At 72.3% G+C, this 110,303-nt stretch carries 108 protein-coding genes, 2 tRNA genes, 1 pseudogene and 1 riboswitch (1 of these 112 running past the window's edge); of the genes and pseudogenes, 46 read left to right on the top strand and 65 right to left on the bottom strand.

Annotated features, from left to right (window positions below; translation table 11 throughout):
- The 4 genes in view from ACWCXH_RS17805 to ACWCXH_RS17790 are tightly spaced (at most 25 nt apart) and all read left to right on the top strand, a layout consistent with a single transcriptional unit that may run on beyond the window.
- Positions 1-715: the 3' portion of an ABC transporter permease gene (locus tag ACWCXH_RS17805; protein ID WP_449802348.1), read on the top strand. Its footprint begins 35 nt before the window's first position; only the last 715 of its 750 coding nucleotides appear in the window; the start codon falls outside the window, past its left edge; its stop codon occupies positions 713-715.
- Positions 712-2,001: a sensor histidine kinase gene (locus ACWCXH_RS17800; protein ID WP_449802420.1), complete on the top strand. Its 1,290-nt coding sequence runs from the start codon at positions 712-714 to the stop codon at positions 1,999-2,001. Before ACWCXH_RS17805 ends, ACWCXH_RS17800 begins: the two co-directional genes overlap by 4 nt.
- Positions 2,002-2,026: 25 nt before the next feature.
- Positions 2,027-2,674, top strand: a complete 648-nt coding sequence (locus ACWCXH_RS17795; protein WP_449802347.1) for a response regulator — start codon at positions 2,027-2,029, stop codon at positions 2,672-2,674.
- Positions 2,675-2,683: 9 nt separating this feature from the next.
- On the top strand, positions 2,684-3,610 hold the full coding sequence (locus tag ACWCXH_RS17790; protein WP_449802346.1) for a 1-aminocyclopropane-1-carboxylate deaminase/D-cysteine desulfhydrase: 927 nt from the start codon (positions 2,684-2,686) through the stop codon (positions 3,608-3,610).
- On the opposite strand, the gene ACWCXH_RS17785 is transcribed toward ACWCXH_RS17790, so the two are convergent.
- Together ACWCXH_RS17785 and ACWCXH_RS17780 are read right to left on the bottom strand one after the other, a co-directional pair.
- Positions 3,611-5,101: an LCP family protein gene (locus ACWCXH_RS17785; protein ID WP_449802345.1), complete on the bottom strand. Its 1,491-nt coding sequence runs from the start codon at positions 5,099-5,101 to the stop codon at positions 3,611-3,613.
- Between the two features lie 119 nt (positions 5,102-5,220).
- Complete coding sequence (locus tag ACWCXH_RS17780) at positions 5,221-5,688, bottom strand: MarR family winged helix-turn-helix transcriptional regulator (RefSeq protein ID WP_449802344.1); 468 nt, start codon at positions 5,686-5,688, stop codon at positions 5,221-5,223.
- A 127-nt stretch (positions 5,689-5,815) separates the two neighbouring features.
- On the opposite strand from ACWCXH_RS17780, the gene ACWCXH_RS17775 reads away from it, so the two are divergent.
- Together ACWCXH_RS17775 and ACWCXH_RS17770 are read left to right on the top strand one after the other, a co-directional pair.
- The gene (locus ACWCXH_RS17775; RefSeq protein WP_449802343.1) at positions 5,816-6,841 is read left to right on the top strand and encodes an NADP-dependent oxidoreductase; all 1,026 of its coding nucleotides are present in this window, start codon (positions 5,816-5,818) and stop codon (positions 6,839-6,841) included.
- A 350-nt stretch (positions 6,842-7,191) separates the two neighbouring features.
- Positions 7,192-7,686, top strand: a complete 495-nt coding sequence (locus ACWCXH_RS17770) for a DUF3145 domain-containing protein (protein ID WP_449802342.1) — start codon at positions 7,192-7,194, stop codon at positions 7,684-7,686.
- An 84-nt stretch (positions 7,687-7,770) separates the two neighbouring features.
- Here the strand turns inward: ACWCXH_RS17770 and fabF are convergent, their stop codons facing one another.
- The 5 genes from fabF to ACWCXH_RS17745 form a co-directional block, all read right to left on the bottom strand.
- Positions 7,771-9,036 carry a beta-ketoacyl-ACP synthase II gene (fabF, locus tag ACWCXH_RS17765; protein ID WP_449802341.1) on the bottom strand — a complete coding sequence of 422 codons (1,266 nt, stop codon included), beginning with the start codon at positions 9,034-9,036 and terminating at the stop codon, positions 7,771-7,773.
- 137 nt (positions 9,037-9,173) lie between these two features.
- Positions 9,174-9,416 (bottom strand): acyl carrier protein, encoded by a 243-nt coding sequence (locus tag ACWCXH_RS17760; protein WP_359969677.1) that lies wholly within the window; start codon positions 9,414-9,416, stop codon positions 9,174-9,176.
- A gap of 80 nt (positions 9,417-9,496) precedes the next feature.
- Positions 9,497-10,540 (bottom strand): beta-ketoacyl-ACP synthase III, encoded by a 1,044-nt coding sequence (locus tag ACWCXH_RS17755; protein WP_449802340.1) that lies wholly within the window; start codon positions 10,538-10,540, stop codon positions 9,497-9,499.
- Positions 10,537-11,487 (bottom strand): ACP S-malonyltransferase, encoded by a 951-nt coding sequence (locus ACWCXH_RS17750; RefSeq protein ID WP_449802339.1) that lies wholly within the window; start codon positions 11,485-11,487, stop codon positions 10,537-10,539. The genes ACWCXH_RS17755 and ACWCXH_RS17750 overlap by 4 nt, the downstream gene beginning before the upstream one ends.
- 90 nt (positions 11,488-11,577) lie before the next feature.
- A complete protein-coding gene (locus tag ACWCXH_RS17745) occupies positions 11,578-12,774 on the bottom strand; it encodes a PucR family transcriptional regulator (protein ID WP_449802419.1) in 1,197 nt (398 codons plus the stop codon).
- Between the two features lie 153 nt (positions 12,775-12,927).
- Here ACWCXH_RS17745 and ACWCXH_RS17740 point away from each other — a divergent pair, with 153 nt between their 5' ends.
- Complete coding sequence (locus tag ACWCXH_RS17740; RefSeq protein ID WP_449802338.1) at positions 12,928-13,761, top strand: pirin family protein; 834 nt, start codon at positions 12,928-12,930, stop codon at positions 13,759-13,761.
- Positions 13,762-13,770: 9 nt separating this feature from the next.
- Here ACWCXH_RS17740 and ACWCXH_RS17735 read toward each other — a convergent pair whose 3' ends face one another.
- On the bottom strand, positions 13,771-14,607 hold the full coding sequence (locus ACWCXH_RS17735; protein ID WP_449802337.1) for a serine hydrolase domain-containing protein: 837 nt from the start codon (positions 14,605-14,607) through the stop codon (positions 13,771-13,773).
- Between the two features lie 119 nt (positions 14,608-14,726).
- On the opposite strand from ACWCXH_RS17735, the gene ACWCXH_RS17730 reads away from it, so the two are divergent.
- The 3 genes from ACWCXH_RS17730 to ACWCXH_RS17720 all read left to right on the top strand — a co-directional run bounded on the left by ACWCXH_RS17730 (position 14,727) and on the right by ACWCXH_RS17720 (position 17,377).
- Positions 14,727-15,230 (top strand): MerR family transcriptional regulator, encoded by a 504-nt coding sequence (locus ACWCXH_RS17730; RefSeq protein ID WP_449802336.1) that lies wholly within the window; start codon positions 14,727-14,729, stop codon positions 15,228-15,230.
- The gene (locus ACWCXH_RS17725) at positions 15,227-16,240 is read left to right on the top strand and encodes an aldo/keto reductase (protein ID WP_449802335.1); all 1,014 of its coding nucleotides are present in this window, start codon (positions 15,227-15,229) and stop codon (positions 16,238-16,240) included. The genes ACWCXH_RS17730 and ACWCXH_RS17725 overlap by 4 nt, the downstream gene beginning before the upstream one ends.
- A 162-nt stretch (positions 16,241-16,402) precedes the next feature.
- Positions 16,403-17,377 carry a helix-turn-helix transcriptional regulator gene (locus ACWCXH_RS17720; protein WP_449802334.1) on the top strand — a complete coding sequence of 325 codons (975 nt, stop codon included), beginning with the start codon at positions 16,403-16,405 and terminating at the stop codon, positions 17,375-17,377.
- Positions 17,378-17,393: 16 nt separating this feature from the next.
- Here ACWCXH_RS17720 and ACWCXH_RS17715 read toward each other — a convergent pair whose 3' ends face one another.
- The 7 genes from ACWCXH_RS17715 to ACWCXH_RS17685 all read right to left on the bottom strand — a co-directional run bounded on the left by ACWCXH_RS17715 (position 17,394) and on the right by ACWCXH_RS17685 (position 24,668).
- Positions 17,394-18,611, bottom strand: a complete 1,218-nt coding sequence (locus tag ACWCXH_RS17715; RefSeq protein ID WP_449802333.1) for an alpha/beta hydrolase — start codon at positions 18,609-18,611, stop codon at positions 17,394-17,396.
- 177 nt (positions 18,612-18,788) lie between these two features.
- Positions 18,789-19,133 carry an MmcQ/YjbR family DNA-binding protein gene (locus ACWCXH_RS17710; RefSeq protein ID WP_449802332.1) on the bottom strand — a complete coding sequence of 115 codons (345 nt, stop codon included), beginning with the start codon at positions 19,131-19,133 and terminating at the stop codon, positions 18,789-18,791.
- An 87-nt stretch (positions 19,134-19,220) separates the two neighbouring features.
- Positions 19,221-20,465: an acyltransferase family protein gene (locus ACWCXH_RS17705; protein WP_449802331.1), complete on the bottom strand. Its 1,245-nt coding sequence runs from the start codon at positions 20,463-20,465 to the stop codon at positions 19,221-19,223.
- 58 nt (positions 20,466-20,523) lie between these two features.
- Positions 20,524-21,645 (bottom strand): alpha/beta hydrolase, encoded by a 1,122-nt coding sequence (locus tag ACWCXH_RS17700; protein ID WP_449802330.1) that lies wholly within the window; start codon positions 21,643-21,645, stop codon positions 20,524-20,526.
- Positions 21,646-21,907: 262 nt separating this feature from the next.
- Positions 21,908-22,597 (bottom strand): response regulator, encoded by a 690-nt coding sequence (locus ACWCXH_RS17695; protein WP_449802329.1) that lies wholly within the window; start codon positions 22,595-22,597, stop codon positions 21,908-21,910.
- Complete coding sequence (locus ACWCXH_RS17690; RefSeq protein ID WP_449802328.1) at positions 22,594-23,895, bottom strand: sensor histidine kinase; 1,302 nt, start codon at positions 23,893-23,895, stop codon at positions 22,594-22,596. Before ACWCXH_RS17690 ends, ACWCXH_RS17695 begins: the two co-directional genes overlap by 4 nt.
- Before the next feature lie 83 nt (positions 23,896-23,978).
- On the bottom strand, positions 23,979-24,668 hold the full coding sequence (locus ACWCXH_RS17685; protein WP_449802327.1) for a TetR family transcriptional regulator: 690 nt from the start codon (positions 24,666-24,668) through the stop codon (positions 23,979-23,981).
- Positions 24,669-24,896: 228 nt separating this feature from the next.
- Here ACWCXH_RS17685 and ACWCXH_RS17680 point away from each other — a divergent pair, with 228 nt between their 5' ends.
- A complete protein-coding gene (locus ACWCXH_RS17680; RefSeq protein ID WP_449802326.1) occupies positions 24,897-26,501 on the top strand; it encodes an MFS transporter in 1,605 nt (534 codons plus the stop codon).
- 129 nt (positions 26,502-26,630) lie between these two features.
- Here the strand turns inward: ACWCXH_RS17680 and aceE are convergent, their stop codons facing one another.
- Positions 26,631-29,381 (bottom strand): pyruvate dehydrogenase (acetyl-transferring), homodimeric type, encoded by a 2,751-nt coding sequence (gene aceE, locus ACWCXH_RS17675; RefSeq protein ID WP_449802325.1) that lies wholly within the window; start codon positions 29,379-29,381, stop codon positions 26,631-26,633.
- Between the two features lie 516 nt (positions 29,382-29,897).
- On the opposite strand from aceE, the gene ACWCXH_RS17670 reads away from it, so the two are divergent.
- From ACWCXH_RS17670 to ACWCXH_RS17650, 5 genes are all read left to right on the top strand, one after another.
- The gene (locus ACWCXH_RS17670) at positions 29,898-30,338 is read left to right on the top strand and encodes a DUF3052 domain-containing protein (protein ID WP_449802324.1); all 441 of its coding nucleotides are present in this window, start codon (positions 29,898-29,900) and stop codon (positions 30,336-30,338) included.
- Between the two features lie 245 nt (positions 30,339-30,583).
- Positions 30,584-31,042 carry a peroxiredoxin gene (locus tag ACWCXH_RS17665; RefSeq protein WP_449802323.1) on the top strand — a complete coding sequence of 153 codons (459 nt, stop codon included), beginning with the start codon at positions 30,584-30,586 and terminating at the stop codon, positions 31,040-31,042.
- Positions 31,043-31,298: 256 nt separating this feature from the next.
- On the top strand, positions 31,299-31,874 hold the full coding sequence (locus ACWCXH_RS17660; RefSeq protein WP_449802322.1) for a TerD family protein: 576 nt from the start codon (positions 31,299-31,301) through the stop codon (positions 31,872-31,874).
- Positions 31,875-32,110: 236 nt separating this feature from the next.
- On the top strand, positions 32,111-32,689 hold the full coding sequence (locus ACWCXH_RS17655) for a TerD family protein (RefSeq protein ID WP_449802321.1): 579 nt from the start codon (positions 32,111-32,113) through the stop codon (positions 32,687-32,689).
- Positions 32,690-32,852: 163 nt separating this feature from the next.
- Positions 32,853-33,947: a DUF475 domain-containing protein gene (locus ACWCXH_RS17650; protein ID WP_449802320.1), complete on the top strand. Its 1,095-nt coding sequence runs from the start codon at positions 32,853-32,855 to the stop codon at positions 33,945-33,947.
- Between the two features lie 81 nt (positions 33,948-34,028).
- Here the strand turns inward: ACWCXH_RS17650 and ACWCXH_RS17645 are convergent, their stop codons facing one another.
- Entirely contained in the window at positions 34,029-35,207 is a 1,179-nt protein-coding gene (locus ACWCXH_RS17645) for a DUF2637 domain-containing protein (protein WP_449802319.1), read from the bottom strand.
- Positions 35,208-35,576: 369 nt separating this feature from the next.
- Here ACWCXH_RS17645 and ACWCXH_RS17640 point away from each other — a divergent pair, with 369 nt between their 5' ends.
- Positions 35,577-36,317, top strand: coding sequence for a Tellurium resistance (locus ACWCXH_RS17640; RefSeq protein WP_449802418.1), 741 nt, complete (start codon positions 35,577-35,579; stop codon positions 36,315-36,317).
- A 57-nt stretch (positions 36,318-36,374) separates the two neighbouring features.
- On the opposite strand, the gene ACWCXH_RS17635 is transcribed toward ACWCXH_RS17640, so the two are convergent.
- On the bottom strand, positions 36,375-37,565 hold the full coding sequence (locus ACWCXH_RS17635) for a TerD family protein (protein ID WP_449802318.1): 1,191 nt from the start codon (positions 37,563-37,565) through the stop codon (positions 36,375-36,377).
- 349 nt (positions 37,566-37,914) lie between these two features.
- Here ACWCXH_RS17635 and ACWCXH_RS17630 point away from each other — a divergent pair, with 349 nt between their 5' ends.
- The 3 genes from ACWCXH_RS17630 to ACWCXH_RS17620 all read left to right on the top strand — a co-directional run bounded on the left by ACWCXH_RS17630 (position 37,915) and on the right by ACWCXH_RS17620 (position 42,508).
- Positions 37,915-39,108: an HpcH/HpaI aldolase/citrate lyase family protein gene (locus tag ACWCXH_RS17630; protein ID WP_449802317.1), complete on the top strand. Its 1,194-nt coding sequence runs from the start codon at positions 37,915-37,917 to the stop codon at positions 39,106-39,108.
- 104 nt (positions 39,109-39,212) lie between these two features.
- A complete protein-coding gene (locus tag ACWCXH_RS17625; RefSeq protein ID WP_449802316.1) occupies positions 39,213-41,690 on the top strand; it encodes a phosphoribosyltransferase in 2,478 nt (825 codons plus the stop codon).
- The gene (locus ACWCXH_RS17620; RefSeq protein WP_449802315.1) at positions 41,690-42,508 is read left to right on the top strand and encodes an HAD family hydrolase; all 819 of its coding nucleotides are present in this window, start codon (positions 41,690-41,692) and stop codon (positions 42,506-42,508) included. Before ACWCXH_RS17625 ends, ACWCXH_RS17620 begins: the two co-directional genes overlap by 1 nt.
- An 11-nt stretch (positions 42,509-42,519) precedes the next feature.
- Here ACWCXH_RS17620 and ACWCXH_RS17615 read toward each other — a convergent pair whose 3' ends face one another.
- Both ACWCXH_RS17615 and ACWCXH_RS17610 read right to left on the bottom strand, forming a co-directional pair.
- On the bottom strand, positions 42,520-42,732 hold the full coding sequence (locus ACWCXH_RS17615; RefSeq protein WP_449802314.1) for an FmdB family zinc ribbon protein: 213 nt from the start codon (positions 42,730-42,732) through the stop codon (positions 42,520-42,522).
- 38 nt (positions 42,733-42,770) lie between these two features.
- Entirely contained in the window at positions 42,771-44,165 is a 1,395-nt protein-coding gene (locus tag ACWCXH_RS17610) for a hypothetical protein (protein WP_449802313.1), read from the bottom strand.
- Positions 44,166-44,288: 123 nt separating this feature from the next.
- Between ACWCXH_RS17610 and ACWCXH_RS17605 the strand changes: the two genes are divergently transcribed.
- Positions 44,289-44,360, top strand: a tRNA-Val gene (locus ACWCXH_RS17605).
- A 65-nt stretch (positions 44,361-44,425) separates the two neighbouring features.
- On the opposite strand, the gene ACWCXH_RS17600 is transcribed toward ACWCXH_RS17605, so the two are convergent.
- The 6 genes from ACWCXH_RS17600 to ACWCXH_RS17575 form a co-directional block, all read right to left on the bottom strand.
- Entirely contained in the window at positions 44,426-45,679 is a 1,254-nt protein-coding gene (locus ACWCXH_RS17600; RefSeq protein ID WP_449802312.1) for a restriction endonuclease, read from the bottom strand.
- A 160-nt stretch (positions 45,680-45,839) separates the two neighbouring features.
- Positions 45,840-46,988 (bottom strand): tyrosine-type recombinase/integrase, encoded by a 1,149-nt coding sequence (locus ACWCXH_RS17595; protein ID WP_449802311.1) that lies wholly within the window; start codon positions 46,986-46,988, stop codon positions 45,840-45,842.
- Entirely contained in the window at positions 46,988-48,544 is a 1,557-nt protein-coding gene (locus ACWCXH_RS17590; RefSeq protein WP_449802310.1) for a replication initiator, read from the bottom strand. Before ACWCXH_RS17590 ends, ACWCXH_RS17595 begins: the two co-directional genes overlap by 1 nt.
- Positions 48,541-49,131 (bottom strand): SAM-dependent methyltransferase, encoded by a 591-nt coding sequence (locus ACWCXH_RS17585; protein WP_449802309.1) that lies wholly within the window; start codon positions 49,129-49,131, stop codon positions 48,541-48,543. The genes ACWCXH_RS17590 and ACWCXH_RS17585 overlap by 4 nt, the downstream gene beginning before the upstream one ends.
- Positions 49,132-49,313: 182 nt before the next feature.
- On the bottom strand, positions 49,314-49,751 hold the full coding sequence (locus ACWCXH_RS17580) for a DUF6228 family protein (RefSeq protein WP_449802308.1): 438 nt from the start codon (positions 49,749-49,751) through the stop codon (positions 49,314-49,316).
- A gap of 102 nt (positions 49,752-49,853) precedes the next feature.
- Positions 49,854-50,747, bottom strand: a complete 894-nt coding sequence (locus ACWCXH_RS17575; protein WP_449802307.1) for a hypothetical protein — start codon at positions 50,745-50,747, stop codon at positions 49,854-49,856.
- 101 nt (positions 50,748-50,848) lie between these two features.
- On the opposite strand from ACWCXH_RS17575, the gene ACWCXH_RS17570 reads away from it, so the two are divergent.
- Positions 50,849-51,262, top strand: a complete 414-nt coding sequence (locus tag ACWCXH_RS17570) for a hypothetical protein (RefSeq protein ID WP_449802306.1) — start codon at positions 50,849-50,851, stop codon at positions 51,260-51,262.
- 51 nt (positions 51,263-51,313) lie between these two features.
- Here the strand turns inward: ACWCXH_RS17570 and ACWCXH_RS17565 are convergent, their stop codons facing one another.
- From ACWCXH_RS17565 to ACWCXH_RS17485, 17 genes and pseudogenes are all read right to left on the bottom strand, one after another.
- Complete coding sequence (locus tag ACWCXH_RS17565) at positions 51,314-51,811, bottom strand: hypothetical protein (protein ID WP_449802305.1); 498 nt, start codon at positions 51,809-51,811, stop codon at positions 51,314-51,316.
- Positions 51,812-51,830: 19 nt separating this feature from the next.
- Complete coding sequence (locus ACWCXH_RS17560; RefSeq protein ID WP_449802304.1) at positions 51,831-53,972, bottom strand: site-specific integrase; 2,142 nt, start codon at positions 53,970-53,972, stop codon at positions 51,831-51,833.
- Positions 53,969-54,667 (bottom strand): hypothetical protein, encoded by a 699-nt coding sequence (locus tag ACWCXH_RS17555; protein WP_449802303.1) that lies wholly within the window; start codon positions 54,665-54,667, stop codon positions 53,969-53,971. The genes ACWCXH_RS17560 and ACWCXH_RS17555 overlap by 4 nt, the downstream gene beginning before the upstream one ends.
- Before the next feature lie 1,056 nt (positions 54,668-55,723).
- Positions 55,724-57,178: a site-specific integrase gene (locus ACWCXH_RS17550; RefSeq protein WP_449802417.1), complete on the bottom strand. Its 1,455-nt coding sequence runs from the start codon at positions 57,176-57,178 to the stop codon at positions 55,724-55,726.
- A gap of 239 nt (positions 57,179-57,417) precedes the next feature.
- Positions 57,418-57,585, bottom strand: a complete 168-nt coding sequence (locus ACWCXH_RS17545; protein WP_449802302.1) for a hypothetical protein — start codon at positions 57,583-57,585, stop codon at positions 57,418-57,420.
- Between the two features lie 3 nt (positions 57,586-57,588).
- Positions 57,589-57,774: a hypothetical protein gene (locus ACWCXH_RS17540; protein WP_449802301.1), complete on the bottom strand. Its 186-nt coding sequence runs from the start codon at positions 57,772-57,774 to the stop codon at positions 57,589-57,591.
- Between the two features lie 283 nt (positions 57,775-58,057).
- Positions 58,058-58,321: a diguanylate cyclase domain-containing protein gene (locus tag ACWCXH_RS17535; RefSeq protein WP_449802300.1), complete on the bottom strand. Its 264-nt coding sequence runs from the start codon at positions 58,319-58,321 to the stop codon at positions 58,058-58,060.
- 53 nt (positions 58,322-58,374) lie between these two features.
- Positions 58,375-58,605 (bottom strand): annotated as a pseudogene (locus tag ACWCXH_RS17530) (GGDEF domain-containing protein); the annotation flags it as partial.
- Positions 58,606-58,690: 85 nt separating this feature from the next.
- Positions 58,691-59,221 (bottom strand): DUF6197 family protein, encoded by a 531-nt coding sequence (locus tag ACWCXH_RS17525; protein ID WP_449802299.1) that lies wholly within the window; start codon positions 59,219-59,221, stop codon positions 58,691-58,693.
- A gap of 23 nt (positions 59,222-59,244) precedes the next feature.
- A complete protein-coding gene (locus ACWCXH_RS17520; RefSeq protein WP_449802298.1) occupies positions 59,245-59,439 on the bottom strand; it encodes a hypothetical protein in 195 nt (64 codons plus the stop codon).
- Positions 59,440-59,451: 12 nt separating this feature from the next.
- On the bottom strand, positions 59,452-60,168 hold the full coding sequence (locus ACWCXH_RS17515) for a DUF2637 domain-containing protein (protein ID WP_449802297.1): 717 nt from the start codon (positions 60,166-60,168) through the stop codon (positions 59,452-59,454).
- 11 nt (positions 60,169-60,179) lie between these two features.
- A complete protein-coding gene (locus ACWCXH_RS17510) occupies positions 60,180-60,392 on the bottom strand; it encodes a hypothetical protein (protein WP_449802296.1) in 213 nt (70 codons plus the stop codon).
- Between the two features lie 72 nt (positions 60,393-60,464).
- Positions 60,465-60,629: a hypothetical protein gene (locus tag ACWCXH_RS17505; protein WP_449802295.1), complete on the bottom strand. Its 165-nt coding sequence runs from the start codon at positions 60,627-60,629 to the stop codon at positions 60,465-60,467.
- Positions 60,630-60,761: 132 nt separating this feature from the next.
- Positions 60,762-60,962 (bottom strand): hypothetical protein, encoded by a 201-nt coding sequence (locus tag ACWCXH_RS17500; protein ID WP_449802294.1) that lies wholly within the window; start codon positions 60,960-60,962, stop codon positions 60,762-60,764.
- Between the two features lie 81 nt (positions 60,963-61,043).
- On the bottom strand, positions 61,044-62,435 hold the full coding sequence (locus tag ACWCXH_RS17495) for an FtsK/SpoIIIE domain-containing protein (protein ID WP_449802293.1): 1,392 nt from the start codon (positions 62,433-62,435) through the stop codon (positions 61,044-61,046).
- A gap of 5 nt (positions 62,436-62,440) precedes the next feature.
- The gene (locus ACWCXH_RS17490) at positions 62,441-62,794 is read right to left on the bottom strand and encodes an SCO3933 family regulatory protein (protein WP_449802292.1); all 354 of its coding nucleotides are present in this window, start codon (positions 62,792-62,794) and stop codon (positions 62,441-62,443) included.
- 180 nt (positions 62,795-62,974) lie between these two features.
- The gene (locus ACWCXH_RS17485; protein ID WP_449802291.1) at positions 62,975-63,754 is read right to left on the bottom strand and encodes a GntR family transcriptional regulator; all 780 of its coding nucleotides are present in this window, start codon (positions 63,752-63,754) and stop codon (positions 62,975-62,977) included.
- A gap of 18 nt (positions 63,755-63,772) precedes the next feature.
- On the opposite strand from ACWCXH_RS17485, the gene ACWCXH_RS17480 reads away from it, so the two are divergent.
- Positions 63,773-64,252: an NUDIX hydrolase gene (locus ACWCXH_RS17480; protein ID WP_449802416.1), complete on the top strand. Its 480-nt coding sequence runs from the start codon at positions 63,773-63,775 to the stop codon at positions 64,250-64,252.
- 1 nt (position 64,253) lies between these two features.
- Here the strand turns inward: ACWCXH_RS17480 and ACWCXH_RS17475 are convergent, their stop codons facing one another.
- The 3 genes from ACWCXH_RS17475 to ACWCXH_RS17465 form a co-directional block, all read right to left on the bottom strand.
- The gene (locus ACWCXH_RS17475) at positions 64,254-65,198 is read right to left on the bottom strand and encodes a nuclease-related domain-containing protein (protein WP_449802290.1); all 945 of its coding nucleotides are present in this window, start codon (positions 65,196-65,198) and stop codon (positions 64,254-64,256) included.
- 749 nt (positions 65,199-65,947) lie between these two features.
- A complete protein-coding gene (locus tag ACWCXH_RS17470) occupies positions 65,948-66,439 on the bottom strand; it encodes a HEPN domain-containing protein (RefSeq protein ID WP_449802289.1) in 492 nt (163 codons plus the stop codon).
- Complete coding sequence (locus tag ACWCXH_RS17465; protein ID WP_449802288.1) at positions 66,423-67,646, bottom strand: DUF262 domain-containing protein; 1,224 nt, start codon at positions 67,644-67,646, stop codon at positions 66,423-66,425. The genes ACWCXH_RS17470 and ACWCXH_RS17465 overlap by 17 nt, the downstream gene beginning before the upstream one ends.
- A gap of 395 nt (positions 67,647-68,041) precedes the next feature.
- Here ACWCXH_RS17465 and ACWCXH_RS17460 point away from each other — a divergent pair.
- Positions 68,042-68,122, top strand: a tRNA-Val gene (locus ACWCXH_RS17460).
- 192 nt (positions 68,123-68,314) lie between these two features.
- On the top strand, positions 68,315-69,007 hold the full coding sequence (locus ACWCXH_RS17455) for a VIT1/CCC1 transporter family protein (protein WP_449802287.1): 693 nt from the start codon (positions 68,315-68,317) through the stop codon (positions 69,005-69,007).
- Between the two features lie 221 nt (positions 69,008-69,228).
- Here ACWCXH_RS17455 and ACWCXH_RS17450 read toward each other — a convergent pair whose 3' ends face one another.
- The 3 genes from ACWCXH_RS17450 to ACWCXH_RS17440 form a co-directional block, all read right to left on the bottom strand.
- Complete coding sequence (locus tag ACWCXH_RS17450) at positions 69,229-70,110, bottom strand: metallophosphoesterase family protein (RefSeq protein WP_449802286.1); 882 nt, start codon at positions 70,108-70,110, stop codon at positions 69,229-69,231.
- Between the two features lie 84 nt (positions 70,111-70,194).
- Positions 70,195-70,479, bottom strand: a complete 285-nt coding sequence (locus ACWCXH_RS17445; protein WP_449802285.1) for a DUF4190 domain-containing protein — start codon at positions 70,477-70,479, stop codon at positions 70,195-70,197.
- Positions 70,480-70,528: 49 nt separating this feature from the next.
- Positions 70,529-70,684, bottom strand: coding sequence for a hypothetical protein (locus tag ACWCXH_RS17440; protein ID WP_363653256.1), 156 nt, complete (start codon positions 70,682-70,684; stop codon positions 70,529-70,531).
- Between the two features lie 103 nt (positions 70,685-70,787).
- Here ACWCXH_RS17440 and ACWCXH_RS17435 point away from each other — a divergent pair, with 103 nt between their 5' ends.
- The 6 genes from ACWCXH_RS17435 (at position 70,788) to ACWCXH_RS17410 (ending at position 77,413) form a co-directional block, all read left to right on the top strand.
- Positions 70,788-71,465, top strand: coding sequence for a TetR family transcriptional regulator (locus ACWCXH_RS17435; protein WP_449802284.1), 678 nt, complete (start codon positions 70,788-70,790; stop codon positions 71,463-71,465).
- A gap of 141 nt (positions 71,466-71,606) precedes the next feature.
- The gene (locus ACWCXH_RS17430; RefSeq protein WP_449802283.1) at positions 71,607-72,497 is read left to right on the top strand and encodes a trypsin-like peptidase domain-containing protein; all 891 of its coding nucleotides are present in this window, start codon (positions 71,607-71,609) and stop codon (positions 72,495-72,497) included.
- Positions 72,498-72,637: 140 nt separating this feature from the next.
- Positions 72,638-74,131, top strand: coding sequence for a S28 family serine protease (locus tag ACWCXH_RS17425; protein ID WP_449802282.1), 1,494 nt, complete (start codon positions 72,638-72,640; stop codon positions 74,129-74,131).
- Positions 74,132-74,290: 159 nt separating this feature from the next.
- A complete protein-coding gene (locus tag ACWCXH_RS17420) occupies positions 74,291-74,917 on the top strand; it encodes a TetR/AcrR family transcriptional regulator (RefSeq protein WP_449802281.1) in 627 nt (208 codons plus the stop codon).
- Positions 74,901-76,535 (top strand): acyl-CoA dehydrogenase family protein, encoded by a 1,635-nt coding sequence (locus tag ACWCXH_RS17415; RefSeq protein WP_449802280.1) that lies wholly within the window; start codon positions 74,901-74,903, stop codon positions 76,533-76,535. Before ACWCXH_RS17420 ends, ACWCXH_RS17415 begins: the two co-directional genes overlap by 17 nt.
- Positions 76,532-77,413, top strand: a complete 882-nt coding sequence (locus ACWCXH_RS17410) for an amidohydrolase family protein (protein WP_449802279.1) — start codon at positions 76,532-76,534, stop codon at positions 77,411-77,413. The genes ACWCXH_RS17415 and ACWCXH_RS17410 overlap by 4 nt, the downstream gene beginning before the upstream one ends.
- A 28-nt stretch (positions 77,414-77,441) precedes the next feature.
- Here the strand turns inward: ACWCXH_RS17410 and ACWCXH_RS17405 are convergent, their stop codons facing one another.
- Positions 77,442-78,254, bottom strand: coding sequence for an inositol monophosphatase family protein (locus ACWCXH_RS17405; protein WP_449802278.1), 813 nt, complete (start codon positions 78,252-78,254; stop codon positions 77,442-77,444).
- Between the two features lie 116 nt (positions 78,255-78,370).
- Between ACWCXH_RS17405 and ACWCXH_RS17400 the strand changes: the two genes are divergently transcribed.
- Positions 78,371-79,360: an Lrp/AsnC family transcriptional regulator gene (locus ACWCXH_RS17400; protein WP_449802277.1), complete on the top strand. Its 990-nt coding sequence runs from the start codon at positions 78,371-78,373 to the stop codon at positions 79,358-79,360.
- An 8-nt stretch (positions 79,361-79,368) separates the two neighbouring features.
- On the opposite strand, the gene ACWCXH_RS17395 is transcribed toward ACWCXH_RS17400, so the two are convergent.
- The 5 genes from ACWCXH_RS17395 to ACWCXH_RS17375 form a co-directional block, all read right to left on the bottom strand.
- Positions 79,369-79,851, bottom strand: a complete 483-nt coding sequence (locus tag ACWCXH_RS17395; RefSeq protein ID WP_449802276.1) for a DUF2269 family protein — start codon at positions 79,849-79,851, stop codon at positions 79,369-79,371.
- 109 nt (positions 79,852-79,960) lie between these two features.
- Positions 79,961-80,680, bottom strand: a complete 720-nt coding sequence (locus tag ACWCXH_RS17390) for a 4'-phosphopantetheinyl transferase family protein (RefSeq protein ID WP_449802275.1) — start codon at positions 80,678-80,680, stop codon at positions 79,961-79,963.
- 142 nt (positions 80,681-80,822) lie between these two features.
- Positions 80,823-81,320, bottom strand: coding sequence for a F0F1 ATP synthase subunit B family protein (locus ACWCXH_RS17385; RefSeq protein WP_449802274.1), 498 nt, complete (start codon positions 81,318-81,320; stop codon positions 80,823-80,825).
- A 102-nt stretch (positions 81,321-81,422) separates the two neighbouring features.
- Complete coding sequence (kynU, locus tag ACWCXH_RS17380; protein ID WP_449802273.1) at positions 81,423-82,661, bottom strand: kynureninase; 1,239 nt, start codon at positions 82,659-82,661, stop codon at positions 81,423-81,425.
- Between the two features lie 14 nt (positions 82,662-82,675).
- Positions 82,676-83,506, bottom strand: a complete 831-nt coding sequence (locus tag ACWCXH_RS17375) for a tryptophan 2,3-dioxygenase (RefSeq protein ID WP_449802272.1) — start codon at positions 83,504-83,506, stop codon at positions 82,676-82,678.
- A 227-nt stretch (positions 83,507-83,733) separates the two neighbouring features.
- Here ACWCXH_RS17375 and ACWCXH_RS17370 point away from each other — a divergent pair, with 227 nt between their 5' ends.
- Together ACWCXH_RS17370 and ACWCXH_RS17365 are read left to right on the top strand one after the other, a co-directional pair.
- The gene (locus ACWCXH_RS17370) at positions 83,734-84,168 is read left to right on the top strand and encodes an Lrp/AsnC family transcriptional regulator (protein ID WP_449802271.1); all 435 of its coding nucleotides are present in this window, start codon (positions 83,734-83,736) and stop codon (positions 84,166-84,168) included.
- Positions 84,169-84,212: 44 nt separating this feature from the next.
- The gene (locus ACWCXH_RS17365) at positions 84,213-84,752 is read left to right on the top strand and encodes an NADPH-dependent FMN reductase (protein ID WP_449802270.1); all 540 of its coding nucleotides are present in this window, start codon (positions 84,213-84,215) and stop codon (positions 84,750-84,752) included.
- Between the two features lie 18 nt (positions 84,753-84,770).
- On the opposite strand, the gene ACWCXH_RS17360 is transcribed toward ACWCXH_RS17365, so the two are convergent.
- Positions 84,771-85,400 (bottom strand): MarC family protein, encoded by a 630-nt coding sequence (locus ACWCXH_RS17360; protein ID WP_449802269.1) that lies wholly within the window; start codon positions 85,398-85,400, stop codon positions 84,771-84,773.
- A 149-nt stretch (positions 85,401-85,549) separates the two neighbouring features.
- Between ACWCXH_RS17360 and ACWCXH_RS17355 the strand changes: the two genes are divergently transcribed.
- From ACWCXH_RS17355 to ACWCXH_RS17345, 3 genes are all read left to right on the top strand, one after another.
- On the top strand, positions 85,550-86,110 hold the full coding sequence (locus tag ACWCXH_RS17355; protein WP_449802268.1) for a DoxX family protein: 561 nt from the start codon (positions 85,550-85,552) through the stop codon (positions 86,108-86,110).
- A 167-nt stretch (positions 86,111-86,277) separates the two neighbouring features.
- A complete protein-coding gene (locus ACWCXH_RS17350) occupies positions 86,278-86,880 on the top strand; it encodes a hypothetical protein (protein ID WP_449802267.1) in 603 nt (200 codons plus the stop codon).
- Between the two features lie 299 nt (positions 86,881-87,179).
- Positions 87,180-88,967 carry a glycosyl hydrolase family 18 protein gene (locus tag ACWCXH_RS17345; RefSeq protein WP_449802266.1) on the top strand — a complete coding sequence of 596 codons (1,788 nt, stop codon included), beginning with the start codon at positions 87,180-87,182 and terminating at the stop codon, positions 88,965-88,967.
- A 146-nt stretch (positions 88,968-89,113) separates the two neighbouring features.
- On the opposite strand, the gene ACWCXH_RS17340 is transcribed toward ACWCXH_RS17345, so the two are convergent.
- Positions 89,114-89,674 carry a MarR family winged helix-turn-helix transcriptional regulator gene (locus tag ACWCXH_RS17340; RefSeq protein WP_449802265.1) on the bottom strand — a complete coding sequence of 187 codons (561 nt, stop codon included), beginning with the start codon at positions 89,672-89,674 and terminating at the stop codon, positions 89,114-89,116.
- Positions 89,675-89,820: 146 nt separating this feature from the next.
- Between ACWCXH_RS17340 and ACWCXH_RS17335 the strand changes: the two genes are divergently transcribed.
- The 4 genes from ACWCXH_RS17335 (at position 89,821) to ACWCXH_RS17320 (ending at position 94,529) form a co-directional block, all read left to right on the top strand.
- Positions 89,821-91,125, top strand: coding sequence for an MFS transporter (locus tag ACWCXH_RS17335; protein ID WP_449802264.1), 1,305 nt, complete (start codon positions 89,821-89,823; stop codon positions 91,123-91,125).
- A 159-nt stretch (positions 91,126-91,284) separates the two neighbouring features.
- Positions 91,285-92,901, top strand: a complete 1,617-nt coding sequence (locus ACWCXH_RS17330; RefSeq protein ID WP_449802263.1) for a dolichyl-phosphate-mannose--protein mannosyltransferase — start codon at positions 91,285-91,287, stop codon at positions 92,899-92,901.
- Position 92,902: 1 nt separating this feature from the next.
- A complete protein-coding gene (locus tag ACWCXH_RS17325; RefSeq protein ID WP_449802262.1) occupies positions 92,903-93,685 on the top strand; it encodes an ABC transporter permease in 783 nt (260 codons plus the stop codon).
- Between the two features lie 259 nt (positions 93,686-93,944).
- On the top strand, positions 93,945-94,529 hold the full coding sequence (locus ACWCXH_RS17320; RefSeq protein WP_449802261.1) for a TMEM165/GDT1 family protein: 585 nt from the start codon (positions 93,945-93,947) through the stop codon (positions 94,527-94,529).
- Between the two features lie 21 nt (positions 94,530-94,550).
- Here ACWCXH_RS17320 and ACWCXH_RS17315 read toward each other — a convergent pair whose 3' ends face one another.
- The gene (locus tag ACWCXH_RS17315) at positions 94,551-95,675 is read right to left on the bottom strand and encodes a peptidoglycan-binding protein (RefSeq protein ID WP_449802260.1); all 1,125 of its coding nucleotides are present in this window, start codon (positions 95,673-95,675) and stop codon (positions 94,551-94,553) included.
- A 322-nt stretch (positions 95,676-95,997) separates the two neighbouring features.
- On the opposite strand from ACWCXH_RS17315, the gene ACWCXH_RS17310 reads away from it, so the two are divergent.
- Both ACWCXH_RS17310 and ACWCXH_RS17305 read left to right on the top strand, forming a co-directional pair.
- Positions 95,998-98,085 (top strand): MFS transporter, encoded by a 2,088-nt coding sequence (locus tag ACWCXH_RS17310; RefSeq protein WP_449802259.1) that lies wholly within the window; start codon positions 95,998-96,000, stop codon positions 98,083-98,085.
- Between the two features lie 137 nt (positions 98,086-98,222).
- Positions 98,223-98,549 (top strand): antibiotic biosynthesis monooxygenase family protein, encoded by a 327-nt coding sequence (locus ACWCXH_RS17305; protein WP_449802258.1) that lies wholly within the window; start codon positions 98,223-98,225, stop codon positions 98,547-98,549.
- A 311-nt stretch (positions 98,550-98,860) separates the two neighbouring features.
- Here ACWCXH_RS17305 and ACWCXH_RS17300 read toward each other — a convergent pair whose 3' ends face one another.
- The 7 genes from ACWCXH_RS17300 to ACWCXH_RS17270 form a co-directional block, all read right to left on the bottom strand.
- Positions 98,861-99,931 (bottom strand): LAETG motif-containing sortase-dependent surface protein, encoded by a 1,071-nt coding sequence (locus ACWCXH_RS17300; protein ID WP_449802257.1) that lies wholly within the window; start codon positions 99,929-99,931, stop codon positions 98,861-98,863.
- A 287-nt stretch (positions 99,932-100,218) separates the two neighbouring features.
- Positions 100,219-101,091, bottom strand: coding sequence for an ECF transporter S component (locus ACWCXH_RS17295; RefSeq protein WP_449802256.1), 873 nt, complete (start codon positions 101,089-101,091; stop codon positions 100,219-100,221).
- Positions 101,092-101,202: 111 nt separating this feature from the next.
- Positions 101,203-102,804, bottom strand: a complete 1,602-nt coding sequence (locus ACWCXH_RS17290) for an ABC transporter ATP-binding protein (protein WP_449802255.1) — start codon at positions 102,802-102,804, stop codon at positions 101,203-101,205.
- On the bottom strand, positions 102,801-103,892 hold the full coding sequence (locus ACWCXH_RS17285; protein WP_449802254.1) for an energy-coupling factor transporter transmembrane protein EcfT: 1,092 nt from the start codon (positions 103,890-103,892) through the stop codon (positions 102,801-102,803). The genes ACWCXH_RS17290 and ACWCXH_RS17285 overlap by 4 nt, the downstream gene beginning before the upstream one ends.
- Before the next feature lie 10 nt (positions 103,893-103,902).
- A complete protein-coding gene (locus tag ACWCXH_RS17280; protein WP_449802253.1) occupies positions 103,903-104,583 on the bottom strand; it encodes an SCO2322 family protein in 681 nt (226 codons plus the stop codon).
- Complete coding sequence (locus tag ACWCXH_RS17275; RefSeq protein WP_449802252.1) at positions 104,580-105,815, bottom strand: prenyltransferase/squalene oxidase repeat-containing protein; 1,236 nt, start codon at positions 105,813-105,815, stop codon at positions 104,580-104,582. The genes ACWCXH_RS17280 and ACWCXH_RS17275 overlap by 4 nt, the downstream gene beginning before the upstream one ends.
- Before the next feature lie 77 nt (positions 105,816-105,892).
- Positions 105,893-106,005, bottom strand: a riboswitch (cobalamin riboswitch).
- Positions 106,006-106,107: 102 nt separating this feature from the next.
- Positions 106,108-106,728, bottom strand: a complete 621-nt coding sequence (locus ACWCXH_RS17270) for a TetR family transcriptional regulator (RefSeq protein WP_449802251.1) — start codon at positions 106,726-106,728, stop codon at positions 106,108-106,110.
- A gap of 231 nt (positions 106,729-106,959) precedes the next feature.
- On the opposite strand from ACWCXH_RS17270, the gene ACWCXH_RS17265 reads away from it, so the two are divergent.
- The 3 genes from ACWCXH_RS17265 to ACWCXH_RS17255 all read left to right on the top strand — a co-directional run bounded on the left by ACWCXH_RS17265 (position 106,960) and on the right by ACWCXH_RS17255 (position 110,205).
- Positions 106,960-108,270 (top strand): glycosyltransferase family 4 protein, encoded by a 1,311-nt coding sequence (locus ACWCXH_RS17265; protein WP_449802250.1) that lies wholly within the window; start codon positions 106,960-106,962, stop codon positions 108,268-108,270.
- Positions 108,271-108,412: 142 nt separating this feature from the next.
- A complete protein-coding gene (locus ACWCXH_RS17260) occupies positions 108,413-109,147 on the top strand; it encodes a class I SAM-dependent methyltransferase (RefSeq protein ID WP_449802249.1) in 735 nt (244 codons plus the stop codon).
- Positions 109,144-110,205, top strand: a complete 1,062-nt coding sequence (locus ACWCXH_RS17255) for a prenyltransferase (protein ID WP_449802248.1) — start codon at positions 109,144-109,146, stop codon at positions 110,203-110,205. Before ACWCXH_RS17260 ends, ACWCXH_RS17255 begins: the two co-directional genes overlap by 4 nt.
- The last annotated feature ends 98 nt before the right edge of the window (positions 110,206-110,303 follow it).

Here is a 110,303-nt window from a genome sequence, read left to right as displayed (position 1 = left end):
CACCGTCGAGGCCCGCCTGTTCCTCCGCGACCCGCTGACCGCCTTCTTCAGCCTGGCCTTCCCGGTCCTGCTGCTGATCGTCCTGGGCTGCATCCCGGCCCTGCGCCGGACCTCGCCCGACCTGCACGGCATGAGCACCATCCAGCTGTACGCGCCGATCCTCGCCGTCTTCACCCTGCTGCTGCTCGGCCTCAACGGCCTGCCGTCGCTGCTCTCCGCCTACCGCGAGCGCGGCGTGCTGCGCCGGATGTCGGCCAGCCCGGTCCGCCCGGGACTGCTGTTCGGCGCGCTCGTGCCGATGTACGTCGGCATCGCCACCGTCTCGGTGCTGCTGGTCGTCCTCGGCGGGCTCGCCTTCGGGGTCCCGCTGCCGCGCCGGCCCCTGGGCTTCCTGCTGGCGTTCGTGCTCGCCGCCGCCGCGATGATGTCCGTCGGCCTGCTGATCGCCGCGTTCGTCCCGTCCGCCAAGGCCGGGAACGCGGCCGGCGCGCTCGCGTTCTTCCCGATGATGTTCTTCTCCGGGATCTGGCTGCCGCGCGACATGTCGCCCGCGCTGCTGAACCGGATCGGCGACCTCACCCCGAGCGGCGCCGCCGTCCAGACCCTCCAGGACTCCTGGAACGGACACTTCCCGCACGCCGTGGGCCTGCTCACACTCGCCGCCTACGCGGTGCTCGCGGGCGGCGCGGCTGCCAAGCTGTTCCGGTGGGAATGATCAAGGAGGGGGCCGCGGACGAGAGAACCCTCGGCGACTGGCAGCACCGCCTGGACCGGGCGATCGGCCCGCTCTGCTACGTCGCCCTGCTGATCGCCCTCGCGCTGGCCCTCCTGGTCCCCGTCCCGACCGCGCGTTCCGCCGCCGCCACCCTCCCGGCGGCGGCCGCCGCGTTCCTCTGGCTGGTGCTGCGCTCCGCCCTCGACCGCCGGCCGGGACCGGACGGCCGCGCCCGCTGGGCCGGGGCGCACTTCACCGTCCTGGTGGTCCTGATCACCGTCCTGGTGCTGGACAACCCGTACTTCGGCTTCTTCGCCTTCACCGGCTACCTGCACGCCGCCCAGTACCTGCGCGGCCGGGCCCGGGTGGCCGGCGCCGCGGCCACCACCGTGCCGAGCGCGCTCTCGCAGACCGGCGGGGTGCTGCCGTCCAGTGCCGCCCAGGTGGGCGGGCTCCTGGCGGTCATGGCCTTCAACCTGGTGGTGGTCGGCGTGATCCTCGCGCTCAGCGAGGTCACCGACCGGCTCAGCCTGCGCCGCAAGGCCGCCAACGCCGAACTCGCCGAGGCCAACCGGCTGCTGACCGAGATGCTCGCCGAGAACGCCGGACTGCACGCCCAGCTCCTGGTCCAGGCCCGCGAGGCCGGGGCCGCCGACGAGCGCCGCCGGCTCGCCCGCGAGCTGCACGACACCGTCGCCCAGGGCCTGGCCGGCATCGTCACCCAGCTCCAGGCCGCCGACCAGGCCCGCGAGCAGGCCACCCCGGTCGAGCAGTGGCAGCGCCACCTCGACAACGCCGCCGCCCTCGCCCGCGAGAGCCTGACCCAGGCCCGCCGGGCCGTCCACGCGCTGCGCCCGCTGGAGCTGGAACGGGCCGCCCTGCCGGAGGCGCTGGCCGAGCTGGTCGAGCAGTGGCAGGAGCGCAACGGCGCCGCCGCCGGGCTGACCGTCACCGGCGAGGCCCGCCCGCTGCACCCCGAGGTCGAGGTGACGCTGCTGCGGATCGCCCAGGAGTCGCTCGCCAACGCGGCCAAGTACGCGCGGGCGAGCCGGGTCGGGCTGACCCTCTCGTACATGCCCGGCCTGGTCACCCTGGACGTCCGGGACGACGGTGTCGGCTTCGACCCGGCCGCCGAACCGGCCTCCCGGGCCACCGGCGGCGGCTACGGTCTCGCCGTGATGCGCCGCCGCGCCGAGCGCCTGGCCGGCCGCCTCGACCTGGAGACCGAACCTGGCGCCGGCACCACGGTGACCGCGACCCTGCCGGCGATCGGCATCGAGGAATGAGGCCCCGGAGATGAGTGGAGAGGCGATGGACGACACTCCGATCAGACTGCTGCTGGTCGACGACCACCCGGTGGTCCGGGACGGGCTGCGCGGCATGTTCACCGCCGCCCCCGGCTTCGAGGTGGTCGGCGAGGCCGGGGACGGCGCCGAGGCGCTGCCGCTGATCGCCGCGCTGCGCCCGGACGTCGTACTGATGGACCTGCGGATGCCGCGGATGGACGGCGTCACGACGATCCGCACGATGGCCGAACGCGGCCTGCCCGGCCGGGTGCTGGTGCTCACGACGTACGACACCGACGCGGACGTGCTGCCCGCCGTCCGGGCCGGTGCCACCGGCTACCTGCTCAAGGACGCGGCCAGGGGCGAGCTCTTCCACGCCGTGCGGGAGGCCGCCCGCGGCGCCTCGGTGATCGCGCCGACGGTCGCCGCGAAGCTGCTCGGCCAGGTCCGCGAGCCGGTCCGGGAGGCGCTCAGCCCGCGTGAGGTGGAGGTGCTGGAGCTGGTCGCCTCCGGCGCGACCAACCGGGAGGCCGCGGCCCGGCTGTTCATCAGCGAGGCCACCGTGAAGACCCACCTGATCCACATCTACACCAAGCTCGACGTCAAGGACCGCGCGTCCGCCGTCGCCGCCGCCTTCAACCTGGGTCTGCTCACCCCGACGCCGCCCAGGTAGCCTGGCGGGGTGCTGGAACCCGCCCTGCTGCCGACCCCGCTGGTGGACTGCACCGACGCGGCGCTCGCCCGGGCCGGGGTGGAGCTGCGGCTCAAGCGCGACGACCTCCTGCACCCGACCGTCCCCGGCAACAAGTGGCGCAAGCTCGCGCCCAACCTGACGGCGGCCGTCGAGCAGGGCCGCACCCGGCTGCTCACCTTCGGCGGAGCGTACTCCACGCACCTGCGCGCGGTCGCGGTGGCCGCCGCGGCGCTGGGGCTGGAGAGCGTCGGGCTCGTCCGCGGCGACGAGCTGGCGGACCGCCCGCGCAACTGGTCGCTGCGGGCGGCCGAGGCGGCCGGGATGGAGCTCGCCTTCCTCTCCCGCGCGGAGTACCGCGAGGTGACCGGCCGGAGCGGGACGGGCGGCGCGGAAGGGCCGGACGAGCCGGCAGCGCTCCAACGGCGCTGGGGCCCCTGCCTGGTGCTCCCCGAGGGCGGTTCCAACGCGCTCGCCGCGATCGGCGCGGCGGCGATCCCGGCCGAGCTGACCGGCCTCGGCGCCCGCGACGTCGTCTGCTGCCCGGTCGGCACCGGCGGCACCCTGGCCGGGATCGCGGCCGGCCTGCCGGCCGGGGCCAGGGCGCTCGGCGTGGCGGTGCTGCGCGGCGGCGAGGGCTACCTGGAGGACGAGGTCGCGCGGCTCCACCGGGCCGCGTACGGGCGGGAGTTCGGCAACTGGCGGATCCACCACGCCCACCACGGCGGCGGCTACGGCCGGGTGCCGCCCGAACTCGACGCCTTTGCCGAGCGGTTCGAGCGGCAGCACGGCATCGCGCTGGAGCGCCGGTACGTCGCGAAGCTCCTGGCGGCGCTCCACGACCTCGCCGCCGCGGGGGAGTTCCCCCGCGGCACCCGCCTCACGGCGGTCGTCACGGGCCTGCCGGACCCGGTCTGATCAGCCGAAGGTCAGGTTCGCGCAGGGGTCGGTGTCGGCGTTCCGCTCGTTCTCCGCTATGCCCGTCGGGACCCCGCTCGGCACCGGCGCCGTGGGGCTCGGGCCCGCGTCCACGGAGTCGATCCGGGTGCCGGCCGGCTGGTAGTCGCGGCCGAGGGTGACGGTGATCGCCCCGCTGCCCGGCTCCTCGACCGCGCGGGCCCCGGGGAAGAGCGCGGCCACCTGGTCGGCGGCGGCCTTCAGCGTCGGGTCGTAGGAGATCGCGGTGGTCTGTCGGCCGGGGTCGTTCGCGCCGAGCGTGACGTTCTGGAAGCCGCGCGCCTTGAGCGCCTCCGCGCCGGAGCCGGCCAGCCCCGAGGTGCCGACCCCGTTGACCACGACGACCGGAGCCGCGGCCTGCTCGGGCGCGAGGGGCCCGGCCGAGGCGGGCGCCGTCGCGCTGGGGCTCGCGGAGGCGGTGGCCGCGCTCGTTCCGGCGGTGCCCTGCCCGTCCAGGGTGCGGTCCTCCTTCAGCAGCTTCCACAGGGTGTCGGCGTCCGGCTGCACCAGCCGGACGCGCTCCCCGGCGAAGCGCCAGGGCGCGGTGACGAAGGTGACGTCGGAGAGCTTGATGTCCTGGACGGACCGGGCGAAGTCCACGAGCTTCATCGCGGTGCCGAGCCCCTCGTCCACGGTGAGCGACCTGGTGGCCGCGTCGGCCAGCGGCAGCAGGGTGGGCAGCGAGAAGCCCTGGCCCTGGACCTTCTTGATCATCGAGGAGAGGAAGGCCTGCTGGCGCCTCATCCGGCCTATGTCGGAGCTGTCGCCGATGCCGTGGCGCGCCCGCAGGTAGTCCACCGCGGACTGCCCGGAGAGCTTCTGCAGGCCCTTCTTGAGGTGGATTCCGTACTGGTCGACGTCGTTCGGCACACAGGCGTCCACGCCGCCGATGGCCTCGGTCATCGCGGCGGCGCCCTTGAAGTCGACGACGACGGTGTGGTCGACCCGCAGCCCGGTCAGGGCCTCCACGGTGTTCTGCGTGCAGGCCGGGTTCCCCTTGGGGAGCTGGCCCACGCTGAACGCGGAGTTGAACATCTGGTCGGTCCTCGGCCTGGTCCAACTGCCGTCCTGCAGCTTGCAGGAGGGGATGGTGACCAGGGTGTCCCGGGGTATCGAGACGCCGACGGCGTGCTTGTGGTCGGCGTAGACGTGCACCAGGATCGCGGTGTCCGAGTTGCCGACGCCCGGGTCGCCGCCGCCGAGCGAGTTGTTGCCGTCGTCCCGGGTGTCCGAGCCGAGCAGCAGGACGTTGACCGGCACCTGGGCGCCCGGGGTGGCCGGCACGGGGGCGGGCGGGCGCTCGGTGGCGACGCCGCCCGCGTCGAAGGTGGTGATGTTGTGGTCGAGCCGGTGGTAGAACCAGGCGCCGGCACCCACCACGGACAGCACCAGGACGGCGGCCAGGCCGATGGCGGTCCGCAGGAAACGCCGCCTGGGCGAGCTGCTGCTCATCGTCGCGGTCCCCCCGTCTTCGTCTGTCACTGTTCGGCGTTCGAACGTTAGACGTTTCGGGAGGGTGTTCGGTTACCTCCGTGGAGCCCCTGGTTCGCCCCCCGGGCCTGTGATGCTGGTCACGCCCCGGGGCCGGAGGCGCCCGTGAGCATCCGCCGGAGCAGGTCGCGCAGGACGGTCCGCTCGTCCGGGCCGAGCGCGGCCAGCGGCTCGCGGGCGAAGTTCAGCGACTCACGCAGTTCCTCGGAGGCGGCCGCGCCGTTGTCGGTGGCGGCGACCAGCTTGACCCGGCGGTCCTGCCGGTCGGCCTCCCGGGTGACGAAGCCGCGTGACTCCAGGCGGTCGACGATGCCGGTGATGTTGGACGGCTCACAGCTGAGCGTCTGGGCGATCTGTCGCATCGGCATCGGCCCGCGCCGCAGGAGGGCGAGCACCTTGGCCTGGGCGCCGGTCAGCGACCGGGCGGCCGCGGCTTCCTCGTACTCGCGGTGGAAGAGCGCGACCAGGTTGGCCATGAGGTCGACGACCTCGCGGGTGATCTCGTCGGGCTGCTGCGGCGTGGCGGCCGCGGTGGGCTGCGTGTCCATGGGCACAGTCTACCTGAAAAGTTGACAACCTGAACCTTTCATGTCCATCGTTACTTCATTCGCTCAACCTTTCAGGTGTGAGACACCGCCGATCAAGACACCGCCGATCAGCACAAGGAGCTACCCGATGGCAGAGCAGGCACCGCCCGCCACCGCCCGTGAATGGCACCTCGCCGCCCGCCCGCAGGGCTGGCCGGTCCCGACCGACTTCGCCCTCGTCGAGGCCCCGGTCCGCACCCCGGGCCCGGGCGAGATCCTGGTCCGCAACGCCTTCCTCTCGGTCGACCCGTACATGCGCGGCCGGATGAACGACGTGAAGTCCTACGTGCCCCCGTATCTGCTCGGCGAGGCCATGGACGGCGGCGCCGTCGGCTACGTGGTCGCCTCCGAGGCCGAGGGCTTCGCCCCGGGCGACGCCGTGCTGCACGGCCTCGGCTGGCGCGAGTACGCGACCCTCGACGCCAGGCGCGCGGTCAGGGTCGACGCCTCCGCCGCGCCGCTCTCCGCCTACCTCGGCGTCCTCGGCATGCCCGGCCTGACCGCCTACGCCGGCCTGCTCGCCGTGGGCGGGCTCAAGGAGGGCGACAAGGTCTTCGTCTCCGGCGCGGCCGGCGCGGTCGGCTCGATGGTCGGCCAGATCGCCAGGCTCAAGGGCGCCTCCCTGGTGGTCGGTTCGGCCGGCTCCGCGGAGAAGGTCGCCAAGCTGGTGGACGAGTACGGCTTCGACGCCGCCTTCAACTACAAGGACGGCCCGGTCGCCGAGCAGCTCGCGAAGGCCGCCCCGGAGGGCATCGACCTGTACTTCGACAACGTCGGCGGCGACCACCTGGAGGCCGCGATCGGCGCGCTCGGCGTGCACGGCCGCGTGGTGCTCTGCGGCGCGATCGCCCAGTACAACGAGACCACCGCGCCCGCCGCCCCGCGCAACCTCGCGCTCGCGATCGGCAAGCGGCTGCGCCTGGAGGGCATGCTGGTCGGCGACCACGCCGCGCTCCAGCCGCAGTTCGTCGCCGAGGTCGCCGGCTGGCTCGCGGCCGGTGACCTCCGGTCCGAGGAAACCGTGGTGGACGGTTTCGAGAACGCGGCCGAGGCCTTCCTCGACCTGCTGCGCGGCGTCAACACCGGCAAGATGGTCATCCGCCTGGATGGCTGACCGATCGTCATAGAAGCTGGCCACCCCGCCGCCTGCCAGGCGTGCGGGGTGGTTTGCACGCACGGCGCGGGAGGGCCGGCCGCACTACCCCATTCCGGGCTGGATCCGAAAGTGTGTCAGCCATCCTGCTGGGCGGCGCGGTACGGTGGTCCCCCTGGCGATGGGGCCGTTCGGGGGAGAGATCCGGCCGAGGGGTAGACCTCCTTGAGGATTCGACTAGCATTGAGCGAAAGCCTGTCCGTTTTGCTCAATTTAGTGACTTAATGTCAGCTAACGTGGGTGACTGTGGATCAACTGCAGGCACGAGGCAGCTGGGGAAGGCGACCCTCGTCCACAGCCTGGAGGTCCCGGTGACGACACGTGGAGTTCTCTACATCCACTCCGCGCCCCGCGCGCTGTGCCCGCACGTCGAGTGGGCCGTCGCAGGGGTGCTCGGTGTGCGGGTGAGCCTGGACTGGATCCGCCAGCCGGCCTCGCCCGGGCACTGGCGCGCCGAGCTCTCCTGGCAGGGCGAGCCCGGCGCGGCCTCGAAGCTCGCCTCCGCGCTGCGCGGCTGGCAGCTGATGCGGTACGAGGTCACCAGCGAACCCTGCGCCACGGCGGAGGGCGAGCGCTACAGCAGCACGCCCTCGCTCGGCATCTTCCACGCCGTCACGGGCATCCACGGGGACATCCTGATCCCCGAGGACCGGTTGCGCGCCGTCCTGCTGCGCGCCCGCAGCGAGGGGGCCGACCTGGAGGCCGAGATTTCCCGGCTGCTCGGCAAGCCCTGGGACGACGAGCTGGAGCCGTTCCGCTACGCCGGTGAGGGCGCGCCGGTGCGCTGGCTGCACCAGGTGGTCTGAACCGGCGGGCGGACGCGTACGACCGGTACGACGAAGGGGCCGGCGCTCACGGAGAGCGCCGGCCCCTTCGTCGTACGGGTGTGACTAGCGGGTGCGGAAGGCCAGCACCACGTTGTGGCCGCCGAAGCCGAACGAGTTGTTCAGCGCCGCGATCCGGCCCTCGGGCAGCGGGCGGGCCTCGCCGCGCACGATGTCCGCGTCCACGTCGTCGTCGAGTTCCTCGACGTTGATGGTCGGCGGGGCGACCCGGTTGTACAGCGCCAGCACGGTGGCGACGGTCTCGATGCCGCCGGCGCCGCCCAGCAGGTGACCGGTCATCGACTTGGTGGCCGAGACGGCGATGTGGTCGAGGTGCTCGCCGAGCTCCTTGCGCAGCGCCTTCAGCTCGGCGGTGTCGCCCTGCGGGGTCGAGGTGGCGTGCGCGTTGACGTGCACGATCTCGGCCTTGTCGAGGGTGTTGCGCTCGAACAGGTCGGCCAGCGCGCGGGCCACACCGGCACCGGTCGGCTCGGGCTGCGCGATGTGGTGGGCGTCCGAGGACAGGCCCTGGCCCACGGCCTCGCAGTAGATCCGGGCCCCGCGGGCCTCGGCGTGCTCGACCGACTCCAGCACGACCACGCCGGCGCCCTCGCCGAGCACGAAGCCGTCGCGGGCCTTGTCGTACGGGCGCGAGGCGCGCTCGGGCTCGTCGTTGTTCTTGGACATCGCCATCATGTTGGCGAACGCGGCGATCGGCAGCGGGTGGACCGCGGCCTCGGTGCCGCCGGCCACCACGACGTCGGCGCGGCCGCTGCGGATCATCTCGATCGCGTAGCCGATCGCCTCGGCGCCGGAGGCGCAGGCGGAGACGGGGGTGTGCACACCCGCGCGGGCGCCGACCTCCAGACCGACGTTGGCCGCCGGGGAGTTGGGCATCAGCATCGGAACGGTGTGCGGGGAGACCTTGCGGGCGCCCTTCTCCTTCAGCACGTCGTACTGGTCGAGGAGGGTGGTCACGCCGCCGATGCCGGAGGCGATGACGGCGCCGAGGCGCTCGGGCGCGAGCTTGGAGGACTCGTCAGTGGCCGGGGTCTCGTAGCCGGCGTCGGCCCAGGCCTCGCGGGCGGCGATCAGCGCGAACTGCGCGGAGCGGTCCAGCCGGCGGGCGAGCGGACGGGGCAGGATCTCGCCCGGGTCGACCGCGGTGCGGGCGGCGATGCGGACCGGCAGCTCCGCGGCCCACTCCTCGGTCAGGGCCGCCACTCCGGAACGGCCCGCCACCAGGTTCTCCCAGGTGGTGGCGGCGTCGCCGCCCAGCGGCGTGAAGGCGCCGATACCCGTGACGACCACGGTACGGTTTTCAGCGGTCACTGGTCTCTTCTTCTCTCACGGTTGGTGCGGGGTCGGCGGCGAGCCGGGGGGTTTTGGCCCGGCCGGGCGCCGGTGGAAGGCGGCCCGGCCGGCGGGTCGGCCGACTCGGACGAGCCGGCCGACGGTCACGCGAACGCTCAGGCGTTGGTGAGGATGTACTCGACGGCGTCGCCGACGGTCTTCAGGTTCTTGACCTCGTCGTCCGGGATCTTGACGTCGAAGCGCTCCTCGGCGGCCACGACGACCTCGACCATGGACAGCGAGTCGACGTCCAGGTCGTCGGTGAAGGACTTGTCGAGCTGGACGTCCTCGGTCGGGATGCCGGCGATCTCGTTGACGATCTCGGCGAGACCTTCCAGGACCTCGTCCTTGGTAGCCATACTGGCTGCTCCTCTTCGGTGTTGAACGCGTCCGCCCGGCGGACGGACGCAGGCTTGCGGATGAGTGGGGCGAAACGCGCCTAGGGGAGCGTAACGACTGCCGCGGCGTACACGAGACCCGCCCCGAACCCGATGATCAGCGCGAGGTCTCCGCTCTGGGCCTCGCCGCTCTCCAGCATGCGTTCCATCGCCAGCGGGATGGAGGCCGCGGAGGTGTTCCCGGTCTCGGTGATGTCGCGGGCGACCGGCACCGAGTCGGGCAGCTTGAGGGCCTTGATCATGGCATCGGTGATGCGCATGTTGGCCTGGTGCGGGATGAAGGCGCCGAGCTGGTCGGCGGTGATCCCGGCGGCGTCCAGCGCCTGCTGGGCCACCTTGGCCATCTCCCAGACGGCCCAGCGGAAGACCGTCTGGCCCTCCATCCGCAGGGCCGGCCACGTGACCCCCCGCTCCGGGTGTTCACCCGGCCCGTTGACGGCGCCGGGCTTGGCGAACGCGGTGTCCCAGGCCTGGGTCTGCGAGATGACGTCCTTCTGCGAGCCGTCCGAGCCCCAGATCAGCTTGCCGATGCCGGGGGTGTCGGAGGGGCCGACGATCGCGGCGCCGGCGCCGTCGCCGAAGATGAACGCGGTCGAGCGGTCCGACTGGTCGGTCAGGTCGCTCAGCCGCTCGACGCCGATCACCAGCACGTACTCGGCACTGCCGCCGCGGATCATGCCGTCGGCCAGGCCCAGGCCGTAGCCGAAGCCGGCGCAGGCGGCCGAGATGTCGAAGGCCGGGGCGGTGCCGCAGCCCAGGCGCTCGGCGATCTCGGTGGCGATGGCGGGGGTCTGCTTGAGGTGCGAGACGGTCGCGACGATGACGCCGCCGATCTGGTCGGGGGTGATCCCGGCCTGGGCGATGGCCTTGCCGGCGGCCTGCACCGACATCTCGGCGACGGTCTCCTCCGGGCCGGCCCAACGGCGCTCGGCGATGCCGCTGCGGGTGCGGATCCACTCGTCCGAGGACTCGATCCACTCCAGCACCTCGGCGTTCGGGATCACCCGGACGGGGCGGTAGCCGCCGACACCGTGGATGCGTGAGTACCGGGCCCCGGTCGACGGACGGATCTGCGGCTTGCTCATGCCTTGTTCTCCTGGTCCTTACCGCCGTGTTCCACGATCAGCTCACGGGCCTTGTCGAGGTCGGCGGGGGTCTTGAGGGCAAGCGTCGCCACACCCTTGAGGTTGCGCTTGACCAGCCCGGTGAGCGTGCCCGCGGGGGCCAGCTCGATCACGGCGGTCGCGCCCAGCTCGGCGAGGGTCTCCATGCACAGGTCCCAGCGGACCGGGTTGGAGACCTGCGACACCAGGCGGCTCAGCACCTCGGCGCCCGAAGCGACCACGCCGCCGTCGCGGTTGGAGACGTAGCGCACCTGCGGGTCGGCCACCTCCAGCGTCGGGGCCAGCTTCGCCAGCCGTTCGACGCCCGGGGCCATGTGCTCGGTGTGGAAGGCGCCCGCCACCTTCAGCGGGATCAGCCGGGCGCCGGTCGGCGGGTCCGCCTTCAGCGCCTCCAGCTGGGCGAGCGTGCCGGCGGCGACGATCTGGCCGCCGCCGTTGTTGTTGGCCGGGGTCAGGCCGTGCTCGGCCAGCTTGGCCGCGACGGCCTCCGGGTCGCCGCCGAGGACGGCGGTCATGCCGGTCTCGGTGACGGCGGCGGCCTCGGCCATCGCCCGGCTGCGCTCCCGGACGAAGGCCAGCGCGTCGTGCGCGCTGAGCACCCCGGCACCGGCGGCGGCAGTGATCTCACCAACGCTGTGGCCGGCCACGGCGCCCACCAGGGTGCGGGCGGCGGCCTCGTCGGGGAAGAGCGCACGGGCGGTGACCAGGCCGGCGGCGACCAGCAGCGGCTGGGCGACGGCGGTGTCCTTGATCTCCTCCGCGGAGGCCTCGGTACCGGCGTGGAGGAGGTCGAGTCCGGCGACCTCCGACCAGCCGCTGAGGCGGTCGGTGACACCGTCGAGCTCCAGCCACGGGCTGAGGAAACCGGGGGTCTGGGCACCCTGTCCAGGGGCGACGATTACGAGCACGGTTCAACCCTCTCTCGCCAGGCGCCCGGGGGCGGGTAGGCGACGGTAACGAAGAAAACCATCCGGGATTGTAAGTTCCCTACATCCTGGTCAACCCTGCTCACCGACGGCTGCGAGTCGGCCGAGGGCCAGCGCGATCCGCAGCGTGAACGCCGACCGCACGTCGGAGGGCGCGTAGCCCGTGACGTCGGTCACACGTCGGAGCCGGTAGCGCACCGTGTTGGGGTGGACGAAGAGCATCCGGGCCGCACCCTCCAGCGAGGAGGCCTGTTCGAGGTAGACGCTCAGCGTCTCCAGCAGTGCCGAGCCCGCCTCGTCGAGCGGTGTGTAGATCTCCTCCACCAGCTGGCGGCGGGCCGCCTCGTCGCCGGCGAGCGCGCGTTCGGGCAGGAGGTCGTCGGCCAGTACCGGGCGGGGGGCGTCCGGCCAGGCAGCGCAGGCCCGCAGGCCGGCCGCGGCGGCGTGCGCCGAGCGGGTCGCCGAGAGCAGGTCCGGCACGGTCGGGCCGACCACCACCGGGCCGGGCGCGAACTGGCCGATCAGCGCCCGGGCCGCGTGCACCGGCTCCTTGTCGCCACCCACCACGACCACCAGGCGCTTGCCCAGGACGCCGGTCAGCACGTTCAGCTTGGCGTACCGGGCGGCCCGGCGGATCGCCTCGACGACCAGCTCGCTGTCGCCGTCCGGGGCGCTGCCCATCACCACCCGGACCTGGCTCGGCTGGCCCCAGCCGAGCGCCGCGGCCCGGGAGAGCACTCCCTCGTCCGCGTCACCGGAGAGCAGCGAGTTGACGACCAGCGCCTCCAGCCGGGCGTCCCAGGCCCCGCGCGCCTCGGCCGCCTGGGCGTAGACCTGGGCGGTGGCGAAGGCGATCTCCCGGGCGTAGACCAGCACGGACTCGCGCATGTCCGCCTCGTCGCCGGGGGCGGCCACCTCCTCGATGGCCTCCTCCATCACCTCGATCGTGGTGCGGATCAGCTCGACGGTCTGGCGCAGCGTGATCGCCCTGGTCAGCTCGCGCGGGGCGGTGCCGAAGACGTCGGTGGAGATCGCCTGCGCGGCCTCCGGCTGGCGGTACCACTCGGTGAAGGCGGCGATGCCGGCCTGGGCGACCAGGCCGATCCAGGAGCGGTGCTCCGGCGGCATCCGCCGGTACCAGCCGAGCTGGTCGTCCATCCGCGCGATCGCGGCGCTGGCCAGCTTGCCCGAGGACTTCTCCAGCCGCTTGAGCGTCGCGGCCCGGCGCTCGGCGCGATCGGCGGCGTTTCTGCGCTCCTGCGGGGTCAGGCGGGGCGCGGAGCGGCCGGGGCGGTCGCGGCCCGTCGCGGGGGCCGTGGCCGTCCCGTTCTGCGCGGGCCCGGGATTCTCGGTGGGTTCGCTCGTGGCGTCTGAGGAAGCGGCTGGCACAAGGACAAGACTGCCTCACGTGAGTGACTGCTCGTGCACACACCCCCCGTCGAGGTCGTCGCGTTCCTGCACCGCCGCTACGGTGGGGCCGTGACCGACGCCCCCGCCCGCCCCCGCGCGGACCACCGCCGCACCGCCGAGCGCTACCTCTCCACCCCGGCCGAGGGCATCGAGACCAGGCACGCGTTCTCCTTCTCGGGGCACTACGACCCGAAGAACACCCACTTCGGCGCGCTGCTCGCGTGCAACGAGGAACTCCTCGCCCCCGGCGCCGGGTTCGACGAGCACAAGCACCGGGACACCGAGATCCTCACGTGGGTCCTGGAGGGCGCGCTGGCCCACCGGGACTCCCACGGCCACGGCGGGGTGGTGCGTCCGGGGATGATCCAGCACCTGAGCGCGGGCTCCGGCGTGACCCACACCGAGCGCAACGTCGGCGGGGCCGGGGGCCCGGTCCGGTTCGTCCAGATGTGGCTCCAGCCGGACGCGTTCGATGCGCCCCCGGCGTACGGGCTGCGCCGGGTGGAACCGGCCGAGGGCGGGCTGACGCTGCTGGCCTCCGGGCTGGAGCGCGACGCCGGGACGGGCGCCCTGCGGCTGCGGCGCAGCGACGCGGCGCTCTGGCTGGCGACCGCGGGACCGTGGCAGCCGCTGCCCCAACTGCCCGCCGCCGCCTGGCGGTACGCGCACCTGACGGCCGGCGCGCTCGGCTACCGGACGGTGCCGGGCCCCAAGGGCGAGGGGCGGTCGATGGCGCCGGGGGACAGCGTGCGGATCACCGGTGACGCGTTCGCCGACCCGGCGGCCGGCGAGACCGGCGCCGAACTCCTGCTGTGGGAGATGCACTCGCCGGTCTCGTACGGCTAGCCGGCCGGGCTACTGGTTGTTCAAGTCGGCCAGCACCGCGTCGGACAGCTGCGGCCACACCTCGGCCGCCCACGGGCCGAAGTCCCGGTCGGTGAGCGCGATGCAGGCGATCCCGGCCGCCGGGTCGACCCACAGGAAGGTGCCGGACTGGCCGAAGTGGCCGAAGGTGGCGGGGGAGTTGGCGGTGCCCGTCCAGTGCGGCGCCTTGTCGTCGCGGATCTCGAAGCCGAGGCCCCAGTCGTTCGGGCGGCGGTGGCCGAAGCCGGGCAGCACGCCGCTGGTGCCGGGGAAGGCGACCTCGCGGGTGGCCCGGCGGACGGTGGACGGGTCGAGCAGCTTGGGGGACTGCAGCTCGGCGGCGAACCGGGTCAGGTCGGCGACGGTGGACAGGCCGCCGGCACCGGCCGGGGACTTGTGGGCGGTGTTGATCAGGGTGTCGTGCATGCCCAGCGGTTCGAACACCGCCTCGGCGGCGTACCGGGAGAACTCGATCCCGGCGGCCGTGGCGAGGGTGCGGGCCAGCGCGTCGAAACCGGCGTTGGAGTAGAGGCGGCGGTTGCCCGGCTCGGCGAACACCCGGTCCTCGTCGAAGCCCAGGCCGGAGGTGTGGGCGAGCAGGTGGCGGACGGTCGAACCGGGCGGCCCGGCCGGGTCGTCCAGCTCGAAGACGCCCTCCTCCAGTGCGACCAGCGCGGCGTAGGAGGTGAGCAGCTTGGTCACCGACGCCAGCGGGAAGAGGTGCTGCTGCGGCCCGTGCGCGCCCAGCACCGCTCCGTCCGATCCCCGGACCACCGCCGCGGCGGCGTGGGGGGCGGGCCAGTTCTCGATCATCCGCAAGCTCTCCATGGGGCCGACTCTAGTCGGCGGAAATCCGGGTGGCGGGACCACCCGGATGGGAGGCTTGCTTGGAGTGCACTCCAACTCGGTAGCGTCATCGTCATCGGACAGCACAGGGGGAACCGATCATGGCAACACTCGCGCCCGTCGAGGTCGATCTGCGGAGCTGCTCCGACGTGTTCGACCGGCCGGTCGGCGATCCGGACCGGACCCCGCGGCACACCATCAGCGAGGTGTCCGCGGCCAGCGGCCTCACCACCCACACCCTGCGCTGGTACGAGCGGATCGGCCTGCTCGACCCGGTCGACCGCGCGGTCGGCGGCCAGCGCCGCTACTGCGACGCCGACCTGCACCGGCTGGCCTTCCTCGGGCGGCTGCGGCTGACCGGCATGTCGGTGGCGGACATGCTCACGTACGTCGACATGGCCCGCGAGGGCGAGCGGACCTACGAGGGGCGACGGCAGCTGCTGGAGGCCCAGCGCGAGGAGGTCCGGCAGCGGATCGCCGACCTCCAGACCACCCTCGCCGTGCTCGACTACAAGATCGATCTCTATGCCGGGAAGATCGCCGACGCCACCGGCGCCCCGGTCCAGTGCCAGTACTACCGAGCAGAGGAAGAGCAGCGCGCATGACGCACCCCGCACTCCCCACCGCCCGACTCGGCATCGACGGCCCGCTCGTGGGCGTCCAGGGCCTCGGCTGCATGGGCATGAGCGAGTTCTACGGCCCGACCGACGCGGCCGAGGCGCTCGCCACCCTGGACGCCGCCCTGGCAGCCGGCGTCACCCTGTTCGACACCGCCGACGCCTACGGCTTCGGCCGCAACGAGGAGCTGATCGGCCCCTTCGTCCGCGCCAACCGCGACCGGGTGGTGCTCGCCACCAAGTTCGCCATCGAGCGCGACGAGGACGACCCGGGCCGCCGCGGCATCAACAACGACCCGGCGTACATCCGCGCCGCCGTCGACGCGTCGCTGCGCCGGCTCGGCGTGGACGTCATCGACGTCTACTACATGCACCGCCGCGACCCGGCCGTGCCGCTGGCCGAATCGGTCGGCGCCATGGCCGAGCTGGTGCAGGCCGGCAAGGTGCGCCACCTCGGGCTCTCCGAGGTGACCGGGGCCGAGCTGCGCGAGGCGCACGCGGTCCACCCGATCGCCGCGCTGCAGTCCGAGTGGTCGGTGTTCGCCCGCGACGTCGAGCGCTCGGCGGTGCCGGTCGCGGCCGAGCTGGGCGTCGCGTTCGTGCCCTACTCGCCGCTCGGCCGGGGCTTCCTGACCGGCTCGTTCCAGAGCGCCGAGCAGCTCGCGGCGGACGACGTCCGGCGCACCCAGCCGCGCTTCACCGGCGCCAACGCGGCGGCCAACGGGGATCTGCTGGAGCCGCTCCGGCGGATCGCGGCGGAGCGCGGGGTGACACCGGCCCAGGTCGCGCTGGCCTGGGTGCACCGGCGGGCGCAGGTGCACGGGCTCACCGTCGTGCCGATCCCGGGCACGCGCAAGCGCAGCCGGCTCGCGGAGAACACCGCCGCCGCGACGCTGGAGCTGACGGTGGAGGAGCTGGCACTGCTGGAGCCGGTGTCCGGCGAGGTGGCCGGGGACCGCTACGCGGACATGGCGTTCACCCAGGTCGGGCGCGAGTAGCGGCCCTTGTGCCCGTTCTCGTCCGGCCCGGGGAGCTCGCCGTTCCCCGGGCCGGGCGCCTACGTGGCATCAACATCGGCTGTTCGAACGGGAGTTCGCGTTGAACGCAATCTCCCGGTAAAACCTGACAATGACCGTCAGGATTGCTGCGATTCTGCTGCCATGAAGGCCGACCGGCTGCTCTCGATCCTCCTGCTGCTCCAGACCCGCGGCCGGGTGCCCGCCACCGAACTGGCGGAGCGTCTGGAGGTGTCCGTCCGCACCATCTACCGCGACGTGGAGTCGCTCGCCGCGGTCGGTGTCCCGGTGTCCAGCGAGCGCGGCCGGCACGGCGGCATCAGCCTGCTGCCCGGCCACCGCGTCGACGTCGGCGGCCTGACCGTCGACGAGGCCCGCGCGCTGCTCGTGCTGTCCGCGCGGGGCGTGCACGGCGAGCTCGCGCTGGACGGCGCGCTCGGCTCGGCGCTGCGCAAGGTGATGGCCGCGCCGCCCGCCCCGCAGCGCCCGGCCGTCGAGCGGGGCGGCGAGCGCGTCCTGGTCGATCCGCCGCGCTGGCTGCCGGGCGCTGCGGGGGCCGCCGGTCCGGACCTGGGCGAGCTGCAGTACGCCGTCTTCGCCGACCGGCGGCTGCGGCTGCGCTACCGGCACGGCGGCACGCCGGTGCCGGTGGAGTACACCGTCGACCCGTACGGGCTGGTGGCCCGGGCCGCGCTCTGGTACCTGGTGGCCGACCTGAACGGCGAACCCCGGCTGTTCCGGGCCGACCGGGTGCTGGCCGCCGAGACCGCCGAGGAGCCGGTGCGCCGCCGGCCCGGGGTGGGGCTCGGCGACGTGTGGGCGGTGCTGCGCGAGCACGTGGAGCGGCTGCCGAAGGAGCTGCCGGTCCGGGTGCGGGTGCGGCGCGGGCGGCTGGACACGTTCGTCCGCGTCCACGGCGGCCGGGTCACCGCGCAGCCGCCGGAGGCGGGCGCCGGACCGGCCGAGGAGTGGGTCGAGCTGGCGATGGTCTTCCCCTCGCCGGCCGCCGTCCGCGCGCTGCTCGCCTTCGGCCCGGACGCCGAGGTGCTGTCCCCGCCCGCCGCCCGCCGGGAGCTGGCCCGGGCGGCGGCGGAGGCCTTGCGGCTGTACCAGGACTAGGCGTGTCCTGCGGGGATCAGGAGTCGGACTGGGGCCGCAGGACGACGTCCTTGTCGTGGCCGAGCGAGATCGCGGCGAAGTTGTGCAGGCTGTCGGTGCCCTCGGCGAAGTAGCCGTTGTGGCCGGCCGCGCGGGCCGAGGAGATCTCCTCGGCACCGAAGCCGGAGGACGTCGGGTCGGCGCCGTGGCCGAGGCCGCCGACCTCCAGGTACGGGACGTTGGCGATCCAGTCGCTCGGGTTGCGGGTGGCCCAGACCTTCACGCCGGTGCCCAGTTCGCTGGTGCTCTGCACGCCCATGCCGGGGCTGCCGAACACCATCATGTCGGTGATGCCGGAGGTGTCGGACGGCGAGGCCGCGGCGCGCGGGATCTCGGGGGCGGCGTCGCCGCAGACCACGGATCCGTACGAGTGGCAGAGCAGGGACGGCGGCGCGTCCGGGCGGGTGGTCTCCTTGAGCCCGGCGAGCAGGCGCTGCAGCCGGGGCGCGCCGATGTCGGCGAGGCGGGAGGTGACGGCGTCCGGGCCGAGGCCGGAGGGGGTGACGTAGCCGGTCCAGGCGATCACCGCGGTGCGGGTGTTCGGGGCCTGCCTGTGCTCCTCGGCGTACAGGGCGCGGGCCATGCCGGCGGGGGAGCGCAGCGGGTCGGCGCTCTGGTCGAAGTGGCCGAGGTCGGCGTCCGAGCCGGGCACCAGGACGGAGACCCGCTCGGCGTCGGCGAGGTCGCCCCACACCTCGGTGACCAGGCCGCGGCCGCGCGGGTCGAAGGCGAGGATCTGGCGGTCGGGGGTGAGCAGGTGCTCGACGTCGTTGGCGCGGGAGACGGCCAGCGCGCGGGTGTCGGAGTCGAGCTTCGGGTCGTTCGCGCGGGCGCGGGCGGCGTCGCGCTCGTCGGCCAGCGCGATCCGGTTGGCGCGGTAGCGCAGGTCGAGCGGGGCGCCGTCGAAGTTGCCGACGACCAGCGGGTACTGCTGGATCAGCCGGTCGAGCTCGGTGGGGGCCAGCGAGGCGAAGAACTCGGCGGCGGCGGCCGGGCTGGTGGTGGCCGGGTCGGGCAGGCCGCGGCCGAAGGAGTGGTCCTGGACCCAGGCGGTGCTGCCGGCCGGGGGCGTGGTGATCGCCAGCTGCTCGGTGGAGGCGGCCGCCGCGGCGGCCGAGGCGCCGGCGTCGGCGAGGACCGCGAAACCCGCGAACACGCCGATCAGTACACGCTTCCAGCGTCGACGGTTGCGCACCGCACCAACTCCCTCGGGCCCGTCACCATGTCCTGGGCGGGGCCCGGGGGTGCTTGAGACTGCCAACTTCCCTACGCAAGCCTAGAGGTCACAGGACGGTGACGGACCCGCCCAAACTGTGGGATGGATCACATGAACCGTGGGTGTCCGGCTCGCGTCCTCCCGCCGTTCCGGGTGTCACTGCGTTCCCGCGTCGAATTCCCTGACCAGCCGCTTGGGCGCGGTGCGCCGCCAGGCCTCGGTGACCAGGTCGCGGAGCTCCTCGGGGTCGACGAGGTCCAGCCGGACGCTCACCCAGCCGTGTCGGCCGACGTACGGCGCCGAGGAGAACACCTGGGGTTCGGCGGTCAGGAGTTCGGCCTGGTCCTCGGGGCTCGCCTTGACGGTGACCCGCTCGCCCCCGGGGGACCCCATCGCGAAGATCTTGGCCCGCACGCGCAGCGTCTCGATCTCCCACGTCGGCTCCTGCGCGGTCTCCGGCAGGGTCAGGGCCATCGCACGGAACTCGTCGAACGTCACCATGGCGGCAGGTTAGAGCACGCCGCCGACAACGCACCCCCGGTGCGCGGTAAGGCGCTCCGGGGGCGCGTGCTCGCCGGGACGGACGGGTCACACCACCCCCAGCGCGTACGCGGTGAACAGCGCCGCCCCGGCCCCGGCCGCCGCCTTCCACGGGCGGGCGATGGCCGTCCAGGGCGCGTCGAACCGCCGGGTGAACCAGCCGATCGCCACCAGCGCGGCCGCGAACAGCGGGAGCAGCGCCAGGCGGGCGGCGACCCAGGCCGGCGAGTCCGGCGCGGTGGTCAGTCCGGGGACGGCGCCGAGGCCGGCGGCGCCGGGCACCGCGACGGCGAGCATCGCGCTCTGGTGCCAGCAGAAGATCGTCATCGCCGACAGGTTGACCACCACGACCGGCAGCCATAGCAGCGGACGGCGCGTCAGCAGCCGGCCCAGGCGCTCCCGCAGCAGCACCGCGGCGCCGCACTGGGCCGCCGCCAGGGCGAGCACCAGCAGGGACGGCGGGTGCGAGTTGGTCCGCTCGACCCCGGGCACGCCGACCATGCTCGCCGGGTAGTGGAACACCAGCAGCAGCGCGGCGAACAGCGCACCGCCGCCGGCCAGCAGCACCCGCGCGGCCCTGCGGTCGAGCCGGCCCCGCGCCCACAGCGCGCCCAGCTGGTAGCCGAACAGCCAGCCCGGCAGGATGTTGACCAGCCCGACCCAGGACGGCACCTCCGCAGCCCACGGCCCGTACCGCAGCAGGTCCACCACGGCGACGGCGGCCACCAGGAGGCCGGCCGACCAGGCGCCGAACCGCCGGGCGGCGGCCAGACAGACCGGGGTGAGCGCGGTCACCCCCAGGTAGACGGCGATGTACCAGAGCGGCTGCACCACCAGTGTCGCGCCGGAGCGGACGGTGCCGGCCGGGACGCCGAGCCGGGGCAGCACCGGGATCAGCAGCGCCCACACGGCCGTCACCCCGAGCACCGGGCGCAGCAGCCGGACCGTCCGGGCGCGCAGCCAGCCCCCGTACGTCAGGCCCTTGGCGCGGGCCCGGTCCAGCGAGCGGACCGAGGAGTGGCCGCCGACCAGGAAGAACACCCCGAGCATCTGCAGCACCCAGCTCACCGGGGCGAAGAAGCCGAGCGAGGAGAGCGGACTGGCGTTGTGCAGGGTGCCGTCGGGGTCGCGGGTCAGGCCGCCGAGCATCCAGTGCCCGATCGGGACGGCGAGCAGGGCGAGGGCGCGCAGGCCGTCGAGGGCGCGGTCGCGGTGCTCGGGGGTGCGGGCGTCTACCTCGCGGGCGGCGCGGCGCAGGGCGGTGAGGGGCGGCGCGGTGAGCGGGTGGGCCATGGCGGTGCTCCTGGTCCTGGTCGGGGTGGCCTGGTCGGGATGGCCTGGTCGGAGGTGGTCAGCGGCCTTGCGCGAGGGCGGCGTAGGCGGCGAGCGAGGCGGTGCCGGGGGCGAAGTAGCCGGTGTGGCCGTGCGAGCCGGTGGACGGCAGGGGGCGGGCCCCGAAGTCCGGGTCGGTCGGGTCGGCGCCGTGGCCGAGGCCGAACAGCGAGACGTTGGGCACCCGGCCGATCCAGTCGGAGCCGTTGCGGGCGGTGGCCCAGAGCGGGACGCGCGGGTCGAGGTCGGCGGCGGAGCCGACGCCCATGCCGGGTGAGCCGAGCACGACCACGCCGGAGGCCTGCGCGGGGCCCGGGCGGTTCAGGCCGCAGACGACCGAGCCGTAGCTGTGGCAGAAGAGCGTGGCCGGGGCCTCGGGGCGGGTGCTGACGGCGAGTCCGTCGAGCAGCCGGGTGAGCCGGTCGGCCCCGGCGCGGGCCAGGTCCTCGGTGGCGGCGTCCAGGCCGAGCCCGACCGGGGTGGTGTAGCCGGCCCAGGCGATCACGGCGGTCGTCCGGCCGGTGGCCTCGTACAGCGACCCGGCCATGCCGGCGGGGGTGCCGTACGGGTCGGCGGCGCGGTCGAAGTCGAGCAGGTCGATGTCGGAGCCGGGGACGACGACGGCGGTGCGGCGGGCGGCGGCGAGGTCGCCGTAGACCTCGGCGACCTGGCCGCGGCCGCGCGGGTCGAAGGCGAGGATCTGCCGTCCGCCGTCGAGCAGGGTGCGGTAGCGCTCCGCGCGGGTGCGGGCGGCGGCCTGGTCCTGCGGGGTGAGGGCCGGGTCGGCGGCCCGGGCGGTCTCCCGGTCGCGTTCCCCGGCGAGGGCCAGGGCGTTGGCGTGGTACCGGAGTCGGACGGGGGCGCCGTCCAGGTTGCCGACCACCAGCGGGTGCCGGGTGGCGAGCGCGTCGCGCTGGGCGGGCGTCAACTGCGCGAAGAACGCGGCGACTTCGGCCGGGGCGGCGGTGGCCGGGTCGGGCAGCCGGAGGCCGAGCGCGGTGTCGGCCGTCCACCCGGCGCTGCCCGGCGGCGGGCCGGTGACGGCGTGCTGGGTGCCGGCGGCCCAGCCGCCCGCGCCGAGCACCGCCGCGAGGGCCACCACGGTGGCGGCGATCGCACGCCCGGCCCGAAAATTGCGCATGTCCCTGTACTCCCTCGTCCGTTGCTCGCTGGCGACGGAGAGGAAGGTAGGAACGCGACGGCCCTGCGGACGTCACACCGCGGGGCCAAGTCCCGGGTGCTACCCGGGTATCACTCCCGCCCCGAGCCCAAGGGCGTGCCGGTGCCGGAAGGGTGACCCTCTGCCCGATGGCGGGCGAGGAAGGCGAGCGGGGGAGCGACGAGGGAGCGCCGACTGTCGGCACCGGGCACCCGCAGGGCGTGCCCGGAGGCGGACGGGCGGGTCACTGGCCGGGTGTCACGAGTCCGGACTCGTAGGCGAGGACGACCGCCTGGGCGCGGTCGCGCAGGTCGAGCTTGGCGAGGATGCGTCCGATGTGCGTCTTGACCGTCTGCTCGGCCAGCACCAGGCGCCCGGCGATCTCCTGGTTGGACAGGCCGCGGGCGATCAGCTCCAGCACCTCGGTCTCGCGCGGGGTCAGCCCGTTGAGCCGCACCCTGGGGTCGTGCCGCCTGGCCGGACGGGTGCGGGCGAAGTCCTCGATCAGCCGGCGCGTCACCGAGGGCGCGAGCAGCGCCTCCCCGGCCGCCACGACCCGGACGGCCGCGATCAGGTCGGCCGGCGGGGCGTCCTTCAGCAGGAAGCCGCTCGCCCCGGCGCGCAGCGCCTCGTACACGTAGTCGTCCACGTCGAAGGTGGTCAGCATCAGCACCTTGGGCCGGTGCGCGCCGCCACCTCCCCGACCGACAGCGGCCGGGTCGAGCAGCCGCCGGGCCGCCTCCAGGCCGTCCATGCCGGGCATCCGGACGTCCATCAGGACGACGTCCGGGTGGGTGCGGCCGCTGACCTCCAGGGCCTGCGCGCCGTCCGCCGCGTCCCCCACCACGTCGATGTCGCTCTGGGCACCCAGCAGGGCGGCGAAGCCGGCCCGCACCATGGCCTGGTCGTCGACGATGATCACGCGGATGGTCATGCGGGAGTCTCCCGGGCGGTGTCGAGGGGCAGGACGGCGGCCACCTTGAAGCCGCCGTCCGGCAGCGGGCCGGTGTCCAGCCTGCCATCGACGAGCCGGACGCGTTCCCGCATTCCGACCAGGCCCTGCCCGGTGCCCTCGACCGAGGCCTCCAGCGACTCGGTGCGCTCGGGCGGCGGTGCGTTCACCACGGTGACCAGCAGCGCCGGGCCGTCGGCCGTGAGCGAGACCCAGGTCCGCGCCCCGGGCGCGTGCCGGACGACGTTGGCCAGCGACTCCTGGACGATCCGGTACGCGGAGAGGGCGACGGCCTGCGGCACCCGCTCCGCCAGCCCCGGGGCCACCGTCAGCTCGGCCGGCACCCCGGCCCGGCCCACCGTCTCGACCAGCTGGCCGAGTTGCTCCACGCCCGGCTGCGGCGCCTTCTCGGCCGCGGACTCCTCGCTGCGCAACACCCCCAGCAGGCGCCGCATCTCGGCGAGCGACTCGCGCGCGGAGCCGGCGATCGCGGTGAACTCCTCGGCGGCCTCGTCCGGGACGCCGCTGATCCGGTACGGCGCGCTGGCCGCCTGTACGGCGATCACCGACATGTGGTGCGCCACCACGTCGTGCAGCTCGCGCGCGATCCGGGCGCGCTCCTCCAGCAGGGTGCGGCGCTCCCGCTCGGCCTCGCTGATGTGCTCCTGCTCGGTGAGCAGCCGGCGCGCCTCGGCGCGTTCCCGCAGGGCGCCGCCGAGGACCAGGACCGCGCCGGTGAGGGCGATCGCCAGCACGCTGTTGTCGCCGCCCCAGTCGCGCACCGCCCCGATCACGGAGAACACGAGGCTCACGGCGGTGGTGGCCAGCCACACCGCGACCAGGGTGCGCCGCGCCTCGCGGAGGGCGAGCGGCAGCATCAGCAGCAGGTACCCGACCAGGCTGGTGGCCGGCCAGGGGAAGACCGGTGCCGTTCTGGTGGCCGTGGTGAGGACCAGTGCGGACGTCAGGAGGTCCGTCAGCCCGACCATCCACCAGGCGGCCAGCGGCCGGGCCGGCGCCAGGAGCAGCGGCACGGTCTGCGCGACGGCGAGGGCCGCCGCGAGCCCGGTGTCGATCCCGTAGTCGTTGGCCAGCACGTTGATCGAGCTGGGCAGCAGCGCGGAGATCGCGGCCAGCGCGCACACGTACGGCAGGTAGCGCAGCCAGGGCTGCCGCGCCTGCGCCAGGAGCGGCGTGTGGTCGGTGGACGGGCTGAGCAGCGGCGCGAGCAGCGCGCGCGGGGACGGGCCGCGGGGCTTCCCGGGAGGCGGGGCGATCATCCCGCCAGCGTAGGTGCGGGCGGCTCGGGCGGCGTCGGACCGGGGGCCCGGATTCCGCGTAGTACCCGGGTATGACCCCGGTGCTACTCCGGGGTGCCCCGCCAGTGGCCGGCCAGGGCGGGGCCGAGCTGGTCGAAGTGCCGCTCGATGACGGCGATCATGCCCTCCGGGCCGGCGGGTTCCTGGTCGGCCTTCCAGGACAGGTGGGCGGCGCGCAGCACGCTGGCGAAGACGGCGGCGAGGACGGTGGGGCGCAGGTCCTCGGCGGGGTCCAGCCCCTCGCGCTCGGCGATCACCTGGACCACCACCCGCTCCTGCTCGGTGACCCGGCGCAGGTGGGCGGCGAGCAGGGTGGGCGTCTCCTCGATCATCCGCATGAGTTCGAGGGCGCTGCGGATCGAGCCGAGCCCGGTCCGCTCCGCGCTCCCGAGGTCGCGCCAGGCCTTGACGATCGAGGCGCGCAGGGCCTGGAGCGGGGTCTCGGCGGCGGGGCGGTGGCGCAGGCACTCGATGAAGTAGTCCTCGGCGTCGGCCATGACGGCGAGCGCGACCTCGTCCTTGTTGGCGAAGTAGCGGAAGAAGGTGCGCTGGGAGACGTCGACGGCGGTGGCGATCTCGTCGACGGTCGTCTGCGCGAAGCCCTGGCTGAGGAAGAGCACGTGGGCGGCCTGGACGAGGGCGTCGCGGGTCTGCTGCTTCTTGCGCTCGCGCAGTCCGGGTACCCGTCCGAGGTCCTCGGGGGCGGCGGTGGGGTGGGGGGCGTGAGCGGCCATGGCGGGGCCTTCCGGGCGCGGGTGCGGTCGGGGTGGGAGGACCACCTTAGCGGCCTGACAAATGACAGCACTGGCCAGAAGTCAGCCTTTGCCGAATGTCAGTGGCTGACATAATCTGCCGGAAGTGGCGCCCGCCGGGCCGGGCAGCTCGTGGGGACGGGTGGGCCGGGGCGCCACGGCCACGTCCATTCGGTTCCGTTCGCCGCACACGCCCGTGGAGGGCCCCAGATGAGCCAGTCCGTCGTCAACAACGCCAAGGCGGACGACCCGCCGCAGCGCCCGGCACCGCCGGGGGGTGGGATCAAGGGCCACCCCTGGCTGACCCTGCTGACCGTCGCGGTCGGCGTGATGATGGTCGCCCTGGACGGCACGATCGTCGCGATCGCCAACCCGGTCATCCAGGAGAAGCTGAAGGCCGCGCCGTCCGAGATCCAGTGGGTGACCAGCGGCTACCTGCTGGCGCTCGCGGTCTTCCTGATCACCGCCGGCAAGATCGGCGACCGCTTCGGGCACAAGACCACGTTCCTGGTCGGCGCGGTCGGCTTCGCCGCCACCTCGGCCGCGATCGGCTTCGCCGGGAACATCCGGACCGTCATCGCCTTCCGCGTCCTGCAGGGCCTGTTCGGCGCGCTGCTCCAGCCGGCCGCGCTCGGCCTGCTGCGCGGGGCGTTCCCGGCCGAGAAGCTCAACATGGCGATCGGCATCTGGGGCGGCGTGATCGGCGCCTCCACCGCGGCCGGCCCGATCGTCGGCGGGCTGCTGGTCGAGCACGTCAGCTGGGAGTCGGTGTTCTTCATCAACATCCCGGTCGGCCTGATCGCGCTCGTCCTCGGCCTGCTGGTGGTCAAGGACGTCCGGGCCGAGAACGCCGCCAGGTCCTTCGACGTGCCGGGCATCGCGCTGCTGTCGGTGGCGATGTTCGCCCTCGTCTTCGGCATCATCAAGGCCCCCGAGTGGGGCTGGGGCGACACGAGGACGCTGCTGTTCCTCGGCGGCGCCGTCGTGCTGATGGTGCTGTTCGCGCTCTGGCAGGCCAAGGCGAAGGAGCCGCTGATCCCGCTCGGCCTGTTCCGCTCGGTGCCGCTGTCGGCGGGCACGCTGCTGATGGTGCTGATGGCCTTCGCGTTCTTCGGCGCGATCTTCTTCGTGACCTTCTACCTGCAGAACGTGCACGGGATGACGCCGGTCCGGGCGGGCGTCCACCTGCTCCCGATGACCGGCATGATGATCGTCGGGTCGCCGGTCGCCGGCATCGCGATCGGCAAGCTCGGCCCGCGCATCCCGATCGTGGTCGGCATGCTGATCACCACCACCGCCATGTTCGGCATGTCCACCCTGGACACCGGCTCCGGCACCGGCGTGATGTCGCTCTGGTTCGTCCTGATGGGCCTCGGCATCAGCCCGGTCATGGTCGGCGCCACCGAGGTGATCGTCGGCAACGCCCCGCTGGAGCTGTCCGGCGTGGCCGGCGGCCTCCAGCAGGCCGCCATGCAGGTCGGCGGCAGCCTCGGCACCGCGGTGCTGGGCGCGCTGATGGCCGCCGAGGTCGGCGACGTGCTGCCCGGCAACTGGGCCAGGGCCGGCCTGCCGCCGGTCGAGGGCCCGCAGGCCGAGGGCCTCAAGCAGGCCGCCCAGCTCGGCATCGCCCCGCCGGCCCCGCCCGGCACCCCGCAGCAGGTGGTGGACGGCATGGCCGGCGCGGTCCACGAGTCCTTCGTGAGCGGCATGTCGCTCGCCTTCGCGGTGGCCGCCGTGGTGGCCTTCGGCGCCGCCCTGCTCGGCCTGCTCACCCGCCGGGGCGCCACCGACGCGGGCCCGGCCGTGCACATCTGATCTCCGTAGGGCCTGTCTTCACCCCCGCGCAGGCGGGGGGTTGAAGACGGGCCGCCTTCCTCCTCCGGGAACACCGGAAGGGCCGGACCCCCGTTGCGGGAGTCCGGCCCTTCCGTGCCTACGGGCGGATCAGGCGTCGCCGCCGGCGGCACCCGGGTCGGCCGCGGCCACGTCGAGCAGCTGGTAGCGGTCCACCGCCTCCTTCAGCGCGCTGCGGTCGATTTTGCCCTGCTTGGCGAGCTCGGTGAGCACCGCCAGGACGACCGACTGCGCGTCGATGTGGAAGAAGCGGCGGGCGGCGCCACGGGTGTCGGCGAAGCCGAAGCCGTCGGCACCCAGCGACTGGTACTGGCCCGGCACCCAGCGGGAGATCTGGTCCGGCACCGCACGCATCCAGTCGGACACGGCGACGAACGGGCCCTCGGCGCCCTGGAGCTTCTGGGTCACGTACGGGACGCGCTGCTGCTCCTCGGGGTGCAGCAGGTTGAACTCCTCGGCCTCCACCGCGTCGCGGCGCAGCTCGTTCCAGGAGGTCGCGGACCAGACGTCGGCCTTGACGTTCCACTCCTCGGCGAGGATGCGCTGGGCCTCCAGGGCCCACGGCACCGCCACGCCGGAGGCGAGGATCTGGGCCGGGATCTGGCCGGCGGTGGCCGGCGCGTACCGGTGCAGACCCTTGAGGATGCCCTCGACGTCCACGTTCTCGGGCTCGGCCGGCATCTTGATCGGCTCGTTGTAGACGGTGAGGTAGTAGAACACGTCCTCGCCGTGGGGGTGCTCGGCGCTGGAACCGTACATCCGGCGCAGACCGTCCTGGACGATGTGCGCGATCTCGAAGCCGTACGCCGGGTCGTAGGCCACGACGCCCGGGTTGGTGGAGGCCAGCAGGTGCGAGTGGCCGTCGGCGTGCTGGAGGCCCTCACCGGTCAGCGTGGTGCGGCCGGCGGTGGCGCCGAGCACGAAGCCGCGGGCCAACTGGTCGGCCATCTGCCAGAACTGGTCGCCGGTGCGCTGGAACCCGAACATCGAGTAGAAGACGTACACCGGGATCAGCGGCTCGCCGTGGGTGGCGTAGGCCGAGCCGGCGGCGATCAGCGAGGCGGTGCAGCCGGCCTCGGAGATGCCGTCGTGCAGCATCTGGCCCTTCGGCGACTCCTTGTAGGCGAGGAGCAGATCGCGGTCGACCGACTCGTAGGTCTGGCCGAGCGGGTTGTAGATCTTCGCCGACGGGAAGAGCGAGTCCATGCCGAAGGTGCGGTACTCGTCGGGCGCGATCGGCACGAAGCGGTTGCCGATGCCCTTGTCCCGCATGAGGTCCTTGAGCAGCCGGACGAACGCCATGGTGGTGGCGATGGTCTGGTTGCCGGAACCCTTCTTGACCGCCTTGTACGCGTCGTCGCCGGGCAGCTCCAGCTTGCGCGGGCGCACCTTGCGGGTCGGCACGTAGCCGCCGAGCTCCTGGCGGCGGTCGTGCATGTACTGGATCTCCTCCGAGTTGCGGCCCGGGTGGTAGTAGGGCGGGTAGCCCTCCTCGAGCTGCTTGTCGGTGATCGGCAGGTGCAGCCGGTCGCGGAAGCGCTTCAGGTCCTCGACCGTCAGCTTCTTCATCTGGTGGGTGGCGTTGCGGCCCTCGAAGTTGGGGCCGAGCGTCCAGCCCTTGACCGTCTGGGCGAGGATGACCGTCGGCTGGCCCTTGTGCTCGCGGGCCGCCTTGAACGCCGCGTAGATCTTCTTGTGGTCGTGGCCGCCGCGACCCAGGTGCTGGATCTGCTGGTCGGTCATGCTCTCGACCATCTTGCGCAGGCGCAGGTCGGAGCCGAAGAAGTGCTCGCGGATGTACTCGCCGGTCTCGGTGGCGTAGGTCTGGAACTGGCCGTCCACCGTGGTGTTCAGCTTGTTGACCAGGACGCCGTCGCGGTCCTGCGCGAGCAGCGGGTCCCAGCTGCGGTCCCAGACCAGCTTGATCACGTTCCAGCCGGCACCCCGGAACTGGGACTCCAGCTCCTGGATGATCTTGCCGTTGCCGCGGACCGGGCCGTCCAGGCGCTGCAGGTTGCAGTTGACCACGAAGGTCAGGTTGTCCAGGCCCTCGCGCGCGGCCAGCGACAGCTGGCCCAGCGACTCCGGCTCGTCCATCTCGCCGTCGCCGAGGAAGGCGTACACGTGCGAGTCGGAGGTGTCCTTGATGCCGCGGTGCTCCAGGTAGCGGTTCATCCGGGCCTGGTAGATCGCGCCGAGCGGGCCGAGGCCCATCGAGACGGTCGGGAACTCCCAGAAGTCCGGCATCAGCCGCGGGTGCGGGTAGCTGGACAGGCCGTACGGGGCCTTCGACTTCTCCTGGCGGAACGCGTCGAGCTGCTGCTCGGTGAGCCGGTCCAGGAGGAAGGCGCGGGCGTAGATGCCGGGGGAGGCGTGGCCCTGGAAGAAGATCTGGTCGCCGGACTCGCCCTCGGCGTCCTTGCCGCGGAAGAAGTAGTTGAAGCCGACGTCGTAGAGCGACGCGGAGGAGGCGAAGGTGGCGATGTGGCCGCCCACGCCGATGCCGGGGCGCTGGGCCCGGGAGACCATGACGGCCGCGTTCCAGCGGGTCGCGTTCAGGATCTTGCGCTCGATCTCCTCGTTGCCGGGGAAGAACGGCTCGTCCTTGGTGGCGATGGTGTTGACGTAGTCCGTGCTGCGCATCTCGGGCACGGCGACACGCTTCTCGCGGGCGCGCTCGATCAGGCGGAGCATCAGGTAACGGGCACGCTCGCGCCCCCGCTCGTCGATGGCCGCGTCAAGCGACTCCAGCCATTCCGCGGTCTCCTCGGGATCGAAGTCCGGGACCTGACTCGGAAGGCCGCCAATGATGATCGGGTTGCGATCGGATCCGGAAGCCACGCTGTTCCTTCACTGTCGGTCGAAACTGAGGTGTGTCGCGCCGCCTCCATCGTGCTACCGCGCTCGGAGATCCGTCATCTCTACCGATCGGTAACCGTTCCGCCTGGTGGGCGGGACGGTCTGGCGGTGAGCGGTTCAGGCGTCTTCGCCTGCGCCGCGCACCCCCGGGTGTTACGAAAAGAGGTGGTCCGACCTGGTTTCCCGTCCGCCCGATGGCGGGCGGCCGGGGTGAGGGCCAACAGGAGACTCTACGCCCGCGCACACGCGGACCCGAATGCCGTTCGCATCTCGGGCACGCGTACGCCCTGTGGGCCGGGACCACCCGAAGCATCCTTGTCTCATGCAGAGAAGGGCAAATCGGTGTGATTCCCGACACCTCGACCGGCGTGTCCCGCTGCGACACGTCAACCTTTGGAGGGGATCGGGGGTCGGGTACTTGCGCGAACCGCCGCGCCCGTGTGGACTACGGCCACAGCCTCGGCATGGACGCCGAGCCGAATACTGGAGGTTATTCCCGTGAGCGCGACCGCGGACCCCGCGGACAAGTCCAACCCGGCGGCCCGTCTCGGCTTCGAAGAGGGCCAGATCATTCAGGAGCTGGGGTACGACGAAGACACTGACCAGGATCTCCGCGAGGGCATCGAGGAGCTCACCGGGACGGATCTCGTCGACGAGGACTACGACGACGTCGCCGACGCCGTCCTGCTGTGGCACCGCGACGACGACGGGGACCTGACCGACGCCCTCGTCGACGCCCTGGAGTACCTGGCCGAGGGCGGCCTCATCTGGCTGCTGACGCCCAAGACCGGCCGCGACGGCCACATCGAGGCCTCGGACATCGCGGACGCCGCCCGCACCGCCGGCCTCTCGCAGACCAGCTCGATCGCGGTCGCCAAGGACTGGGCGGCCACCCGCCTGGCGACCAAGTCCGCCGCCAAGCCGGGCGGCAGGCGCTGACCGGGCACCTGGCACCGGGCCGCTGAAGGCCCCCGGCCGGGCCCCGCTGGAGCTTCCTCCAGCGGGGCCCGGCCGTTTCCGCGCCCGGGTCGGACGCGTCGCCGGAGGGGCTGTTCGCCCAAGGCGAACGCGGGTGACCGGACGGCCGTCGGCCTGACCCGTCCGGCCGAACACACCCGAACGGATGCGAGGATGTGGCTCGCCGCGCCCGCCGCGCGGCGCCGTCGCGTCAGAAAGGTCCCACCATGGCCATCGAGGTCGGTACCGAGGCTCCGGACTTCGAGCTCAGGAACCAGCACGGCGAGCTGGTCAAGCTCTCCGACTTCCGGGGCGAGAAGAACGTCGTCCTGGTCTTCTACCCGTTCGCGTTCACCGGTGTCTGCACCGGCGAGGTCTGCGCGATCCAGAAGGAGCTGCCGCGGCTGCAGAACGAGGACGTCCAGGTGCTCGGGATCTCCAACGACTCGCCGTTCACCCAGCGCGTCTTCGCCGAGCAGGAGGGCCTGGAGTACCCGCTGCTGTCCGACTTCTGGCCGCACGGTGAGGTCTCCCGCGCCTACGGCGTGTTCAACGACGAGAAGGGCTGCGCCGTCCGCGGCACCTTCGTGATCGACAAGGCCGGCGTGGTCCGCTGGAGCATCGTGAACGACCTCCCGGACGCCCGGGACGAGCAGGAGTACCTGCGGGTCCTCGGCGCGCTCTGACGGGCGCCCGCGGCCCCACGGGCCCGGGTGCGGCTGTCCGCCGAGGGCGCGGACAGCCGCACCCGGGCCCGTCCGCGTTCCCGGCGGTGCGTTCCCGGCGACGCCTCCTCCGCGGTGCGTCCTCGGGCCGGTGCGGGAACTTCGAACTACGCTCGGTCCGTTGATCGGATGAGGCGCGGGAGCCGCCAGGCGGGCTCGCGCCTCGCACCGCACCACCGGGGGCGCCAGCGCGTGCCTCCCGATTCTTGGAGGACACGTGGGAGTCAGCCTCAGCAAGGGCGGCAACGTCTCGCTCACCAAGGAGGCCCCGGGCCTCGCGGCCGTCGTCGTCGGCCTGGGCTGGGATGTCCGGACCACCACCGGCACGGACTTCGACCTGGACGCCAGCGCGCTGCTCTGCAACGACCTCGGCAAGGTGGCCACGGACGGCAACTTCGTCTTCTTCAACAACCTGCGCAGCCCGGACGGCTCGGTCGAGCACACCGGTGACAACCGCACCGGTGAGGGCGAGGGCGACGACGAGGCGATCAGGGTCAACCTGGCCGCCGTCCCGGCCGACGTCCAGAAGATCGTCTTCCCGGTCTCCATCTACGACGCCGAGGCGCGGCTGCAGAACTTCGGCCAGGTGCGCAACGCGTTCATCCGCGTGGTCAACCAGGCCGACAACAAGGAGCTCGCCCGCTACGACCTCTCCGAGGACGCCTCGACCGAGACCGCGATGGTCTTCGGCGAGCTGTACCGGGGCGGCGGCGAGTGGAAGTTCCGCGCCATCGGCCAGGGCTACGCCTCGGGCCTGCGCGGCATCGCCCAGGACTTCGGCGTCAACGTCTGATCCGCCGTTCGTTCGTCGGGGCGTCGGCGCCCCGACACCGCGTCACCCGGCCGGGGCGACCGTGGACCCGAAGGTTCGCGGTCGCCCCGGCTTCGTGCTGCCCGGGGGCGCTGCGAGGATGTGAGTTCAGGAAGTTCAGGCGGCTCAAGGGGGCCGGCCGGGGCCTCGGGCGACTAAACCTGGAATGTCGCGCCGAACACCGCGCCCCGGGAGAAGGCAAGGGAGGAAGAACAGTCATGGTCGTCACGCTCGCCAAGGGCGGGAACGTCTCGCTCAGCAAGGCCGCGCCGAATCTGAGGCAGGTGCAGATCGGACTCGGCTGGTCCGCCCGCTCCACCACCGGTGCGCCGTTCGACCTCGACGCGAGCGCGCTGATCTGCGGCGGTGGCCGGGTGCTGGGGGACGAGTACTTCGTCTTCTACAACAACCTCAGGAGTCCGGAGGGTTCCGTCGAGCACCAGGGCGACAACCTCACCGGAGGGGACGACTCCGGTGACGACGAGGAGCTCCTCGTCAACCTGGAGCTGGTCCCGGCCCAGGCCGAGAAGGTCGTCTTCGCCGTCTCGATCTACGAGGCCGAGGCGCGGCTGCAGAACTTCGGCCAGGTGCGCAACGCGTTCATCCGGGTCGTCGACTCCGTGGACGGGCGGGAGATCGCCCGCTACGACCTCACCGAGGACGCGTCCAGCGAGACCGCGATGATCTTCGGCGAGCTGTACCGGTACGCGGGCGAGTGGAAGTTCCGCGCGGTGGGCCAGGGTTACGCCTCCGGCCTGCGCGGCATCGCCCTCGACTTCGGCGTGAACGTCCAGTGAGGGGTTGACAGCAGCGGAAGACGGACCAAGCGCATCCACTCCATGGTCATGAGAACAGAGGGCAGTGCGGAGGTGACCTGACCGGGCGGCACCCGGTCGGGACGTCTCGGGACGAGGCCGCACCTGGGCACGCCCGAAACATCCTGAAAGGTAACCAAGTCCCGTGTTCCTCCGCACTTTCGGCTGGTCGTTCGCGATCACCGCCGTCGGCCTGATCGCGGCCGGTCTCCTCTGGGGAGCCGAGGGGTTCGGCATCGTGCTGATCCTCTCGGTCCTGGAGATCTCCCTGTCGTTCGACAACGCGGTGGTCAACGCCACGGTGTTGAAGCGGATGAACCCGTACTGGCAGAAGATCTTCCTGACCGTCGGCGTGCTGATCGCCGTCTTCGGCATGCGCCTGGTCTTCCCGCTGCTGGTCGTCGGCCTCACCGCGAAGCTCAACCCCGCGACGGTCGTCGACCTCGCGCTGCACTCCGGCAAGACGCACGACGGCCTCACCTACGGCCAGTACCTGGAGGCGGCCAACCCGGCGATCACGGCCTTCGGCGGCGTCTTCCTGCTCATGATCTTCCTGGACTTCGCGTTCGAGGAGAAGGAGCACAACTGGCTGTCCTGGATCGAGCGTCCGCTGGAGAAGGCCGGCAAGCTGGACGCCTTCTCGTCGGTGATCGCGCTGGTCGCCCTGGTGCTCGCCGCCCACCTCTTCGCGGGCGCGCACGCCGAGACCGTCCTGCTCGCCGGGGTCCTCGGCCTGGTCACCTACCTCGTGGTCGGCGGGCTCTCGTCGATCTTCGAGTCGGGCCTGGAGTCCGAGGCCGAGCGCGAGGAGGAGGACGCGAAGGCCGGCAGGTCGCTGGTCCAGGTGAGCGGCAAGGCCGCGTTCTTCCTCTTCCTCTACCTGGAGGTGCTGGACGCCTCGTTCTCCTTCGACGGCGTGGTGGGCGCGTTCGCCATCTCCCAGGACATCTTCATGATCACGCTGGGCCTCGGCATCGGCGCGATGTACATCCGCTCGCTGACCGTCTTCCTGGTCCGCAAGGGCACCCTGGACGACTACGTCTACCTGGAGCACGGCGCGCACTACGCGATCGGCGCGCTCGCGGTGATCCTGCTGGTCGGCATCAAGTACCACATCCCGGAGATCGTCACCGGCCTGATCGGTGTCGCCTTCATCGGGCTCGCGCTCGGCTCGTCGATCCTGCGCAACCGGCGCGAGGACGCGGGCGAGGAGAAGGAGCTGGTGGGCGCGGGCAAGTAGCCCTTCCAGCCTGTTCACCGCATGCGAGACGGCCGCCTCCGGGATTCCGGGGGCGGCCGTCTCGCATGCGGTGGTCGTCGGTCAGCCGAGCTGCTGCTCGATGGCACGCAGCTTGCGCTCCAGGGAGTCCAGCTTCGGCATCGACAGCGTGTCGTCGTCGGCCGTGAGGTCGATCGCCGAGCTGCGGCGGGCGGAGCCCGCCGTGTCGAAGGCGGACGAGGTGCCGAAGGACGACGAGGTGCCGCTGGAGGACGACGCGTACGTCGTCGGCGACGAGTAGGAGGACGAGCCGACGGCCGCACGTGCGGTGCGGCCGGTGTCCAGGGCGCTGCGGGAGGCGGGCTCGAAGAGGGAGCCCGTCGAGGCGGGGGAGGCGGTGTCCGACCCGGCGGCTAGGGCAGGCTCCGTAGCGGTCGGGCCGTCGCCGGCCGAGGCGAGCGCGGGCAGCTGGCGGTCGGCGCGGGCCCGCGACAGCATGCCGCCCTGGCGCCGGGAGAGGGCCTTCAGCTCGGCCCGCTCGCGGCGGTCGGCGGTGCGGGCGCGCGCCTTCGCGTCCTGCTTCGCCTGGCGCTCCTCGCGCACCTCCTCGACCGCCTCGTCCAGGCTGCGGACGTTCTCCAGCAGCATCAGGGACCACGCCGCGTACGTCTCGCGCGGGGCGCGCAGCCAGCGGACGATGCGGATCTGCGGCAGCGGGCGCGGCACCAGGCCCTGCTCGCGCAGCGCGGCCTTGCGGGTCTGCTTCAGCGCCCGGTCGAACAGGATGGCCGCCGAGATCGACATGCCGGAGAAGAACTGCGGGGCGCCGGCGTGGCCGAGGCCGCGCGGCGCGTGCACCCAGTTGAACCAGGCCGAGGCGATCGCGAACACCCAGACCAGCAGGCGCGAGCCGAGCGCGGCGTCACCGTGGCTGGCCTCGCGGACCGCGAGCACCGAGCAGAACATCGCGGCGCCGTCCAGGCCGAACGGGACGAGGTACTCCCAGCCGTTCGACAGGCCCAGGTTCTCCTTGCCGAAGCCCACCAGGCCGTGGAAGGACAGCGCGGCCGCGACGCCGGCGCAGCAGAACAGCAGCGTGTAGGAGGAGATCCCGTAGATCATCTCCTTGCGGCGGCGCCGCTCCTCGCTGCGCTCCCAGGAGTCACCGGACTCGTCCTTCTTCGCGTTCTTGAATCGCAGCGTCGCCATGAGGACGGCGACGAACAGCAGGGCTGCGCCGCCGACGACGGTCCAGACCAGCTGTATGGAGGTCAGGTTCATTGCGGGTCGGGCCTCGTGTTTCCGCAGGGGACAGGTTTCACGGGGGGCGACACAGGCGGCCAGGTCCCGCCGTACGGGCCGGGCCTGACGGACCGCCCGTTTCGTTCGTCGCCGCACGGTGTGCCCACCGCGCCCGCGCAGGGGGCGGACGGGACACCTGTGCGGAGAGACGATATCGCGTCCGAAGGGGCGGCATGTTACGGGAGGGCGGCTTCCTCCCGTCAATCGGCCCTCCGGTGAAGTTCGGTGAACGGAGGAAGGCCGGATCGGGTAGGGGGAAGGAGGCCGGGGTATCCGTCGGCCGGGCCGATGCCCGATCATGGAGTGGCGTACCGTCAGATCGCCTGGCGGGAGCAGGGGGAGGACTGGATGGTCTCGATCTGGGAGTACCTGCGCGGCGACCGGAGCTACACCTTCGACAACCCGGGCGGCCAGCACAAGGTCACCCTCACCAAGTCGGTCCCGCAGCACGCGATCACCGGCGCCGCGGCCACCACCGGCTACCTCTACGTCAACCTGCACTGGACCATGCGCTCCGGCGCCGGCCGCCCCAGCACCCGGGAGACGCTCAAGCGCTTCTTCAGCCCGCGCATCTTCAGCCCGGTGGAGCCGGCGGCGCAGGCGAACGAACAGGTCAACGTCGACCTCGACCTGGCGTGCATGTACGAACTCACCGACGGCACCCGGGGCGTGGTGCAGCCGCTCGGCAACTTCTTCGGCGACCTGCGGGACCCGCCGTACATCAAGCTCAGCGGCGACGACCAGTACGGGGCGCCGTCGGGCGAGACGATGTACGTGAACCTGGAGAAGAAGGACAAGTTCAAACGGCTGCTCGTCTTCGTCTACATCTACGACGGAACCCCGGCCTTCGAGCAGTCGCACGCGGTGGTGACGATCGTGCCGCAGACCGGGCCGCGGATCGAGATCAAGCTGGAGGAGCGCGCGCGGGCGGCGCGGTCGTGCGCAGTGGTGCTGATCGAGAACGCCGGGGACAACCAGCTGACGGTGCGCCGCGAGGTGCGGTACGTCAACGGGTTCCAGGCGGACATCGACCGGCTGTACGGGTTCGGGATGCAGTGGCAGCGCGGGTACAAGAACCAGGGCGACTGACGGTGTGAACCACGCGGCCTCGGGGCCCGGCGGGGCCGCTGGGGCGGGTGTCGGTGCTCAGCGGGGCTGGAACTGCGGGCCCTGTGGGGGCAGCGCGAACTCCTCGGCCTGGGGCTGGTTCTGGTTCGTCGGCGCGGACTGGGACGTCGGCGCGGTCGGCGGCGGTGGGGGCGGGGCCTGGGACGGGTAGCCGTAGCCGTCGGGGTGCTGCTGGTGCGGGACCGGCTGGGTCGGCTGGGGGTAACCGTAGCCGGTGCCGGGCCGGGGCGGCGGGTAGCCGTAGCCGGGCGCGGGCTGCTGCGGGGCGGTGTGGCCGGGCGGCGGCGGGTAGCCGTACCCCGTGCCGGGCTGCGGGGGCGGCGGGTAGCCGTAACCGGTGCCGGGCTGCGGGGCGGGGTGCGTGGATGGCATCGGCGGGGGTGTGTTCGACGGCGGGGCGGTGGGCGGTGCCGTGGCGGGTGGCGGGGTCATCGTGGGCGGGTTCGCCGGTGGCGGGGGCGCGGCGGGGCCGGCGGCCGGTGCCTTGGTGGGCGGTGGCGGGGTCGCCGGTGCGGCCGCGTTCTGCGGGACGGCCGGGGCCAGCGTGAACGTGTCGGGCTCGACCTGGGAGGCGGGGCGCGACGCCGGCAGCGGGGTGCTGCGCGGGTCGACGGCGTGGGCGGGCGCCGGGGTGGCGGGCTGCTGGGCCGCCGGCTCGGCCTCGTCGTCGACGGTGATGCCGAAGTCGGTCGCCAGGCCGATCAGCCCGGCGGAGTAGCCCTGGCCGACCGCCCGGAACTTCCAGCTGCCGGAGCGCCGGTACAGCTCGCCCACCACCAGCGCGGTGACCGTGTCGGCGTCGGTGATCGCGAACTCGGCGATCGCGGGCCCGTTCTCGCCGGTCGAGGCGTCGAAGAGCAGCACGCGCAGCCCGACCACCGCGCCGAAGGCGCCGCCCTCGGAGGAGCCCGCCAGCACCACCCGGTCGACGTCGGCCGACAGCTTGGCCAGCTCGACCTCGACGGTGTCGGTGATCTCGGCACCGTCCGGGGTCCGCTGCTTGGGCAGGTGGCGCACCAGGCCTGAGGGGTGCCGCGGCTGGTTGTAGAAGACGAAGTCGGCATCCGAACGGACCTTGCCGCCCGCGCCGAGCAGCAGCGCGGACGCGTCCACGTCCGGCGCACCGGGCGTGGCGCTCCAGCGCAGCACGGCGCGGACCGCCGCCGCCGGCAGTGCGATGTTGGCGCCCTTGGCCATCACGTGCGTCATAGCCGACCATCCTGCCTGTTCGCCACCCCTTCGGACAACGTGACCGAGGCCGTCGGGATTGTGCCGGATTTTGCCAACGCTTGCGTTTGACGGCCCGTTCCCCGGCGTGGCCTGGACCGGGTCAAGCGGACGGTAGCCTTCCGGTGGCCCTGCGGTTCGGGGCGGCGGTCGAGCCGTGTTCGGCTGGAAGTCGCCCCTGGCGCGAGGTGCGGGCGGTGCGTGCGCACGGGTGATCGGGAACCACCGTGGTCGGTGGACCGGTTAACCCTCGTGTCGTCCCGCGCCGCCGCGCGTCGCTTCGCACCCCGGAACCGTGCCGGCGGGCGTCGAAACCTCTGAGGAGAGCACCTTGCGCCATTTCGGCCACCTCGCCGACGACGTACGCGGTCGGCTCTTCCTCGAACCGCCCCGGCCGTTCTCCCCGGACGGCGACGCGGCCGTGCTCGCCACCGCCCTCGGAGGCACCCTCTACTGCCCCGCGACGCGGCCCGCGCTGGCCGCCGACATCCGCAAACAGGCTGCTCGGGGCGTGGTTTCGATGGTGCTGTGCCTGGAGGACGCGATCGGCGACCACGAGGTGGACGCGGGAGAGCGCAACCTGGTCGAGCATTTGGGCGACCTGGTCAGGGATTTCACCGACTGCACACAGTCTCATCCCTTGCTCTTCATCAGAGTTCGCGCTGCCTCCCAGATCGTCGACCTCACCCGACGGCTCGGGGCGGCCGTCGGGCTGCTCAGCGGCTTCGTCCTGCCCAAGTTCACCGAGCGCGGCGGCGGCGCGTACCTGGCCGCGCTCGCCGAGGCCGAGCGCGCCTGCGGGCGGCGGCTGTTCGCGATGCCCGTCCTGGAATCGCCCGAGCTCGCCCATCTGGAGACCCGGCGCGCGCAGCTGTTCGGCATCGCCCGGCTGCTGGCCGAGCACCGCGACCGCGTGCTCGCCGTCCGCCTCGGCGTCACCGACCTCTGCTCCGCGTACGGACTGCGGCGCTCGCCCGACCTCACCGCGTACGACGTCGCGCTGGTGGCCGGGGTGATCGGCGACGTCGTCAACGTCCTCGGGCGGGCGGACGGCACCGGGCACACCATCACGGGCCCGGTCTGGGAGTACTTCCCGCTCCAGGAACGGATGTTCCGGCCGCGGCTGCGCCGCACCCCGTTCGCGTCCGGCCCGCGCCGGGTGCCCGGTGCGGGCGAGGGGGTCCGGCGGCGGATCATCGAGCACGACCTCGACGGGCTGATCCGGGAAATCCAACTCGACCGCGCGAACGGGCTGTTGGGCAAGACCTGCATCCACCCCAGCCACGTGCCCGCGGTGCACGCGCTCTCCGTCGTCACGCACGAGGAGTACTGCGACGCCCGGGACGTCCTGCGGCAGGAGCGGGGCGGTGGCGGGGTCCTGCGTTCGGCGTACACCAACAAGATGAACGAGGCCCGGCCGCACCGGGCCTGGGCGGAGCGGGTGCTGCTGCGCGCGGAGGTGTTCGGCGTGGCGCGGGAGGACGTGGGCTTCGCAGAGCTGCTGGTGAGCACCTTGACCGGGTGACCGAGTGACCGAGTGACCGGAGCCGGGAGGGCTGCGCCCTTGCAGGGCCTGGCCTCGCGGAGTTGTGAGAACCGTACCGTCGTACCACTGAAAGCGGGACCGCAGTGACAGCACAGCAGACGTGGACCGGCCGTTGGGTCGCCGACCGGGCGGGGGTCGGCCTCGTCGGATCCGACCGCCTCACCGACCTGGTCGGCCTGGCCCTGCGCGAGAACCGCAAACGCGCCCACCTGCTGGTCTCCACCGTGCTCGGCAAGCACGTGCCGCAGCGCCCGTCGGTCGTCCACGGCGCCGGGCTCGACCTCGGCCGGCGGGTTCGCGAACTGCTCGGCGCCGAGGCGGCCGCGCGCGCCGTCGTCCTCGGCTACGCGGAGACCGCGACGGCACTCGGCCACAGCGTCGCCGACGGCCTCGACGCTCCCTACCTCCACTCCACCAGACGCCCGGTGCCCGGCGTGCGCCCGCTCGGCGGCTTCGCCGAGGAGCACTCGCACGCGACCGCGCACCTGCTGCTCCCGGCCGACCCCCGACTCCTCGCCGGCGACGGCCCGTTGGTGCTCGTCGACGACGAGCTCTCGACCGGACGGACGGTCCTCAACACCATCCGCGAACTGCACGCGCGCCACCCGCGCTCCCACTACGTCCTCGCCGCCCTGGTCGACCTGCGCACCGAGGCCGACCGGCGCCGCCTCGCCGACGCCGCCACCGAACTCGGCGTCCGGCTGGACCTGGTGGCCGCAGCCAGCGGCGCCGTCCGGCTGCCCCCCGACATCCTCGACCGCGCCGACCGGCTGATAGCCGAGGCCGGTCCGGCCCCGGAAGCCCCGACCGGCGGTGCGCCCGCCCCCCTCGTCCGCGTCGACCTCGACTGGCCGGCCGGCCTTCCGGACGGCGGACGGCACGGCTTCACCCCCGAGCACCGCGCCCGGCTCGACGCCGCCCTGCCCGCGCTGGCCGGGCAGGCGGCCGACGCGCTGGGTGGCGAACTCCCCGGACGAGTCCTGGTGTTGGGATTCGAGGAGCTGATGTACGCGCCGCTGCGCCTGGCCGGCGCGCTCGCCGAGCGGCTCGGCGGCGACCGCGTCCGCTACTCCACCACGACCCGCTCGCCCGTCCTGGCCGTCGACGACCCCGGCTACGCCATCCGCACCCGCCTCGCCTTCCCCGCCCACGACGATCCGCAGGACGACGCCTCGCGCGAGCGCTACGCCTACAACGTCGCTCCGGGCGCCGACCCGGCCCGCCGCTTCGACGCCGTCGTGCTGGTCGTCGACGACGTCGCCGACACGGCGGCGCTGGCCGAGGGCGAGCGCGCGCTGCTCACGCAGCTGCGGCAGGTCACCGACCGGGTGGTGCTCGCGGTGCTGCCCTCGCACCGGCCGGTTGCTCCTCCGTCCCCCCCGCTTCCGCGGCCACTGAGGGGTCCGGGGTTCTCGTCCTACCGCCCCGACGAGGTGGCCTGGCTGCTCAAGGACCTCTCCGGCGTCCCGCTCGAAGCCCCCACCGAGGAGCGCGAGGAGGCCGTCCAGCACGGCGGCGCGCACTACGCCGAGTCGCTGCCGGTCGAGTACCGGCCGAGCCCCGAGTACCAGGAGCTGTTCCACCAGGCGCTGCACGTCTGCGCCCGCCGGATGGCCGTCGCCGTCGGCACCGTCGCCGAGACGCTGCTGCGCGAGCGCGGCCGGGGCCTGGTGCTCGCGTCGCTGGCGCGGGCCGGGACGCCCGTCGGCATCCTGGTGCGCCGCTGGCTCGCCTTCGCGCACGGCCTGGACACCCCGCACTACGCCGTCTCGATCGTCCGCGGCCGGGGCCTCGACCCCGTCGCCCTGCGCTACCTGGCGGCCCACCACCACGCCCCCGACGTCGTGTTCGTCGACGGCTGGACCGGCAAGGGCGCGATCACCCGCGAACTCGCAGCCGCCCTGGCCGGCACCCCCTTCGACCCCGACCTCGCCGTCCTCGCCGACCCCGGCCGCTGCGTGCGCACGTACGGTACCCGGGACGACTTCCTGATCCCGTCCGCCTGTCTCAACTCCACGGTGTCCGGCCTGGTTTCGCGCACCGTCCTGCGCGACGACCTGATCGGCCCGGACGACTTCCACGGCGCCAAGCACTACGCCGGGCTGGCCGACGGGGACGTCTCCGCCGCCTTCCTCGACACCGTGGCCGACCACTTCGCAGCTGTTCGGAGCGAGGTTGCGCTTGCTTCCGACCGGCTCGCGACGGATCCCGACCGGACGCCCGACTGGGCCGGCTGGGCCGCCGTCGAGCGGATCGCCGCGGAGTACGGGATCGGCAGCGTGAACCTCGTGAAGCCGGGCGTCGGCGAGACGACGCGCGTGCTGCTGCGCCGCGTCCCCTGGCGGGTGCTCGCCCGGCGCGGCGCCGACGCCGACCTCGACCACGTGCGGCTGCTCGCGGCGCAGCGCGGGGTGCCGGTGGAGGAGGTCGACGACCTGCCGTACACGTGCGTCGGCCTCATCCATCCGAGCTACAGCCGGGGAGCAATCGGGGCTTTGGGCACGGCCGTTGCGGGGTCTGCCGCCGGGTCCGTCGCCGGGTCCGTCGCGGGGGAGTCCTGATGTCCGTGCTGGTGGCCAGCGACCTCGACCGCACCCTGATCTACTCGAACCAGGCCCTCGCCCTGACCGCCCCCGACCGGCTCGCCCCGCGGCTGCTGTCGGTCGAGGTGTACGAGGGCAGGGCGCACTCGTTCGTCACCGAGCGGGCCGCGGCACTGCTCGCCGAACTCGCCCGCGAGGCCTGGCTCGTCCCGGCGACCACCCGCACCGTCGAGCAGTACGGACGGGTCAACCTGCCGGGACCGGCGCCGAGTCGGGTCCCCGCGTACGCGATCTGCGCCAACGGCGGGCAACTGCTCGTCGACGGTGTGCCGGACGGCGACTGGCGGGCGGCGGTCACCGCGCGGGTCGCCGCCTCCTCGGCGCCGCTCGCGGAGGTCGTCGATCACCTGGCGCGCCGCACCGACCCGGGGTGGACGCACCGGCGGCGCGTCGCCGACGAGTCGTTCGCCTACCTCGTCGTCGCGCGGGACCGGCTGCCGGCGGGCTGGCTCGACGAACTGGCCGGCTGGTGCGCCGAACGCGGCTGGACCGTCTCGCTCCAGGGCCGCAAGGTGTACGCCGTCCCGGCCGGGCTGACGAAGAGCGCCGCCCTGGCGGAGGTGGTCCGGCGCACCGGCGCGTCCACCGTCCTCGCCGCCGGGGACTCCCTGCTGGACGCCGACCTGCTGCTCGCCGCCGACGAGGCCTGGCGGCCCGGGCACGGAGAGCTCGCCGACCGCGGCTGGACGGCCCCCGGCGTCACCGCCCTGGAGGAGGTGGGGGTGGCGGCGGGGGAGGAGATCGTCCGTCGGTTCCTGGCGGGGGCGCGGCGGTAGCGGCCGTGCGGTCAGCCGCAGCAGCCACCGCCGCAGCAGCCGCCCCCGCCCGTGGGGGCGGACCGCGGCGCGCTGCTGCCGCCGGTGACGGCGACGGTGGACAGCAGCTTCACGGTGTCCTCGTGGCCCTGCGGGCAGACGGCGGGGTCGTTGGCCTGCGCCATCGTGCGGCGCAGTTCGAACGTGGCGCCGCAGGAGCGGCAGCGGAAGTCGTAGCGTGGCATACCGGCAGGGTACCGAGAGCGTCGGCCCGCGGTGCGCTCTACTGGCGGGAGCCGAGATCGCCGCGGATCAGCCCGATCACCCGGGCCGCCGTCTCCCGCACCGCCGCCAGCTCCGTCAGGAAGAGCCAGTAGTCCGGGTGCCGGCCCCCCGCCTCCAGCGTGGCGAGCGCCCGGTCGATCCGCGAGACCGCCTCGTCCAGCGGCGCGGCGTGCCGCGGGTCCGGCGCCTGGCGGCCGGCCATCGCGAGCCGCTGCGCGTCCCGGACGGCGAAGCGGGCCCGCTCGACCTCCCGGCTCGGGTCGTGCTGCACCTCGTTGAGCTGCCGCAGCCGGTCGTTCACCGCGGCGACCGAGCCGTCCGCGGTGTCCAGCAGCGCGCGCACCGAGCCGATCGCTCCGGTCGCGTCCGCCCAGCGCTGCTCGTCGCGGGCCCGCGCCGCCTCGGCCAGCTTCCGCTCCGCGGCGCGGCCCGCCTCCGCGACCTGCTCCGGCACCCGCTGGAGGTCCTGCCAGCAGGCCGTGCTGAACCGGCGGCGCAGCTCACTCAGCGCGGGCTCGACCGTCGCGGCCCTCGTCTCCAGCGCCTGGACGCGGGTCCGCAGGCTGGACAGCCGGCGGTCGACCTCCCGGGCGCGCTCGGGCAGCTGCGCGGCGTCGGCCGCGATCGCCTCCGCCTGCTGCGCGACCGCGTCCGCCCGTTGCAGCGTCGCCGCGACCCCGTGCCGGGCCGCGCCCTCGTTCAGCCGTCCCAGCTCCGGCGCCAGCTCGGCCAGCCGGGCCGCCACGTCGTCCGCCCGCAGGCCGGCGCCGCGCGCCGCGTCCAGTGCGTTGCTCGCCGCCAGCAGGGCGCGCTTCGCCTGCTCGACCGCCGGGGCGACGCGCATCAGCTGCTGCTCGGCGTGCTGGAGCACGGGCTGGAGGCGCTGCAGGAAGTCGTTCAGCTCGGCCCGCGCGGAGCCGAGCTGGCCCCGGACGTCCTCCAGGACGCGCCGCGCCCGGGCCGCCGCCCCGGCGTCCAGCGCCTCGTCGTCGAGGTCGCACGCGTCCAGCGCGGCGAGGTAGTTCACGGTGACCTGGTTCACCCGGCCGGAGATCGCGTCGAAGTCCGCCTGGGTGCGCTGCGAGGTCGCGGCGTTCCCGGCCGCCCGGACGGTCTCCACCGCCAGCTGCACCTCGCGCTGCGTCGAGTCCAGGTCGTAGAAGGCCTCCTGCGCCGCGTCCCGCGCCGCCCTGGCGTCCGCCCGCACGCCGTCCCCGCCGCGCCGGCCCCACCAGCCGCCGCTGCCGGCCGAGGCCAGCCCGACCGCCCCCAGCGCACCGGCGAGCACCACCGGCAGCACCAGCGCCTCGGCCAGCGCACTCCCCGCCCGACGCCGCCCCACCTCCACTGCGCGCTCCCTGCTCCCTGCTCCGACCGCTGATCCGCCCGCCATTCTCCCCGATCACCCCACCCCACCGTCACCCCCACCCGTCCCACTCCCCGAGCACCCGTACCACAGCACCCCCGACGACCAGGTACCCTAGGCAGTCGTCGTGCCCCCAACGGGCTGCGACGAGGGCGCGTAGCTCAGTGGTAGAGCGCTGCTCTTACAAAGCAGATGTCGGCGGTTCGAAACCGTCCGCGCCCACAGATGAGAAGGGCCAGTTCGGAGGAGCGATCCTCACGAACTGGCCCTCGGTCGTTCCCGGGGTCCTACTCGTCCCGTGCCACCCGCGTGCCAGATACCGGCGCAGGGAAGCGCTGAGCCAGCCAGGACTCGACAGCCGCCTTGGACGTGTAGCCGTGCTGCCGAAGCAGGTCGACGATGTCACGGCCACAGATCAGAACCACCGGGTGCTGATCGTCACGGATCTCCTCCTGCATCTGCCGGTTGAAGAACGACGTCGTGACGAGGACCCCGAAGTTCCGGTGCCGGAGCCGGGAGATCAACCGACTCCCCTCCTTGACCCCGACCGACTGATCCGGCGACTTGCACTTGGCTTCAAGCGCGAAGTCGATCGCGATCCGGTCCGCGGGAGGGCCCAGGTGGTACTGGCCGACCGCATCCCGGCCCCCGTCGCGGCTCCGGCGGGTCACCTCGACCTGCCCGGTCGCCGGCGCGAGCAGGCGCCACAGCTCCACAGCGCACGGCTCGAAGTCGTGTTCCCTGCCGCGGAAGTGTTCCCGGACGGCAGCCAAGATCTCCTGGGACTCCAGGTCGGACGGCAACTGCTCTGCCTGGCTGCGGATGACGGTTGTGGCGGGAGCTGCGAGTGCCCTGTAGGAACGGGTCTCGACCCATGTACGCCAGGCCTCTGGGCAGCCGCCTTCCAGGGCGTCACCGCCGTCCAGCAGGTGCTCAATCCAGGTGCGCGGGATCACAGCCTGGTCTAGCACAGTGAAACGCGCCCGGTAGTTCTGGAACCGTCGGCCGTTGGTGGTGCGCCAGATTGCGGCCAGCTCATCGTCCGAGGTCAGGGCAGGGCCACCGGGTGCGAGCAGGCCGCGGAACCGGACGCCGCGGCCGGTAGGGCCAGCCTTCTCGAAGAGCAGGAACGGAGGTATCCGGCGGCGGGCGTCAGGCCCCTCGTGCGAGGCAGCGAAGACATCGCGCAGCAGGAGGTTCCCGCGGCGGGGAGTCTTGTGCATCTCGTGGCCGGGGGTCCGGTTGTCGCCGAAGTAGGTGAAGCCGCCGGTCTGCGGGTCAAGAGCGTCCGGCCAGTCGGGCTGTCGCCCGGTCGTGTAGAGGACCGCGAGGCGTACGGACTGTTCCTGCGGCGACCCGGCGGGCCTGAAGCCGCCTTGGTTGCCGACCCCCGGGACGAGCCTGTTGATCGGGTCATCTGAGCTGTTGCCCCTCGTGCCGCCGGGGTAGAACGCATCAAGATGGAGGTCGACCCCGGACAGGTCCGCGAAGGCAGCGGCAGGTTGCTCGGTCCGGGGCGAGGGTATGGCGGAGGCGGGCACGTGATCAGGCTCCGTTCTGCTGAGCTTGCAGTACGTATGTGCGAATCGGAGTCTCTCGCGAGCGTGATCACACGAGGCCGCCGGGGTCGTCACCGGTCCTGGCAAGCAGCAGCGCAGCCGGTCCGGAGAAGCGACGGACCGGCTGCATGAGCTGTTGAAGCTATTGATCAGGATTCGTGGCCGTGTTGTCGCGTTGGAGTGCCTGGCGGACGGCTTCGCCCATCCGGTCGGCGATGGCGCGGTCCCGGTCGCTGGTCATGTGCTGGTAGATCAGCGCGGCCCGGGTGCTGCTGTGGCCCATCCTGGTCATGAGCTCCCGGGTACTGGCGCCGTTCTGCGAGGCGAGGGTGTTCCCGGTGTGGCGGAGGTCGTGGAAGTGGGCATCCTCGTTCACTCCAGCGGCAGTACGGGCCTTGATCCAGTCGTCGCGGAAGTTGCTCCGGCGGAGCTTGCCGCCGCGGGGGCCGATGAACAGGTGCCCGTCCGGGCCGGGGCCGGCGTACCGGTCGAGGTGGTGTTCCAGGTCGCTCACAATCTCGGCGGGGAAGGCGACGGGACGGAAGCCCGCGCGGCTCTTGGGGGCCTTGTCGTAGAGACGCCCGCTGTTGAGCTCCGCCTGATTGCGCTGCACCCGGACGAGCCGGTTCGTCAGGTCGACGTCCCGCCGACGGAGTGCGGCCAGCTCGCCGAACCGCAGTGTGGTGAATGCGGTCAGCAGCACCAGGGCCCGCCAGCGCGGACCGATCGCGTCGGCGACGGCGAACACCTCGGTCACCGTGAGCACGGGCCGCTCCGGTACATCGTAGGTGTCGGCTCCCTTGATCCGGCACGGGTTGCGCTGGATCAGTTCGTCGTCCACGGCGGTGTTCATGATGGCCCGCAGCAGTTGGTACGCCTTGACGACGGAGGGCTCGCCGGCACCGTTGTTGAGGAGGTTTGACCGCCAGGTTCGGACGCGCGCCGGGGTGATCTCGGAGATCATCCGGTGCCCCAACCCGGGCTGGATGTACTGACGGAGCGTGATGGCGTACCGCTCGCGAGTGCTCTCCTCCAACTTGCGGTCCCGCAGCCAGGCGACGGCGAAGTCGGACAGCTTGACCTTCCCGGCGTCCGGATCGGCCCACTTGTCGCGCTTGATGTCGGCCTCGATCAGCGTGAGCGCGATGTCGGCGTCCGTCTTGGTGGGGTAAGTCTTCTCACCGGGCCGCATCAGGCCGGTGGCCGGGTCGGGGTAACGGATCTGCCACCGACCGGAGGGGAGTTGGCGGACCGAGCCGAAGCGGCGGCGGTTGCTCCTGGAGTTGGCCATCATGCCACCTTCCGGATCGGGCGACGGCGGGCGGTCACCGGCTGTACGGTCAGTTCGGCGATGAACGCGTCGACGGCCGAGGCCGGGATGCGCACGTGGTGGCCGACCTTGACGTAGGCGATGCGGCGCTCAGCGATGAGCCGACGGGGGAAGCGCTCCCCGCTGGTCTTCCAGGTGCCGAGCAGCTCGGCTACCTCTGCGGCGGTCAACAGGCGTTCAGCCATGGGTCGGTTTTCCTTCTGTGCCAGTGCAGGTTGTAGTGCTTGGGTGAGCCAGGCTTCGCCGCGGGTGAGACCGAGGCCGGCGAAGACCCAGTGGGCGACGACGAGCGTCGATTCCTCGGCGGCCTGGGCGTCGGGGCCGTGAAGGCGTTCGAGCGTCTGGGCGCGGCGCCAGGCGGTACGGGCATCGCGGAGCGCGCCGAGGGTGGTCGAGTACTTGCGCGTCTTGGTGGAGAAGTGGCCCCGGAAGCCGAGCATGTGGGCCCAGGCGCGAAGACGAAGTTCGGCCAGTTCGGGGCGGGCACCGAGCTTCCAGCAGGTGCGGATGAGCTGGCGGGCGTGCTCGGGGATGTCGTCTTGGGCGATCTCGGCGAGCAATCGGACGGGGCGGTCCAGGGTGCCGGTGGCCGCTTCGGCGCCCTTGGTCGCGTACTTGGCGATGTAAGCGGCGACGGCCCGTTCGGTGATCTGAACGGTGCCCGTGAAGTCGGCGCTGCGGATCGTCCGGATGTCGAGCTGCCGCCCGAAGGCGAAGCGGTGCTGTCGGCCGTCGACCAGTGGACCAGAGATGTCGGCCCGGTGGGCGGCGGCACGGATGGCATCGGTGAGCAGGTCGGCGGTTGCCCAGGCTGGCGGGGGCGTGTTGCCACCCTCGGGGCCGTCGAGGCGGACGACGGCGTGGAAGTGGATCGCGCCGCGCTTCTGGTACTCGGCGACCTTGCCGAACGAGACCCGGGCGATGTCCTTGAAGGCGCGTTGCGACAGCCCGGCCCGCTTGGCGATCTCTCGGCGCAGGTGGATCGTGAACCGGGCCCAGATCTTGCCCGCGTGGGCGTTCCACAGGACGGCGCCCTCGTAGTCGTACGTCTCGGGGGCGAGCGGCGAGCCAAGTATTGGGTCATCGACCGGGTGGGCGGTGCCGCAGCGGCAGGTGCCGGAGCCGGGCTGGTTGTGGACAGGGCCGAAGCTGGGCGCGGTGAAGGTGGCGAACACCCGGGGGTGCGCGGCCACGGTCTCCGGGGTGCCCTTGCCGCCGACGAGTCCGGCGGTGATCAGGTGGTAGGTGTCCCGGCGATACGTTTCGGCGCAGGAGGGGCAGCGGGTGACGCGGCGGTTGCCGCAGCGCAGCAGCAGGTTTCCGGCGGGCAGATCGGCGGACTCCAGGTGGTGGAGGACCTGTCCGGTGGCTTCGTTGATCTCGGTGCGCCAGCCGTCGAGGCGGACGGGCGAGGTGCAGCCGGCGAGGCCGGAGAGCTGCCGCATGAGAGCGGGCATGGTGCCGAGCTGGGCGAGGCCGAGGAGATCGGCGACTGGGGTAGGCGTGGTGGCAGTCATGCGACCACCGCCGTACGGGTGGCTCCGAGGTAGGCGTCACTGATGCAGGCCGTGTACGCCGGAGGGACGGCTTCGCGCAGACCGTCGCGGGTGGCCCAGGGCATGCCCATCACGTCGCGGGCGAGGGGGACGTTCGAGAAGTTGCCGACGATGTGCATGAACTCGCCGTCACGCACCGGGCGGCCCATCTTCGCGTTGGGGGCAAGGTGGCGCGGGTGGTGCAAGCGCGGGACCGGGAACGAGGTCTCGAAGAGCCGGTGGCGGTAGGTGCGAAGGCCGAACATGGTCCCGCACAGCTCGACCGGGGCCAGGAGCGGGGCGCCGGGGACGTTCTCGATGACGTACGGGCGGCCGATTGCGGCGAGCAGCTCGCGAAGCGGCTCCACCAGGTCGGGGTGGTCGTTGCCCCGGATCTTCTGGGCGTTGGTGTAACGCTGGCAGGGCGGGGAGGCGTGGATCAGGTCGAACTCGGTGCCGCGGTCGGCGAGGTACGCGAGGGCGTCGGCCTGGTGGAAGGCGAAGGGGTAGCGGGGCTGCGGAGCGCTGTCGATGCCGGTGACGTCGAAACCGGCGAGGGAGTAACCCATGCCGGCGCCTCCCGGACCGTTGTGTCGGCAGACGGTGTGTCCCGCGCAGGTCGTGTCGCTCTACGAAAGGCCGGACGGTGTCCGGTGTGTCGCCTCTCGGCGCATCAACGTGTTCCTTTGCGGAGCCTGGCATGTGACTGACGTCACGTCATGCGGTGCCCGGGTCACGATTATCTCTCGGCCTATCCCTGCCCGAGGAATGCCCGCAGATCGGCAGCGAGCGCCGTCATCTCCTCGCCGCCCTCGACCACGGTCGACACGGTGCACTCCCAGCCGTTGTTGAAGACATCAGCCCGGAGCGTCCAGCTCACGCGCACGTGACCACCACGGTTGAAGGTGGCAGCGACAACAAGGTGATTGTTTGTCCAGACCCTCTCGCCGTCCCAGCCGCGGAAGTCCTGCGCGAGGCCGTCGAAGAAGTCGTCCAGCCTGTCCCAGACCGTCACCCCGACGGTCTCGACGCGGGCCTGCACACCGGCATCCGCGGCCTCGACTCCGAAGACAACGTGGTACTCGTCTTCCCTCGCCCAGTCGAACATTCGCACCCGCGCATCCGGCGAACCCGCTGCTCCGCGAACGTCAAGCTCGACCCGGCCAGAACCCACCTCGATCAGACTCACGCCCGAAGGATACGCATGCAGCGGCAGTACGTCGGGGTGTTGACGAGAGGCCGTGATCCGCAGTCTCAGCGGAGGTCGGAGATCGTTTCCCGTAGGGGCGGATCAGCGGAGATCTGCAGGCAGGTGATTGCGGATCGTTCGATGGAAGGCTGCGAGCCGGTCCTGCTCGGTGTCGAGGTTGCTCAGAGTCTCGTAGGCGTGTGCCCGGGCGATGTTCGACGGGTGGGTGGTGAGCTCCCGGTAGAGGATCCAGATCCCTCCGCGGATCAGTGCCTCGCATGCCTCCTGCTGGGCGGTGTCGCCGGCGCTGAAGTACAGGAGAAGCTCCAGCAAGGCCATGCGGGCGACAGGCGTGGTGATGGTCGGGTCGGCCAGGGCGGCGAGGACGACCGCGGTGGCGGCGGGAGCGGGATCCATCAGGTTGGACTGGATCATGACGTGGTTGTCGAGGTCAGCGAGGGTGGCTTCGCCTTGTGTGCGAGCCGTGATCAGTCGCAGCAGTGCGGTAGGAAGATGGGTCGCCGAGTGCCCGCAGCCGCAGTGGATGGCGTTCCAGTCGTGCCGGTCGATCTCGATGCGGACCGCCTGCATGCCCGGGTGTTCGGCTGCAGGTGATCCACCTGCTACGGGCCTGGCGGCAGAGTGGTCCTGCTCGGCGCGGAAGGCGTCCAGCAGCCGGAAGAACTCCGCGACCGGCGTTGATGTTTTTGGCGTTTCACGTTCGATCTCTGCGGCCCAGCCGAGTGCACTGTGTCGGCCGAGGTGCTGCCAGAGCCACGCCTTGAACGAGTCCTCTGGCCAGAAGTCGAACGGTTCATCGACCGAGTGAACGCCGAGCGCGACCCGGTAACCGATCAGCATCGCTTCCAGGTGCCGAAGTGAACCGCCAGGCAGCCACATGCCGGGGCGGAGACGCACCTGCTCTAGGAAGTCGTACACATCGGCGCATTCCGCCCAGTGCTTAGCATTGTTGCGGGCCCTGTCTCCGGTCGGCATGGCCTGAGCCTACGGTGCTCACGAGCGAGCCGATCCCGGAGTAGTCGTTCTCCGCCTGGGGCGGGAGCGTCCGCCTGGTGCCGTTCGGGATGATGGGGGGTGTGTCCCTTCGCTATTTCAATCAGACTGGCTGGATCGCGATCTTCAACGGCACCGAGACCGAGATTGGTCGCATGGTGCGCGTAGAGGGCTGGGAGCCGACCACCGGGACAGCTCTCGTGGTTGACCGCAAGCGAGGTGCCCTGCGCCCGGTCACGGACTACGAGGACTTCTCTCACCTGGAGCCGGCCGACCAGGTCGTTGCGGCGGTGCCCGGCGGAGGATGGCGGGCTCACTGGACGGATCAGGGCCCCGGCGGGACGCCGCTGACCGAGCAGGTCCTCGCATGGCTCATCACGTCGAACGGGCGGGCGACCGCTATCACGGTCGACGCTTATGGCCATGTCGAGGACGCCGACAGCGCCGACACCTTCATCCCACCGGGCGAGGAACTGGAGCCGTCGGTGGAAGCCTGATCGGGCTGTGGACGATCTCGCTCCTGACAGTCGACAGGGCGATTTCCCTTCTCAGTTGCATGAACCGAACGGTGCTGTGCTGCTGGGCACTGCCGGGAGTCGGCGGAGGTTGGTGACCTTCGCCGACTGCTGTCGCAGGCGCTGGATTTCGTCGTGCTGCGCGGCCAGCCGGGCGATGGCCAGTTCCTTGAAGGCGGTCAGCTGGGCGAGGGTCTCGTCACGTCTGGCGAGGCGCTCTTTCAGCTCGGCGACCTGGGTCTTGAGCCGTTCGATCTGAGCGGCCCGCGGATCGGTGACGTGTCCGGCAGCTTGCAGAGCTCGCAGACGCCGCTCGAACTCTTCGGCAAGGTGCTGGTAGGGGCCGGGACGCTTCGTGCCGTCGCGGTTCTGCTTCGCGTAGAACGCGGTGCGGGTCACGCCGGCTTGGGCGGCCAACGTCTTCAGGTCACATCCGCCGCCGGGCGGGATGTCGCCGCTCAGCAGCCGGTCCATGGCCGCCCGGATGGCGTCTTCGTTGCGGGCGCGGGTCTGCGCGCTGATGCGTGCCATGTAGTGGTCGGTTTTCCTTTCACATACTGGCGTCGATGGCGGCCAGTACCTTCATGTCCCGGTCCAGAGCGGCCTGGAGGCGGGTCCTTTCGGTCTTGTGGATGCGGCTGATCGAGCCGATGAACGCTTGCTTGGCCTGGACGCTCTCGGCCCAGACGGGGCGGTGGCAGGGGTGGTGGGTTGCCTGCGGACAGCGTGCCGAGTCGCACATTCCGATCAGCGGTTTCGTCGCGTCCGGGGTGCCGGCGAGCTTGAGGCACAGGGCTTTGGAGGGGTCGGTGAACCAGCAGTAGTTCGCCACGCCGAGGTGCAGGACTCCGGCGCGTTCGGCCAGGAGCGCGCGGACTTCCTGCTCGCTGCCCAGGACGTTGGGATCCTGCGCGGCCGTGCGGGCGAGCTTCCCATCGACGCTGGCGAAGAAGGAGAGCAGGTCCCGGGCTCCAGGGCCCGAGGGCAGTCTCCCTTCCTGGTAGTGCCGGTACTCGGTGAGGAGGAGGTCTCTGTTGCGCTCGGTCTCCTCGGCGTTGACTTCCGCGAGGAACTTGGCCTGGGCTCCTCCCGGGCGGTTTGCGTAGCCCTCCGTTGTCACCACGGACAGGTGCTTGAGCTGCACCTTTGCTGCGAGCAGTCCTCCAGGGCGGTAAGCGATCTCCAACGCGAGCGTCCTGCGGAGCATCCTCGCGTTTACTGGTCCGGCCGGGATCGGGTCCAGGCCCAACGCCTGGCCGGCCGCGCTGTTGACCCACTGGCGGAAGGTGGTGAAGCGCGTCCGTCCGAGGGGTGAGCTGAGCAGCGGGTCACCGGTCACGGTCTCCGGACCCAGCAGCGCCTCGGCGACGCTGGCGGCCTGGTAGGCCTCCCAGACGACCACCCACTCGTCGGGGACGCCGCCGAGCGGCTTGCCCTTGACGACGCGGCTGGCGAGCTTGTAGCGATTCAGCCCCGGGCCCACCTCGATGGGCGGTATCCGGCAGCCGACGTGCATTTCCAGCAGCTCGCTCTGGCGCATCCCGGACAGGGCCAGGACCACCAGGTGCGAGGCGGTCTTCACCACGCCCGTGAGCGTGCGCAGTTCACGCTCGAACAAGGAGGTCGACCAGGGAACCTGCCCTTGACCGTCGGCTCGCTCCACGAGATCGGCAGCGCGGCAGAACGGCTTCTCCAGTCCCACGATCGCGAGCGCTCGCTCCAGTTGATCGCGCACCTGCTCAAGGGCAGCGGCAGGAAGTTCTCCCCGTCCGGCCTCGGCGGCGAGCGCGTAGACGTTCACCTTTGCCAGCGGGTCGTCCTTGGCCATCCACTCCCGAGGCTTCCCGGTCCCGGGGAGGCGGTCGAAGGGCTGCCGATCCTCGACGTGGCGCCGGATGATCTCCCTGAGCGCGTCCAGGTCCACGGCGCTTCTCGGCAGGCTCGCCCGCCGCGCGTCCCCCTCGCGCTTGGCCGCCAGCTCCCGCAGCAGCAGGGGCGCGATCGTCTGGACCAGATAGAGGGCGGCGGCCAGCATCGGCTGGAAAATCGTGTCGGGGACCGGCTGGGTCTTGTTCTCCGTCGTGCCGCCGGACACTTCACGGGCGGTCGCGGCGAACGGCCGCAGGCCGGGGTCGTAGCGGTCCATGGTGAACAGCTCGCCGTAGCGCGCCAGCCCAATGATCACCAGCTCGACCATCCGGCGCACGCTCGGGCGATCGCGGGTCTTCGTGCCGTTGGGCCGGTGGGTGGCCCGGTACTGGGCGAAGGACACGCAGTGGTGTTCGGTCACCTCGCCGAGTTCGTCAATGCCCTGGGCCGTGAGCCAGTTCAACCAGCGCACCAGCTCCAGCAGTTCTGCGTAGAGACCGCTGATGGCCCGCACCGTGCGGTTGGCGTGCGGGAGCGTGCGCACGGCGTCGTGGCCGGGCGCCATCTGCGCGGCGACGTACTCCTTGGCCACCGTCTTCCACCGCGGGTTGGCGATGGCGGAGAAGTCCAGCCGCCGCGCGCACCGTGACACGTAGGCGGGGATGCCGATGACGTGGGTGAAGTCCCACAGGTCGTCCTCGAACACCGGCCCGCGCGCCCCGAGGGGGACGACGAATCCGGCCAGGCCGCACACATCCGCGCCGGCGAACGGCGACGGGGCAGGTGGCGCGGCGTGGGGATGCGCAAGCGGGAAGGCGGTCACAGTGTGGCCTCCTCGGGCAGGAGCGGGAGCTCGGCGTCGGTGTCGGCGACCTGCCCGGCGAGCTGGGTCAGGTGCGCGGGGTCGTACTTGTCCAGCACCTCCTCGATGCGCTGGGCGTAGTGGCCAAAGACGGCCATGAACTGTGCGGCGGGCATCAGCTGCCACTGCCGGGCGAAGAACGCCTTCATCCGCAGCAGGTTCGCCGCGTGGCGCGGCGCGAACAGGGCCAGCGGACACAGCAGGCACACCCACGGGCGGGCCGGACACGGCTTGCCCTTCGGACCGTGCAGCCCGGCGGTCGGATCGGCGCACGCGGCCACGAACACATCGCGCTCGCCGCCCACCAGCTCGGCGATCGCAGCGTCGTCGAGTTCCAACTCGCTGACCAATTGCGGAAACTGGTCCGCGATCTCGGCGATCTGCTGATCGGTCAGCACCATCGGGGGCCGGGCCCGGCGCAACAGATCGCCTTGGGCCTGCTCGACGATGTCCTCCAGCGCGGCGCGCTGGGCCTTGGTCGTCGCGCTCAGGTAGCGGTCGCCCTCGATGGCTGGGGAGTGGTTGGGGTCGATGGTCGAGCGGCGGCTGCCGAACCAGGTGGCCCGGTCGCGGTGGGACTCGAAGGTCGTGCGGATCCGGTGCCGGTGCAGCTGGACCGGCTGCCCGTTCGCGTCCACGACACCCTGGTCGCGCATCCACTCGGTGACGGTGGTCTTGTAGGGGCGCCCGGATCGCCACGGTCCCCATCCCTCGCCGGCGGGGGGCTGCCTGCTGTAGGCCAGCCACAGCCACAGGCTGTTGCGCAGCTCGGGCGGGCAGTGCTCCCGCGATCGCCGAGTGCTCCAGCCAACGCTCCAGCAGGCGCACCGCCTTCGCCGAGAGGGTCAGGCTCTCTTCGGACGTGCGGCCCTTGATGTAGCGGACCAGCACGGCACCCTCGCCCGCCCAGTCCAGGCCGTCGAGGCCGAGGTCGGCGATGCCGTCGGGCACGATCCCGGTGTAGATGCCGAAGAGCACCTGGTAGGCGATCGCCAGCCGCGCTGTCGGGAAGAGCGCTTCGCGCGCTGCCGCGACGTAGTGGCAGCGGTCCCGCCCGATCCGATGGCGCATCTGCTCGTAGGACAGACCGACGAGCTCGCCCAGTTCACGGGTGTTCGCGGATCCGCACCGGACCATGTGCCAGTGGACGTTCTCCTCGGTCCAGCCATGGTCGAACGGGTCACGGCCTGCCTCCGCGACGGAACGCGCCCGCCGGTAGGACGCCCAAGCTGCCTTGATCGCCTGGCGGCTCGCACTGGTCAGAGACTCCCAGGCCACCTCGTCGTAGGGCTGCAGCGGTTCGGATAGTGGGTACCGGTTGAAGTGGCGCCCGCCCACCAGCTGGCGGACATCCGGGGCCAGGACGGAGCACTCGGCGTCCAGCGCTTGGAGCAGTCGGCGGCTTTCCGATTCCCTGCGGTTGTCCGCCTCCCACCACAGCGCGGCCAGTCCCGCCCGGGTGAGCCCCTCCACGCCGCCGGCGTGGCCGCGCTGGGCGAGGGCCTCGACGAACCAGTCGATCGTCCCCTTGTACTTCTCCACCGTGCGACGCGAATCGCCCGGTCCGTGGGGATGCATGAGGTGGACCAGGCCCGTCAGCAGCTGGCGGATCAGCACGGGGTTCGCGGAGTCGTCGACACGCACGGTCGCCGTCGTGCCGCGCGTGAACGCGCAGACCAGCCGCAGCGGGTTCTCGGCTATGTCCGCCGGCATCAGATGTCCTCCTCGTCGAAGTCGTCGAACTCGGTGTCGGCCTCACGCTCGGCGTCGGCGAGCAGGCCCTGGTCGTGGCCGGCCCTCGCGTAGGCGTCGCGGTAGATCCGGGTGGTGTCCAGGCGCGAAAGGTAAACCTCCGTGGTCAAGGTGCTGCTATGGCCGAGTAGGTCACGAAGGATCATGATCGGGTCGCTCTTGCGCAGGTAGAGACCCAGGGCCGCATTCGCATCGGTGTCCTTCACCAGCCTCGCGGCCTGGGCGTAGTAGCCGCCGACCAGGAGTTCGAGAGTCCCGATCGCGAACGTGTGCCGGCATCGGTGCGGGCTGGTGTGCGGAAAGCGGGAGTCGAACCGGTCCCTGATCCGCTCGGAGGTCCGCTTGAACACGGTGGGCCAGTCGCGGAACGGGCTTCCGTCGCTCTGCACGGCCAACAGCAGCGAGCCGCCCTCAGCCGTCACCAGGCACCGACGCTCTCGCGGCGTCAGCTCCGCCCACAGCACGCGCTCGCCGTTGACCCGGCCACCCAGCGCGTCGACCTCGGTCGCCACCAACGGCTGCCCCCAGTGGGACGGAGGCATCCACGAGGACCGCTCGACGGCCAGGGCCCGCTGCAGCCGCAGGTACTGGTGGAGCCTGGCGAGCGGACCGTACGTCGTCCACGTGGTCCGGAACTTCCTGCCCTTGGTGACGCCGGCCGGAACCGGCAGCCAGATCGGCAACGCGGTCGGGCGGGGCGGCAGGGGCGGCACCTCGCACTCCAGGAGATACGTGAACTCCTGCCGGCGCAGCCCGCTGGACAACACGAAGCCCCCGACCGCCGCATTGCGGGCCGTGGTCCGGCCCCGGTACAGGCAGTCCTCGCTCCCGTCCGGACGCAGACCGCCGAGCCCCTTCAGGAACAAGTCCTCGAAGTCCTTCTCGAAGTACTTGATCGTCACGTGCGGCTTCGGCATCCGACGCCTGGCCAGGTTCACCGTCTGCTCGCGTACCTGGTCGCCGTACGCGGTGAGAGCCTGCCGGTACGTGAACGGCACCGCGGACGTGTACTGCTCGGCCTCGGCCCAGCTGTACAGCTGCGACAGAACGCTCACGTGCTGGTTCCAGGTCGAGGCGGCGAACCGCGCCTTCACTGGCCCGTGGGATCGGTAGACGGCGTACGCGCTGAGCCCGCGACGCAACTCCGCTCGGGAGTCGAAGAGTTGGATTCCGCGGTCGGCTAGGAAATCCGTCCAGTCCCGAGCGATACGCGCGTAAGCCTCCCAGGAATCCGGCGACTTGCAACCGTTCCCCGGAAGCTCCTGCAGCCAGCGGTTGAGCACCGTGGTGATCCGCGGGCCGGCCCCATCTTCGAAGAGGAGATCGTCATCGACGAGCACCGGCATCCGGTCCGGGATGACCGGCGCACTCGCCAGACCCCACGACTCCCAGCCGGCGGATGAGAAGAACGTCATCAGCACGCCCGGGACGGTATCTATGCGACACGTCTCACCGCAAAGCACAAACGCGCAGCTCGCAGGCGCACAGGCGTCGAAAGAGACGCGGTAATTCTGCCCACAGAATGGCAGCAGAAGAGGTCGAGGACGCGCAGGCCGTTGGCGGGGCGGGCGGCGAGTTGGTTGAGCACGGGGATCGTCTCCTCTGGGAGAGGGCCCCGGAGCCGGGCGAGTGAGCGGCTCCGGGGCGGAGCGGCTCAGGACGGGTTGGCGGAATTCGGGTGGCGGTCGATCCACTCCTCGGCGCAGACCTTGTGGACGGGCTTGCCGCGGCCGGAGCGGAGGTTGGTGGGCTTGTCGCAGACGCCGCAGGGGGCGGGCTTCTGGGCCCAGTGCTTGGAGTCGCGCCAGTCGAGGAGGGCCATCGGTCAGGCCGTCTTGGCGGTGGTAGCCAGCAGGCGGGCAACGGTGCCAGCGCCGAGGCAGGTCGGGCAGTTGACCGGGACGGTGTCGCGGGAGCCGTCGCGGAGGCGGACGCCGGTGGCGATCGCGACGGAGGCGAAGCCGGAGCAGTTCGGGCAGATCCGGGCCGGGGCGTGGTTGTGCTGCTGCATGATGGAGCTCTCCTTCGTGGGCTTCGGTTCGGGAAGGGGTTGCGGCCTCGGGGCGGCGGGATGCTTGGCGGCGTGTTGCCGCCCCGGGGCCGGTCTTGCTTGTCGGTGGTGCGAGTTACGGTCCTGCCGTGCGGCCGGCTTCCGAGGAATCCAGCTCTGTAGAGCAGCTGCCTCCCCGGCCTTGTCAGGGGGTGGTCCGGGACTTCACCGGGACCTAACCGGCGGTCGGGCTTTGCCGAGGGCCAAGAGGAACGCCTGCCAGCGCCGGCCGCACACCTTGGAGCTAGCGGCGGCGGGAGGTGCGGCCGTCGCGCTTGTGCGCGTACATGTCCCGGTCGGCGGAGGCGAGCGCGTCCGTGAGTGAGACGACCGGCAGCTCGGCGACGGGGCAGATGCCCACTGAGGCGGAGGCCGGGAGCATGGAGTCGGCGTACTGGACCGGCTGATTGAGGGCCGCGCGGAGCTCAGGGAGACGCGCGGGGCCGTCCAGGACGACGACGGCGAACTCGTCCCCGCCGAGGCGGGGGCGATGCCGGGGCGACCGCACCAGGCGGACAGGCGGGCGGCGGTGGCGGTAAGCACCGCGTCGCCGGCGGCGTGGCCGTAGGTGTCGTTAGTGGCCTTGAAGTCGTCCAGGTCGATCAGCAGCACCGAGGTGCGGTCCGGGTGGCGCTGGGTCAGGCGGTGGGCGCGGGCGGTGAAGCCGTCGCGGGTGTGGAGCCCGGTGAGCGGGTCGCGGCGGGCGGTGGCGAGGCGCTGGTTCAGCCAGGTGCCGTGGGTGGTCCATCCGATCAGCGGGACGGCGGCGGCAAAGATCGTGGGCAGATCCATGTGCGGTCCTTCGTGATGGGGGTGGTTGGGGTTGCGATCTCCGGGGCGGCGGGATGCTGGCGGCGTGTTGGCCGTCCCGGGGAGGTCAGAGGCCGAGGCGCTGGGCACGGGCGGCGGCCCGGTCGAGCAGCTGGTGAATGTCGGCCTGGCGGGTGGTGGGGCGGTCGTTGTACTCGTCCGGGGAGTGGACGGGGCGGCCCGTGGCGTGGAGGATCTCCATGAGCTGGACCCGGGCGGTCGTGACGGTGGCAGGGGTGCCGTAGCCGTTGGCGAGGACGGCGGCCTGGGCGCCGAGGAGGCAGACACGGCCGGCGGAGTCCCACATGGCGCCCTGGAGCCAGCCGAAGGCGTCGATGTAGCGGGAGGTGAGCCGGAGGTGGCCGGCGGCGCTCACCGGCACCGGGCGGGCCGGGCGGTGGGTGATCCGGTCGAGGAGCGTGAGCCGGGGTGCCGGGTAGCCGGCGTTCCAGGGCTGGACGGTGGAGCCGAGCGGCGAGACGTACGGGATCGCGATGCGGGCCGGGGTAGGCAGCGAGGCAAGGTACGCCTCGATCTCGGCGACGAGGCCGGAGCCGTCCACGGTGATCAGGGGCGGCAGGCGGACAGTGGTCGTCATGGTGAACTCTCCATTCTGGATCGCTACTTGCTGGTCTTGTTGATGACGCTCACGCCGTCGTGTGTCGTGTTGTCGATCAGCGGGGCGGCGGAGGTGTCGGCGAGGTAGAAGCCGAGGAGGACGAGCGCGGCGACGGCCCACCAGCGCAGCCGGAGGTGCCGGACGATGAGCCAGGCGACGATCGCGAGGACGACGATGAACGGCAGGTGGATGTTCACCAGGTGAACCCTTCAGGCGAGTTCGGCGACGAGTGCCGAGGCGAGCGGGTCTTTGACGCCGAGGCGGGCGCGGAGCGTGGCGGCGTCGATCGGGGTGCCGGTGCGGGTGCGGTGGTCATCGGCGACCTTGCGGGCGTGGTCGAGGAGGAAGGCTGGGACCGTGGGCACGGGGGCCGGTTCGGGGTCCGTGGTCGGCGCCGGGGCGGGAGCCGGTCCGATTGCCGGGACAGCCGCGGGCGGTGGGACGGGCGTCGGCTCGACCGCTGGTTCGGCGATCGGTTCGGCGACCGGGACGTAGAGCGGCTGGGCGTCGTCGGTCTCGGTGTCGTCCGGTTCCGGCTCGACCACCGGGGGTTCCTCGGCGGGCGCGACGGCTGAGTGGGCGAGCAGAGTGCCGCCGAGGAAGGCGGCGGCGGGCCAGCCGGCGACCAGGACGCGGAGCCAGGCTGGGGCGTTGCCGAGGTCGAGCAGCCCGGCGGTGCCGACGTTGGCGCCGAGCGAGGCCGCCAGGGCGATGACGAACCAGCACCAGGCGAGCCGACGGGCGGTTCCGGAGCGCATCCGGCGCCAGGCGGCGACGAGTAGAAGATCGACGGACACCGGGTAGGCCCAGGACTTCCAACCGGTCTGACCTGCGGCATCGGCAAGGTCGTGCAGGTGGGCGAAGGAGAGAGCGGCGGCGATCACCGCCTGCGCCAGTACGGCGTCCAGTTTTGGGAGTCGGCGCACGGCGAGCCCCGTCAGAACTGGTTCTTGTCGAGGGTGAAGAACAGGACCGCGCCGCCGGTCAGCGCCGACTGGTGTCGCGTCAGCTGCGCAATCGCCAGGTTGAAGATGTCGACGCGGGTCATCCCGGGCGTGGGGTTGATGGTGTCGGAGAAGGTCCCGAGGGCGGTCTCTCCGTGCGTGGTCTTCTGCATCGTGAGGACGCAGTGGTAGGTGTCCTGCTTCATGGCTTGTCTCCCATGTGGAGTGCAGGCCGGGAGGTGATTTGGTGGTCGACCGCCCGGCCCGGTGGGCTGGTGCTACTTGGCGCTCTTCTGCCGATGGGTCGCGGTGAGGTAGAGGCGACGCTGGCCGGGGTCCGTGGCGGGGTACTCCTTGACGTCGTGCACGTGCCACATCCGGCAGAGGTCGGCGACGATGAGCGGAACGTCGTTGATGCCGCAGGTCACGCGGATTTCGATCACAGCGACGCCTGCAGGGCGATGCCGGTGCCGAGGCAGTCGAGGCAGGTGGCTTCCTGCTCGGCGATCCGGTGGCGGCGGGCGCCCCGGCCGGCGTAGACGGTCTCGGTGATCTGGCCGGTGCCCTTGCAGGGCTCACAGGGCGTGGTCTTCGGCGGCGCGGGCCTCGCGGGCGATCTGCGCGGCGTCGCGGTCGTCCGGGTTGGCCTTGGCGATGCGCTCCAGGATGTTGGCCTTCTCGGCGAGCAGCGGGCCGGTGTCGGCGTCGTCGTTGCGGGTGGCCTTGACGCGGCCGAGGAAGGCGCCGATCTCGGCGATGGACGGCTTGCGGGGCATGGCTGTGGCTCCTCTTGTCAGGGCGTGGCGGGGTAGGGACTTGGCGCGAAGCGGTCGCGTCGGCCGGTTGGTGAGGTGCCGCTACTTGCTGAGCGAGACGGGCATCAGGTCCGGCGGCGTCGAGGGCCCCGGCGGGATGATGACCGGGCTGGCGACCTGCGGGCGGAAGGCCGCCAAGCGGTCCAGGTCGGGCGTGAGGTGCGCGAACTCGGCGCAACGCTCGGCGACTTCGGCGAGCGAGCGGTACGGCGTGCGGATCTCGGACCACATGCCGGAGGTGTCGCCGGCGACCGCCGTGCCGGGCATGTCCGGGCTGATCCGGGTGGAGGCCGCGACGGCGGCGTCGGAGATGTCCCCGAGCCCCATCTTCGCCGTCTCCAGGTCGTTGACCCGGTGGACGGTACGGCCGGTGAGCTGGGAGCGGAGCAGGGTCGCGCCCTTGCCCAACTCGGATCCGAAGCGCTGACCAGCGATCTCCAGGTAGATGCCGGCGGCGCGGGCGAGTTGGGCGAGTCGGATGAGCGCGGTGACGATCTGGTTCCGCCGCTCCTCATCGGCCCTGCTGGCCACGAGGAAGAGTTCGGCGATCTCGTCCACCAGGACGACGATCGGCACCGGCCGGATCTTCTCGGGCAGGCCCCAGATGTCGGCGGTCAGGTCCTCGGCCGCGACCGATCCGGGAACACCCTGGTGGTCGCGGATGAGGTCGTACCGGTCGTCCATCTCGACCAGCAGCGCTAGGAGCAACCCGAGCGCCTCGCCCTGGTCGGTGGCCAGTGCGGACAGCCTCGGCGCAAAGGGGCGCTGCTCGACGCCACGCTTGCAGTCGATCCCGACCAGGGCAACCGCCTGTGGGGCGAGGTCGTGAACCAGGTTGCGAGTGAACATCGACTTGCCGGACTGGTTGGCGCCGAGGTTCAGCCCGTTCGGAGCCTGCCGGTAGTCCCGGTGGTGCACGGTTCCATCGGCGCGCAATGCGACCGGAACCCGCAGCAGCTCACGGGACTTGGTCCGGCGCGGCATGCGCACATTGCGCAGCACGTCAAAGCCGACTATCCGTAGCTCCACCACGCTGGCCTTGACTTCCGAGACGTGTACCGCGTGGACTCCCCAGGCGTGCCGCAGACGCTCCGCCGCATTGACGATGTCCTCCGTCTGCTGGCCCCGGGCGAGCCGGAACCGGACCCGCAGGCCGGTCGAATTCGCCCGCATTCCATGGACCTTCGGCATCGCGGGCTTGGCCGGCTGGTTGGTGGCGGACGAAGCCATGGCGCGCCAGAACGAGGGTTCCACGGTCAGCCCGCAGGCCTCCATGACGTTCTCGAAGTCGTGCCGGATGCGGTGGATGGTCAGCGGGAGGCCGACGGTCGCCCAGTAGGTTCGGGGCAGCTTGGCCTTGGCGTAGAGGGCGCCGGAGCCGACAGCGGCAGCGGGGACGCCCAGTTCCAGGAGCGCCGTCGTCAGGCTGTTCACGGCGATCAGGCGTTCGCGCCGGCGAGGACCGGGGCGGCGACCGTCACGGCGTCGGCCCGGAAGGCAATGCCGGAGCGCTTCTGGCCGTTGAACTCGTTCTCCCACGGCCGGGCGATGAGCCGGGTGAGGGTGACCAGCATGCCAGGCACCAGTCCTTCCGGGATGCCCGGCTGCGGCACGGTCAGGGACAGGATGTCGGCCTCACCGTTGGCCACGAACGTGACGTCCAGGGTGACCAGCGGTGCGCCGGTCTCGGCGTCCATGGCCATCTCGCCGGTCCGGCGGTCCTTGAGCTTCGGGCGGGGCGCCTGGGCGACCATCACCAGCGCGGCGGTCGTGTCGACGGGGATGAAGCGCATGCTCTGGCTCCTTCATCGGGCACCTGGGCCACAGCGCAGCCGGGTGCGTCTCCTCTAACGGAGAAGATCTCATGCACTCATGTACATGAGCTGATGGATAGAAGAGTGCCTGACTCCTGTACATGAGTCAACCCGCCGCGAGAAAGAATCTGGCGACGGGTTGCGAGGGCTGAGCGAACGTCAGTCGCGCGCAGGGAAGCGGTAGTCCAGAACGAACTGGTCAGCGGCCATCACCGTGTCGCAGACCTCCACGACGCGGCCGGCGTCCGTGATGGCATCCCGGACGAGATGGATCACGGGAGAGCCGGGGCTCAGCGCCAGTGCGGCCGTCTCCGCCTTGGTGGCCAGACGGGCCCGGACGGTCTCGGTGAACTCGGCCAGCCGGTGGCCGTGCTCCTCCAACCTTGCGTAGATGCCACCGCCGCCGGGGTTCTCGGCGAAGGTCTCCGGGATGTCCTTGACCACGTCCCACGGCAGGTAGGAGGTGGCCTCCTCAGTCGGCGTTCCGTCGCGGAAGTACCGCCGCTTACGGGCCAGCACCTTCGAGCCGACGGGCACGTTCAACCGCTCGGCGATCTCTTCCGGGGCATCGACCGGCCCGACGAAGAGCACGTTCACGGAGGGCTTGCCGCCGGACTGCTCGGCCTCGGCCAGGTAAGCCGCCTTGCCGGCGAGCCGGTGCGTGCGGCGGAAACGGTCCGAGGACTTGCGCTGTACCGGGGGGCGGGAGCGGACGAAGGAGCCGCGGCCGTGGTGCGTCTCGATCAGCTGCGTCGTCCGTAGCTCTGCGACGGCCTTGCGGACCGTGCCGGAGGCCACCCCGTAGCGCTCCATGAGTTCGGCTTCACTTGGGATCGCCGCGCCGGGAGCCAGGACCCCGGACCGGATCTGCGACGCCAAGTCGTCCGCGATCTGCTGGTACTTTGCTTTCGCCGTCGATGCGGCCTCGCCACTCGCCATGGTGCTTGCAGGTCTCCTATTCTCCTGTACATGAGTACCAACCCCCCACTTCAACCGTCAACGCCCCTCCACTCCGTGTCTGTGGCGGGCGCGGTGGTGCGCGAGGACGGCCGGATTCTCGCGATTCAGCGGGCCGACAACGGCACCTGGGAACCGCCCGGCGGAGTGCTGGAGCTCTCGGAGACGGTCGAGGACGGCGTGCGCCGCGAGGTGTACGAGGAAACCGGAATCAAGGTCTCGGTGGAACGGCTCACCGGGGTCTACAAGAACGTGACCCGTGGCATCGTCGCCCTGGTCTTCCGGTGCCACCCTGAGGGCGGCAGCGAGCAGCTGTCGGACGAGTCGACGGCCGTTGCCTGGCTCACCCCGGAAGAGATTGCCGACCGCATGGGCGAGGTCTACGCGGTCCGCCTGCTCGACGCCGTCCAGGGTGACGCGGCCCCGCATGTCCGGACGCACGACGGCCGGACACTCATCGACATGCCGCAGGCGAGCTGAGTCAGCGGGCCTTCCTGCTCCGCTTGCCCATCTGGCTCCAGACATGGCGGTGGCGAGCGATGGTGAAGATCCGATCCACCCTGTTCGGGGACAGCACCGCCGGTTGGGCGGGCAGGACAGCGGCGATCTGCTCACCGTCGATGACTGTCACCCCAGGCGTTGCCCCGAGCGTGATCTTCTGGGCACCGACAACGGCGATGACCGGGTGAACGGGGACCTCGAAGCCGCACCACTCGGACAACAGCTTGGCAGTGCGGTTGGCCTCGAACTCGGAGTTCTCCAAGTACGGGAAGCCGTTGCGGTTCACCTTCACGACCTTGTCACCGACCCAGACGGTAGCCCCCGGGTGGTGCTTCGAGTTGACCGTGAAGACGCCCGGCGGGCCAATAACCACGTGGTCGATGTCGGACCCGGACGGCAGGGGCACCCCGTGCAGGACCCGCCAGCCGGCGGCCTTCAGCGGCTCCAGGCGGGCTCCGACGAACTGTTCGCCCTCCAAGCCGCGCAGCGTGCTCGAATCGCCGAGGCGTTGACGGGAGAGCTTGGCCGCGAGGCGGACGAGCAGCTTGTACTTCTCCTCACCCTGGCGCACCAGGCTCTCTAACCCCGCGCCGGGCAAGTTCCGTGCGAGGTCGTCCTCTTCCCGCATCGGAGGGAGGAACGGGACTTCTGCCCGAGGCTGCGGCACCGGAGCCGGGGTTGTCTTCGCGGGTTGCTTCTTCTCTGCTCTGCGTCGAACGGTGCGCGGTGGTACGTGACTACCGAAGGATCGGCACCACTCTTCAACCTTGGCCACTGCGAGCGTCTCGAACTCGGGGATGTCGACCGTGACGACGCCGGTCTTGCAGTCTAACCAAGCCACCGAATCGCCGCGGGCGCCAGCCTTGTTGACGTAGAGGCGCTCTTTCCCCGGCACGCGCCAAGGCTTGACCACCAGCTCCGTCATGCGTCCCCCTCCGCCATGCCCTCCCTGACCAAGGTCAGCATGCCCACGTAGCGATCGGCAGGAACGCGGAGAGCCAGCCGGCCAGGCAAGTTCAGCCAGCGGCCAGGAGTACAAGGCGAGGGGAGTCGAGGGAAGGGTGTGCGTAAAAATCTTCTCTACGGGTTCAAGGCGCCTCGCTCCGCTCGGCGGGGAGGTGGACGGAGCCCAAGGGGAAGGCACATCACGGCGGATCGGAGATCCGGCGTCGATTCCCAGCCTCCTGAACTACTCGAAGAGCAGCCTCACACAAGGTTCGGGGTGCCGCGCACAGCGCGGGCGGCGCCGGCCTTCCTCCGGCGCGCGCCCCGCCTCCTGTCTGCGCCCCGGCTGGGGCTTCGCCGTCGTCGGCCGCGCCCGATGGGCGGAAAGCTAAGGCCGGGGCGGTACGGACAAGACAAGACTTCCCCCGCAGCGGAGGAGGGTGCGCAAGGTGCAGGTCAGAACCAACCCCACCGGGGCCGGGGTGGGCGGCTGCGCGGTTTTACCCACCTCTCCGGGCGGGGACCCGCGTCGAGCAAGACCGGGGGGCCACTCGGCCAAATTGCGGTCAGGCCCAAAGAGCCCTGACCGAGTCGCAACAGCTTACGGCCCCCGATCATGCTCGACCCCAGACCGGACAGGACACCGGCCAAAACCGCTCCACCGCCCGCGATGGCCGCGCGCACCTTGTTTCCGCCCGGCCCGGAAGCCCTCGCCCCTCCCTGGCGCAGTCATTTAATCATTCGAGCAATAACCCATCCATGTATTCCATCCACAAGATTCTTGTAGTTGGTCACATTCATCTTGCCACCGCTGTAGCTCTGCCCATGGGCCACCTTGTTCCTAACTCCGAGAAGCAGGCCCAGATCCTTCCTCCTGTCCTGCTGGTCCAAGAAATTCTTGATCTCACTCGCCCAAGGCTCACCAAATCTTGCTATTAGCTTTTCGAGAGCCTCTGGAGTTAGATTGGGCGATTTCTTCCACCAGGAAATGGCAAAATTCCCGCCAGGGCCGCCGGTGGAACTCGCCAGATAGCCCGAGATCGCCTCAAACATGAGCTGCTCAAGAAAACCCGACATGCGGATACACATGTACTTATGCAAGTCTTCCTGGAGCGCGATATCAACAGCGCTCAAGCTTTGGTTGTAGCGTGCATACGTTGAGTCAAGCTCGGACTTGATCGAAGCGATCCGCTTCCTGGTTTCGTCAGCCCTCGTTGGCACCGAACGCCTCTCGGAAAGCGCTGACCGACACAGTGAGACGAGTCTTCACCTGCTCCGAGTGTGAGGTGCTCTCATAGATCGCTTTTCGATAGGCGGAATCGTCCATTAGTGCGTCGAGCGCCACACGGGTCTTGGCTGCAGTCCCGATCAGACCTTCGGACAAAACCGTCATCAGGCCAGCCAGTACAGCGTCCGTGTGAGCAGCATTGACCTGTCGGCCTCCGATCCTGAGCGCATCTCGCTGAGATGCCCCCCAGAGCAAAGAGCAAGCCGTAGCAAACCAATTCCGGATCTGCTCAGCCGATGCCGGGAGGGAATTCTGATGCTTGTCCAGATATTCATTCAGGAACTTAGCCATAGGAGGCTTGAACTGCTGGTCTCCAGACACCGTAGGCATTAGAGCCAATGCCCGCAGGATGAGTTCGTGATCCTTCAGGTCGCGATTATGAGGGCCGAACAGGTTGCGCCAATCGGGATTTTGATTGAGATCCCGAACGAAGTTCACGGTCTTTCCGGCGTAGAGCGCCACGCGAATCTGCTGCGGGCGGAGATTTGTTCCTCCGCTATTAATCCGCTCAAACAATGCATAGACGGCACTCTGTCCCTTGTCGGGCTTAGGGACGACGATCGTCGCCTGAATGAACGTGTTGTCGAACAGGCGCTTCGCCGCTTCTGGAAGCGTGTCGTAGGTAAGCCCACTGAACTGGTCGCCGACATATCGGAGAGAGAACCGACGGTGCCCAGAAGCGGTTCGGTATTTGCTATTTTGAAAGGCGTGGAGGGTGGTAAGGCGCTGCTGGCCGTCGAGAACTAGGTACTTCCGGCTCGGGAGCTCGACGAGAAAGATCCCAGGTACAGGATATCCCAAAAGAATCGACTCGATAAATCGGTCCATCTGGCGCTTTTTCCACACCAGGCCGCGCTGAAATCCTTCGAAGCCATCGATATCGGCTGGCGAAGCTGGCTCAAACGTGGGAATGATGAATGTGTTGTTGCTGAGTCGACGCACTAGCCCGTCTACATCGAAGTCGGCTCCGAAGTAGCGGAGTGATTCTTCGGCTGGCGCCGGCTCAGCGTCTACCTCCTCCGACTCAGGGTCGAAGACCTCCGACGCCTCGTTCACGGCGCTCTCTTCGGGGTCCTCACTGGCTGCGCCAGCTTCGTGCTCCAGGGCTGACAGCTCATCGTTGTCCGAGAAGTCGCTCATGCCCGGAGCGTAGCGGGTACCGACGGGCCAGGCGGCGGTGTTCAGCAGACTCAGAACTAATATCTTGCTCGGCAAGCTGCGTCTGTGGCTGAGGGAGCCCAACGATGCCCGTAGCGCCTGTTCACTTCCGATCCCGGCCGAGTGTCTAACTGCGCTACAACGGGCGCGCACGCCGGCGGACGGCCACGGACGCTCCGGGACCGTTCGGGCAGGTCAGGGGCAGTGATCGCCAAGGTCGGAGGGGAGGCCGAGTTGCTTCGGGACGAAGATGCCGTGGAGTCAACTCCCCTCGACCCGGAGTCGTCGGCTTCCGTGCCACTGCCGTGCCAGATCCAGCGGTATGTGGCGGTGAGTCGCGGGCGCCGACGGTGCGGTGGCCAGGGAGCGGGCAGCGTGGGCGGGCAGCAGGTCGGTGCGAGCAGCCGGGCGCTGCTCTTACAAAGCAGATGTCGGCGGTTCGAAACCGTCCGCGCCCACCCCTTGAACGGATAGAAGCAGGCAAGGCCCAGGTCAGGAGCATGATCCGACCTGGGCCTTCGTGCGTTCGGCGATCCGGTTGCGCCTTCGTACGGCCTCGTGGGAGAAGGCGACTCCAAAAATCTCCTAAACGATCACGCGTGGTGGCAGGGTCCCCTGGGCCGGGTGAGGATCGGGGGGAGGTGGTGGGTGTGGAAGAGTCGCGGGCGGTGTTGTCGGCACGGTTGAACTGGTTGCGGGCGGCGGTGCTCGGGGCCAATGACGGCGTGGTGTCGACGGCGGGGATCGTGACGGGTGTCGCGGGGGCGGCGGGTTCGCGGGCGGCGTTGCTGGCGGCCGGGGTGGCGGGGCTGCTCGCGGGGGCGATGTCGATGGCGGCCGGTGAGTACGTGTCGGTCAGCGCCCAACGGGACACCGAGCGGGCCGCGTTGGCGAAGGAGCGGCGTGAGCTCGCGGAGGATCCGGAGGGGGAGCTCGACGAGCTGACGGATTACTACCGCGGCAGCGGGCTCACGGACGGGCTCGCGCGCGAGGTGGCGGTGGCGCTGACCGAGCGCGACGCGCTCGCCGCGCACGCACAGACCGAGCTCGGCATCGACCCGCGGGCGCTGACCAATCCGTGGCAGGCGGCGCTGGCGAGTGCCGCCGCGTTCACCCTCGGGGCGCTGGTCCCGTTGCTGGCGGTGCTGTTGCCGTCCGAGTCGTGGCGGCTCCCGGTGACGGTGGCGGCGGTGGTGGCGGCGCTGACGCTGTCGGGGTGGGCGAGCGCCCGGCTCGGCGAGGCCGGCCCGGCGCGGGCGGTGCTGCGCAACGTCGCGGGCGGGCTGCTGGCGATGGCGGTGACGTACAGCGGGGGCGTGCTGCTGGACCACTTCACCGGGTGACGGCGCCGGTCCGCTCGGGAGGCGGGCCGGCACGGCCGGCTTCGGCGTAGTCGTCTCCGGTCCGGCCACTTCCGCCCCGGCGTGTCGCGGCCCGCTCGTACTCCTCCGGGAGTAGCTCAACTGCCTCTGCCGGTGGGGCGCGCTCTGCCGGTGGGGCGCGATCGCAACGGACTGACCCGCGGGGGCCGGCCCAAGGGCGTGGACCGGTCCGACGCCCGCCGTCAGCCCGCCGGCTGCGGGAGCACCTCCCGCAGCAGCGGGTTCGGCAGGCCGCGGCGCCGCCACTCGCGCGGGTAGCCGAGCGAGACCTCCTCGAAGGGCACGCCGTCGTAGCTGGTCTTCCGGGGGATGTGGAGGTGACCGTAGATCATCGCGGCGGTGTTGAAGCGGCGGTGCCAGTCGGCGGTCAGCTCGGTGCCGCACCACTGGGCGAACTCGGGGTACCAGAGGATCTCGGTGGGGTGACGGACCAGCGGGTAGTGGTTGACCAGGACGAGCGGCAGGTCCGGGTCACAGGCCGCGAGCCGCTGCTCGGTCAGCCGGACGCGCTCGCGGCACCAGGAGTCGCGGTCCGGGAACGGGTCCGGATGGAGCAGCCGTTCGTCCGCGCACACGATGCCGCTCTCGTAGGCGGCCGCCAGGGACTCCTCCTTGGTGGTCGTGCCGGGCGCACGGAAGGAGTAGTCGTAGAGGAGGAAGAGCGGGGCGACGGTGACCGGCCCGCCGACGCCCTGCCAGACCGGGTACGGGTCCTCGGGGGTGAGCACCCCGAGCCGGCGGCACATGGCGACCAGGTGTTCGTAGCGGGCGACGCCGCGCAGCTGGACGGGGTCCTCGGGGTGGGTCCACAGCTCGTGGTTGCCGGGGGCCCACACCACGCGGGCGAAGCGTTCGGCGAGCAGTCCGAGCGCCCACTCGATGCTGGTGGAGAGCTCGGCGACGTCACCGGCGACGATCAACCAGTCGTCGGGGCCGGTGGGTCGGAGCTTCTCCACCAGGCCGCGGTTCTCCTCGTAGGAGATGTGCAGGTCGCTCACGGCGAGCAGGCGCCCGCCCGCCGCGCCGCTCCCCGGCTGCGCCCCGCTGTCGTACTCGATCGTCACTCCCGCCCCCTGTGGTCACCGGTCGATGCCGCCACAGTACGGGGCGGGCCGGGTCCGCGGGGTGGAACCGGAGAGCCCGGCGGCTCAGGAACCGAACTCCATGATCACGCCGTGTGCCGAGACGGTGGTGGCGGCGAAGACGGCCAGTGCGGCGATGCCGAGCACGAGGCCGAGGATCGCCCGGCCGCGCCGGCGGGTGCCGCGGACCAGGGCGAGCGTGGCGAGGACGATGGCGAGCGGTCCGAGGACGATGTTGAAGATCAGCAGGCCGGGGAGGCCGAGCAGGAAGGAGGCGACGGCGAGGTTGTCGGCCTCGGCGGCGGTCCCGCGGCCGGTGGCGGCGGGCCGGTGATCGGTGACGGTGCTCATGGCGGTGGCTGGTCCTCTCCGGTGAAAGGCGCTGGGGACGGCAGGGGGCTCAGCGCTGCCGCAGACGGGCGAGGCCCTCGCGGGCGCCGAAGGCGAGCAGCCAGGCGGTGATGGCGGCGGAGGCGGTGAGGAAGACCGGGAGCGAGGTGTGTGCGGCGGCGCCGATCACGACACCCATGGCGACGAGGGCGGAGAGCAGGATCACGGTCGGCCCGTCCTTTCCGGTTTCGGTTGACAAGTGTTCACTGAGTCGTCCTCACTCTACGCCGGGCTGGCCAGGTTCAGCAAACAGTTGTTTACTGAATGGCGTGAATCACATCGAGGGGGCCGAGCCGGCCCGGAGTGCAGAAGCCGAGCAGTCCCGGAACGTCGGCGTCAGACAGGCCCAGAAGCAGCAGAGCCGCCGGGCGTTGCTGGACGCCGGGCTGCGCCTGCTGGCCGATCAGAACCTCGCGAGCCTCGGCGTCCGCGAGGTCACCCGCGCTGCCGGCCTCTCGCCGGCCGCGTTCTACCGGCACTTCCCGGACCTCGCCGCGCTCGGCGTCGCGCTGGTCGAGGAGTCGCTGGCCAGTCTGCACCTGATGATCCGCTCGGTGCTCGTCGGGGCGGGCGGCGCCGAGGAGCTGATCGACCGTGCGGTCGAGGTCATCCGGCGGCACGTCCGGGAGAACCGCGCGCACGTCCGCTTCCTCGCGCGTGAGCGGCACGGCGGCGTCCGGCGGGTGCGGGAGGCGATCGACGCCGAACTCGGCCGTTTCGCCGCCGAGGTGGGCGCGGCCCTCGGGCTCCAGCCGGTCTCGGCGGGCTGGAGCGAGGACGACCTGCGGATGCTCGCCGAGTTGTACGTGGACCACATGGTGTCCACGGCGGCCGCCTTCCTGGAGGCACAGGAGGCCGATCCGGCCCGCGAGGAGCGGATCGCCGCGACGGCCCGGCTGCAGTTGCGCCTGATCAGCCTCGGTCGGCGTCACTGGCAGGGGAGTTGAGCGCGCCGGTCGGCCCGAATCGGTGACCGCGGCCGGGGTGTGCCCCGGCCCTCCCGGGTGACCTCTCCACGGCGGCGGACCTCTTGACATTGCGTCATGTCCGCGACAGCTTTGGTGGACCCCCACACCGAGAGGTCTCTCATGAGGAAGCCGCTCATAGGCATGCTCGCCGCGGTCCTGGTCGCCGGAGCCACCGCACTGGCCGGAGTCGGCCCTGCCCACGCCACGGCCGCCGACGCCGCGACCACGGTCACCAAGGCTGCGCACACCGCGCACACCGCGACCGCCCCGGCGCTCGCCGCCGTCGACTTCACCGGCACGGTGGCGCTCGACAACTGTTCCGGCTCGCTGGTCCGGATGCCCGGTTCGGCCGACAGTGACCCCGCGCTGGTCCTGTCGAACGGCCACTGCCTGGAGTCCGGCATGCCCGGCCCCGGCCAGGTGGTCACCGACCAGCCGTCCAGCCGGACGTTCACCCTGCTCGACGGCTCGGGCGCCGACCTTGGCACGCTGAACGCCGTCAAGGTGGTCTACGGCGCCATGACCGACACCGACGTGTCGATCTACCAGCTCGACTCCAGCTACGACGCGATCCGGGCGCAGTTCGGGATAGCCCCGCTGACCATCTCCGCCGACCACCCCGCCCAGGGCGCCGACATCCGGGTCGTCTCCGGTTACTGGAAGCGGATCTACTCCTGCTCGGTCGACGGCTTCGCGTACCAGCTGCGGGAGGCCGACTGGACGTTCAAGGACTCGGTCCGCTACACCTCCGGTTGCAACGTGATCGGCGGCACCTCGGGCTCGCCGGTGGTCGACGCGAACACCGGTCTCCTGGTCGCCGTCAACAACACGATCAACGAGAACGGCCAGTCCTGCACGCTGAACAACCCGTGCGAGGTCGACCAGGCCGGCGCGGTGACGGTCCACCAGGGCATCGGCTACGCCCAGGAGACGTACATCATCCCGCCCTGCTTCGGTGCCGGGAACCAACTCGACCTCACCCTGCCCGGCTGTGTCCTGCCCCGCCCCTGACCGGCACCTTTCCCGATGGGTCGCCCGCCACCCGGCGGGTGGCCCATTCGGCCGTCCACCGGACGGCCACCGCACCACCAGCACCGCAGAGTTAGTGCCGACAAGGCAGCTGTCATATCCGTTGACCAGATGGAGAGTTGATGAGCACCCGGAGCACCAGGTTCAGAAGACTGCTGGTTTCCGCCCTGCTGATACCGCTGCTGACCGCCGGCGGCGGCCTGGCGGCCCCGGCGTTCGCGCAGGGCGCGGCCGCGGGCGCCGCCCACGCGCAGCGCGACGTCGCCGCCGACCCGACCGCGGACATCAAGGACCGCCTCGCGGCGATCCCGGGGATGGCCATCACCGAGGAGAAGCCGACCGACGCCGACCACCGCTACTTCCTCCTCACCTACACCCAGCCGATCGACCACTTCCGCCCCTGGCTGGGCACCTTCCAGCAGCGCATCAGCGTGCTGCACCGCGGCTACGACCGTCCGACCGTCTTCTACACCAACGGCTACACGCTGGGCACCACGCCCTCGCGCACCGAGCCGACCCGGCTGGTCGACGGCAACCAGGTCTCCATCGAGTACCGGTTCTTCACCCCGTCGCGCCCGGAGCCGGCGGACTGGTCCAAGGCCGGCATCCGCCAGGCGGCCGCGGACTCGCACCGGATCGTGACCGCGCTCAAGGAGATCTACCAGCGCGAGTGGCTCTCCACCGGCGCCAGCAAGGGCGGGATGTCCTCCACCTACTACCGCCGGTTCTACCCGGACGACGTGGCGGGCACGATCGCCTACGTCGCGCCGAACAACACCGACGTGGACGACGACGCGCCGTACACCGAGTTCTTCCAGCGCGTCGGCACCCCCGAGTGCCGGGCCGCGCTCAACGCCGTCCAGCGCGAGCTGCTGGTGCGCCGGGACCGGCTGGCGCCCCGGTACGAGGCCGACAACAAGGCCGCCGGCTCCACCTTCAACGTCATCGGGTCGCTGGACCGGGCCTACGAGGGCAGCGTGCTCGACGTGGTCTGGGGCTTCTGGCAGTACAGCATGGAGTCCGACTGCGCCAAGGTCCCGGTGGCGGCCACCGCGACCGACGACGAGCTGTACAAGTGGTTCGACGCGCAGGAGGGCGTGACCAGCGCCAGCGACCAGGGCCTCGCGAAGTACACCGCGTACTACTACCAGGCCGCGACCGAGCTCGGCGCGCCGTACTTCGACGTCTCGTACCTGAAGGACCTCCTGCGCTACGACTACAAGGAGCTGTACTCGCCGCGCGCGTACGTGCCCAAGGAGATCCCGACGACCTTCAACCCGAAGGCGATGCCCGACATCGACCGCTGGGTGAAGCACCACGCCGAGCGGATCATCTTCGTCTACGGCGGCAACGACCCGTGGGGCGCCAAGCCGTTCGAGCTGGGCCGGGGCAGTGAGGACAGCTACGTCTACACCGTCCCGGGCGGCAACCACGGCTCCAACATCGGCAAGCTGCCGGCCGACGAGTCGGCCGAGGCGACCGCCAAGGTGCTGGAGTGGGCCGGTCTGGCCGGCGACCAGGACACCGCTCGCTCGCTCGCGAAGTCGCAGCAGCAGATCCCGCCGTTCGGCCCGCTCGACGAGGAGGGCCAGAAGCTGGAGCGCCACCCGCTGTAGCCCGAACGCGTCACCACAGGGCCGCCCCCGGACCGGATCCGGGGGCGGCCCTCGCGCATCCGGGGACGGCCCTCGCCCGCCCGGAAGCCGTCCTCGCGCACCCGGGGCCCGCCGCGGCGACCCCTCCCCGAAGCGATGAATCAGTGCTTCAATACTTCCATGGCCTACCGACGCACGCCCGCCGTCCAAGCCCGCCTGGACGCCCAGCGCGAGGCCGTGCTGCAGTCGGCCGTCGGCCTGCTCGCCGAGCGCGGCTACGGCGGCTGCACGATGGCCGCGGTCGCGGACCGCGCCGGGATCGCGACCGGCAGCCTCTACCAGCACTTCGCCAACAAGGCCGAGCTGTCGGTGCAGTTGTTCCGCCGGGTGGTCAACCACGAGATGGCCGCGGTGAACGCCGCCGCCGCCCGCCGGCAGACGCCCGAGCAGCGGATCGCCGCCGTCGTCGAGACCTTCGCCGCCCGCGCCCTGCGCGCGCCGCGGCTGGCGTACGCGCTGCTGGTCGAGCCGGCCGACGCGGTCGTGGACACCGAACGCCTGGTGTTCCGGCGGGCGTTCCGCGACGTGATCGCCACCGAGATCGCCGCCGCCGTGGCCGCCGGACGGCTGCCCGGCCAGGACCCGGTGCTGACCGCCGCCGCCCTGGTCGGCGCGGTCGGCGAGGCCCTGGCCGGCCCGCTGGCCGCCGAGCCGGCCGAACCCGAACGGGCCACCGCCGAGGTGGTCCCCGCCCTGGTCTCCTTCACCCTGCGTGCCCTGGGAGGACGCGATGACAGCGACGCATGAGGTCACCAACCAGGTGCCCCTGCCGTACGGACACGACACCGCCGCCGATCCGACCCTGCTCGCCGCCCTGCACCGGGCCGGCGCCGCCTGGGCCGAGCCCGAGCTGCGCGAACTCGGCCGCCTGGCCGGCTCCGAGCAGGCCGCCGAGTGGGGCCGGCTGGCCAACGAGAACCCGCCCGTGCTGCGCACCCACGACCGCTTCGGCCACCGGATCGACGAGGTCGAGTTCCACCCGTACTGGCACGAGCTGATGCGCACCGCCGTCTCCCACGGCCTGCACGCCGCCCCCTGGCGGGACGAGCGGCCCGGCGCCCACTCCGCCCGCGCGGCCAAGTTCTTCGTCTGGGGCCAGGTCGAGGCGGGCCACACCTGCCCGATCTCGATGACCTACGCCGCCGTCCCGGCCCTTCGCGCGAACCCGTCCCTGGCCGCGGAGTTCGAGCCGCTGCTGGCCGCCAAGGAGTACGACTACGGGCTGCGCGAGCCGCGCACCAAGCGCGGGCTGATCGCCGGCATGTCGATGACCGAGAAGCAGGGCGGCTCGGACGTCCGCACCAACACCACCACGGCCACCCCGCACGCGGACGGCACGTACCGCCTGACCGGCCACAAGTGGTTCACCTCCGCGCCGATGTCCGACCTCTTCCTGACGCTCGCCCAGGCACCGGGCGGGCTCAGCTGCTTCGTGCTGCCGCGTGTGCTCCCGGACGGCAGCCGCAACCGCCTCCACCTGATGCGGCTCAAGGACAAGCTCGGCAACAAGTCCAACGCCTCCGCCGAGCTGGAGTACGACGGCGCGGTCGGCTGGCTGGTCGGCGAGGAGGGCCGGGGCGTGCCGACCATCATCGAGATGGTCAACATGACCCGCCTCGACTGCACGATCGGCGGCGCCTCCGGCATGCGCTACGGCGTGACCCGGGCCGTCCACCACGCCCTGCACCGGCGGGCGTTCGGCGAGGCGCTGGTGGACCAGCCGCTGATGCGCAACGTGCTCGCCGACCTGGTGGTGGAGTCCGAGGCCGCCACGGCCGTCGCCATGCGGCTCGCCCACGCCACCGACCTCGCCCTCGCCGGGGACGGGAACGAGGCGCTGGTGCGGCGGTTGGGGCTGGCGGTCGCCAAGTACTGGGTCTGCAAGCGCGGTCCGGCGCACGCGGCCGAGGCGCTGGAGTGCCTGGGCGGCAACGGCTACGTCGAGGAGTCCGGCATGCCACGGCTCTACCGCGAGGCGCCGCTGGTCTCGATCTGGGAGGGCTCGGGCAACGTCGCCGCCCTGGACGCGCTGCGGGCCATGGCCAGGCGCCCGGAGAGCGTCGAGGCGTTCCTGGGCGAACTCGACGCCGCCGCCGGCGCGGACCGCCGCCTGGACGCGGCCGTCGCCGAACTGCGCAAGCAGTTCACCGACCTGACGGACCTGGAGTACCGCACCCGCCGCCTGGTCGAGGCGATGGCGCTGGCCTTCCAGGGCTCGCTGCTGGTCCGCTACGGCAGCCCGGCGGTGGCCGACGCGTTCTGCGCGACCCGCCTCGGCGGCGACCACGGCGCCGCGTTCGGCACCCTGCCGCCCGGCGTCGACGTCGCCGGGATCATCGACCGCGCCCGCCCGGTGCCCGCGTGAGAAGCCGGGAAGCCGTAGCCGTACGGGAGTTCTGGCAGGCCCTCGGCCTGCCCGGCCTGATCGACGTGCACACCCACTTCATGCCGCAGAACGTCCTCGACAAGGTGTGGGCGTACTTCGACGCGGCCGGCCCGCTGGTGAACCGCGCCTGGCCGATCACCTACCGCGAGGCCGAGGAGCAACGCGTCCAGCGGCTGCGGGAGTTCGGCGTCCGCGCGTTCACGTCCATGCTCTACCCGCACAAGCCGGGCATGGCCGCCTGGCTGAACGCGTGGGCCGCCGACTTCGCCGCCCGCACCCCGGACTGCCTGCACACCGCCACGTTCTTCCCCGAGCCCGGGGCGGCCGGGTACGTGGCGCGCGCGATCGACCGGGGCGCCCGGGTGTTCAAGGCGCACCTCCAGGTCGGCGGCTACGACCCCACGGACGAGCGGCTGGACGAGGTGTGGGGGCTGCTCGCCGACAGCGGCACCCCGGTGGTGACGCACTGCGGATCCGGGCCGGTGCCGGGCAAGTTCACCGGCCCGGGCCCGATCGGCGAGGTGGTGGCCCGCCACCCCGGGCTGGTGCTGGTGGTCGCCCACCTCGGCATGCCCGAGTACCGGGACTTCCTCGACCTCGCCGAGCGCCACCCGGCCGTCCGGCTGGACACCACCATCGCGTTCACCGACTTCGCCGAGGCCGACGTCCCGTTCCCGCGAGGCGAACTCCCGCGCCTGCGCGGGCTCCAGGACCGCGTCCTGCTCGGCAGCGACTTCCCGAACATCCCGTACCGGTACGTCCACCAGCTGGAGGCGCTGGCCGGGCTGGGCCTGGGAGAGGAGTGGCTGCGGGCGGTCTGCCACGACAACGCGGCCGGCCTGTTCGGCCTCAGGTGACGGTGCCCCGAAGTGACGGTGCCCCGTCTCAGCCGACCGCCCGCAACACCCCGACCGCATCCGCGTGCAGCCCGGGCGCGGCGGCGAGGAAGCCGTCGGACGCGGCCGTCCAGGCCGCCCCGGTGGCGTCCGTCACCGTCGCGCCCGCCTCGCTCGCGACCAGCGCGCCGGGCAGAAGGTTGGGCGCGTCGAGGCCGTACTGCCAGAACAGCGCGAGGTGTCCGGAGCCGACCTGCGCCACCTGGAGGGCGGTCGGCCCGAGGTTGCGCACCGCGACGACGGCGCCGGCCATCGCGGACAGCGACTCGCCCGCCCGGCGCAGGGCCACCGGGTCGCCGGCGACCGTCGGCGGCTGGCTGGTCGCGGCGACGGCCGCCCCCAGCTCGCGCGGCAGCGGCGCGATCGGCCGCCCGTCCAACCGGGCGCCGCCGCCGAGCACGGCCCGGTAGGTCCGTCCGCCGGCCACCTCGGGCGCGTGCACCACGGCCAGCACGGCCCGGCCGTCCCGGACGAGCGTCGCGGTGACGGCCCAGTACGGCAGGCCGAGCAGGTACTGCACCGCGCCGTCGGTGGCATCGCACAGCCACCACTCGCCCTCGGCGGGCACCGTGTCCGCGAACTCGTCGCCGATCCAGCCGGCCTCCGGGCGCAGGGCGGTCAGCCGCCGCCGCAGCTCGGCGGCGGCCGGCCCGTCCGTCTCGGCGAACCGCGCCATGGCCTCCTCGGCCGTCCGGGCCGGGACCGGCTCGACGGGCCGTCGCGCCGCCAGCTTCGCGCCGACCTCGCGCACCGCGGCCTCCACGCCCTCGACCAGCGGCTGCATCTCCGTCGTCGTTCCCATCGCCCGTACCCCACTTCCGCTCCCGGCCGGACTGCCCGGCCGCGCAGGACAAGGAGTACCGTCAGGCCTGACGAACGGGACGCTCGAACGGCCTCGGGCGACGGAGATCGGACAGCATGGACCTCTCAGTAGCGGATCCGGACACCGTGCTCGACCTCCTCGACCGCCGCCTGGTCTGCGCCCTTCAGGTGGACGGCCGGGCCGAGACCGGCCGGATCGCCGAGGTGCTGGGCGTGTCCGCCCGGACGGTCACCCGCCGCCTGGCCCGGATGCGCGAGGCCGGCGTGCTGCGCGTGGTGCGGATGCCGGACGTCGAGGACGCGGCCGTCGGCGCGCTGCTGCTGCGCGTGCGGGTGCTGCGCGGCACGGTGGACACCATCGCGAAGGCGCTGGCCGACCGCCCGGACGTCCCGTTCGTCGACGTGATGCTCGGCGGCCAGGAGATCGGCGCCGTCATGCTGAGCGACGCCGGCGCCCGCGACCGCCTGCTGTACGGGCAGCTGCCCGCGACCGCCGCCGTCACCGAGACCACCACCCACGCCGTCCTGCACGCCTTCGCCGACGCCGGGCAGTGGCAGGCCGGGTACCTGGACGCGGACGAGACCGCCGCGCTCGCCCGGCCGTCCGTGCCCCGCCCGCGGACGCCCCCGCCGCTGGACGAGCTGGACCGCGCGCTGCTGCACCGGCTCACCGAGGACGCCCGGCAGCCGCACGCCGCCCTCGCCGCGGCCGTCGGCGCACCCGAGTCGACCGTCCGCCGCCGGCTGCACCGCCTCGACGAGGCCGGGCTGCTGCGCACGCACGCCACCGTCGACCCCCGGCTGCTCGGCCTGGCCGTGGACGCCAACCTCTGGCTGGACGTGCCGCCCGGCCGGCTCGCCGAGACCGGCACGGCCCTGGCCCGGCAGCCGCAGGTGCACGGGGTGTTCGCCACCAGCGGCCCGGCCAACCTGATGGCCGCGGTGTTCTGCCCGGACCACGCCGGGCTCTACCGGTTCGTCACCGACACCCTCGGCCCGCTCGGGGTGGCCCGCGCCGAGACGGCGATCGTCGCGCGCGCGGTCAAGCGCGCGGGCGTCCCCCTCCGACGGCCCGCCCTCCCGTGAGAACAGGCTCAGACGCCGGTGCTCGACCCCGGCCGGATGATCATCAGCACCACGACGACCGCCCAGAGCAGGTTGAAGACGCCGGCCGTCATCGGCAGCGTCTTCAGCCCGCGCACGGCCTTCTCGCGCTGCTCGTCCCCGGTCTCCGGGGCGAGCGCGTCGACGGCCGCCTGCTGGCCGGGCAGCACGAAGAGCAGCAGCGCCAGCGCGGCGATCGCGGTCAGCACCATCGAGGCGATCAGCCAGGACTGCCCGAGCACGTCCATCACCTGGGCCAGCCCGATGCCCAGCACCGGCACCGCCACCCCCAGCAGCGCGTAGACCTGGGTGATCCGGTGCAGGATCCGCAGCACCCCGGCGTCGGCGGCCTGGTCGGGCCCACCCGCCAGCGCCGCCTTCGCGCGGCGCGGGAACATGCTGACGGCCACCGCGACCGGGCCTATGAACAGGACCGACGCGAGGACGTGCAGGCTCAGCAGGAACTTGGCCATGGCGAGGACACCCTTAATCCGGCGGTGGGCAGCGATTCGGCGGGGCGTCCGCGGTCCGGCGCCCGACCAGGCACGCTAACACCGCTTACCCCGGCGCCCACCGCTCGGGTCAGACCCCGGCCGTCAGCTCCACGACCCGCGGCTCGGCGGTGCTGACCGCCGCCACCGCCGCGCCGTGCTCCGGGTCCGTCCAGTCGAGGAAGTGCAGGTCCTGGTGCCGACTGCGCAGCGGGCCGTCCGCCGGGACGGCCAGGGGCAGGGCGGAGAGGTCGACCGCGGACAGCGTGTCCATGCTGGTCCGCCCGATCTTGATCAGCGACTCCTTGCGCACCCACAGCCGCAGGAAGGCCCGGTCCGGTTCCGCGGCCGCCCGCACCAGGGCCAGCTCGGCCGGGGCGAGCACCCGCTGCGCGACCTCGCTCAGGGAGCGGCCGCGCGCGGCCAGCTCGACGTCCACGCCGACCGGCTCGAAGCCGGCGGCGGCGGCGACCACGCCCCGGGTGTGCGAGAGGCTCACGTGCACGTCCGGGTGGTCCGGGAGGAACGGCTTGCCGTGGTCGGCCCGGCCGCAGTCGGGGCACTCCTGGGCGAGGGTGAGGCCGGTGGCCGGGACGCCGAGCAACTGGGCGGCGCAGAGCCGGACCAGGAGGTGGCCGGCGGTGAAGTCGGCCCGCCCGGACTCCGTCCGAAAGCGCGCGGCGCGCTGCCGTTCGAGGTCGGTGAGCAGGTGCTCGCCCACCTCGGGTCGGCGCAGGACGGCTTCGGCGGAGGCGACGGCGACGAGCGGGGCGGACCGGCCCTGGTGCCGGTTCTGGTCCTCGGTGGTCATGTCCCCAAACCTAGGCCATGGGCCCGCGCGCAAGCCCGCCTTCGACGTGCACCGGCGCCTGGTCGGGGAGTTGACCGTCGCCGGCCGAGCGCGGGGAAGGGCCCCTCGCGCAAGGGCGAGGGGCCCGCCGCCGGTCGGGTGCTCAGCGCTCCGCGAAGAACCGGTCCACCGTGCCGCGCCGCGCGGCGATCGCGCCCACCGACTCGCCGACCACCCGGCCGGCCAGGTCGACGGCCAACTCCCCGACGTCGTGGCGCAGTCGGACGGCGGCCAGCTCCCCGGAGGCGGCGAGCTGCGCGTGCGCGGCCGCGACCAGCCGGTCGCGGTCCCGGACGGCCTCCTCGCGGGCCGCTTCGATGGCTGCCGCGCCCTGCGCGGCGTACTCCTGGCGGATCCGCGCGGCCTCGTGCCGGGCGTCCGCCAGCTGCCGCCGGGCGGCGTCCTGCACGGCCTCGGCCTCGGCGCGGACGGCCTCGGCCCGCTCGGCGCGGCCCTCGGTCGCCTCCCACCGCTCGGCCCGGACCCGCTCGATCCGCGGGATGATGCCGAGGCCGAGGGCGCCCATCATCAGGAAGAGCAGAGCGAGCCCGAGGGCCAGCTGGCCCGGATCCGGCTGGAGCGGGCCGAGTTCGAGTTCCACGTGACCTCCCCGGTTTTCTGACGAACGGTCACGAAGGAGCGTCCCCAGGGGTGTTGTGCGTCGAACTTTGCCGAGGCATGACCTTCGTCACGTGGGGGCCGGCTACGTCACCTCGCCCCGACGGGAGAACCGCTCCTCCCGCCACTCGCCGCTCTCCAGCACCTCGGCCAGGTGCCGGGCCGCGTCCCAGACGTCGGTGCGGGACAGGTAGAGCGGGGTGAACCCGAAGCGCATCAGGTCCGGCGCGCGGAAGTCCCCGATCACGCCGCGCGCGATCAGCGCCTGCACCACCGGGTAGCCGTCGGCGTACCGCAGCGCGACCTGGCTGCCGCGCCGGGCGTGCTCGCGCGGGGTCGCCACCTCGATCCCGTCCAGGCCCTCGACCAGTGCGATGAACAGGTCGGTCAGCGCGAGGCTCTTCGCCCGCACGGCCGCCAGGTCGGCGCGCTCCCACACGTCCAGGCTCGCGCCCAGCGCGGCCTGGCCGAGCAGGGACGGCGAGCTGCACAGGAACCGCCCGATGCCCGCCTTCGGGTCGTACCCGGGCTCGAACGCGAACGGCCGCGCGTGTCCGAACCAGCCGCTCAGCGGCTGCACCGGACCGGCCGCCAGGTGCCGCTCGGCGACGTACAGGAAGGCCGGTGAACCCGGGCCGCCGTTCAGGTACTTGTAGGTGCAGCCGATCGCGAAGTCCACGCCCGCGGCGCCGAGCTCGACCGGCAGCGCGCCCACCGAGTGGCACACGTCCCAGATCATCAGCGCGCCCGCGGCCTGCACGCGCGCGGTGATCCCGGCCATGTCGAGCAGCTCGCCGGTGCGGTAGTCGACGTGCGACAGGACGACCGCGGCGACGTCGCCGTCCAGGTGCGCGTCCAGCTCCTCCGGCCGGATCAGCACGCTGCGCGCGCCCTCGACCAGGCCGGTCACGCCCTCGGCGATGTACAGGTCGGTCGGGAACGCCTCGACGTCGCCGAGCACCGTGCCGCGCCCCGGGCGCAGCCGCAGCGCCGCCGAGAGCACCTTGAACAGGTTCACCGAGGTGGTGTCGCAGACCACGACCTCGTCCGCGCCGGCCCCGACCAGCGGCGCGATCCGGCGGCCGAGCGCGTACGGCTGCTCGAACCAGCCGGCGTCGTTCCAGCTGCGGATCAGCTCGCGGCCCCACTCCTCCTCGACCACCTGACGCACCCGCTCGGGCGTGCGCACCGGCAGCGCCCCCAGCGAGTTCCCGTCCAGGTAGATGACCCCGTCCGGCAGGGCGAACTCCTTGCGGAACGCCGCCAGCGGGTCGACGGCGTCCAGCGCCGCGCACTCCTCGCGCGTGATCGTGCCCGTGATCATGCCCAGCCCCTCGCTCACATCTCGTCCCGGATGGACCACAGCTCCGGAAAAACGTCCTGGTCGGCCGACTTGCGCAGCCAGGTCAGCCCGCTGGAGCCGCCCGAGCCGGGCTTGCCGCCCATCGTCCGCTTGACCGCGTTCAGGTGGCGCTGACGCCACCGGGTGACCCGCTCGGCGACGTCCAGGAGCGCCTCGGCGAGCGGCCGGAGGTCGGCGAACTCCGGCTCGGCGTAGACCCGGAGCCACGCCTGCGCGACCTCCGCGCTGGCGTGGTGGCGCTGCTCGGACGGCAGGTGCTGGACGGCCAGCCCCCGGCGGGCGAGCACGGCCAGTGCGTCGTCGTACAGGCTGGGGGAGCGCAGCGCCCCGGCCAGCTCGGCGCGAGTCTGCGGCGCGTCCTCGTACATGTTCAGCAGCGCGGCGTTCTTGTTGCCGAGCAGGAACTCCAGGTGCAGGAAGGCCGAGGACTGGAAGCCCGAGGCCTCGCCGAACAGCGCGCGGAAGGAGTTGAACTCCTGCGGCGTCATGGTGGCGAGCAGGTCCCAGGACTCGGTCAGCACGTCCTGGACGTGCGTGCCGCGCCGCAGGGCGGCCAGCGCCGCCGGCAGGTCGTCCTCGCGCAGGGCCTGCTGGGCGAGCGTCCACTCGTGCCGCAGCAGGCCGAAGAGCAGTTCCATCACCTGCGTGGTGACGATGAACGACATCTCGGCCGGCGCCTTGCTGAGCGGATGCTGCAGGCTGTGCAGCTCCTCCAGGCGCGCGTAGCGGGCGTAGGGGGTGCCTCGACCCGGCTCCCCGCCCCTGACGAACGACAGGCTGGGTGTCTCCACCGTGTCGTGCCCCATCCCGATCCCTCCTGACGGCCGGGCATCGTTGCCCGGGCCCGGTGACCAGACGGACGGCCTGGTTCCACCGGGGGCCCCATTGTGCGGCGGTTCGGCCCCCAGTTGAATGGCCTCCGCGCACCGCAACCGCCTCTCGGGCTGTTGTTCGCGAGGTGTTCCGCCGATTCCCTTTACGATCGGCAGGACCACCGATTCCAGCCGCATTCCAGCCACTCCCGGGAGCCGTCATGGACGCCGTCGACCGCCGCCTGCTCGCCGAGCTCCAGGCCGACGCCAGGCTCTCGTACAACGAACTCTCCCGCCGGGTGAGCCTGTCCGCACCCGCGGTGGCCGAACGGGTCCGCCGGCTGGAGGCGGACGGGGTGATCACCGGCTACCACGCCCACGTGGATCTCACCCGCTCCGGCCTGCCGATCACCGCGCTGGTCCAGATCCAGTGCTACGGCCCGCGCTGCGTGCTGCGCGACCCGGAGGTGGCGACCTGGCCGGAGGTCCTCCAGCTGCACCGGGTCACCGGCGGGGCCTGCTGCGTGCTGCTGGTGGCGGTGCCCACGATGGCCGAGTTCGAGCGGCTCTGCGACCGGCTCGGCACCTACGGCCAGCCGTCCAGCTCGATGATCCTCTCCAGCCCGGTGCCCTGGCGCACGGTGGTCGTGCCGTGAAACCCGTTGCCCGGCAGCGGGGGTCGGGGAGTAGGTTCCTCGGCATGCCGAACGAGCGTCACATCCTGCTGCTGCCCGGAAGCCTCCGCGCCGGATCCTCCAACGAGACGGTGCTGCGGACGGCCGCCGACATCGCCGCCGGGATCCCGGATCTGCGCGTCACCTACTACGACGGGCTGGCGGCGCTGCCGCACTTCAACCCCGACCACGACACCGACCCGCTGCCGGAGACGGTCGCCGGACTGCGTGCGGCGATCGAGGCCGCCGACGCGCTGCTGATCTGCACCCCCGAGTACGCGGGCACGCTGCCCGGCGCGTTCAAGAACCTGCTGGACTGGACGGTCGGCGGGGTCGAGATCACGGACAAGCCGGCCGCCTGGATCAACTGCGCCGCCCCCGGCCGCGGCGGGGGCGCCGAGGCCACCCTGCGCACCGTCCTCGGCTACACCGGCGCGGCCGTCCTGGACGAGGCCTGCGTCCGGATCCCGCTGGACCGCGGGTCGGTCGGCCCGGACGGCCTGGTCGCCGACCCGCCGGTGCGGGAGCGGATCGGTGACGTGCTGACCCGCCTCGCCGCCGCCTGACCCACCGGCCGGCCGGGCTCAGCGCCCCTCGGCGAGTTGCACGCCGAGCCCGGCCAGGCCGTTCAGGAACAGTTCCACGCCGACCGCCGCCAGCAGCAGCCCGAGCAGCCGGGAGAGCACCTCCAGCGAGGTGCGGTGGGTGCGCTTCAGCAGCGGCGCGAGCAGGGTCACGCAGATGTCGTTGATCACCGCGACGGCCACGTACGCCCCGGTGACGGCGGCCTTCCAGCCCCAGTCGTTCTTGGTGAGCGAGGCGACCAGCACGGCGGTGATCGCGAGCGGGCTGGCGATGTACGGCAGGAGCAGCTCCCGGAAGCCGTCCAGCATCGGGTTCGGCAGGTGGTCGTCGTCCTCGCCCTCGCCGAGGTGGACGCCGAAGACCAGCGCGACGGCATAGATGAAGAAGATCGTCCCGCCGGCGAGCTGCAGCGACTGGTCGCTGATGTGGAAGTAGGTCGTGAGCCCGTCCGCGGTGAAGCCGAGCAGCAGGCCGATCGAGGCCGAGACGGCCGTGCTCCAGGCCGCCAGCCGCCGCAGCTCCCCGGTGGTCCGGTCGCCGGCCAACCGGGCGAAGGCCAGCAGGACCTTCGGCGGGCCGACGACGGCGAGGAAGGTGATGAACGCGCTGCCGAGGTTGAAGACGAACATCCGCCCAGCATGACCGCGGCGATGGGCGGGGGCGGCGGTCCATTCCTGGACGGCGGTGGATTCGCCCGGATGGCGGTCCCGGCTCGAACGGCTGTGCGTTCTCGGGTCCCATGGACGCAGGACCACCTCCGCGGGAACGAGGTTGCGACATGTGTCTGAACCGTAGGGACCTGGGCCTGCTGGCCCTGCGCAGTGCGGTCGGCGGGGTGCTGATCGCGCACGGCGCCCAGAAGCTGTTCGGCTGGTTCGGCGGCGGTGGCCTGGAGGGCACCACCAAGGCGATGGAGCACATGGGCTTCCACCCGGCCCGGCAGAGCGCGATCGCGGCCGGCCTCGGCGAGGCGGGCGGCGGCGCGCTGCTGGTGGCGGGGCTCGCCACCCCGGCGGCCGGTGCGGTGGTGGCCGGCACGATGGCCGGCGCCGTGGCGGTGCACGCCCCGGCCGGTTTCTTCGCGACCTCCGGTGGCTACGAGTACCCGGCCGCCCTCGGCGCGACCGGGCTGGCGCTCGGCCTGACCGGCCCCGGCCGGTACTCGCTCGACCACGTGACCGGCCACGCCTTCGACCGGCCGTGGATCGGCGTGCTGGCCTTCGTCGCGAGCGCCGCGTCCGCGTACGGCGTGGTGGCCCGGCGCCGGCACGTCATGCGACTGCGCGAGGAGCGGGCGGCGGTGGAGGCGGACGAGCAGTTGGGCTCGGGCCTGTCCTGACGGCGGACCCGTCCGGTGCCTCCGCCGCCGGACTCACCCGGAGGCACCACTGCGCTGGCGGCCCCGCCCGGGGCCTCGGAGGGTGGGCCGGGAGGCGTGCCGGGCAGCCCGAGCGCCGGAAGAAACCGGAAGAAACCGCAGAAATCCGGAAGGGACGAGTACCGCCCATGGACCGTCAGCCGCTCACCCGGGTCACCCGCAGGGCCACCGCGCAGCAGCTGGACGCGCCGCTGATGCCCCGCCAACGCCGGGCCGTGGCATGGGTGTTGGCCGCAGTGGTGGTCGGCGGTTCGGTGCTGGCGGGCTGCTCCTCGGGCAAGAGCCCGAGCAGTGCGGCGTCCTCGGCCGCCAGCGAGATCGAGAAGGGCGTCTCGGCCGCCGCGTCCGCCGCCTCGGCGCTGGCCTCGGCGGCCGGCGGGGTGATCTCCTCGGCGCAGGCGCAGGCCTCGGCGGCGATCTCGGCGGCCTCCTCCGCCCTCGCGGGGATCAAGGGTGGGCTGGACGCCAAGGGTGACGTCGCGGTGGGCGCGGTGACGATCGGCTCGGACGGCAAGGCGCAGGCGCAGCTGACCGTCACCAATCACGGGCAGCAGTCGTACCGGTACGTGATCCAGGTCAACTTCACCGACCGGTCGGGCCAGGTGCAGGACGCGACGGCGGTGACGGTGGACGACGTGGCCGCCGGGCAGAGCGCGCAGGCCACGGCGAAGAGCAACCGGGACCTGTCCGGCACGGTCGAGGCGGTCGTGCCGAACGCGGTCCGCTACTGACCCGCAGGTGGGCGCGGCTGCCCGCGGCGGGTACGAACCTTAAGCGCGGCTCAAGGCCCGACGGCCCCTCTTGACGGGCGAGTTGGTCTAGTCCATTTTTATTGCCCAGGTGCAGGGAGCCCCTGAACCGGCGTCAGCGGCCGCGAGGCCGCGGGCGCCGGTTCGGCGCATCCCGGTGTCCGTCACGGCCTGATCCCGCTCGATTCCCTTCCTTGATCTGTCATGCTCCGGTCGTCCGGCCCCACCCCGGACGGGACCCCGGAGCGGGCGGAACCCCCACACCCAGGAGTCACGCACCCATGCTGCGCTCACGCATCGAAAGGGCCGGGGTCCCGGCTCAGGAAGGCGTCCGCTGGCGGCGCCCGAAGAGCCTGGCCGCGATCGCGGCCGGCACCACCGCCTCCCTGCTGCTCGGCGCGGGCCTCGCCCTCTCCGGCGGCGGCGCGGCCAACGCCGCGACCACCAACTCCACCGGCGCGCCCGCCACCAGCGGCGGCGTCAAGGTCGCCTACTTCGACCAGTGGTCGATCTACGCGAACGGGTACTACCCGAAGACGATCCAGGACACCGGCGTGGCCGGGAGGCTGGACTACCTGATCTACGACTTCGCCAACATCAACCCGGCCGACCTGGGCTGTTTCGAGGCCACCAAGGCCGCCGACACGAACGACGACAACCCCAACGCCGGTGACGGCGCGGGCGACGCGTTCGCCGACTACCAGAAGAGCTTCGGCGCGGACATCTCGGTCGACGGCGTCGGCGACGTCTGGAACCAGCCGATCGCGGGCAACTTCAACCAGCTGAAGAAGCTGAAGGCGAAGAACCCGAACCTCAAGGTCCTGCTCTCGCTGGGCGGTTGGACCTACTCCAAGTACTTCTCGCCGGCCGCGGCCACCGACGCCTCGCGCAAGCACCTGGTGTCGTCCTGCATCGACATGTTCATCAAGGGCAACCTCCCGAGCGAGGCCGGCTTCGGCGGCCCGGGCTCGGCGGCCGGCATCTTCGACGGCATCGACATCGACTGGGAGTACCCGGGCGGCGGCGGCCACACCGGCAACAACTCCAGCCCGGCCGACAAGCAGAACTTCACCCTGCTGCTGCAGGAGTTCCGCAGCCAGCTGGACGCGCAGGGCAAGGCCGACGGCAGGACCTACGCCCTGTCGGCGGCGGTCGGTGCCGGCCAGGACAAGATCATGAACGTCGAGACCGACAGGATCGGCCAGTACCTCACGTTCCTCGACGTCATGACCTACGACATGCACGGCGGCTGGGACGCGCAGGGCCCGACCAACCACCAGGCCCCGCTCTACTCCGGCCCGAACGACCCGATGACCCCGGTCAAGCCGGGCAACGGCAAGTACTCGATCGACAACGCCATCAAGGCGTGGACGGTCGGCGACCCGGCCTACGGCATCCCCGGCGGCTTCCCGGCCAACAGGATCAACATGGGTGTGCCGTTCTACTACCGCGGCTGGACGGGCGTTTCGAACAACGGCCGGAACGGCCTGTTCCAGCCCGCCGCCGGCCCCGCGGCCGGCGCCGCGATGTCCGGCAACGTGCCCGGCATCCAGATGCGCAAGGAGCTCGCGGGCTTCGTCGACAACCCGTCCAGGACCTACTGGGACGACGCCGCGAAGGCCGCGTACTTCTACGACGGCACCACCTTCTGGAGCGGCGAGGACACCCGGTCCATCCAGGCCAAGCTCGACTACGCGCACTGCAACGGCCTCGGCGGCTCGTTCGCGTTCTCGCTGTACGACCTGGGTACCGACACCACCCTGTTCGACACGATGGTGAACGCCACCAACGGCTCGGCCGCCGCCTGCCCGGCCCCGCCGACCGGCACCCCGAGCTCCACCCCGACCCAGACCCCGACCGGCACCCCCACCGGTACGCCGACCGGCACCCCGAGCTCGCCGGCCACCTGTCCGGCCGCCCCGAGCTGGGACCCGGACACCACCTACGCGGCCGGCGGCACCAAGGTCTCCTGGAAGGGCCACTACTACACCAACAAGTGGTGGACCAAGGGAGAGGACCCGACCCTCAGCGGCCAGTGGGGCGTCTGGGCCGACAACGGCCCCTGCTGACGCCCGAGCACGACCCGAAGAACGGCTGAGGGCCTGACGGACCCTCGTACCGGAGGACGTCCGGCCCGCCGGGGAGGACCACTCTCCGACGGGCCGGACTTTTCCGTGGGCCCGCCACGCACCGGCGGGCCGGAACCACGGATGCCCTAGCCGAGGTCCGCGGTGCGTCCGAGCGCGTCCGGCTGGCTCTCCTCGATGCGTCGCAGCATCCGCGCCAGCAGGGTCGACAGCACGGCCCGCTCCTCGCCGGCGATGTCCTGGAGCAGCTCCTCCTCGAACACCGCCGCCATCCGCATCGACTCCAGCCACTTGTCGCGGCCGTTCTCGGTCAGCTCGATGATCACCCGCACCCGGTTGGACTCGTCCCGCTCCCGGGTGACCAGGTCCTCGGCCACCATCCGGTCGATCCGGTGCGTCATCGCCGCCGGGGTGAGCCCGAGCCGCTTGGCCAGCTCGCCCGGCCCCAGTCGGTACGGGCTGCCCGCGACCACGAGCGCCTTGAGCACCTCCCACTCGGCGGACGTGATCCCGAGCACAGTCAGCTGCCGGTCGTAGGCCACCCCCATCCGCCGGGCGACCCGGGACAGGGTCTGCACGATGGTCTCCACCTGCGGGTCCACCGTGGGGAATTCCCGCTGGTAGACGGCCACCTGCTCGGCGATGCCGAGCTCCTTGGGCTTGGCCGGAGCGGGCTTGTCCGTAGTCATGCGGACCAGTGTCGCACGGGGGCGTGCATCTCTTAAGCCTTTGACTCCACACTCTTCCGGTGCTAAGACTTTATCTCGTCAAACTTTAGCTCTGAAATCTTCTGGACTTAAGAGTATCCAGTTGAAGCCAGGAAGGGATGTGCACGGTGACCGGCACGGTGAAGCAGCAGAGGCAGCAGCGACGCGGGGCGGGCGGCCCGCTGCGCCGCGTCCAGATCGGAAACGCGCTCAGCGCGTTCGGCAGCGGGTTCACGATGCCGTACATGTTCGTGTACGTGGACCAGGTGCGCGGGCTGGGCTCGCCGGCGGCCGGGATGGTGTTCACCGTCTTCGCGCTGGCGGCGCTCGCCGTCCTCCCGCTCACCGGGCGCGGCATCGACACGTACGGCCCCCGGCCCGTCCTGCTGGCCGGCACCGCGCTCGCCGCCACCGGCGCGTTCGCCTTCGGGCACGCCACCGGCACCTTTGCCCTGCTGGTCTCCTCGTTCCTGTTCGGCGCGGGTGTCACCACCTGCCAGCCGGCGCTCGCCACGATGATCGTCCGCTGCTCGACCGCGGCGACCCGCGCACACGCCTTCGCGCTGCAGTTCACCCTGGTCAACCTGGGCATGGGCATCGGCGCGCTGGTCGGCGGGCAGATCGTGGACGTGACCGACCCGGCCAGCCTCACCCGGCTGTTCACCATCGAGGCGGCGACCTTCCTCGGTCTGGCCCTGGTCGCCGGCACCGCCCGGATGCCCAAGGTCCGGCTGACCGTCGTCCAGGGGAAGACCGACGGCCCGACCGGCCTGCGCGCCCTCGTCGCCGACAAGGCGATGCTGCGGCTCTGCGTCCTCGCCGGGCTGATCTTCTTCACCTGCTACGGCCAGTTCGAGTCCGGTGTCGCGGCTTTCGCCACCGACACCGTCGGCACCGCGCCCTCCACCCTGGGCTTCGCGATCGGCGCCAACGCGCTGACCATCGTCGTCCTGCAGATGTTCATGGTGCGGATCACCGCCCGCCGCCGCCGCACCACCGCGATGGCCGCGGCCGCAGTGGTCTGGCTCGGCGCCTGGACGATGGCCCTCGTGGCCGGACTGATCCGGACCGAGACCATGGCCGCCACGGTCGCGATCGTCTCGATCTACGCCCTGTTCGGCGTCGGCGAGTCGCTGCTGGCGCCCACCATGGGCCCGATCGTCGCCGATCTCGCCCCGGCCCGGCTGCTCGGCACCTACAACGCCGGGTACGCCCTGGTGAAGCAGATCGCGATCGCGGTCGGCCCGGCCGTCGGCGTGCTGCTGGTCGGCTCCGGCACCTGGCCGCTCTACCTCGCGGCCATGGCGGGCTCCACGCTGCTGATCGTCGCCCTGGCGCTGCGGCTGCGCCCGCACCTCACGCCGGAGCAGGACAACGCGGCCCCGGCCGTCGTCCACGGCATCCCCATCCGGGAACTGCAGACGGCCGCGTGACGGATGTCGAGGCGGGCGCCGACCGGATCACCTGGTCGGCGCCCGTCGCGCTTGGCTTCCCGACCACCGCCCCATAGGGTCAGTGGCTGTCGACCGCCCGGCCCCGGCCGGCACGGCGGCCACAGGCACAGCGGCACACCGGCGAAAATCGGCGAGGCTATGACGCAAGCGGCGCTCACGCACCCCCCGGCGGCACCGGCCCCGGACCCCGGACCGGCCCCGCGCGGGCCGCTCGTCCGGGCGGCCGACCGGTTCGAGTGGTCCGGTTGGCTCGGGCCGATCGGTGTGGCGCTCTTCGCCGGCCTGCTGCGGTTCTGGAACCTCGGCTACCCCAACGCCTTCGTCTTCGACGAGACGTACTACCCCAAGGACGCCTGGTCCCTGCTCGAACAGGGCTACGAGGGCACCTGGCCGGACCACGCCAACACCGACATCCTGGCCGTCCCGCAGGGCGTCCCGCTCACCTCCGCCCCGGAGTTCGTCGCCCACCCGCCGCTCGGCAAGTGGGTGATCGCCGTCGGCGAGCAGCTCTTCGGACTGCACCCCTTCGGCTGGCGGTTCATGACCGCCCTGCTCGGCACCGTCGCCGTGCTCATGCTCGCCCGGATCGGCCGCCGCCTCTTCGGCTCCACCCTGATCGGCTGCACCGCCGCCCTGCTGATGGCCGTCGACGGCCTCCAGCTGGTGATGAGCCGGGTCGGTCTGCTCGACGGCGTCCAGATGTTCTTCGTCCTCGCCGCCTTCGGCAGCCTGCTGATCGACCGCGACCACGTGCGCGCCCGCCTGGCCGGCGTCACCGACGGCGACACCGTCCGGCTCGGCCTGCGGCCCTGGCGGATCGCCGCCGGGGTGTTCGTCGGCTCCGCCGCCGCGGTCAAGTGGAACGGCGTCATGATCCTCGCCGCCTTCGGCATCCTGACCGTGCTCTGGGACCAGTCCGGCCGCCGCGCGGCCGGCGCCCGCCACCCCTGGCGCTCGATGCTGCGCCGGGACGCCGTCCCCGCCTTCCTCGCCATGGTCGGCTCCGCCGTCGTCGTCTACGTCGGCGCCTGGAGCGGCTGGCTGGTCAACGGCGCCAACGGCGGTGGCGGGTACGACCGGCACTGGGCCGACGGCCGGGCCGGGCTCTCCCCGGACAGCGTCCTCGGCATCCCGCTGCCGCAGGTCCCGATGAGCTGGGTGCCCGCGCCGCTGCGCAGCCTGTGGCACTACCACTCGCAGATGTACGACTTCAACACCGGGCTGAGCACCCCGCACACCTACCAGTCCAACCCGTTCAGCTGGCTGGTCATGGGCCGACCGGTCTCCATGTACTGGGAGCAGGTCCCGATCGGGCAGCGGGGCTGCACCACGCCCGGCGGCTGCGCGGCGCAGATCCTCGGGCTCGGCACGCCGCTGCTCTGGTGGGCGGCCTGCTTCGCGCTGGTCTACCTGCTGTGGCGCTGGTTCTTCCGCCGCGACTGGCGCTCCGGCGCCGTGCTGTGCGCGGTGGCCGGGATCTACCTGCCCTGGTTCCAGTACCAGGAGCGGACGGTCTTCTCGTTCTACATGGTCGTGCTGGTGCCGTTCCTGTGCCTGGCCGTCGCCCAGATGCTCGGCGCGATCCTCGGCCCGGCCGGCAGCACCCCCGAGCGGCGGCGGATCGGCGCGGCGGCGGCCGGACTGATCGTGCTCGCGATCGTCGGGTGCTTCGCCTTCTTCTACCCCCTCTACACGGCGGAGGTGATCCCGTTGACGTCCTGGCAGGACCGGATGTGGTTCACCAGCTGGATCTGACGTGCCGCCGGCGGGAGTCGGCGCGGCGCTCGCGGCTCAGGGCGGCCAGCTGCTGCCCGTCACCCCGGTGCTCGGGGTGGTGACCGGGCTCCTGCTGCTGGCTGCCGTCGCGGTCGCCGGATGGGGCCTGCTGGGGCACGGGCACGCGGTGCTGCGGGCCGGGCTGCGCGCGGTGGTGCAGCTGGCCGCCGTCGCCGCGGTGATCACCTGGGTGGTCGGTTCGCGCTGGTGGTCGGCGCTGTTCGTGCTGCTGATGTTCACCGTCGCGGTGCGCACCGCCGGGCGGCGGATGACCGCCGGCCCGGGCTGGGGGTGGGCGGCGGCCCCGATCGGTGCCGGGGTGCTGCCGGTGCTCGTCCTGCTGCTGGCCGTCGGGCTGCTGCCGCCGCAGGGCCTGTCGGTCATCCCGGTCGCGGGCATCCTGATCGGCGGCGGGCTCACCGCCACCTCGCTCGCCGGACGGCGCGCCCTGGACGAGCTGCGGCAGCGGCGCGGCGAGGTGGAGGCGGCGCTGGCGCTCGGCTTCGAGGAGCGCGACGCGCGGCTGGAGATCTGCCGGACGGCCGCGGCCACCTCGCTCGTCCCCGCCCTGGACCAGACGCGGACGGTCGGCCTGGTGACGCTCCCGGGCGCCTTCGTCGGCATGTTGCTCGGCGGGGCCTCGCCGGTTCAGGCGGGAGCAGTCCAACTGTTCGTGCTGGTGGGTCTGTTGGCGGTGGAGGCGGTTGCGATCGTGGTGGTGCTGGAGCTGGTCGGGCGCGGGCTGGTGGCGGCCGAGGCGTGACCGGCAAGGTGGCCGGCCCTCGTCGAGCGGGGAGCCCGGTCGGCGTCGGGTACCCTGGACGGCGTTGAAGGGGAGTAGCCCTCCACCGGACCGTCGACATACTGGCCCCCACGGGCCCGGCGCCCGGGGCACGCGGTTGTGAGGCCGGTGCCGGCGAGACCTTCGGCCGCAGTGCTGTGACCGTTTCCAGTGCTGTCGGGCCGAGGCGTCCCCTGACGGAACTGCCGAGGGCCGGCAGCCCGACCGAGGGAATCCCCCGATGAGTGTGACCGTAGCCGCGTTGACGTTCGGCATCATCTTCCTGGCCGAGCTGCCGGACAAGACCGCCCTGGCCAGCCTGGTCCTCGGCACGAAGTACCGCGCGAGCCACGTCTTCGCGGGCATCGCCGCCGCCTTCGCCGTCCAGGTGGGCCTCGCCCTGGTGGCCGGACACCTGCTGTCGCTGCTGCCGCACCGCTGGGTGGAGGGCGTCACCGGCGCGCTCTTCCTGGCCGGCGCCGCGATGCTGCTCTTCCACGGCGGCGGCGACGAGGACGGGCACGCCGCCAAGGAGCCGTCCTCCAGCAGCTTCTGGAAGGTGGCCGGGGCGAGCTTCGTGGTCGTCGCCGTGGCCGAGTTCGGCGACCTGACCCAGATCATGACCGCCAACCTGGCCGCCAAGTACGCCGATCCGCCGGCCGTCGGCCTCGGCTCGTGGCTGGCGCTGTGCGCGGTCGGCGGGCTCGCGATCGTGGGCGGGCAGAAGCTGCTGAAGCACGTGCCGATGAAGCTGATCGTCCGGGTGGCGGCGACGATCATGGTGGTGCTGGCGGGCGTCAGCACCGTCGGGGCCATCACGGGCTGACGGCCCTGCTGGTCGGGGGGATCAGCAGCCGGGGTCGGCGGCGAGGGCGGCCTGGGTCTTGGGGCCGTAGACGCCGTTCTCGCCCTTGATCCGGTTGTCGTGCTGGTAGCTGATCAGCACCGACTGGGTCCAGGAGTCGAAGGTGCCGGTGATGATCGACTTGTCGACGAATCCGCACCCGGCGGCGTAGAGCTGCTGCTGCATCGCCTTGACGTCCGCCCCGACCATCCCGAGCTGCAGCACGCGCGGCGTCGGGGTCAGGGTCGGCGTCGGGGTGGGAGTGGGCGTCGGGGTGGGGGTCGGCGTCGGGGTGGGCGTCGGGGTGGGAGTGGGTGTGGGAGTCGGGGTGGGGGTCGGCGTTCTGGTCGGGCTCGGCCTGGCCGTCCGGGTGGGCGTCGGGCTCGGGGTGTTGCTGGTCGGCGCCGGGGAGCTCGGCGCCGGGACGGCCTCGGTGGGCGTGTCCACCGGTGCGGGCGCGAGGGACGTGGTGGGCAGCGGCTGCGCCTGGCGGGCCGGCTTGGACGAGGGCGTGACGGCGTACGCGAGACCGACGGTGAGCGCCAGCAGGCCCGCGCCGATGCCCGCGGTCAGGAGCTTGTGCCGGGCGAGCGGGTTCTGCTCGGTCGCCCGCCGCGCGGCCCGGCCGCCGACGGGCGCGGGCTCCGGGGCGGGCTCGGGGGTCGGATTGTCGAACGGGAAGTAACCGAGCTCGTCCCCGGGCGGGACGGGTGGCAACACCGTCGTCGAGTGGGCGTCCCAGGCGGCGTCGGACACGGGCGTGGCGTACGCGCCGGGGGCTGCGCCCGGGACCGGCGGCAGCACCGTCGTGGCGTACGCGTCCGCGTCCGGCCCCAGAGGAGGAGCGGCCGGGGGAGCGGCCGGGGGCGCGACGGGCGGCAGGACGGACGTCGCGTGGGGGTAGCCCCGGCCGAAGGCTGGGGGAGGGTCGGCGGGAGCGCCGCCCGGCGGCTCCTGCGCCACCCGGCCGGTCGCCTGCGGCACGTACGGGCGCACCAGCGGCGGGCCCTCGACGTGCGGGAGGACGGCGGTCTCGGTGAGGCTCGGGTCGGCGTGGCCCGGGTCCGGGGGACAGCCGCACCCGGCGGTGCGTGCGGTGCCGCACGTCGGGCAGTGCTGGTCCGGCATCGGCCGGTCCTCCTCGGTTCTCGGGCGTGCTTCCGGGGTGGTCCCGGTCTCGTGATCGCGCCTGATTATGCAGGACGTCCCGGAGGGTGGACAGGGCCGTCCGGCCGTCCGCGGTGGGGTTGTGCCGGTTGGTGGTGGTTGGCCCCCGGTGAGGCGGGCGGTGGGCATCCGGTGAGGAGTCGACAGCCGGGGCGCTTACGTTCGGCTCAACCGGACGGTGCAGAACGGGGCGAATCTGACAGCATGGTGGCTGGGAGTGATCATCCGTACGGGCCGCCGCTCCCGCCGGGCCCGCGATCCCACGGAGACGCCAGGAGACGCCATGACGGACCCTCCCCCAGCCTTCGGCGCCGCGTCCGACCGGAGCCCGGCGCACGAGCCCGGCCCGCCGGAGGTCACCGTCCCCAGCCTGTGGGTGCCGATCGGCGCCCTGCTGCTGGCGATGCTGCTCGCGGCACTCGACCAGACCATCGTGTCCACCGCGCTGCCCACGATCGTCAGCGACCTCGGCGGCCTGGAGCACCTGTCGTGGGTGGTCACCGCGTACCTGCTGGCCTCGACCGCGGCCACCCCGCTCTGGGGCAAGCTCGGCGACATGTACGGCCGGAAGCGGTTCTTCCAGGCCTCCATCGTGATCTTCCTGGTCGGCTCGGTGTTCTGCGGGATCGCCCAGAACATGGGCGAGTTGATCGCCTTCCGGGCGCTCCAGGGCCTCGGCGGCGGCGGGTTGATGGTGCTCTCGCAGGCGATCGTCGGCGACCTCGTCTCGCCGCGGGACCGCGGCAAGTACCAGGGCCTGTTCGGCGCCGTGTTCGGCGTCACGAGCGTGCTCGGGCCGCTGCTCGGCGGGCTGTTCGTCGACAACCTCAGCTGGCGCTGGGTCTTCTACATCAACCTGCCGATCGGCGTGGTCGCCCTCGTGGTCATCGCCGCGGTGCTGCACGGGCTGGAGGTCAGGCGCGAGCACCGGATCGACTACCTGGGCACCGCGCTGATCGCCGCCGTCGCGACCTGCCTGGTGCTGATGACCTCGCTCGGCGGCACCACGTGGGCGTGGAGCTCCTGGCAGATCGTCGGGCTCGGCGTGCTCGGGCTGGTCCTGCTCGTCGCCTTCGGGGCGGTCGAGCGGACGGCCGCGGAACCCGTCCTGCCGCTGCGGCTGTTCCGCTCGCGCACGTTCAGCCTCGTCGCGGTGATCTCCTTCGTCGTCGGCTTCGCGATGTTCGGCGCGCTCACCTACCTGCCGACCTTCCTCCAGGTCGTCAAGCAGGTCTCGCCCACCTTTTCCGGCATCCACATGCTGCCGATGGTGCTCGGCATGCTGGTGACCTCGATCGGCTCCGGCCAGGTCGTCGCCCGCACCGGGCACTACCGGGTCTTCCCGATCGCCGGGACGGCCGTCACCACCGTCGGCCTGCTGCTGCTCTCGCGGCTCGACGAGCACAGCAGCACCTTGGAGATGAGCTGGTACTTCCTGGTCTTCGGCCTCGGGCTGGGCCTGGTGATGCAGGTGCTGGTGCTGATCGTGCAGAACTCCGTCGACTACCAGGACCTCGGCGTGGCCACCGCGGGCGCGACCTTCTTCCGTTCCATCGGCGCCTCGTTCGGCGTCTCCGTCTTCGGGACGATCTTCGCGAGCGGCCTGCGCGACCGGCTCGCGCACGCGCTGGCGGGGGTGCCGCTGCCGCCCGGCTTCCACCCCGACGTGATCACCTCCGACCCGCGCGTCATCACCCGCCTGCCCGCCGCCGCACAGGCGAGCGTCCACCACGCGTACGCCGAGTCGATCACGCGCGTGTTCCTGTACGCGGTGCCCGTCGCGGTGGTGGCCTTCGTGCTGTCGCTGTTCCTGCGGGAGCAGAAGCTGCGCTCGACCGTGACGGCACCGGACCTGAGCGAGTCCATCGGCCTCAACCCGGTGGCGCGCTCCTCGCTGGACGAAATCGCCCGCGCGCTCTCGGTGCTGAACACCCGCGAGGCCCGGCGCGACCTGTTCCGCCGGATCACCGCCACCGCCGGCCTGGACCTGCTGCCCGCCTCCAGCTGGCTGCTCCTGCAGATGCACCAGCACGGCTCCGCCGAGCCGGCCGAGCTGGCGGAGCGGCGGGTCGTCCCGATCGCCGTCATCGAGGAGGCGGCGCGGGAGGTCGAGGGCCGCGGGCTCGCCTCGCGCTACCCCGGCGGGCTGCCGCTGCGGCTCACCGAGCAGGGTGAGCGGGTCGCGCTGAAGCTGGTCGCGGCCCGGCGCACGCAACTGGCGGAGCTGCTGGGGGACTGGGACGAGAAGCAGCACGCCGACCTCGCCGACCTGCTCACCCGCCTCAGTTCCGGCCTCTGCGCCGACCTCCGCGACCGTCCCGACCCGGAGGGGCCGGAGCCGCCCTACCGGGGCGAGGGCCGGTCGTTCTAGCTTTCACAGCGCTCCGAACCAGCGCAGGGTGTCGAGGAGACGCAGTGGCACGCCCGTCGTCAGGACCACAGGTTCGTTGATGCGCCGCTGAGGCACCGGTCCGTTCCTCCTGCTGTTCGTTGAGGCAGGATGGAGCCATGAGCGTAGTCAAGATCAACGTGCTGACCGTTCCCGCCGAACAGCGCGAGGTGCTGGAGAAGCGCTTCGCCTCCCGCGCCGGCGCGGTCGAGGGCTCCGACGGCTTCGAGTGGTTCGAACTGCTCCGCCCGGTCGAGGGCACCGACAACTACCTCGTCTACACGCGCTGGCGTGACGAGGAGTCCTTCCAGGCCTGGATGGAGGGCCCCATGAAGTCCGCCCACCAGGGCGGTGGTGAGGGCGAGGCTCCCAAGCGCCCTGCCGCCTCCGGCTCCACCCTCTGGTCCTTCGACGTCGTCCAGTCTGCCGGTCCCAAGAACGCCTAGGCTGTTCTGCTGCTCCGTCAAGGAAAGCCGCAACAGTCCCCGCGCCCTGCCCGGGCGCGGGGACTGGGACGATCTCGTCGGGCTTGCCGGTGCTGCGGCGGGCCGGCATCCAACGCTGGCAAGTAGGTCCGTCGCCGTCGAACTCCCGCACGGCGGGCAGGCGTGCGCCGGGTGAGCCACGACCACCGGAACCCCGAGTACCAGCCGCAGTGCCAGTGGTCGACAGAAGGCTGCCCCACCAGACGATTGCCTGGTGGGGCAGCCTTCAGCGATCCTCGGAACGCATTTGGCGTTCTGTCATACCGATCCGGTCAGGCGCGACGCCGGCTGATCCGGAGAGCTCCCATGCCCGCCGCGAGGAACGCGGCGGAGAGGCCGAACAGGATCGGCGTCTTCTGGCTACCCGTCTCGGCCAGTTCCCCGTGGTGGTGCTTCCCGGTCTTCTGCTCCTCGTGGTGCCGGGGCGCTGCCTCGTGCTCGCCGTGGTGGACCGCCTTGTGCGGCTCCTTCGTCTCCACCTCCTCCGCAACAAGCTTGATCTTGGTCAGGTTGTTTGCGGAGCTCTTCGATTCACTGGTGGCGCTGTTGGTGTTGGCCACGGTGTTCTGCACGGTGACGTTGACATCGGTGTGCTGGTCCTGGCCCTGGGCCTGGTTCTGCTTGGCACTCTGACTCTGGTCCTGGTCCTGGTCCTGCATCTGGTTCTGCTTGCCGCTCTGGCCCTGTCCGTCGTGCTCCTTGTGCTCGCCGTGCTCCTTGTGCTCCTTGTGCTCGCAGGGGTCGCAGTCCTCCTTCTTGTGCTCCTTGTGCTCCTTGTGCTCGCAGGGGTCGCAGTCCTTCTTGTGCTCCTTGTGCTCGCAGCGCTCGCCGTGCTTCCCGGGAAGGCAGATGAAGTCAGGGAAGCCGTGGTGGCCGTGGAGGCCGTGCTCGCCGCCGAGCCACGTGCTCTCGGGGAGTCCGAGCGCCGGTGTGTGGTCCATGGGCCGACCGCGCTCGGCGCCGTTCTCGCTGGTCGGGACCACGCCGTCCGGCTGGGCGGAGGCACCCGACTGGATGGCGTTGGCCGACTCGACGGAGTCCGGCCCCGGGCTGTCGGCAGTGGCGTCTCCCTCGACGTCTCCGTCGGCCGGAAGGGCCGGGCGGGCCGTCAGTGCCGGCTGGAGAGCGCCCCGGCTGGTGGAGGTCCGGGCGCCGTCCGCCGAGTTGCCGCCCTCCCCGGCCAGGCGAAGAAGGCTGTCGACCCATTCGCCCTGGGCCTCCACCGAGTTGGAGGTCGCGCCGAGGTCGACGGCGGGTGAGGCGTAGGCGGCGCCGCCGCCACCCCACACGAGGGCGGCCGAGGTCAGTCCGGACAGGACGAGGGTGGTGATTCGTGTGCGCATGATGCTCCAGGATGATCCGCAAAACGGATCTTCTGGATACGCCCCTTTACCATTCGGCGCCGGTGCGCGCCGCCGAAGAGTAACTACAACGGCCCAACGGATTACGGTGCGCGGGTCAACGCCACCCGTAGGGCTTGCCCGCCCCGGCGGCCGCGCCCGGGGCGGGCGAGTCGGTGCAGGCCGCCGTCGGAGCGGGGGCGCCGACGAGGAACGCGGCCGGTCGCGTCGAACGCGTGATCGGAAAGATCGGGAGTCGGGCCCATGACCCTCCGTCACTATCCTCCGGGTCAGGTCTCCGGCGGGCGGAAGGCCACCGGGGCGGCGAAGGCGGCGCGGCGGGTGGTACGGCGGAGGGTGCGGAGGACCGGGGTGCCGAGGGTGAGGCACAGGGTGACGGTGAGGGCGGCGCGGGGGAGGTCCCAGCCGAGGGAGGTCGTGAGGCAGTAGGCGGCGAAGCGGACGAGGTTGGCGGGGAGCGGGTCGCCGGGGACGAAGGAGACGGAGCTGGAGAGTCCGCCGATGTACGGCCAGCCCTGCAGGTTCATGACCGTGCCGTAGAGGACGGAGGCGACGGCGCCGTACGCGGCGAGCAGGGCGAGTTCGCGCCGGCCCCGCAGGGTCGCGGAGCCCGGGAGGAGGCCGGCGCCCAGGCAGACCCAGCCCATCGCGAGCATCTGGAACGGCAGCCACGGGCCGACGCCGCCGGTCAGCAGGGCTGAGGCGAACGTCGACAGGGAACCCAGGACGAAGCCGAAGCCCGGGCCGAGGACGCGGCCGGAGAGCACCATCAGGAAGAACATCGGCTCCAGGCCCGCCGTGCCCGCGCCGAGCGGGCGCAGGGCTGCGCCCGCCGCGGCCAGAACGCCCAGCAGGGCAACGGACTTGGCGTCCAGGCCCGGAGCGCCCCCGCCCGCCGACCGGCCCTCGCTGATCTGCGCGACGACGACGGCGAGGAGGAGGGGGAGCAGGAGGGCGAACAGCCACGGGGCGTCGGCGGAGTGGCCGACCAGGGCGGACCTGGCCGAGGCGAGCAGGGGCCAGCCGAAGGCCGTCACGCCGACGAGGGACACCAGGAGCAGCGCCGCCGTCGAACGGCGGCCGAGCGGGACGGGGTGGTTCATGCGCCCGCCTCGCTTCGCTCGGCAGGGGCATTCACCCATGCGCACCTCTTGATGATTCTCTCGCTGCGCTCGTTCATGCGCCCGCCTCGCTTCGCCCGGCAGGGGCATTCACCCATGCGCACCTCTTGATGATTCTCTCGCTGCGCTCGTTCATGCGCTCAGCGCCTCCGCCACCTGGTGGACGGTGAGCCACGGGCCCGGGGCCAGCACCTTGGCGACCTGCGGGGCGAACGCGGGGGAGGAGACGACGACGTCGGCCGTCGGGCCGTCCGCGACGATCTCGCCCTCGGCCAGGATCACCGTGCGGTGGGCGAGTTCGGCGGCCAGCTCGACGTCGTGGGTGGCCAGCAGCACCGCGTGGCCCTCGGCGGCGAGGCCGCGCAGGATCTCCACCAGCCGGGCCTTGGCGGCGTAGTCGAGGCCGCGGGTGGGCTCGTCGAGCAGGAGCAGCGGGGGCCGGGCGGTGAGGACGACGGCCAGGGCGAGCGTGAGCCGCTGGCCCTCGGACAGGTCGCGCGGGTGGATGGTGTCGCCGATGCCGGGCAGCAGGCGCTCGACCAGGGCGCGGCAGGTGCCGGGGGCGGCGCCCGCTTCGGTGTCGGCGGCGGCGCACTCGGTGGCGACGCTCTCGCCGTAGAGCAGGTCGCGCGGGTCCTGCGGGACGAGGCCGACCTGGCGGATCAGTTCGGCGGGCCGGGTGCGGTGCGGGGTGCGGTCGCCGACCCGGACGGTGCCGGAGTCAGGCGCGTGCAGGCCGACGAGGCTGCCCAGCAGGGTCGACTTGCCGGCGCCGTTGCGGCCCATCAGGGCGGTGATCTCGCCGGGGTGGAGGGCGAGATCCACGCCGCGCAGGGCGTGCACGGGACCGCGTCGGACGGCCAGGCGGTCGGTGGTGGCGATCGGAGTGCCGGTTGAGGCGGGGGCGGTCGCGGGCCGGTGTCCGTCGAGGCGGTCGCGGAGTTCCCGGGCCTTGCGGCGGGCGTCGCGCACGGACAGCGGCAGCGGGCGCCAGCCCGCGAGCCGTCCGAGGCCGACCACCGGAGGGTGCACCGGCGAGTGCGCCATCACCTCGGCCGGGTCGCCGAGGGCGGGCGCGGCGCCCGGGGTGAGCAGGAGCACCTGGTCGGCGTACTGGACGACGCGCTCCAGGCGGTGCTCGGCCATCAGGACGGTGGTGCCGAGGTCGTGCACGAGCCGTTGGAGCACGGCCAGCACCTCCTCGGCCGCGCCCGGGTCGAGCGCCGAGGTCGGCTCGTCCAGGACCAGGACGCGCGGGTGGACGGTGAGCACCGAGCCGATCGCGACGCGCTGCTGCTGGCCGCCGGAGAGCGAGCCCAGGGCACGGTCGCGCAGGTCGGCGAGGCCGAGCAGGTCGAGCGTCTCCTCCACGCGGCGGCGCATGACGCCCTCGGGCAGGCCCAGGGACTCCATGCCGTAGGCGAGTTCGTCCTCGACGGTGTCGGTGACGAAGTGTGCGACCGGGTCCTGCCCCACCGTGCCCACCAGGTCGGCGAGTTCGCGCGGGCGGTGGGTGCGGGTGTCCCGCCCGCCGACGGTGACCCGGCCGTGCAGGGTGCCGCCGGTGAAGTGCGGGACGAGCCCGCTGACGGTGCCCAGGAGGGTGGACTTGCCGGAGCCCGACGGGCCCACCAGCAGGCAGAGTTCGCCCTCGGGGACGGTCAGGTCGACGCCGCTCAGGGCGGGGGCGGCGGCGTCCGCGTACTGGACGGAGACCTGCTCGAAGGTGATCACGAAGCCCTCCGGGGCGGGGTCGGGGTGGCGAACGCCGGTATCAGGCCCAGGAGCGCGGCGAGGGCGGCGGCCAGCGGCAGCACGGGGACGGCCGGCGGGACGACGGTGGGCGCGAAGGCGGCGGGATCGCGGGTGGAGAGGACGACCGTGAGCGCGGCGACGGCGGCGCCCGAACCGGCGGTGAACCACTCCGGCAGGGCCCAGGGATCCGGCCGGTAGCGCGTCCTGACGGTCCGTCGGCCGCCGAGGAGCAGCCCGGCGAAGGCGGCGGCCAGACCGATCAGCAGGACGGGGAGCGCCCAGCCGGCGCCCCCGGCGGTCAACAGGCCGTACGCGGCGAGGCAGATGCCCAGCAGGCCGGCCAGGGTGAGTGCGGCCGTCGCCCGTGCGAGGCGCCGCGGGACGTCGGCGGTGCGGCCGAAGCCGCGGGTGTCCATCGCGGCCGCCAGCGCCACCGAGCGCTCCAACGCGCCCTCCAGGACGGGCAGTCCGACGCTCAGCACGGCGGCGATTCCCTTGTCCGTCCGGCCGCGCAGACGGCGGGCGGCACGCAGCCGCTGGACGTCGGCGACCAGGTTCGGGGCGAAGGTCATCGCCACGACGACGGCCACCCCGGCCTCGTAGAGCGCGCCGGGCAGGGCGCGCAGGAGGCGGGCCGGGCTGGCGAGCGCGTTCGCGGCGCCGACGCACACGAGGAGGGTGGCCAGGCGCAGCCCGTCGTAGAGCGCCGACAGCAGGCCTTCGAGGGTGACCCGGCCGCCGATCCGCACTCCCTGCGCCCAGGCGGGCAAGGGAAGTTCGGGCAGCGTGAACAGCACGTGCGTCCCGGGGACCGGCGAGCCGAGCAGCACGGCGAACAGCAGCCGGATGCCGAGGACGAACAGGCCGAGGCGCAGGAACGCGCCGTACGACCGTGACCAGGGCGCCTCGCCGCGCCGGGCCGCGACGACGTAGCCGGCGACGGCGGCGAGCAGCAGCAGGATCGCCGGGTTGGTGGTGCGGGTGGCCGCGGCGCCCAGGCCGAGCGCCCACAACCACCAGGCGCCGGGGTGCAGTTGGCGGGAGATGCGGATGGCGGGGGATTTCATCGGTGGCGCCTCATCGGGGGCGGCGGCGCGCCTGCCAGACGGCACCGGCCGCGAGGACGGCGACGAGAGCGCCGCCGGCGACCAGGCCGAGGTCCGGGCCGCTGTCGTCGGACGAGGGCTTGGCAGCCGCCTGGGCACCGGCGCCGACCTGATCGCCGCAACCGGCCTTCGGGTAGCCGGCGATGGCGCAGAGCAGGCCGTTGGTGTTGTACCGCAGCGGCGGCGCGACGGCGGCGAGCACCTCGGCGGAGGTGGCGTTCGCGGGGACGGTGGCGCACGCGGTGCGCTGCTCGGGCGGCTGTTCGGAGGAGCCGTCGGCGGCCGTGCCGAAGTCGAGGACGACGCCCACCCGCTTGCGGCCCCCCTGCGGGGGCGTGCTCGCGCAGAGGGCGGCGAAGTCGGTGGTGGCACGGGGCTGCGCGGCGTTCTGCCCGCCGTCCGGGCTGACGGCGAACCGCCACCCGTCGACGCTCCCGTCCGCCGGCACGTGGATCGCGGGCCCCTGTTGCTGGTAGGCCCAGCCGCCGTCGGCGTCCTTCCAGAACGACCAGTACCGGTACCCCGCCGCCTGCGCGGGCACGGCGGAGCCGGCCACGAGCAGCGCGGCGAGGACCGCGGTGAGGAGCCCGCCGAGCGCGGACGCCGCCGGGCGCCTCGGGCTGCCGGCGGGGGGGTGGGGGGTGGAGGTCACAGCTTCGGGGCGCGCTTGCGCTGGAGGCTCAGGACGAGGCCGCCGCCGATGCCGATGAGCAGGCCCACGCCGATCAGCCAGTACTGGCCGGTGCCGTCGTCCTTCTTCTTCTCCGCAGCGGGGGTGGCGGCGGAGGCGGCCGCCTTCGGTGCCGGGCCGAGCGCGGTGAGCTGCTGCAGCAGGGCGGCCGTGTCCCGCTGGGCGGCCTGGCCGACCAGGAGCAGCGTGGCCGTGGCGCCCGCGTCGGTGCCGCCCTTTGTCCAGGTGGCGCCGTTCTGGGTGAGCCAGTCCACCGCGCCGGCGGCCTGCTGGGGGTGGCCGCTCTGGGTGAGCCCGAGGGCGGCCCAGGCGGTGGCGGTGTAGTCGGGGGCGGGCGGCGCGCCCGGGGTGGTGAGGGTGAGGTGGTTGCCGCCCGCGGTCAGCTGCGCGGTGAGGTACGCCCCGGCGGCCTCCGCCGAGTCGGCGTGCGCGACCGGGGCGGGGGCGGCGCCGTCCGGGCAGGTCAGCGGCTTGGGTGCGGCGTCGGAGCGGACGCCGGCGGCGACCGGCAGCCACCCGCCGGCCGCGGCGAGCGAGGCCTGGGCGGTGGCGAGCGCGTTGGGCGCGAGCGCGCCGGAGGCCGCGTCGGGCTGGTAGGCGAAGGCGCCGCGCTGGTCGGCGGGGGCGGCGCAGCCGAGCTGGAAGCGGGCGAGGCCGTCGAAGGCGTTCTTCCCGGCCTTGGCGACGCCCGCCGGGTCGGCCTTGGCGGCGAAGAGGGCGTTGACGGCGAGGCCGGTGGAGTCGGCGTCGCCGGGGCTGCCCGGGTTGTAGGCCCAGCTGCCGTCGGCGTTCTGGTTGGCCTTGAGCCACTGGACGCCCTTGTCGGCGGCGTCCTGGTGCCCGCCGAGCGCGACGAGGGCCTGGACGGCGACGGCGGTGGCGTTGCTGTCCTCGGTCTTGGCGTCGCACGCCGCCCCGGCGGCCCGGTACGACGGCCAGCCGCCGTCCTCGCACTGCTGCCCGGTGAGCCAGGCGACCGCCGCGTCGGCCGGGGTCACCTTGGCGGCCGCGAGCGCGGTGAGAGCGAGGGACTGCCGCCACACCCCGTCGTACGTCGGGTCGCCCTTGCCGTACAGGCCCTCGGGGAGGGCGGCGGCGCTGGGGGCGGGGGTGTCGGCGAGGGCCGGTGCGGCGGTGCCGGCGAGCAGCGCGGCGGACAGGGCGGCGGCGCCCAGGCGGGCGGCGGTGAGCATGGTGGAGGTGTGCCTTTCGGTGAGCGGTGCGGGCCCGGCGGGGGCCCTTCCGTAGTCCTCGACGGTGCCGGACGGGTGCGTCCGGACTGGCCGCTCGCCCCTCCCCGGGCGCTCCGGCTCGGCCGGTGCTCACCTTCGGGAGCACCGGACACACGGTTGCGGGGTCAGCGCCGGACTCGCACCGGCTTCCCCCGGGAGAGGGGCGGGATGAAGTTGTCCTGCCCGTCGACTCTATCCGCCGGGCGGATCGGAGCCGCCCACGAGAGCAGGAACAGGTTCCAGAAAGTGGGCCTCACGGCAGCGTGAGCAGCCGTGCCGCCGTGTGCAGGTCGGCCCGCACCTCGGCGATCGAGGCGCGGCCGGAGAGCCAGGCGACCAGCGCCGAGTGCCAGGTGTGCTCGATCACCCGGACGGCCGCGCGCTGGCTCTCGCTCGGTGGCCCGCACTGGCCGATCGCGTCCAGGATGAGCTGTCCGGTCGCGGTGCTCACCTGGTCCACCTCGGCCCCGACCGAGCGGTCCGCGAAGGACAGCGCCCGCACCATCGCCTCCGCCAGCAGCGGTTCGCGCTGGAGCGCGTGGAAGGCCCGGGTGAGCGTGTCGGCGACCCGCAGCGCCGGTTCGTCGTCGGTCGGCGGGTGCCGCCGGATGTGCTCCTGGAGGCCCTGCAGCTGTTCGAGCATGACCGCGACCAGCAGGTGGACCTTGGACGGGAAGTACCGGTAGAGCGTGCCGAGGGCGACCTGCGCGCTCTCCGCGACCTCCCGCATCTGCACCGCCTCGTAGCCGCCGCGCGCGGCCAGGGCGGTGGCGGCCCGCAGGATCCGCCGTCGGCGCTCGGCCTGGCGGGCGGTCAGCGGGGGCTCGCCCGCCGGCGGGGCGGCGGGGCTCGCGGACGTGCTCGGCGACGACAAGGGGTGCTCCCGGGGGCGCGTGGGTGGCGGCGTGCTCCACAAGGTCGACCCGGGGTCGGCCGGGCCGGCGTGGCGGGAATCACCAGCCCTGGCTCCGGAGGGAAAGCTACGGGCCGGTATCTTCGAGGTCTCTCATTGTTCACATGGTCGATGACGAGTTCCACTGCCACTGAAACCTGATCTACTTTAGCGACCGGCAGCACAGATAGCAGCTAGAGAAGAGGGCCCAGGATGACCGCGCAGCCGCTGCGGATTGCCCTGCTGTCGTACCGCGGCGACCCGTTCTGCGGCGGCCAGGGCGTCTACGTGCGCCACCTGTCCCGCGAGCTGGCCCGGCTCGGCCACCACGTGGACGTGATCGGGGCCCAGCCGTACGCCGTCCTGGACGAGGTCGAGGGGCCTGGCTCGGTGCGCCTCGTCGAGCTGCCCAGCCTGGACCTGTACCGCGCGGACGACCCGTTCCGCACGCCCGCGCGCGGCGAGTTCCGCGGGCCGGTGGACGTGCTGGAGTTCGCCACGATGCGCACCGGCGGCTTCCCCGAGCCGCTGACGTTCTCGCTGCGCGCCCGGCAGTACCTCGCCCGGCACAAGGGCCGCTACGACGTCGTGCACGACAACCAGACCCTCGGCTACGGCCTGCTCGGGCTGTCCCGGCACGGTTTTCCGCTGGTCACCACGATCCATCACCCGATCACCGTCGACCGCCGGTTGGAGCTGGACGCGGCCACCAGCCGGGTCAAGCGGCTGTCGCTGCGCCGCTGGTACGCGTTCACCCGGATGCAGCGCCGGGTCGCCGCCCGGCTGGACCACGTGATCACCGTCTCCGGCAGCTCCAAGCGCGAGATCGCCGAGCACCTGGGCGCCGCGCCCGGCGCGATCTCGGTGGTGCCGGTCGGCGCCGACACCCGGTTGTGGTCCCCGTCGGCGCAGATCGCGCGGGTGCCCGGGCGGATCGTCACCACCTCCAGCGCGGACGTCCCGCTCAAGGGTCTGGTGTACCTGGTCGAGGCGCTGGCCAAGGTCCGCACCGAGCGGCCTGCGCACCTGGTCGTGGTCGGCAAGCCGCAGAAGGAGGACGGTCCGGTCGCCGAGGCGGTCCGCCGCTTCGGGCTGGAGGAGCACATCGAGTTCCGCAGCGGGCTGACCGACCGGGAACTGGTCGACCTGTACCGCTCGGCCGAGGTGGCCTGCGTGCCGTCGCTGTACGAGGGCTTCTCGCTGCCGGCCGCCGAGGCGATGGCCACCGGCACCCCGCTGGTGGCGACCACCGGCGGGGCGATCCCCGAGGTGGCCGGGCCGGACGGGGAGACCTGTCTCGCCGTGGCGCCGGGGAACGCGGACGCGCTGGCCGCCGCGCTCGGTCGGCTGCTGGACGACCCGGCGCTGCGCGAGCGGCTCGGGGCGGCCGGCCGCGAGCGGGTGCTGGCCCGGTTCACCTGGGAGCGGGCCGCCGAACTGACCGCCGACGCCTACCGCGCGGCGATCGCCACCGGGGCCGGCGCGCGGGCCCGTTCCGGGCCGGGCTGGCGGTACGTGCCCTGAGCCCGGGCCGGCGCGCGATGCCGACGCACGTGTAGCCGACCCGGCCGTGGTGACCCGCTGCCGACCCGGTCGCGGTGGCCCGCTCGCGGGAACTGATGAAGCGTCAAGAACGCTTGTTAGCAAAAGGAATGGGAGCCCTGCAGTGCTGACCGTCGATTTCTCGCGCTTCCCGCTCGCCCCCGGCGACCGGGTGCTCGACCTGGGCTGCGGCGGGGGCCGGCACGCGTTCGAGTGCTACCGCCGCGGCGCCAACGTGATCGCCCTCGACCAGAACGCCGAGGAGATCGCCGAGGTCAAGAAGTGGTTCGCCGCGATGGAGCAGGCCGGTGAGGCCCCCGAGGGCGCGTCGGCGGTCGCGATGGAGGGCAACGCGCTGGCGCTGCCGTTCGAGGACGAGTACTTCGACAAGATCATCATCTCCGAGGTGATGGAGCACATACCCGACGACAAGGGCGTGCTCAACGAGATGTTCCGGGTCCTCAAGCCCGGCGGCCTGCTCGCCGTCACCGTGCCGCGCTGGCTGCCCGAGAAGATCTGCTGGGCGCTCTCCGACGAGTACCACGAGGTCGAGGGCGGCCACATCCGCATCTACCGCGGCGACGAACTGCTCGGCAAGCTCAAGGACGCCGGCCTGGAGCCCTACGGCACCCACCACGCGCACGCGCTGCACTCGCCGTACTGGTGGATCAAGTGCGCCGTGGGCGTGGACAACGACAAGGCACTGCCCGTCAAGGCCTACCACCAGCTGCTGGTCTGGGACATCGTCGGCACCCCGGTCATCAGCACGCTCACCAAGGCGGCCGAGAAGGCGCTCAACCCGGTCATCGGCAAGAGCTTCGTCGCCTACGCCTCGAAGCCGCGGCGGGCGGGCGCATGACCGCCGCCGTCCCCGAGGTGCTGCTGCTCGACGGGGTGCTCGACGCCGAGCAGGCCGCCGGCACCGTCCGCAGCATCCTCGCCGAGCAGCGCGCCGACGGCGCCATACCGTGGTTCACCGGCCACCACCTCGACCCGTGGGACCACACCGAGGCCGCGATGGCCCTCGACACCGCCGGCGAGCACGCCGCCGCCGAGGCCGCCTACCGCTGGCTCGCCGCCCACCAGAACCCGGACGGCTCGTGGTACGCGGCCTACACCGACGGCGAGGTCTCCAACCGGGCCAAGGAGACCAACTTCTGCGCCTACATCGCCGTCGGGGTCTGGCACCACCACCTCAGCGCCGGCGACGACGCGTTCCTGGAGTGGATCTGGCCGGTTGTCTGCCGCGCCCTCGACTTCATCGTCCGGCTGCGGCTGCCCGGCGGCCCGATCGCCTGGCGCCTCGACGAGGACGGCACCGCCGCCGCCGAGGCGCTGCTCACCGGCTCGTCCAGCATCCTGCACGCGCTGCGCTGCGGGCTGGCCATCGCCGAGTACCTGGAGGAGCCGCAGCCCGACTGGGAGCTCGCGGCCGGCCGGCTGCGGCACGCCATCGCCCACCACCCCGAGCGGTTCCTCGACAAGGACCGCTACTCGATGGACTGGTACTACCCGGTGCTCGGCACCGCGCTGCGCGGCGCGGCGGCGCTGGCCCGGATCGACCGCGACTGGGACCGCTTCGTCGTCCCCGGCCTCGGCGTGCGCTGCGTCAGCGACCGCCCGTGGGTGACCGGCGGCGAGAGCGCCGAACTGGCGCTCGCGCTCTGGGCGATCGGCGAGTCCGACCGCGCGGTGGACATCCTGCGCTGGATCCAGAAGCACCTGCGGCACGACGACGGCTCGTACTGGACCGGGTACGTCTTCGAGGACGACGCGATCTGGCCGGAGGAGCGCACCACCTGGACGGCCGGCGCGCTGCTGCTCGCGGTCGCGGCGCTCGGCGGTGACCCGGCGACGGTCGCGGTGTTCGGCGGGGACGACCTGCCGGACGGGCTGGTGGTCCAGGACTGCTGCTGAACCTGCGGCACCGACGCGGCGGAGCACGTGGAGAGCCTGCTGCTCCTCGCACCCATCTTCCCGCCGAACGGGCGGTGGTCGGAAGATCCCTCGGACCC

The organism is Kitasatospora sp. NPDC001660 (assembly GCF_053596725.1).
The sequence above is the reverse complement of the archived record's forward strand: the minus strand, read 5'-3'. Positions and strand labels throughout refer to the sequence as shown.

Bases quoted from the DNA above. Each gene is read 5' to 3' on its own strand.
- ACWCXH_RS17665 (WP_449802323.1), top strand. From the start codon at position 30,584: ATGGCCATCGAGGTCGGTACCGAGGCTCCGGACTTCGAGCTCAGGAAC.
- ACWCXH_RS17730 (WP_449802336.1), top strand. From the start codon at position 14,727: ATGGCAACACTCGCGCCCGTCGAGGTCGATCTGCGGAGCTGCTCCGAC.
- ACWCXH_RS17405 (WP_449802278.1), bottom strand. From the start codon at position 78,254: ATGGGAACGACGACGGAGATGCAGCCGCTGGTCGAGGGCGTGGAGGCC.
- ACWCXH_RS17785 (WP_449802345.1), bottom strand. From the start codon at position 5,101: ATGAGCAGCAGCTCGCCCAGGCGGCGTTTCCTGCGGACCGCCATCGGC.
- ACWCXH_RS17365 (WP_449802270.1), top strand. From the start codon at position 84,213: ATGCCGAACGAGCGTCACATCCTGCTGCTGCCCGGAAGCCTCCGCGCC.
- ACWCXH_RS17610 (WP_449802313.1), bottom strand. From the start codon at position 44,165: ATGGCGGGCGGATCAGCGGTCGGAGCAGGGAGCAGGGAGCGCGCAGTG.
- ACWCXH_RS17275 (WP_449802252.1), bottom strand. From the start codon at position 105,815: ATGCTCACCGCCGCCCGCCTGGGCGCCGCCGCCCTGTCCGCCGCGCTG.
- ACWCXH_RS17510 (WP_449802296.1), bottom strand. From the start codon at position 60,392: ATGAAGCAGGACACCTACCACTGCGTCCTCACGATGCAGAAGACCACG.
- ACWCXH_RS17615 (WP_449802314.1), bottom strand. From the start codon at position 42,732: ATGCCACGCTACGACTTCCGCTGCCGCTCCTGCGGCGCCACGTTCGAA.
- ACWCXH_RS17255 (WP_449802248.1), top strand. From the start codon at position 109,144: ATGACCGCCGCCGTCCCCGAGGTGCTGCTGCTCGACGGGGTGCTCGAC.
- ACWCXH_RS17485 (WP_449802291.1), bottom strand. From the start codon at position 63,754: ATGGCGAGTGGCGAGGCCGCATCGACGGCGAAAGCAAAGTACCAGCAG.
- ACWCXH_RS17475 (WP_449802290.1), bottom strand. From the start codon at position 65,198: ATGACGGAGCTGGTGGTCAAGCCTTGGCGCGTGCCGGGGAAAGAGCGC.
- ACWCXH_RS17400 (WP_449802277.1), top strand. From the start codon at position 78,371: ATGGACCTCTCAGTAGCGGATCCGGACACCGTGCTCGACCTCCTCGAC.
- ACWCXH_RS17320 (WP_449802261.1), top strand. From the start codon at position 93,945: ATGAGTGTGACCGTAGCCGCGTTGACGTTCGGCATCATCTTCCTGGCC.
- ACWCXH_RS17350 (WP_449802267.1), top strand. From the start codon at position 86,278: ATGGACCGTCAGCCGCTCACCCGGGTCACCCGCAGGGCCACCGCGCAG.
- ACWCXH_RS17760 (WP_359969677.1), bottom strand. From the start codon at position 9,416: ATGGCTACCAAGGACGAGGTCCTGGAAGGTCTCGCCGAGATCGTCAAC.
- ACWCXH_RS17445 (WP_449802285.1), bottom strand. From the start codon at position 70,479: ATGAGCACCGTCACCGATCACCGGCCCGCCGCCACCGGCCGCGGGACC.
- ACWCXH_RS17680 (WP_449802326.1), top strand. From the start codon at position 24,897: ATGAGCCAGTCCGTCGTCAACAACGCCAAGGCGGACGACCCGCCGCAG.
- ACWCXH_RS17465 (WP_449802288.1), bottom strand. From the start codon at position 67,646: ATGAGCGACTTCTCGGACAACGATGAGCTGTCAGCCCTGGAGCACGAA.
- ACWCXH_RS17700 (WP_449802330.1), bottom strand. From the start codon at position 21,645: ATGCGCAATTTTCGGGCCGGGCGTGCGATCGCCGCCACCGTGGTGGCC.
- ACWCXH_RS17490 (WP_449802292.1), bottom strand. From the start codon at position 62,794: ATGCGCTTCATCCCCGTCGACACGACCGCCGCGCTGGTGATGGTCGCC.
- ACWCXH_RS17640 (WP_449802418.1), top strand. From the start codon at position 35,577: ATGGTCTCGATCTGGGAGTACCTGCGCGGCGACCGGAGCTACACCTTC.
- ACWCXH_RS17755 (WP_449802340.1), bottom strand. From the start codon at position 10,540: ATGAGCAAGCCGCAGATCCGTCCGTCGACCGGGGCCCGGTACTCACGC.
- ACWCXH_RS17590 (WP_449802310.1), bottom strand. From the start codon at position 48,544: ATGACTGCCACCACGCCTACCCCAGTCGCCGATCTCCTCGGCCTCGCC.
- ACWCXH_RS17690 (WP_449802328.1), bottom strand. From the start codon at position 23,895: ATGATCGCCCCGCCTCCCGGGAAGCCCCGCGGCCCGTCCCCGCGCGCG.
- ACWCXH_RS17720 (WP_449802334.1), top strand. From the start codon at position 16,403: ATGAAGGCCGACCGGCTGCTCTCGATCCTCCTGCTGCTCCAGACCCGC.
- ACWCXH_RS17705 (WP_449802331.1), bottom strand. From the start codon at position 20,465: ATGGCCCACCCGCTCACCGCGCCGCCCCTCACCGCCCTGCGCCGCGCC.
- ACWCXH_RS17420 (WP_449802281.1), top strand. From the start codon at position 74,291: ATGGCCTACCGACGCACGCCCGCCGTCCAAGCCCGCCTGGACGCCCAG.
- ACWCXH_RS17360 (WP_449802269.1), bottom strand. From the start codon at position 85,400: ATGTTCGTCTTCAACCTCGGCAGCGCGTTCATCACCTTCCTCGCCGTC.
- ACWCXH_RS17285 (WP_449802254.1), bottom strand. From the start codon at position 103,892: ATGAAATCCCCCGCCATCCGCATCTCCCGCCAACTGCACCCCGGCGCC.
- ACWCXH_RS17430 (WP_449802283.1), top strand. From the start codon at position 71,607: ATGAGGAAGCCGCTCATAGGCATGCTCGCCGCGGTCCTGGTCGCCGGA.
- ACWCXH_RS17685 (WP_449802327.1), bottom strand. From the start codon at position 24,668: ATGGCCGCTCACGCCCCCCACCCCACCGCCGCCCCCGAGGACCTCGGA.
- ACWCXH_RS17795 (WP_449802347.1), top strand. From the start codon at position 2,027: ATGGACGACACTCCGATCAGACTGCTGCTGGTCGACGACCACCCGGTG.
- ACWCXH_RS17375 (WP_449802272.1), bottom strand. From the start codon at position 83,506: ATGGGGCACGACACGGTGGAGACACCCAGCCTGTCGTTCGTCAGGGGC.
- ACWCXH_RS17575 (WP_449802307.1), bottom strand. From the start codon at position 50,747: ATGCCGACCGGAGACAGGGCCCGCAACAATGCTAAGCACTGGGCGGAA.
- ACWCXH_RS17595 (WP_449802311.1), bottom strand. From the start codon at position 46,988: ATGGCCAACTCCAGGAGCAACCGCCGCCGCTTCGGCTCGGTCCGCCAA.
- ACWCXH_RS17620 (WP_449802315.1), top strand. From the start codon at position 41,690: ATGTCCGTGCTGGTGGCCAGCGACCTCGACCGCACCCTGATCTACTCG.
- ACWCXH_RS17300 (WP_449802257.1), bottom strand. From the start codon at position 99,931: ATGCGCACACGAATCACCACCCTCGTCCTGTCCGGACTGACCTCGGCC.
- ACWCXH_RS17635 (WP_449802318.1), bottom strand. From the start codon at position 37,565: ATGACGCACGTGATGGCCAAGGGCGCCAACATCGCACTGCCGGCGGCG.
- ACWCXH_RS17340 (WP_449802265.1), bottom strand. From the start codon at position 89,674: ATGACTACGGACAAGCCCGCTCCGGCCAAGCCCAAGGAGCTCGGCATC.
- ACWCXH_RS17655 (WP_449802321.1), top strand. From the start codon at position 32,111: ATGGTCGTCACGCTCGCCAAGGGCGGGAACGTCTCGCTCAGCAAGGCC.
- ACWCXH_RS17500 (WP_449802294.1), bottom strand. From the start codon at position 60,962: ATGCCCCGCAAGCCGTCCATCGCCGAGATCGGCGCCTTCCTCGGCCGC.
- ACWCXH_RS17390 (WP_449802275.1), bottom strand. From the start codon at position 80,680: ATGACCACCGAGGACCAGAACCGGCACCAGGGCCGGTCCGCCCCGCTC.
- ACWCXH_RS17725 (WP_449802335.1), top strand. From the start codon at position 15,227: ATGACGCACCCCGCACTCCCCACCGCCCGACTCGGCATCGACGGCCCG.
- ACWCXH_RS17305 (WP_449802258.1), top strand. From the start codon at position 98,223: ATGAGCGTAGTCAAGATCAACGTGCTGACCGTTCCCGCCGAACAGCGC.
- ACWCXH_RS17355 (WP_449802268.1), top strand. From the start codon at position 85,550: ATGTGTCTGAACCGTAGGGACCTGGGCCTGCTGGCCCTGCGCAGTGCG.
- ACWCXH_RS17645 (WP_449802319.1), bottom strand. From the start codon at position 35,207: ATGAACCTGACCTCCATACAGCTGGTCTGGACCGTCGTCGGCGGCGCA.
- ACWCXH_RS17565 (WP_449802305.1), bottom strand. From the start codon at position 51,811: ATGGCACGCATCAGCGCGCAGACCCGCGCCCGCAACGAAGACGCCATC.
- ACWCXH_RS17330 (WP_449802263.1), top strand. From the start codon at position 91,285: ATGACGCAAGCGGCGCTCACGCACCCCCCGGCGGCACCGGCCCCGGAC.
- ACWCXH_RS17310 (WP_449802259.1), top strand. From the start codon at position 95,998: ATGACGGACCCTCCCCCAGCCTTCGGCGCCGCGTCCGACCGGAGCCCG.
- ACWCXH_RS17545 (WP_449802302.1), bottom strand. From the start codon at position 57,585: ATGGCCCTCCTCGACTGGCGCGACTCCAAGCACTGGGCCCAGAAGCCC.
- ACWCXH_RS17780 (WP_449802344.1), bottom strand. From the start codon at position 5,688: ATGGACACGCAGCCCACCGCGGCCGCCACGCCGCAGCAGCCCGACGAG.
- ACWCXH_RS17345 (WP_449802266.1), top strand. From the start codon at position 87,180: ATGCTGCGCTCACGCATCGAAAGGGCCGGGGTCCCGGCTCAGGAAGGC.
- ACWCXH_RS17585 (WP_449802309.1), bottom strand. From the start codon at position 49,131: ATGGGTTACTCCCTCGCCGGTTTCGACGTCACCGGCATCGACAGCGCT.
- ACWCXH_RS17265 (WP_449802250.1), top strand. From the start codon at position 106,960: ATGACCGCGCAGCCGCTGCGGATTGCCCTGCTGTCGTACCGCGGCGAC.
- ACWCXH_RS17395 (WP_449802276.1), bottom strand. From the start codon at position 79,851: ATGGCCAAGTTCCTGCTGAGCCTGCACGTCCTCGCGTCGGTCCTGTTC.
- ACWCXH_RS17800 (WP_449802420.1), top strand. From the start codon at position 712: ATGATCAAGGAGGGGGCCGCGGACGAGAGAACCCTCGGCGACTGGCAG.
- ACWCXH_RS17370 (WP_449802271.1), top strand. From the start codon at position 83,734: ATGGACGCCGTCGACCGCCGCCTGCTCGCCGAGCTCCAGGCCGACGCC.
- ACWCXH_RS17425 (WP_449802282.1), top strand. From the start codon at position 72,638: ATGAGCACCCGGAGCACCAGGTTCAGAAGACTGCTGGTTTCCGCCCTG.
- ACWCXH_RS17550 (WP_449802417.1), bottom strand. From the start codon at position 57,178: ATGACGTTCTTCTCATCCGCCGGCTGGGAGTCGTGGGGTCTGGCGAGT.
- ACWCXH_RS17295 (WP_449802256.1), bottom strand. From the start codon at position 101,091: ATGGGTGAATGCCCCTGCCGAGCGAAGCGAGGCGGGCGCATGAACCAC.
- ACWCXH_RS17415 (WP_449802280.1), top strand. From the start codon at position 74,901: ATGACAGCGACGCATGAGGTCACCAACCAGGTGCCCCTGCCGTACGGA.
- kynU (WP_449802273.1), bottom strand. From the start codon at position 82,661: ATGATCACGGGCACGATCACGCGCGAGGAGTGCGCGGCGCTGGACGCC.
- ACWCXH_RS17695 (WP_449802329.1), bottom strand. From the start codon at position 22,597: ATGACCATCCGCGTGATCATCGTCGACGACCAGGCCATGGTGCGGGCC.
- ACWCXH_RS17775 (WP_449802343.1), top strand. From the start codon at position 5,816: ATGGCAGAGCAGGCACCGCCCGCCACCGCCCGTGAATGGCACCTCGCC.
- ACWCXH_RS17555 (WP_449802303.1), bottom strand. From the start codon at position 54,667: ATGCGCGACCAGGGTGTCGTGGACGCGAACGGGCAGCCGGTCCAGCTG.
- ACWCXH_RS17315 (WP_449802260.1), bottom strand. From the start codon at position 95,675: ATGCCGGACCAGCACTGCCCGACGTGCGGCACCGCACGCACCGCCGGG.
- ACWCXH_RS17525 (WP_449802299.1), bottom strand. From the start codon at position 59,221: ATGACGACCACTGTCCGCCTGCCGCCCCTGATCACCGTGGACGGCTCC.
- ACWCXH_RS17710 (WP_449802332.1), bottom strand. From the start codon at position 19,133: ATGGTGACGTTCGACGAGTTCCGTGCGATGGCCCTGACCCTGCCGGAG.
- ACWCXH_RS17735 (WP_449802337.1), bottom strand. From the start codon at position 14,607: ATGGAGAGCTTGCGGATGATCGAGAACTGGCCCGCCCCCCACGCCGCC.
- ACWCXH_RS17540 (WP_449802301.1), bottom strand. From the start codon at position 57,774: ATGCAGCAGCACAACCACGCCCCGGCCCGGATCTGCCCGAACTGCTCC.